This is a genomic window from Mucilaginibacter galii (assembly GCF_014635825.1).
In the GTDB taxonomy this organism is placed as follows: Bacteria; Bacteroidota; Bacteroidia; order Sphingobacteriales; family Sphingobacteriaceae; genus Mucilaginibacter; species Mucilaginibacter galii.
On sequence record NZ_BMDO01000013.1, the window covers coordinates 1 to 115,343 of the forward strand.

The following is a 115,343-nucleotide window of genomic DNA, read 5'->3' on the forward strand; positions in this document are numbered from 1 at the left end:
TTCGGGGTGGTCAATTTGGCCCGGAATGCCTGGTCAGTTTGCCCCGGAATGGGGTGGTCAATTTGACGCGGAATCAATGGTCACATTCCGCCGGAATCAGGTGGTCAATATCAGCGGTATATCCACGTGGAATACCTTATTGCTAAGATAATTAACCTTTGCAAATCCCCAAAACCTTTAACTACCTAATTATGAATTATTTGCAATTTTTTTAATAACTCAACGCACTAAAAGAGTACTTAATAGTCCTTAAACAATTTAAAGTTGTTTTAAAAAATAAAATCTCATTCATTTCTAAAATTTTTTATCTCAACCACAGTTAAATAATATGTACATGTCTGTTGCAGCACACAAGTGCTACATTTCGGTACCCGAGATTGGCAAACAAGAGCAGCAAAATCGAGGATGGCCCAATTGAGGCTTATTGAATCAGGGTGATCTACAATGTCGTGTGCTAAAGCTTGTAGGTATTTATCATAACGCAAGTCCTTCAATTTTCGATGGCCAAAATAACGTTCAAGTACCCTAGCCATATTTACATCAAGTAGCGGCTTGTTTTTGCCTTGTATTAATAATTCCACAGCGTTACCAATGTATTGGCCAATGAATGGGATTGCATCAAGTTCAGCTCTGCTACTTAATAGAACTGAATCATTTAAGTTCATTTTTTGCGCCAACTTTTGAAGCCTTTCGGCTCTTTGTTTATGTAATCCTATTGGTTTTAAAGTATTTTCTATTTCTTCTAGCTTTGCAGAGGCGATTACTTTCCAATTTGGGTAGACATTGAAAAAATGCGTGAAAATTTTGTCGACTGTAGCTGCCTTAGTTCGTTGCAACAAAATTTCAGCGATAAGAAGTTGATACGAGGAAAGACCAGACTCCCTCCAAGGGAACCATCTGCCATGTTCCTTAAACCAAGTCAGTAAGATAGTTTGAAAAACCTTAATATCTATAGCCTGCGGTTCCATATTGGGCATAACACTCGTCCTTTTTTACAAGTTTGCTTTTTTAAAATATTGAGCGCAACACCTTTAGAAATTATAAAAAGCAAATACGAATTCAAATAGAAGTTGTATAGTAATCAAATCATTAAGCATTTAAAAGAAAAAAGTTTTAATTTGCCTTTTTAAAATTAAAAATGTCAGAAACTTCGCTTAAGCTATTATCAATATTACCTGATTATCGAATCAAAGCTGCTAACGTAATGATTGAAATCAATATCGGTGAATATCTAAAAATAGCTGACTTTATAACTGATAATAATGATTATCAACGCAAGATCGTTATTAAGTCAAAAATTAAAGAGATATTAAGAGAGGATTTTCTACAAGGTTGTTCGATCCCGCCAATTGTTCTAGCTGTAAAAAATCAACACGAATTATTGGATTTAAATTTTGAAAAATTTAACAATGAAGACTTGATAAGAAAAGCTTTTCAAGAAAACGATTTATTAATCATCGACGGCTTACAGCGAACTTACGTCATGCGCTCTCTCAGAGACGAGTTACAAGCAAAAAAAGAGGACGACAAATTGGTCTATTTTTTAAACCAACGTATTCGAGCAGAAGTATATGTTGGACTTAACCGTTTAGGCATTCTTTACCGGATGATTACTTTGAATACAGGCCAAAATACAATGTCGACCCGCCACTTGATGGAAATGCTATATTTCGACTACAAGACAACCGGGATTGAAGGCATAACTTTTGTAACTGATAAAGACGATGCCCCCGTTAGAAACAATACGAATGAGTTCAATTTCAAAGATGTGTTGGACGGTTTCAATTCGTATCTGGAAGGCAAAGAAAATATCGCTGAACGAACTGAAATCTTAGATAATATAAAAACCCTAAAAAACCTTGATGACTTAAATAAAGATATAAATTCATTTCAAAACTTTGTGAAGTTATTTAAACAGTTCTTGGACCAAATTATACAAAAAACCGAAGATTGGCACTTTGAGGCGGATGACTTTAAAATGACCGAATTTAATATCAAGGCCCAGCCTTATGGTAAATCTACCCTGGAGGTATTTAAGCGGTCCCAAGCGCTAACAGGGTTTGGCGCTGCTTTGAAATTTTTAGAAGGACGTGGGTTTAGTATAAGTCATTTGACTGATTTAGTTTCACAGATAAATGTAGAACATGATGACTTTCAATATGTAATGAAAAGTTTAATTACCCATCTTGACGTAATCCGTGATAAGTCAAAAAAGATTGGTAATGACCAAAGGTTCTTTTTTAAGGAAATTTTCGAGTCGCTCTTCGACAAAAATCAAGATAGCTTTTTATTGTTTGACAAAGCAGTTCAAAAAGCGTTTGATGAAACTAGGGATTATAAGTTATCGAAACAATAGCGTGCTATGAGCTTATTGATTCCCGTTGAAACAGGATCGGAGCAGTATGACGAGTTTAGATTTACCGAGTTTGAATGCGGTGACCAAAACTATTTTATATTATCCAACACAAACGATCCGGCGGAAAAAATCCGCATTCTATTTCCGTTCGGTTTGACAAGTATCGCCGCGCCCTATACGGTAAGTGTTAACCTTTTTCAGAATCAGCAAATTACCCAAAGTGATGTTATTGAATTAAAGTTAACGTCAATTGGAAATGGTAAGGATTCTGAAATTAATGGGATCGTACAAAAAGAGAAGGTCAAAGCGTTTAGGATAGGTTATATCTTCATGCTTAACGCTTTACTTGAACCAACAAACTCACCATTCAATGAGCATTCATTTTCCTTCGCCTATTACGCTTTCGAGAAATTAATGTCGGGTGAAGCAAGTTGCGCAGCAAAAGCACCAAAAGAAAAAAAGGATGAATATAGTTTATCAGAGTTCTATGATGTTGAGCTGTCCTGTGTGGTAATTTGTGATCAAAACACTGATAAAGTCTCAGACTTTAATTTCGATCATTATCTCTTCGACCTGCTACTCTATGGATTTACATTTGTCTCCAACCAGTATCAAAAAATACGGGTTAATGCCTCTGACTTTATTTCTTCAAAATTTCAAACAATTCGCGATACAAGTGCTGTAGGAAGGCTTTTTTTGACATTAAGAAAAGCTCCATTTACTCATACTGAAATATCATATCCTATCATATTAATCAAATCGTTAATTGCAGAAGAAAGTCATTTTCTTACACGATTTCATACTTTATATCAGATTTTTGAGATGTTAATTGATGATATTTTAAAAACAGAAATTCGCTTGCAAATTTGTGGTAATACAGAAGATTTACAAGGGCATAAGTTGAAGGCAAAAGTGTCAAAACTGGCGACCGACGGATTTCGCGTTAATCTACTCATCAACAAATACAGTAAGACTAGTGACGGGCTTACAACTCCCTTAACTGAAAAATTGTATAAAATGGCAACACATATCAATCCACTATATCGAGAGACGAGTCAAACGTCTGAAGAAACAGAGGAATTTGAAAGTGATGAAGAAAATGATACACAGTCTACTCAATTAGCAGGCCTTATCGTCAAACTAAGGAATGATTTAGTGCATAATTATAGGGCTTTATATTCCAATGAACAGGAGCGTAGCACTAAAGAAAGTCTCGTTACGGAGATCGTGGATGATTTGGAGTTAGTGTGTTGTGAAATACTAGTAACATTTGGTCGAAAATCTGAGAGAAAAGGTGTTTAATAGAAAAGTAGCTAATACAGGCACCCCAAAATTAACTACACACAACAATTAATTGTTAAGATCTTAGCTATTTGGATAGCTAAAAATTTCAATTGTTTTAAAAACTAACCTGCTTAAACCCCAACATTTGTTTCATAGGAATTGCATAATTTAGATATTAAAGTGATTTCGAAGTAAAAATCTCTATGGATTTGCGAATGCCTTGGCGGCATAACGGGGTGGTTTTTCCAACGTAGATGCGCCCGGTATCATTAGTTATGACTCGTGGACAAAGAACCTAGCATTAGCGGTGCATGAGTTCTTCCATACCTTGTCCCTGGGTGATAAGGAGAGATCTGAATTCAAAGGAAATTTGATGTATCATCTTGACGCAAATGGTAAAACGCTTAATGTTCAACAAAAGACGGATCTTATCCTCTATATAATATTCGAGTTAAATAAACTGACCAGTTCAACCTATCAAAATGCGGGCATAAATACAGTGGTCAAATTACGAACACAACTTAATGATCCAGCCAATGCGGTACGCTATAATCGTGATCGGTTTCGCTAGCTTCTTGTGCTGGTTACTGGCATGCCAGCAGCCAGCTAAGCGCCCAAAACCTAATGAAAAAAGAACCGACAAAATACTAAAAAAAGATACTTGTGGTTTATATGTATCTGACGGGCACGATGTGTTCAGTAAGTTAGGCTGCATCAGCTGTCATCTGCATGGGGACGGCCATGTAAATGACAGCACCAAACTGTCTGATTTTGGCAAGAAGCAGACAGTAAATCTTAAAGAACTTGCGAAGCTGGACAGCGGTCATATCCGGCACTACCTGTTTCCAAGCGCCCATCAGGGATTGCTAAAACACGATACCCGGTTAACTAATTTGACCGATTGTCAATTTCGTCAAATGGTGTACTTCTTCCGGCATATCGAGGAAATGCAATATGGGAAGTGACCTGTATTGTATCATTAAGATAGGTTACAACAAACACACTCTGTAATGTGTTCGCTCCCCAGGCTGGGCTCAAAACATAGTTAAATATGAGAGAAAGTTTGTAAGTCTCGCATTAAGCTGTTCGACTTTAGTCCTGTTGGGGCTACCCAAGTAAGTAAAAAGCCTCTTAGACGAATCTGAGAGCTTTTTTGTTGGCCTAAACGCATGAAGAGGACCTTCAAAGATTTAAGGTCCACCCAAATGAGTGGTACAAATCAAGATACACTTGTAAATAGGCGAAAGGTACACTTAAAGTCATTGTAATTGACTATATACCAAGTTGGTGTCGAGCTCTAATTTTCTAACCCATTAATCAGTTAGCTATGATAAACAGCTTTCACATTATATTCTGCCTCTACAAGTCAAAAGTAAATGACAAAGGACTGTCTCGCATCTTCAGCCGAATTCCTTTCGCTGAGCTTAGATATGTTAAACTGTTACGTACCCAGCATCGGGGTAACGTCATGGCGAGGGATTTGAAGAATTATTTCGGACAGACCGTGCGAATGATTTGTAATTTCGTGACGAATAAACTTGTACATACGGTCAAAAATCAAACAATGTGCTTTGCCGCATGGCTCGATAATAATGGTATCTGCTTTGATATTGTACATTTCCCACAGTCAATTCAGTTTACACCTTTCAAGGGCCGTGGTTGTTATCTCACCAAAGTCAAGGTTATCGAAGAATTCGGTTTTTGCAGCCATGAGGTGGAGCGGTGTGAGATAACCGGTGAAGGGTCGCAAGGATAAGCAAAGCATGAATAAAGTAAAGGCTGCACTGCTTGACTACCGTGGGCATGAGATGATGGTGGCATAGGTGCTTTAATCGAAAACTGATATTGGGAAATATTGAAGCGCCAAGCGAAATCATCCGGCAGGCGCTTCAATAATGAATGATTTTTTAATGTGTACCCGTTCCTAAAAGGTTACTAAAGACCTTGGCAAACAATGCCGCGTCTATATTGACTGCAATGTAAGGTCCACCTAACTGCCATTTTTTGCGCGTCACTAATGGGCCACTAAATTTTTCATTACCGTAGTCAAAACGATCATGTCCAACGGCATAGTTGACCTGACCGAAATGACCTCCAGCATTAAAGAACAATCCGTTCGTTACTTCAACATTTACTCCAAGGAAAAAATTGCTGAACGATTTGTCGTTCAAATTTGTTCCAACCGTTATACCTAATCGCTCTAAAGGCCTTCTCGGGGCAATATTTAAATTGCGTGGTATAAAGTGAAATGTTAAAAACAGGCTAAGGTAGCCCCGGACATTCTTATTATCAGAAATTAGTGTCGTATCACCGTTAGGATTTCTGAAGGTTGCTATATTCTCAGGGTTTTTTAACCAAGTCGATACAACAGCTGTTCCAACGCTTACCCGGCTTGTTTTTAATAATTTGATCGTTTTATCATTTATGATTGTCGGACTTCCGCTATTAAACTTTGTAATTGTAAAAGGGAATGTTCTGGTGTAAGGTCCAAAAATGGGCGATGTGAATTCATGATATTTTATTGGTTGACCATCTTTGTCGGATTGTGCCGATGCCACATTGGTATTTATCTCATCTGCAATAGCTACAGGACTAAATTCCCCATCGCTTTCCACCACGTATTTGGCCTCAGTAAGCGAAATGATATGGAATTGAAATTTATCAATATTTTCTTTTGCAGTAACAGGATAATATGAATAAATAGGGCTGCCATTTTCATCAAGATAAATATGAATTGCACCTTGTTCATCAATGATAAGGTTTTGTGAAGCGATATAGGTATAGCCGTTTTTATCAATCTGTTTTTCAACGTATTTATACAATTTATTATCCACTCCTTTTTTGGTCGTCGTGGTCGTCGTCGTTGTAGTAGAGACAGCAGGAATGTTAGGGTCAATTTTAAACTTATCACTTGGCAAGTCAGCGCTTCTGATCGCTATACCCATACCTTTAACAATAATTCCTGATGTTATTGCGGGGGATAATTTACCGTCTGTGCCTATACTCCAGTCTTTAGTGCCATCAACGCCAGCGGCTTGAGGAGGAATGGATGATGAAGGTATTTTAAAAACAGCTGGTTTGGCTTTATCAGTAAAGAAGGAAATAGTAAATAAGTTGTGTGTCGTTTTATTTATGATGTGAATTTTACCGTTGCCATCTGTAAAATCGGCATCCTTTAGATCATTAATAGTCACTCCGCCTTTTTTTAGTACTACATCAGCGTCCGTTGTACTTGTGAGCGTAATAGTGATATCAGTTTGTGCAGAACTATTCATCCATGCAATTACTAACATCCATAAAAGGATTGGTTTAATTTTCATATCGTTCAAGGTTTAAAGTTTTATATCCATGCTTTTTGCAACTTTGTCCAATTTGATTGCATAGGAAAAGGCATTGTCACCGCCGACAATAATACCAATTGCAAAATTTTTATTGTCCACAACCAATGCACCTGAATCACCGCCCTGGGTCAAAGTTTTGTAGTTGTTTGTCGTCTTATCTATTCTGGTAAGGACAATAAGGTCACTCAATTCCCACAAGGAATTTCCAGGATATTTTAAGGCTGCTGGCCAAGAGTCGTTGTAAACAAATCCATTGACAATGCTCCCCGTTTTCGCACCTAAAATATTCACCTCAGTTTCACGTAATACATCGTCATAGTAAACAGACCTAATCGAGGCTGGATTCCGAATTTGCTGATTGGAAAAGTTTACACCATTGTTAATTTTTGCAATTGCAACATCCATATCTGCCGTTCTGAAACCAAAGTAAAGTTGAGCTATGGATGCACCATTTGAATCAAGGATGTCTGTGCTGTCAGATAAACGCGTCCAATTTAAATCTCCATTTAAAACGTGATAACACGATAGCACAAAGTGGTCGCCGTAAATGTCTTTAACTATGGCACCAATTGTGCCTCTCCCAAGTACGCCAGAGCGGTTGTAAACTCCTTTTCCTGCATCCGCTGAATTTGTTTCTGCCTGTTTGCCAGTCACAACCACTTTAACTGGAATTTTAACAGTTCCGCCTGCCGATAATTGAACCGAAAGCTCTTTGGGGATATGAGTCGCACCAACTGCATCAATTACATGTACTTCGACACAACCAATTTGTGATGTGCCATTTTTCAAGTAGCCAGTACCTACAGATAACACCCCTGGTATTGCTTTAATGTTGTCACGATATTTGTCAACTCCTAATTGCGAAAGTTTATATTCTGGTGCATTTATGAATTCTTGTAACTGAGCAATATCATTCACCTGTTCATATGTTCGAGCATCGACTAATTTACCTTTCAATTGTTTGGTATACAGTAGAAGGTCAAGTAAATCGTGCCAAAATTTAGAGCCCAGGCTGATAAAGCAACCTGTTAAAATACAGCCAAAGGGCAATAATGCCCATGCAAATCCTTTAGGTAATTCTTTATCCCATCCGATTACCTCGTATGGCCTATCAAGATGTCCAAGGATAACAATAAGATCAGCGCGAATAATAAGAGAAATAATGGTTCCGCAAATAATATTTAAAACCAGTATCCTTTTACTACGATCTTCTTCTTTGGATTCCTCATTCTCTTTCTCGCGAAGATTGCCAAAAGATAAAGTTAAAATGGTTTTGCCGGAAAATTGAAGCTTAATGAAATTGGCCACCCGCTCATTGATCATACTTAGTATGAACAATATTATAGAAATCGTTATTGCTGAATCCATGATAGGTATATTAGGTTGTAAACTACATACTCTATCAGCAACTGCACGTATCTTTCTCTATGATAGAGATTTGTGATGAATTTTCAATAAAGTTAATTGAAACTATTATCACTTCAAAGAATATTATTAATAAATTTTAATAATATTCAAATATTCGTTTTATTCAATATGCTTACACCTCACCGAATTAAAAATGAGGAATGTTTTTGCCAATAGTATGTCTATTATTTATGTAAGCTACATACCGAAAAAATGGGGCAGATTTCTCTATTTATCCAGTCGATAAAATATTGTTTAACATTCGGAATTAAAATCAATGAGCCACTGAATCTTTGCTGACCTGGTTTTAGGTTGTTTTAATATTAATTGTTTGATTTTTTACTGAATCTGTTTTAATACCATCAACCGGGGTTTTTACTACAGTAGCTGTATTAAGGATGCCCGTGATAAATATGATAAGGCTCAATACGTAACATATTAGCTGAGCACAGGACCATCCCCTGATTGATCCCCTGTTAACAACATAGTCATCTTTATATAAGGTTCCTGTTATCGCCTCGATAACAACATAACTGGATAAAAATGAAGCGATAAAACAAATTTCCATCCAAATTAACTTCGTTTAATTGATGTGGAACAAATCTTTAAAAATGACAGCAGGCGCAATGATAAAGGCAGACGCAATCGCAAAAACAATTTTGTTTGCTCAATATATGTTTTTATCGCTTCTTTCCTATTTTCAAAAGGGTTAGGTACCCCGGTACCAGCGGGGTTGGTGTGTCTGGGGTTTCTGTCATGACTCTGTGTCTCTGCAGAATGGAGAAATGTTGCACCAGCGCAGCTGAATAGCCTTAAGGACCGAGATAGAGCTTCTTAATTAAGCATATTAATTCCGCTATTGTAGTCTAGTTCCGCCGGTTGTTCGGCCATAGTAGTGATGAGCAAGGAGGATCGAACTAATCACAGTTCAGCAAAATAAGGTTAAATCCTGTATAAAACGGTCAAATTTAGTCCTATTGTAGCTTCCAAGAAAACTTTTAAATTGAGCGATTAAGGTAGCCCGAACAAGACTCGAACTCAGCGCTCATTATTAAGTTAATGAAGCTAACCTTCGTAAATCATCTACAAAGTGGTTCGAGAAGCACCCAGTTGGGTGCCCCAACTTTGAGCATAAGCATTTAAATATTTATTACAAATTACCTTTCAATTACGGCGATTGCATAAGCTGCTGAGTTATGCTTACCATCACCAAGGTAAATAGCATTGCCATTTTCCCAATATTTAGCAACATCGTATTGACCATTGTTTTCTTCGCCTGCTATATAAACTATTTTATTTGAGACAGTAATTGCTTCGGCAAAACCACTTCGTTTCCGTGTCTCAGAGCTAAGTATGATCTCTTTTCCGTTTTTCCAATATGCAGGAACAAGATTATAGTCGCTTGATTTTTTAGCCCCTGTTACATATACATCGTTGCCTACCGCAACAATAGCACGAGAACTAGCACCTAATCCCTCGATGTCACTGAGATCAGTCTCTTTTCCATTTTTCCAGTACTTGACCATAAAACCAAATTTTCCTCTTTGCTGACCTGCAACATAAACATCATTACCCACTACAGCAATGCCACTTGCAGATGCCTCCTTGTCGGCCGGCGCAAGCAACACTGCTCTACCGTTTTTCCAATATTTCGCCTTAGTGGAGCTTAAATTTTGTGTGTCCTGCTCAAAACCCGCTACATAGACATTGTTACCCGAAACAGCAATTGCTGTAGTTGGTTCATGAAGGCTTCCGTCACTTAACCGCATTGGCACTCCGTTTTTCCAACACATTGCAACATATGACAAATTTTTGCCGGCTTCATAGCCTGATACATAAATATCCTTACCAACTACAGCTATCCCTGTAGCTGAAGCTTTATTATTTCCATCAGTAAGACTTACCGCTATGCCATTCTTCCAATAAGTAGCTACACTCTGTCTATTTTGGTTTACTTCACCCGATAGATATACATCATTTCCGACAACAACTATACCTTTAGCTTTTCCTTGATGCACCCCGTCAGTAAGATATACTGGCTTTCCGTTTTTCCAGTATGTAGCAACATAATTGTATTTACCATCATTTGAGTAGCCTGCAACATAAACATCAGTTACCTTTGAAAAGCCAATTGTTTTAGGCAAGGTAGTAGTATCATTGGCGGCTAACGAAGTGCCGTTTGATGTGATCGTTAAAGCTGATATAACAAGCAAATAGGATTTGTACTTTTTTGTAAAGTTCATTGTGAAAATGTTTTTTCAACGCTGTCTGAGGTTTAAGACTATCGAAAATAAACAAAAAGTATTAGATCTTATTGATCAGAGTATTTTGCCTTTTTGGGGTGCCCAAATAGGGGTTAAACCAAGTCATTTATCAATTTAGATGAAATTAATCCTTTTAGAGTTCCTATGAAATGGACGAGAAGCACCCAGTTGGTTATGATATGCAAGTGCACCCAACTGTGTGTTTCTCGAACCATTTTATGAATGATTTAAAGTGCTTGGCTTCCTTAACAGCTTGAAATTAATCTTGGTTCGAGCCCAGTATGTGTCCGAAACGCAAGCTCCCCAGATTGGCCGTAATTCGAACCATTTGATAGAACAATCGAGGCTTTTAGTTTTAATTAATATAATATTTAGTTAAATCCTGTTACCGGTTTAATGTAGTACTAGCATTGATAGGATCAATCAAACGTTCCTCCGACTAATAATTTGAAATTGATCAAAATGTATTTCTTGAACATAATCTCGAAAAGCGTCACCTATAGTTTTGAGATCTAAAGGCATATTGTTTCCGGGTAGTAATAAAGCTATATGAGGTTGAAAATGTCTTGCTCCAAACGCACTTTTTAATTTGGTACTTGGTTTTCTTTTCCCTAAAATTCGACGATTTTCATGTAGAAAGAATCTACTTCGGTACTTCTCAATTGGTATTCTCAGCTGGGAGGTTCTATGAATGCGAATACCGATTTTCCTATCAGCAGGAATTAGGTCTGGCCTTGGATTTTCACCGCCTGGTGCGAGAACCATGAAACGAGTTTCCATAGTATCAACAGATAAAATGCATGAAACTTTTGTCTCTTTCACATTTGGCATAGGTCTTCTCGAATGATAAACTGTTAGGTGTAAGTTTTTGACTAAAGATTCAGGTTGTACTCCAATTTCATTAATAAAAAATTCCCTAATATGATCTACAGATTTTTTCGCAACCCTAAAATTCGCCCATACTTCGTATTGACTTCTTTGAATAAAATTCATACAATGTTAAAATATTTGAAACAGTAAAATCAATCACTGTTCCTAAAAATAGGATTAAAACGACCGGCCTTTTGCATTTTCCGTTCTGCATCCAAGATTTTTTTGTCAATGACATTAAAGTTTAGATTCATCCAATTGATAAGTTGTTGAAAATTATCAGCCAAAGAGTCACCATACTTTTCAGTTAAACCTGTATGTAAACTTATAGGATACTTCTTTTCACGGGCATATTTTATTGCAGATTCGGCAGTTGATAACACAAATGGTACAGAATAGTGTGTATCTCCGATTTCAAGTCGTAAATCATAATCTTTTCTAACCTGTTTGTTATGTGATCAATATCTTCTATAAATAAGTGCTATTCTCTCTTCATGCTGCTTTAAAATATCTTCTTCTATGAAAGCCTGTGTAATTATCTTCAACTCCTTGAATGTAGTTAGAGTAATATTGGATTTAATTGCAGCTTCTATTGCCCCTTTTTGAAATCCTAATTCAGAGATAATAAAACCTCTATCAACACCTACGTCACTTGCAATCATTCGTAAGCCTAATACCTGAAGTTTTTTTACTTTGCTGTTCCATTTTTTTGCTTCAATGATCCAAATCAATTCTTGTCCCATGAACTTAGTTTTGACTAACACATCGATAGCATGATTTGTCCGAGCTCCATCAACTGTCACATTGGATGTTGCATCAAACCCCAAAGATTTGAAGTATTCACAGATTTGCTCTTGAAAATTATACCATTCAGGCTGAGTTTTTCCCATTTGATTTTTCAAAATGTAAGCTACTATAAAAGCGGTATGTAGCGCTGATAGTATAATAAACAACATAAAATATTTACGATATAGATTCTACCGACGCGTGCTGTTAGAAGTAGTTTAACATTAGTTGGAATGAAATAGCATATTATATTCACAAGTCTCGAATTATCGAAACTTACAATCTGTAATAAAATCAGAAAGATCCTTTACCGTCTTCATTTCGCTGAATGGCGGTTTGGTAAGAAAACTAATAACCATATGTTTGGCAATCTGCATTGCTATTGACAAGTCTTCTTGAGTGATTGTCTTTGCCCCCCCATGTGCGATGGCGGATCTTTTCCGGTAAACATTTTTGAAATAGTTTACAATACTTTTTCTTTCATCTTTTTCTTCTCCTATTATAAAAGCAAGCCAATCCCCTATTTGACTAATTATAGAAGGTGTTATGAATGATTCAGGAGTGTATTGCAACATTCCCTCAATGGCAAAAACATATTGAACCAAAGATTTAGAAGGGTTTTGGTCAGCTACTGCATTTCCTATCCATGTGATAGCTTGCAATGATCTTTTCTCTATTTCAGATTTTTCATTTTTTTGAACTAAAGCCCAGACAGAGGCATTACCATTCTCTTTTTTCCTGTAATATTCATCAGACATGTCAACCCAACTAGAGTATCCAGTAGAACTAACCCCTAAAGACTCAGGAGTTAAACACCAACGTTTAACACCAGATGTTCGTTGATGATAAATAACACTAATTGTTTTGTCTTTTTGACCTGTCATGTAATTAAAGCAGCATTCAAAAATTTCAGCCTCTCTATCTGCTAATTCATATCCTTTATCAGTGTCTCGTGATAAAACAGGAACTCCTAAAAAATTACAACCCTCTAATTCATCAAAAAAAAGCTCTTTATTTGCTAAATATTAATATTTCGATGTTAGCAATGCTTCTGAAAGATTCTTATTATAAACTTTGAATGACCCAAAACAAATTTGTGCTTCATTACAAGTACCACCTGCAATTTGATAAATAATTTCTTGGGATACTAATGGTAAGGCAAGTAGTTCGTTCTCTAATTTATCTAAATCTGTTAAATTACACTTGCGATTCTCTTTTCCAATTTGTCTAAGAAGAATTACCAATTTTACCTCAAGGGTTTTAATAGATACAGTGTTGCTAATCTCTTTATTGGCGTGGTATAATTTTTCAACAAATTCAGAAAACGCATTGTATGCTAATAATCCTTGAAAAGTAACATTACTATCACCTATTCCAAATGAACGTCTTGGTGTATCTTTATCTGATTTCTCAAATAATTTGCCTGAAATTTTTACAGATAAGGAGAGAACTTCATCTACTGCTTTCGCACTTTCCTGCTTTCCAAAGAATGAGTTCTTTTTCATGATTCCATATAAAGGCTTTTAAGTTTTTATCGTTAAATAAGTAGTTCCGTTGTAAATATACTCTCATATGGCTGCTAATTAATAGTATATTATTATTTCAATGTTTGGAAACCTGATATTAGTGTAGGTATTGTTAATGGCATACATTTGGCTTTTTAAATTATAAATTTTGGCAGTAATTCCTTCAAAAAATTGAAATCGAGAATTTTTTAAACCAAGCTATTAGATTGGTTTACAATTAATAACAGAGGTTTTGTGTGGCATAAAAGCAGCTTGATGGAGTACGAGATCATCATCGCTAAAGTTTTACTTCAGCGAACACCAATAGTTGAATCTTCTTTATCTGTCTCCAAAAGTCGTACAAGGCTACGTTGATCATTAATTACTTGGGCGGATGATGGTACAATTGGAATATATATTCCCTTATTTTTGAATTCTGGAGTAAGCTTTTTATCTGTCCAATTTAAAATAAATGTACTGAAAAACGTGTTGCCAACTAATAAGTATTTTTTTTGTTGAAGTAATTCGTTGTCTATTAAGTACTCGTTGGACGACACCGTCTTCATTATCCTTCCCTCTAACCGCGACGTAAAATATTGTTAATACATCCTTAACTTTTTTTAAGTTGAGAGTTCATGATAGCACATTTTTGAGCCAAAATATAAATTATTATTTTTAATTCTTAATCGTAATCATTGCCAAGATATCAAAGCCAGCGAATGATTTTTTAGGAAGGCGGTGAACTGCCCCACGATATTTATCAAAAGTTAACTCTTTAATAGTTAGTTCAATTGAAAATATGATAAAAGGCAAATAACTACAAATTGAAATTACGCTAAATTAATTTACATAATCTACGTCTTTTTTGTTAATTTGTGTAGAAATATTATGAGCATATTATCAGTAAATTCGTTTTTTTCAGGGATAGGAGGATTTGACTTGGCGTTTGAAAGGCAGGGTTTCCAAGTGAAATACCAATGTGAAATTAATGAATTTTGCAAGAAGATACTTAACAGACACTGGCCAAAGGTAGTGTGCGACTCTGACATCACCAAAGTTCATTTATCGGATTTACCTGCAGCTAAAGTGTGGTGTGCTGGCTTCCCATGTCAGGACGTTTCAGTCGCTCGTGGATCGAACGGAAGACAAGGATTAAAGGGGAAGAACTCTGGCCTTTTTTATGATTTCTTCAATTTAATTGAACAAAAACAACCCGAGGTAATACTTTTAGAAAATGTTTTAGGCTTGTTAAACTCACACGAAGGTAATGACTTCAAAATTATTCTTCAATCTTTAAACAATGCTGGGTACGGTGTATCATGGAGGGTTTTTAATAGTAAATATTTCGGTGTGCCTCAATCAAGGCCCAGAGTTTATATTTGTGCTTGGAAAAATGACCCAAATAAAGCTGCATATGTTTTGCATGAATTTGCTGAATCGCAAAAGAACGAAAAGGCCAGATTACAATTTATAAACCCACAAATTAGCGTCGAATATGGCTTCGTGGTACCCGAGCTTGCTTATTGCCTTGCCGCAACATCAGGAAGGCATACAGGAACCGATTGGAGTCGAACTTACGTTTGTTATGGCGATAGGGTGAGAAGACTTATACCCACAGAGTCAGAAAGATTACAAGGCTTTCCTGTAAACTGGACATCGCCAACTGATCCTGACGAAGAATCACTGTATGACTTTGACAGTTTGAGATATCATGCAATTGGTAACGCAGTATCTGTACCTGTAATTGAATGGATTGCTAAAAGAATAAAAAGCATGCTCGGCGTTAAATCTGAAAATTTAAGTATCTCGGAAATCATGTTTAAATACGGCGATTTCAGAAAGAATAAACCGAGACAACAAAATGTCCAATCGGAAGATCATTGCAGAATAAAATGGAATACTGGTGGAATTGCGATTAATGGTGACGCTTTTGATTGTAGGGTATTTGAGGCTTGTAATAAAACAATAAAAAGCAACCTAATCGACTTTATCTCTACGTCGTACCCAGCAAAAAAATATTTTCTAAGCTCGGGAGCAGCTAGAGGTATAATAAGAAGAGCAGACGGTCAAAACAGAAAATTATTTACGCCTTTGCGACAGTCATTGGAAAGATTGTCAGAAGCTGATTTAGTACAAGCAATATGAATTTTTGCATTATCAGATTAGGCAAAGATAGCGTCAGTGATATCCAAAAAATTGATGATGCGAAAGATGAGTTTTCCGCGTTCAAAGTCAGTGTAATATGCAAACAGGTGCCTTTCGAAGTAAATAACGGTACCTATTGTTTGATATGGCTTGGATCGGATAATAACAAAGGCATCCCTACAAATTGGGAGCAAGGTATTAGAGCTTTCGGAAAAGTGTTAAAAAAAACAGGTGGCCCTGTTTATAACGATACTTGGGAGGTTGATGTTGAAATTGGGTTTGTACTGACAAAATCGATAAAGAAACTTGAAATTTTATCAGTCAATTCGAAGAGTTATGCTCTAAGTGCAAACATACCAGTAGTTGGACTTAACACAAGTAGCAACCAAACAATTCAATTAATAAAGCCTAATGAACTAAGACAAGATATTTCAGCTTTATTTTATTGTATAAACGCTGTTGATAATAACTTCTATCGATACCTTGATAAATACTACCCAGAATTGGGTAATTACACCATTTTCAATCCACCTCTAGATGAGGATAATGTGGACTTTCTTTATGAAGAAATTGAAAGCGAACTTATTGATACAGAAACTGAAACTTCCATCATAAGTAAATCTTTCGATCCATCCCTCGTTAATATTGACAATCGCCTTGTAAACATTGATCTTATTGTAAAACGTTTACGGCAACAACCGCCAGAAATAGACTTATATCCTGAATTTCAGCGAAGCGATGACTTGTGGGATAGAACTAAGCAAAGCAGATTGATTGAATCAATTTTAATAAGGTTTCCCTTACCTGCTTTTTATTTTGATGGATCTGACAAAAATAATTGGCTTGTTGTTGATGGCTTACAACGATTAAGCTCAATAAGAAACTTCATGTTAACAAAAACACTTAAGTTAACAAATCTTGAATTTTTGGCACAACTTGAAGGATTTGGATTCGATGACTTAGACCGCAGTTTGCAGCGGCAAATCGAGGAAACGCAAATAATCGCGTATGTAATTAACCCAGGCACACCAGACGATGTTAAATTTAATATTTTCAAGCGAATTAATACAGGAGGACTGGTTCTTACGGCGCAAGAAATACGGCATGCCCTATACCAAGGGAAACCTTCTAAGTTTATCGCAGAACTTTCTGATCTTGAGCAATTTAAAATAGCCACCAATTATTCGATAAGATCACAGCGGATGTTAGACCGTGACTTCATCAACCGTTTTTTGGCGTTTTATCTTCTTGGAGAACAAAATTATATGCCGGATTTAGATACATTTATGAGTCGTGCCATGGCTCAGATATACATTTTACCAGATACGGTATTAAACAAGTGTAAGGATTCATTTATCAACTCAATGCAATTGAACAGCATTATATTTGAATCAAACGCTTTCAGGAGGATAGATAGAAACAGTACTCGAAAGAAACCGCTAAATAAAGCTTTATTCGATGTCTTTTCTGTTCTGTTCGCTCGCCTTGACACTCCATCGTATGAAAAGTTAAAAGATTGTCGTAAACAATTTGTACATGGGTTTATCAATCTCCTTGAAGTTGATTCTCTATTTCAGTCCTCAATTTCAAGTTCGACAAGTGATCGTAATAGAGTAACTTATAGATTCGAAAAAATATCGGAATTAATCGAATCAATTTTAGGCAATTGATATGATAAGCACTATAAATATTAAGAATTTTAAGTCCATTAAAGATTACACGTTCCGTTTGCAAAACCTCAATGTTTTGATGGGTATTAATGGCATGGGTAAATCAACATTTATTCAATCATTACTATTACTTAAACAATCTGGAAGGCTACAGTTTGGTGAAATACAGCTAAACGGCGATTATGTAAATATTGGAAACACCAAGGATGCTTTGTATCAATACAGTAAGAAAGAAAGCTTATCTATAAACTTAGAATTTAGTGATGGGGTAACTCAAGAAATAAATACTAATTATGTCGTTGAGGCTGATTTGTTTACGATACCCAATCCGATTTTTACTGAAGAATTTTTCGGACAAACTCTTTTCACAAACAATTTTCAATACTTAAATGCAAACCGCTTACCTCCGACTTCTGTTCACAGCAAGTCTTATTCAAATGTTGTAACCAATAATAATGTCGGTAACGCTGGAGAATTTGCCACGCATTTCATTGAAGTTCATGGAAACGATGATATTACTTTCTCTAACTTGCTGCACAAGGATTCGAAGTCTATTGATCCAGTAACAAATAAAGAGTTAATTAATAAAACGCTGATTAATCAAATTAACCTTTGGATGGGTGAGATTTCGCCTGGCATAAATATTAGAACTACATCAATTCCTAATTCAGATTACGTGTTATTAGAATATGTTTACAAACAACCAAACTTTGGAAACACAAATAGGTTCAAACCAAACAATGTCGGTTTCGGCATTTCTTACGTTTTGCCAGTAGTCACTGCTATTTTATCGGCCAAGGCCAATGAGCTAATTATTATTGAAAATCCGGAATCTCATATACATCCTCGAGGACAAGCAGAATTGGGCAAATTAATTTCGCTCGCTGCATTAAATGATGTTCAGATAATCTTAGAAACACACAGTGATCATATATTGAACGGAATTCGAGTAGCGACTAAAGACAACAATGAGTTGACTGGTAAAATTTCATTGTTTTATTTCGAGAGAGTCGTTGCTGAAAGTGAACAATTTTCTCAAATTACTCCAATTAAAATTGATAGTGCTGGTGAGCTTAGCGAATACCCAGATAATCTAATAGACGAATGGGGGAATCAATTACTTAAGCTTTTTTAGACATGGAGCTTATTTTAAATGAACTATCTTTTTACCCTCTATGCGAAAGTAGTGAATTCTTAGAGGAACGTTTCAATTCATTCTTCAAAGCCTTTGACAAAGCTAAAGAATTATACAAGTTTAAGCACGTAAGTTTTCCTAATGGCTATCAACTAATGAAAGCCACCAGAGAACAAACTTTTTACGAATGGGTTGTCGGATTAAAAAATAATAAGACGAAACAAGCTATCCTCACTTTTCTACGAAAACCCTACGTAGACGACCTCAATCAGACCGAAACTGATTCTTACTTTAGTAGTAATTACAAAATTATTGATTCAAATGTTCCGACCCAAGAAAGCCCAATCGGCTTGGTGATTGCTTCAATTAAAAATTTGCCATCTGTAAGCCTTAATACCCATGCTTTTTGGAACAATACTAAAATACTGGTTTACAAGGTGATTGATGATTCTGTTTCTGACGAATACATGACGGCGTATAATATTTGTCTAGAAAGTGATTGGAACTCCATCAACCTTAACGAGTGGTCTAATCGATGTTATGCCCACCTAATTGATGATCATGAGAAGATTAAACTTTATTTGAGATTTACTAAATATACTGTATCGTTCGAACAAACGTTTTTGGAACAATTTTTTGAATTGAAAAATACTGACTTCGAGCAATTCAAATATCTATTACTATTGATGAAAGACACTCATGAGCATCCCTTTAGCGGTGGCATGGGGCAAACAGAGAATTTAACTTATCGAGGAAAAGAAGCTTCGAAACGGGTTACCCAAGAAGATCGTTTGAGTTACACTTTAGAGAAAAATCACCTAACTTTTATTGCCTGCAAAGGTCATTACAAATTTCACTGAGCATTTTTGTACTACCGATTAATCATAAGTTTTCTGATTGAAGGAAGCAAGCCATGTTTTGGGCTGCCCAAAACGTCTTGTCAGGTATAAACCCAATCCCGCTATACTTCACTTTGTTTAGTGTAACTAAGATATCTTTTAAGGATTGGGCAAGGCCAAAAATAAAAGCTGTAATATAATCCGCCGCCCCGTGAGGGTTTAATTAGTGGCTGACTTAAGTCTTGGCAGCATCAGCAGCCAAGACCTTCTTTAAAAATTCAACAAACCAAAATTGCTATTTGGTCGGTATGTTAAATACTTCTAAGAACTGCAGGATAACATGGAGCACCCTGCCTGTTCGGTAGCCCACCCTGGCCTGGTCTCGAAAAACTCTTCGAACCTTTTTGAGTAAGGATCTTTGATGGCTTCCTGTAATTTGCGAAACAGCGTGTCCTCCCCTTTTTCCAGTTGCTCAATGGCTTGGTGAAGCAAGTAATTTCTTAGAACAAACCGGGGATTACTGCTTTGCATTTGGGCTTTGGCATCCTCGGCTGTACAAGCGTTAGCTTTTCTGCGGGTTTGGTATTTATGGATTAAATGATGTAGCTGCGCCCTGCCCTCGGGGCTAAGGTCATCATAAAAGCTGCTTTGGAAGTAACTAACCACTTCCTGCTCAGTCTGGGCATCCAGTGGCAGGTCAATTAACAGCTGATAAAATATCGTCATATCGGGCTGTATGGCGGCCAGCATACTTTCAAACTCCTGAAAAATCTGGATATCTTCGTCCCTCACGTGGTCCAAACCCAGCTTGCCCCCCATCATGGCATAATACTTTGTCCAGTAATGCTCCTCATAAGTTTTCAGCACTTCCGATAAGCGATCAACGTCTTTGGATATGGGAACCAGTGCATTGGCCAGGCAACTTAGGTTCCAATAGGCCATATTGGCCTGCTTGCCAAAAGCATATCTCCTACCCGGCAGGTCGGTGGTATTTGGGGTGAAATCCGGGTCGTAGTTATCCAGGAATGAGTAGGGACCATAGTCGATGGTCAGGCCTAATACCGACATGTTATCCGTATTCATCACGCCATGTACAAAGCCTACCCTTACCCATTCTACGATCATACTTGCCGTACGTTCCACCACCTCGCCAAACCACCTGAGCACCTGATCTTCACCTTGGATATGCGGATAGTAGCGGGTGATAGTCCAGTCAACCAGGTTTTGCAAGCTATCTAATTCATTGCGTGCGGCCAGCATTTCAAAATTGCCGAACCTTAAAAAGCTGGGCGCAGTGCGGCATACGATAGCGCCCGGCTCGTAGGCTGGCCTGCCATCGTAGAACATGTCACGCACCACCTGATCGCCGGTAGTTACCAAGCTAAGTGCCCTGGTGGTAGGTACGCCCAGGTAATGCATAGCCTCGCTCATGAGGTATTCTCTCACGGATGAACGGAGTACCGCCCGGCCATCTGCCCGGCGCGAATAGGCGGTGGGCCCTGCCCCTTTTAACTGCACTTCCCAACTGCCATTGGTACTGCTGCCATCCACCGGCCATTCACCCAGGCAAATGGCCCTGCCATCGCCCAGCTGACCCGCCCAGTTACCGAACTGGTGGCCCGCATAACATAAAGCATACGGTTTCATATTAGCTGTTCCCAGGTTGCCACCCAGCAAATTAATATCGTCTTCATTCGGTCGTTCAATACCCAGTTCCTCAGCCAATTCGTCAGACCAGGCTAGTAGTGCAGGTTTAGCCACCGGGGTTGGCACAGCTTCGCTATACAATACGCCCGGCGTTTGCCGCGGCTTCAGGCTTCCGCTATGGTCCCCGGGAAAGGTGCCGCAAAAATCATACGTGAACCGATCTGAACTTAAATGCTGTTTCATAAAACTTAAAAATTGAAGTGCTGCTAACATGATGCCACGAAGCTAGGCGCGAACATTTTGATGGCTGACCATTTCGATGTGCTCGATGCCATCTTCATCGTAAGGATCACCCGCTACAACAAATCCTAACGATTCATAGAATTTGGTAGCATACGTTTGCGCGCCAATCCGAATAGGTTTGGGGCCGAACAGATCCTCGCAACTTTGAATGGCCAGCTTCATCACTTTCCTGCCCAGGCCTTTGCCGCGATATGTGGGCGAGGAAACGACCCTACCAATCGACACTTCCCCATAGGACAGGCCTGCCGGAACCAGCCTGCAATAGGCAGCCAGCTTACCTTCGCTAAAGAGCAGCAAGTGGTAGCATTGCTGGTCTTTATTATCCTAATCCAGGAATACGCAATTTTGTTCTACCACGAATACTTCACTGCGCAAGCGCAGCAGTTCGTAAAGTTCGTTAGTGTTCAGTTCCCCGAAAGACTTAACCTTGTGAATGTAGTTCATAAAATATGGTAAAGATAAGGTTTAAGGTCTTCTAAATATGAATTTCGACTACGAAGGGATCTGCTTTTGACGTAATCCTACGCAGGGTATGGCATAACGTTTCTGATCATAGCGCTCAACCTTGCAATCCAGCCACTTAGACATTCTTATATTATTATTGAACATTTTTCGATAGCTTCGTTCCCCTTTTGCTTCACCTGCCATGAATAGTTACCTGTACGGAATAGATTTTGGAACCACCAATTCCGCTTTAGCCATATATAACGAGGAAACCCAAAATATTTGCCATACGGTGATCATTCCTTCGCTCATTTACTTTTTTGCTGACCGAAATGCAGGCTATGTAGTGGGCGACGAAGCCATTGCCGCTTACCTGGCTGACGGAATGAAAGGCCGCTTTATCAAATCGGTGAAACAGATCCTGTCCAGAAGCAGCTTTATTGAAACCCGTATCCAGGGCAAGCGGTACAATGCATCCGACCTCGTGGCGATCATCCTGACCGAGCTGAAGCAACGGGCCGATCAGTTGATACAAGAGAACTGCCGGAAAGCAGTGATCGGCAGGCCGGTCTTCTTCGATGATGACGACACCCAGAGAGACACGTTGGCACAGAACCGGCTGAACAAAGCCGTGGAGCAGGCCGGCTTCACCGAGGTGCGCTATCAGTTCGAACCCATAGGCGCAGCTTTTGCTTACGAAAGAACGCTGACGCAAAGGGAAAACGTGCTGGTAGCCGACCTGGGGGGCGGTACCACTGATTTTACTTACCTGGTTCTCGACCCGGCCATGGCGGGCAGTAATGACAGGAAAAAAGACATGATGGCAACAGGCGGCGTCTATGTAGGCGGTGACAGTTTGGATGCCGCCTTTATGTGGGAAAAAGGGACGCCTTATTTTGGCAAGCATACCCAGTACCAGGCAGCTCCCGGCAAGTACCTGACCGTACCCAAGTCGTTATTTGCCAACATCTGCTCCTGGGAGCAGATGAATTTTTTCAACAGCCTTCGCATCCAAAAAGACATCGAGAACTATTACCACTATTCGGGCAAAGACCGCAAATTCAGAAACCTGATCACCCTGCTCGAAAACAACCTGGGCTATTCGGTCTTCCGGGCTATAGAGCAAACCAAAATGACCTTATCCGCTGCCGACACCACACTGTTCAGTTATCACCAGATGGAAATCGATATGGAAGAACAGGTGAGCATAGATGAATATGAGCAGGTCATTGCCAAAGAAGTTGACCGGATCGCGGTAGCATGGGATACCTTTATGAATAGGCATAACATTGAACCCGGTGATGTGGATACACTTTTCCTCACGGGCGGCACCTCGCAGGTCCGCCGTATTCAAGAACTTTTCAGCGACAAAATGCCTCAAGTGAACTTGAAATCGGGCGATAATTTTCAAAGCGTAGCCAAAGGTTTGGCTTATAGCGGGTATTTGTTCGGTTAATGAAATATAATTATAACCCAACTAGCGAAAGCTTGCTTCGATTAATGGGCTTTAACGTGCGGTACATAATTTAAATCACGTAAAATTGGAGTTCTTCCTAAACAAAACATAACGACCGCAGGAATTGCGGCGGACATCACGATGTAATAATAGCTGCCAACCAGTTAACCTTATAGGTTACCCAACGGGCCATCGAAAACCATGGAAAAAACCATGAAATTTTCGGCCTTAAATGGAACAGACTTCGAAAATGTCTTCTAATTCCCTATTTAAATTCGGCTATTTGAATCGTCCGCATTGTCTTCCTGTTTTTCCCGGCTTTAAATCAAATCGGAATTTTCAATAACTATAGGTCGAACTTACCATTTCCAGGTAACGTTTCTTCAAGGCCTCATGCGCCATCCCTTTCGTATTGGCCAGTTCAACAAATGACTTGACCACCCCTTCGCGGGTACGCCAGTCAAAGGAATAAACCAGCGTTTCCTTATTAATGGTCACTTTAAGCGGGATAGGTAAACGCAGGTCATGTGCCTGCTGCAGCATCACCATCCGGCGGCGTGGTACTCCCCTTCGCACAACTCACCATACTGCAAGCGGTGCCCCAGTTTTAACAACTGGCAACGCCGCAAATCTAACACCGGTTTGTGCTTCTTCCTTTTGGCCTTACCCTTCTTAACCTTTAAATCTACCATTAACATCGCCTCGGTATACTCAGAATATCTTCCCTTTATTTCTTCCAACGCAAATAACTTATTAAAACGAAACACCCGTCTCACATAATTTTTGCGGGATCGCTCCTGAGAAAGGAACACTTTTCGGTCGATAACCGCTTCGGTTATCATCGCCTTTTCTTCCGGTGGCAACACGGTATTCTTATACAGTTCCCGCAACAGGATCAAAACGGCAGGACGCTTCTCCCCTGCCTGTTCCTGATCCATCATCCTCGAAATTTCAGCGGCAGTCAGGGAATCACCCCTTGCCATCAGGTTGCCCAAGAAGGCACTCAGACCATCCCCGACTACCGCTGGTTTCACCTCTCCAACCACTTCCAACTTACTACCCAACGGATATTTTGCCCTCAACCCCGCCAACTCCTCCAAAAATGCTGCACCCCTGCCGGGACATTCCTTGTCCAGTTCGGCAGCTTCCTGCTCCTCGGCATGCAGGAGCTTCTCCAAATCCTCGTACTGATGGTAACATAACCGCGTGTTAAAATGATGGTATTCGATCTCTTCTTTATTCATCGGCCGGGAAATAAAGGGCAGGGCATGGAACAAACCCATCGGCCTCCGGTTGCGGTCGCACCAAATCTCGGCGTGCATGAACACATAGATGCGTGGCGGGTATTTGGTTTGGGGCTTGAAATAATAATCCACCCTGCCGCTGGTTTTTCGCGGCAGGGCGTTCATGCGGTCGTACTCCACCTGTTCACGCGGGGTCATCACATATCCCTCCTTAATTTTGACCATAACGGTAATACTTAAGATTGCCTTTCGGCCAGTTTCAACAATTTTTGGTAAAGGTCTTGCCAGTAGGCCTGTTGCTTTTGCTGCAAGGCAATGTTCCGTTTACCGCTGAGGTGGTAATGCCGGTAATCATCGGCCTGCATCAGGGCAAGGTTCAAGTCAGTAACCTCCACGGCCTCGCCGTTCAGGTCATGTACAATTAATGGATTTTCCATATCAGCCGACCTTGATCCCTTCCGTCCGGTAGTCTTGCATATTCTTGAAAAAGCCCCGGTAAAAGAGGTTATGGTCTTTCAGTAATTTCCAAAGCAGGGAGGCTGCTTCGTTGGCCAGTGTCGGGTTGATGAACAAGTCCTGCTTTTCCAAAGCCTCGGCAGCCGAACAACTCGGCGTGTCGTCGCCCGTATCCGCTGCCCTGAGCAGTTCCCCGAATTCTTCGGTCACCAACGGCAGGGTGTCCACCGTGCAGTACTGCTCCAGTTTGGGCTGCTTCACAACGGTCACCGTTCCCAAAACGGCTTGTCCGGTCAGTTGCGTATTCCCGCAATCCAGCCAATACAACGGCCTGTCCCGGTCATGGCGGTTTTCCTTCGCCAGCCGTTTCAAGGCTTCGGCCACATCGAACCGTGCGGGTACACTATCTACACACGTCACGAAGATATTAGCCTTTCCCCCGCTGGGCAGTTTCTCCAAACCCGAAGCACTGTATTTCCATGTCACCGCTTTCCAGTTGGCACCCCAAAAGCGGTTGACGCGGTTAATGAGTGCCACGGATTTGTGCAAACCTACCTCCGCATCTGCGAACAACTGCCGGCCTTTATTGAATTCGGTCACCACGTCATCATCGTACAAATGAACGTGCAAGCCGGGATGACCAAGTGCCATGAGCGAAGCATGAATTTTGGCCAAGGCCATGACCATATGGCTGCCTGTCCCCCCGGCACCGATGAGGTTAATGGTGATGGGGTTCGTCGGGTTGATGAGCAGTTGGTCTGCAATATGGATAGCTTTCATGGGGTTATTGAATTAAGTGTTTTAGGGTGTATTGGTTAGCAATTAACATTTTAGCAGGGAACGGCTTGCCGGTACCCGACAGGCTTTTCCATAGCTGCACGATGTTACCTTTCACGGGCAGGTGGTTCTGCATCAAATGGCTGAAGTAGCTGTTGTAAAAAGCTTCCTGCCAAAGCCGGATAAAGTCCTCTAAGCTGCAGTCTTTGGGAATGCTGTTTTGCGTATTGCCCATGCACACGCGGCCATCAGCATACACATTAAAGAAGGGCGCATGGTATAAGGGGGTGTCGAGCGTAATTTCTGCATCGTCTTTGATGGCATACACGGCTATTCCCTTTTTGCTGGCTTTCCAAACCAACGCAGGCATGGTGCAAAGCCCGGAAGGGATGCCCAAATCTTGTTTAAAGAACAGCGGAACGGATTGCGCGGGCGTGTGCCAGATGGCGTAGGGGTTGTGGTCGGTCTTCAGGTGCAGTACGTTTTTAGGCATCAAGCCGGAAAGCGTCAGCAGGCCGTTCTTTTTGCGCTCGGCGGTTTGCAGGGCTTTCAAAAGGCTATTAGCTTCAGCTAAAGACAAGGGATGCGCGTTCATGGGCTTGCCTTCCCTGTCCAAATCGTAGGCCTCAATATAATAGGAGGCGTTTTGGGGCTGGTCGGCTTTATATACCAACAAGGCTTTTTGCGGGTGGTACAGGGTGCCAAAGGCGGTGGTCAGGTTAGTCATATAAGCAGTTTAACAGGGTACACAAATCAGTAATTAAGGAAAACAGTCCCCGCTCGAAGTCCAGCGAATCCATAACGGTTATGGTATCTTCGCTATAGTGCCGGATCAGGCAGGGCTGTTGCAGGTAAGGTCGTTCGTTCCACTCGCAGTTAATATTTTCGGCAAGGTTGTTCCACAGGTTGCCGTGGGTCTCGGCCACGAAATGCACGTACTCGTCCAAACGGACGGTGTTCTCCTGCCAGTCGTCTTCCTCCTCTTCCCCATGGTAATTATCAAAAGGTAAATTGCCCATCGCATGACTGGTCAGGTGACTGTCGGGGTAGGCTTGCCACAGGTCAAATGCCTTTTGGGCAATCTTAAAGGATCCTTGTTCAAATGCTGTTTTGGGTTTAGCCTTTTCCATACGCTCGGCAAAGTGCTGCAAGTGGTAAGGGCTGTAGATTTTGCGGTGCATGAGGTCGCCAAAATGCGCGGATGACCGGAGTGCCTGTTGGTTTTGACTCCAACTCTCCGCTTCCTCTTCGTCCACTTCTTCGGCCAGCCATTCGCTTATCATTTCGTAATGGTAAGCTAAGAAACTGTCATCATCCCGGTAATACGGTATCCGGGCATGATGCAGCAGGTAGCTGCAAACCGATAACAACAAATCACAGCTTTCCCCGTGCTTACGCGAACGGATAAGGCGGTAGAGGGGCAGCACCGGGATATAGTACATATTCATATCCGTATAAAGCGTTTCCCTCACGGCCATTTGCACCCTGCCCTTATCATCCTGAACGATAAACAAATCCAGTTCGTCGCATTGGGCGGTCAATTGCCTTTCCGCATCCCGGTGCGCTAACAGGATATTGTAAGGGTAGTGCTTGTTACTTACGTCCACCGGTTCAATCCCTTTTTCTGCGGAAAGAAGGGCAAGGGAGGTTAACACCCCCTTGCTGATTCCTTCATCTTTGGGCAATCCCTGAGCCTCCTCGTATAAGGGCATAAAGCGGTGCCTTAAAAAACCATCGGCAGCAGTTCCACGGGAACCGAGCGCGGTTTGCCCCGCGAGGCCTCCCGTGCGTCGGGCAGACGGTTGAGGTCTTTGCTTAATTGGGCAAGTTGCTGATGAAGTTTCCATTGCTGTTTGGTGGGTCTGATAATTTGTCCTTGGTTAATGGTCATTTTCATATTTTATCCTTTGGTGCCGATGGTGGAAGTAAAGGCATAGGTCAGCTGGTCGTTACGGATGACCATCTCCCCTACTTTGGCGGTGGCCAGTACGGGATAGGTGCCGGAGTAGAAATTCAGCACCGTTTCCACGCTCCAGTTCGGGTTCGGGTCGGCCAAAGGAATCTCCTGTCCCTTTTCGGTGTGCAGGAATATCCGGGGCAATATTTTAGTGAGTTGCATGGGAATGTCTTTTTAAGTTTTACAATAATTCTAAGCTGCGTTGTGCTTTCAGGTCTTTGAGGCGCAGCAGGTCGGCTTCTTTGTTATTCAGTTCGGTTTCCTTTTCGGGATAGTCAGCTGCGGAGGGCAGGATAGCTAAGGCCTCCTCGTACTTCATCGCGCTGGTCAGTTCGGCAATGGTCTTCAGGGTGCTATCGTATGCTTTCTTCTTTTCCGCTTTGGCTTCGGGCAGTTCTATGTCGGCGGTCTTCTTGCCCTCCCCTTTTGCTGCGGTGGCTTCGGCTTTGGCCTTTTGCTTCTTGTCCTGCTCCTGTTTGGATTTGGCCTGTGCGGTTTCCAGTTGCTTTTGGTATTGCTCCATGTTGGCGTACAGGCTGGCGGTTTGCTGCACGGGCGTAGTGATGGCTTCAAAGAACCCGGCTCCGAGTTCTTCCGCAGTCCCCTGTAAGATCATGGGCGGGATAAGCCGTGCTGCACCGTCACCACCGTGGGCAGCGGTGAACAGGGCGGAAACGGTAAAAGAAATATTGTCCTCGGTTTGAATGGTCAGTTTCCAGTTACCAGGGGTGCCTAAAGAGGCTATATGATTAAAAAAGTCTGTTTTCATGGTGTTAGTCGGTGAGGTCGTTAATTTGTTGTTTTCGTTCGATGAGGATGTCGAGTATCTCCTCGCTGCTTTCATAGGACTGCCCTTCGAATTGGTAAAGGCCGGAATCGGGGTCAAGGTTATAGAGGTCAAAGTCGCTGTTATTCAAATCGGTAATCGTCAGCACCCCATCCTGATAGGTGGCAACCCCGTAAACGCTGTTACTGGTTTGGGCATAATAATGCTTGAACTCCGCACCGAAAAATTCAGCCACTTCGATGAGATAGTCAGTATTAGGAACCCATCGGGTGGCGTAAAAGAGCACGTCCTCTTCCCAGCCGATGTCAAAGAAATACCCCTCCTGCTCATGGATGAAAGACGGAAGCTGTCCTTCGCCTGTAGATTCGGCAAGGGCTGCCAGTTGTAAAAAAAGGGATTGTATTTTAGATAGCTGCGCAGGTTCTGCCTGGAACACTACGCTGTTGGAACACCAGTTGGCCATAGCGGTAAAGATTAATAGAGATAAGAAAAGGCAGGTTTCAAGGCTTAGCCTGCGTGCCTGTGCTGCTTAATTAAATTGCAGGAAATTGTCGCTTATGTGCTTGGAGAAGTCCATGCACAAATCAAAGGCCGTCTGCGCACGTTGTTTGGCAGTGCCTTCAATGATGGATTTAAACTGCGCTTCGCCGTTCTTGTAGCTGCGCACGTTTTGAAAATAACCCGTGATGGCGTTATAAGCACCAAAGACGGTTCCCGCGGTGGTGTCCATTTGCTGTGTCGGACTGCTCATGGCATACTCGTAAACCTTATCGACGGTATTGGTGTAGTAACTTGACAATTCTTCGGTCTTACCTGCGGTCAGGTTGTTCAGCGTTTCCTTGTTCGGAGCCATCGCCACCTGAATGAGTTTTTTGACTTCGCTGTCGGTGATGCGCACTTTCGCCCAATAGTTAAACACTTCTTCGAGTTCATGCCCTAAGTTAGAACTGATACCCATGAGCGTGTGCGCCTGTTTCAGGCGGTCGTTCGCGGAGGCGGTATGGCGTATCTTAATGGCACCCGATAGGTTGCGCATGGCTGCGTTGAGCGTGTTGTTACAAACGACACGGATAGGCGTAAATGCTGCGGTAATGCTGCCCAAACCATCGTGGGAGGTATTCAGGAAAAGGTATTTTTCAATACAATCTTCCCTGCCGACACGGATATAACCGGGCAGCTTAGCGGTAATAAAGATGCGTTCACCCTTGCCTAATGCCCCTGCGGTCTCATAGAGTATACCTTCTTCCCCGCCAACAATGGCATCAAAAAAAGTAAAGGCATCAGTGTTCTGCACCACTTCGTAATCCTTGCCCACTACGCCTAAAACCTGCTCTGTGTCTTTGCGGATGGTGGCAAAGTAATTCGGGACTTCAATTTCAGGAATGAGTAGGTCGGTTTCCGAGTCGCCTGTGTGGTTCTCGGTGTCATAGGTGAACAAGGGACGTTTCTCTACGGTATAATCCAGCCCTGCAAAGCGGATGGCTTCCGCGCTGGTCGGGTATTGTTCGACAATGGTGCCCAGCCCGTGCCATGCCCGTTCTTTGACGCTGAAAAAACTGTATGCTCCGGTGGTTTCGTTTTGATTGAGATGGTGTGCCATGTGGTGTTTCGCTTTACGGTCGTTAAAATTTGACTGAATGATTGGAGGTGAATGGGTTAGAAAGGCAGGTCGTCATCATCGGGCGGCGTACCACCTGAAGAAACAGGCACCTTTTCCGCTTTGGTGGATGCGGACGCGTTGGTTGCCGAACCGTACAGCTTGATATTATCTACGCTGCAAGTAAGGTTTGCCTGTGCCTTGCCCGTTTTGTCCGTCCATGCTTCGGCTTCAATGAGGCCGTTGATTTCCACGATGGCACCTTTGGTCAGGTAGATGGCCAGCCCGGGGTTTATCCAGTAAGCACATCTGATAAAGGAGGTTTTCTCCTGCTTCTCTCCTGCCTTGTTCTTGTAGCGTTTGTTAACGGCCACGGTAAAGGCGGTTACTTTTTTGTCGTTTTTGACGTCTCTAACTTCGGCGTCTGCGGTAATTCTTCCGGTGAACAGCATAATATATAAGGGTTTTAATGAATAAATAATTTGTCCGCTTCCCTTTCCCATTTGTTTTGCCTGATTATTTTTTAAAAGACAAAAGGGAAAAAAGAAAGCAATGAGAATTGCCGGGAAGAGAAGCAAGGAAAAAACGGAATAAGTGCCACAGGCTGAAGACGGGAGGAACGAGCGGCTTCATTATGCCGGATTTTTACTTGCCAGCCCAACGCCTATTACCGGCAAGACATTAGCTGCCCTTTTTACCCGTTGGCTTAAAAAATAATTATCCAAACAAAACTCACCCACCGGAGATCCTCAAAAGGCAGGAATGCAGACGAGCGAAAGCCAGCCCGGCTGAGCGAAGCGGCGCGTGGCAGGCGAAAGTGAAGGGGAAATGAATGCGTTTTGAAAACGTTGTGCAGGGCAATCTTGAAGCGCAGCCAAAGTTTGCCTGGCTTGATCAAAAGCATCAGGGATAGAAGCGATATCCTTCGGTAGATGATTTAGCGTATAGCCCGGCCCTAAGGGCGATGCCCTGAAAAGCCTTGAAATAGTGCTGGAGCTGAGCACTCAACAGCATTGCCATAATTGAAGTATCAATTATGGTCTAAGTCACCAGATAACAAAATCCAAGGTTGTGTGTCAAGATATTCTCTGAGTAAAAAACTGGAACTCCTTAATTACCGAACAAGTTATTGACAGCTTACTTAACAAGCAGCAGGTTCATCTACTGGAAAAGAAAGACAACCTGGTTAACCGTGATGACCTGATTAAACAAAATTTTTCTGCTTCTGATACCGTTCAAAAACGGTTTATGATGCAAGCAGAGATCAAAGGCGGGCCCGGGTTAAGCACGACTTGGCTGGATAATAAAACTTTTAGCGGGCGCAGATTAACTTGCATCAACTTGCCTTTAACTACTCTTTACATGCTGGCTAATGGTCACTATCCCTATAGCCGTACCATCAATGAAACGAAAACCGGTAAAAAGGCACCTGTTTATTGTTTGGACCTGATCGTTCAAAACCCAGCAGACCTGTTGCCGGCAATGCAAAAAGAGCTGGCCAAACGTTTTGACCTGCAGGCAAAAATTAAACCCGTAATTAAAAACATACAGGCCCTGCGAATCACCAATCCGGCAAAATTCAAGTCAATTAAAAGAAATACATCCGGCGAGCGTACTTACTATTCCAGGCATGGGGAGATTGACCAGCAAATGATTACCATGCAGGAGTTTGGACAATATCTGGAGGATTATGGTATAGAAAAGCTTGTAGTCAATGAAACCGGCAACTTGGAGATATTAGATATTAATTCTCTTTCCAACCGAAAAACCCGCAAAGCTTGCTGGATGTTTTAGCGGAGATGGGGTTAGGTCATAACAAATGAGAGGCGGAAGATTGATATGTTGGTCTTGTTCAAGCAACCGGCCATTTAGTCACCATTCGGCGCAAATAAAAAACTTCTTTGCGCCGCAACGTTTTAATCATTTCTTACTTGTGTCCTTATGGAGTACTCAAAGGACAGCCAGTTGGATTTGAATTTAGCAAGTCAGGCACCGATACAATCTCAATGTCTGTAAACATTCTTAAATAGGCTTCAATAAATGGTTTATGAGCTGCACCCACCACTAATAGCGCCCGCCCTCCTGCTATTGAAGCGGTTGCTTCCCGTATAGCTACCGCCATCTGTAAATTCTGTGCCTCCCATGCCGCAACGCGCTGCCGACCAAGACGCCCCATCTTGGTACTCCGAAGCATCGAAAACCATTGCGCGTCAGCATCCAGCTCGGCAAAACGAGGCGAGTTCTTCCATTTGAACACCGGCATTACCTGCGAGGCAGAACTAAGTTTCATGGTATCTTCCGCAACGGCGTGAAAGGCTGCTGTATTGTGGTTGAATAAGTCTTTGAGACCCGGCTCTGCGTTCACAGCCGCTTGCATATCCGTATTATTAGGCAGCACCACATCGCTTGCATGGTCACCCGCCCCATATACGCGCTCCAAACCTGCATCGGCGGCCAGGCGGGCCGCAATAGATGCCAGTTCACTGCGAAGTTCGGCAAAGCGGTTTAAGCGCTTAACCAGTGAAGCCGAAATACCATCCTGAGCTATTCGATCAACGGCTCCCAGGCGCATCCACTGAACAGTAGCGGAGAAGGGTTCGCCAGCAGCTACAAATAAAACCGCCAGGTACCTCCGCTGAGCCGGATTCAACTCTCCTTTTTGAGCTAAACTATCTGCCTTAACTAACGCTTGAGCAGCGTTCAAATGTAATTCTGTCTGGGCAGTTTTCGCCATTTCTAAGGTGGGGCCGGCATACTTACCTGCATCACCGTGGTAAGCAGCATAGGCATCGAGCCCCATCACTTGTTCCCCAGGTAGTGCTTCAGTCAAAATGACCTGGGGATTATAAGCGCGCAGGCGACATAACAAAGGTTCTAACCAGGCCAGCTGGAACTTGCTGGATGCTGCATCCAGATGCGTGATCCCCAGTACCATTACTTTAGTTGGAGGCAAGCCTAATTGTTGTTTAGCACCTGCCGGGTTAAATAAGTTGTTTTTTTGGGCCTGAGTGAATGCCGAATTAGTAAGCATCAAAAGCGCGACTAAGCATAACCGAAGAATGGCGGTATGGATTGGTATAGGGGATTTCATATAAGTAAGTTCTCTTTAATTAGGAAAGCTGAATGCTCCGGCTATCCAGCCTTGAAAGTTATAAATTAATTTATGCTTTAAACAAAACTGACTTCTTTCAAATTTGCATTAGGGTTAGCTTGTCGCCCGATTTTTGTTAGCTCTATTTAAGGCAAAACAGCCACTTTGCTTTCCCATTGGCTTTGCATTAAAAAAGCTTTGTAGTCCTGAATATGTAGCATATTATAAATTGCCTGCTTTTTATCTGTTGCTTGTTCGTAGTAGCTTTTACAGATCTGGTAGCCTATCCAGTATCCTTGATCGGGCGGATTGTCTGGACCGGATTGTTTAGAATTGGCTATCCAGTTATTGTACCGGTTCTGATATATATCGGTAGTAAATTTGTTCCATATCCGCTTTTCTTTACCGGTTGCCCAAACAGCCAGTTTAGCGCTGGCATTACGGCCGCTGATCAGCTCGCCCATAAAATCAGCCATGCCCTCGCGAATAACGTAGCTTAGTGTGGTTGTATCCTGTTTCATGCCGTCTTGCTGATAGTGGATCAGCTCATGCGCTACCACATCGGGCAACCCAGCAACCGGATTAAGGCGCGTTTGCATCCGGGCACTCAACTCGCCTACAGGAGTATGGCTATCTGCTGCCGACTGGTTAACACCAAGCAATAATCCGGCGTTAGACACTGTTCCCCCGCTGGTAAAGGCACCAATCACAAAATAAACATCTGGAAAGCGGGCATCGCCATACAACAGCTTGAACTTTCGGTAGGATGCCTCAAAAGCTGGCTTAAATTTATCGATCTTAAAAGTGTTGTTGCGAATAGCACTATAAAATTTTGGTGCCGATTGGATGTGACTTACAAACTCGTCGATGCTGCCTACCTTCAGGTCCATGTAGTCGTTCATCCCGCGGCTAGCCCTATCAAAATAAAGCTTATGCATGATTTGCTTAAAATGCGCAGTATCTTTAACGGCTTTGTCATAAGCCTGCCAGAAGTGATGAATATCTGTGGTAATAAAACCAGCCTTGGCCGGATCGTAATTGATTGCTTTTTTGCTTTCCTTAACGCGGTTTATGGCGGCTGTCCAGCCCGGCAGACCATGTAAAACATCAAAATCAGCATCTACGAGCAGATGTGACTTGTTGCTGTAACCGGCGGTAATTGCATTATTTAAGATTAATAGAGCCGAATCCTTTTTATTTTGCAGACTAAGGCAGCAGGCCATATTATAATACGCGCTTACCTTTTTAGCGGGAAAATCACTTTGCCGAGCTACCGCATAATAATAGGTAGTTGCCGTAGCGAACTGTTTAGCCTTATACAAGCTATCGGCTATTGCCCCCATGCGTGGTACGCTAACCTTTTGCTGACCATGGGCCGCGACGCCACAGACGCCTAAAGCGGTAGTTAATAAGAAAGAAAATATGCTGTTTTTATTCATTGAATGATTGAAGATTCATGTCTCGATAAACAAGACGCATCACATTCCGAAACGTTGCGGTAGATTGGTTTTTTATTACACAATGTCAATCAGGTATGCCATCACAAAGGCTAAGCTCTTGATTGGTGTTTCCCTGACCGCCGAATACTTATTTATTGATGCGGTTAATAGGATCTTTTATTACTTAAGAGTACCACGTAAAGACCGCAGTTAACTTCTTTAAAACAAATAGCGCTATCTCAATTCACCTGACTTTCTAAGGTCTTGAAAAGGAATTACTGTTTTGACATTGCCTTCAGTAACGGGCCAGGATTGAACGATTGTGTCGACCTTTAAACCCAGTTGCCGGATGGCCTCATAAAGTCCGGCCTGTCTTACTCCGGCTTTTTTGGGTTCACCTACCTTAGGTATCCACACCAGATCATCCTCGAAAATTAGTCTTTCCTGCGGAAAGTAATAGATAAGATAATCTTTGGTGTGCCCGGACTGCTGCCCAATGTGATGAACAGTCATTTCAAACTGACCATCAGAAATTATAAGACTGTCCCTGACGAGTTCAATTTGCAAGGGTTTAGGTTCAATTTGCAGGCTGTCTGGATGGAGTTGATGCTTAGCGGCTGCAAGATATTCGACGTAGGCTTGGTCTTCCGGAGTACACAGAATCTTAGCGCCTGCATGTACGAAAGGTCTGAAACCGCCTAAATAGTGCGGATGATAGTGTCCGGATACGAAGTATCGAACCGGCTTTCCGGGCGCGATCTTTCTGGCTTCTTTTAAAATCAACTCGCCATTTCGGCTGTTTAGCGGCGCTTCAGCCACCAGCAAGAAATCATTAAATTCTACGATCATCGCGCGGTCATCCGTATGCTTGAGTTCAACAAAGGTTATGTGACTATTATACCGCACTACATTGACCGCAGGAATGACCGGAACTGATGGCTTCATCACATAAGCCTTTAATTTTGATAATTTTGCAGTATCCGGAATTTCCTTTATTATAACGAAATTCTTAATAATTATCTCGTCATGTAATTTACCATTGACCTTTTCAATCAGTACTTTTTTAGGATAGTAAACGGATACTGCACGTGTATAATCCAGATAGGTTATGGTCGTAAGTACATCGCCAAACATCTCATCATCATTTAGTGTAGTAACTTTAGCTAACAGATAGTCAGCTTTACGAATATATAAGGTAACAACCGTATGGTTAATGCGGATCTGGTAAACAGCGAATTGACCTTGGTTAGTCTTCGTTACCTGATGTTGAGTGCAATAGCCCAGTAGTAAGGCAGGGGAATAACGTGCACTGAGAAATATTTCATCCAGGTACATCTCTCTTGTTACGGGCAATAACGTTTTGTTATTATCATCAAACTGCAGCATTGTTTGATGATCAAAAGAGGTCCTAGAATAGCTTACTTTAACGCCGGTGGCCAGGGTGTCATGCCTTACAGAATTATTGCTATTACACCAGATGCTTCCTTTCCCTGTATATTGCGTTTGCTGCCAGGGTTCGAAGCTATGTTCCAGCTTGTGGAGCTTCTCTTCATAACGAAAAGATAAAACCTGACTGCTTTTATAGCCAAGCTGCTTATCTACACACTTCTGTAGTTCGTCATTATGGGGAGTACTGACCGCTGGAGTGGTAAATGCGCAGAAAGCAAGGTAAAATAAATAATTGATATGCTGGATCATTCGGATTTTTTAAATGCTTAAAGATGATGATTCTGTTCAGCATGTTGCAGATAAATTGAATGTATTAACGAAGTATTTTAGCAGTTTGCTAAAACAGCTAACCGGTCAAACCACCCAACAGCACATCCAAAACAAACTCATTGACAAGGCAAAAGAAAAGCTGTCAACCATCAGTTCGTCGGTGAATGAGATTACCTACCAGTTGGGATTGAACATTCGCAATCGTTTTTTAAGTTATTTAAAGCAAAACCCAACTTACGCCTCTGGCATTTCGACGTTTAATTAATTGAAGCAATTGATCACTCCTTAATCAGCTTGGCTTAAATTGTTGCCCAGTGATTGTACATCGCAAGAGGCAATTAAATCATTTGAATTTTATCGATTCCTGATACCTTATGTTCGATGGATTTCCGGAGGCTGAAGACAGGAGGTACGAGCGGCTTCATTATGCCGGATTTTTACTTGCCGGCCCAACACTCATTACCGGCAAGACTTTAGCTGCCCTTTTTACCCGTTGGCTTAAAAAATATTCATCAAAACGTATTACACCCTACAGAGATCAGCAAAAGGCTGAAATGCAGACAAACGAAAGCCTGCCCGGCTGAGCGAAGCGGCGCGTGGCAGGAGAAAGTGAAGGCGAAATGCAGGCTTTTTGGAAACGTTGGGCAGGGCAATCTTGCAGCGCAGCCAAAGTTTGCCTGGCTTAATGAAAGCATCAGGGATAGCAGCGGTATCCTTCGCCAGAAGATAAAGCGTATAGCCCGGCCGGAAGGGGGTGCCCTATAATAATTTAATAAATAAGATTCGAATTATGTAGTTGATGGATAATAAATTCACCATGTGACATATTCTATCAATTGGCGCAAATAAAGAAAATTCATCTCTTTAAATCTCAGTTGTAAGCTACAAAATTTCTATGAGTTGAATGCTGCTCGTTTCACTTGGCCCTTCTATGCAGAACGGAGCATATTAATTAATATAGTTAAGGTGGGAGGAGTATAAATCTTCCATGTTTTCTCGCATTAGGCTTCTATTTTATAAAAAATAAGCAAGTAAACAACTTATAATTATGTTAGTGGTACACTGAAATAAAAGATGCTGCCTTTATTAGGCTCGCTTTCCAGCCATAATTTACCGCTACCTTCCTCTACGATTTCTTTAGCGATATATAAACCCAAACCTAAACTTAGTCCGGCATTTGGATTTTTACCTGCTACCTGATGGAAGCGCTCAAAAATCAATGATTGCTCATTTGCGGCGATACCTACGCCGAAGTCCTTAACGCTACAGATCATAAAACCGTTTTCTTCTTTTGCGGCAATCTCCACCTTCTTTCCCTCTGGAGAATATTTTACCGCATTTGTAACTAAATTGGTAATGACTTGGGTCAGTCTGGTGGGGTCGGCTGTTATGGTCAAAACACTGTTTTCTGTAAGAATTAGCTGGTGCATATTTGTAATCAACTGAAGGTCGCTTATGATCTGTTCTAAAAATTCTTTAAAGGGTAAGGGTTCTGGATGCAATGAGAGTTTTCCGCTTTCAATGCGTGTAATTTCCAGCAGATCTCTGATCAGTTTTTCCAAACGGAGAACCTGTAATTCCATTTTTTCAAGGAAGGTGCCATTGGCGGTATCACCGGCTTTTTTCAAGGATCGCTTTAATAGTTGTCCGTAAGCCTTGATGGAAGTGACAGGCGTTTTTAATTCATGGCTTACCGTACTGATAAATTCATCTTTTTTTGACGCTGTATGGCAATCTTTTCCGTTATATCAGTCGTTGTGCCCACAACTCTTACCGGCTCGTTCTTGTTATTATAATTCACCTTACCGATGATATTGATCCACCGGACCTCTCCATCCAATCTTCGGATACGGAACTGTACATTAATGATTCCTTTTTCCAAACCGCTTATATGTTCCTCTCGCGCGTAGTCCAAATCTTCGGGCACAATATGGCTCAGCATTTTTTCCAAACTCCATTCTTGCTGTTTATCCGGATAGCCGAAAATTTGAGCATGCCTTAACGAACAGATAGACTTACCCGTTTTTAGATCGGTATCATAAACGCCTGACTGGACATTTTCCACAGCCAGGTTAAGCCGCTCCTCACTTGCTTCTACTTTTTTACGCAGCAGCACCTGCTCGGTCACTTCAAATCCAAACATAAGTATGCCATCTATTTGATGGTTGTCATCGTAACGGGCCTGACCGATAAAGTTCCAATAACTGTCATCTAACGGCGCGCCTGGAACCCGCATAAGCTGAGTATACACTTCTTTTCCGTAATAGGTCTCGCCAGTAGTAAAGGTGTGCCTGAATCCATCAACGAGCGGATGATTATGCAATTCCGGTATGGCCTCCAGCAAGGGCTTACCCGTGAGCCCTCGGTCGGGGAAAAAGGACTGATAGGTGGGATTAACCAGATTAAAAACAAAATCAGGACCACTAAAGATAACGACCCCGGCAGGGGCCTGCATGAAAAGCTTTTCCAGCTCTTTTCTTTTGGCTTCAGCTACTTCTAAGGATATTCTTTCTTTCAGGGCCTGCTCGTAGGCCTCCGTGATATCAATGACCTGGTGGAGAAGATGCATGACCTCGCCAGCGTCGTTCAGTGCAGGAGTATTGGTTGCCTGCCAGTACCGGGTTTCGAACCTTCCCGATAAACGTAGATCAAACCGTTGCTTTGGTAAAACCGTTTTCTTTTTTGTCGTTAGGCACTCTGTTAGATTGAACCTCACCTTTTCTACAGACTGAATATCGATCACATCCGGGTTTTGAGGAAAGGCCTCTAATAATCCTTTCCCAATCAATTCTCTAGGTGTAAAATTAGAGAGCTTGCAATAGGCATCATTAACATAAGCTATCGTGAAGATAGGTGCATCCGTGTCTAATATGACAGTAGGAGGTAAAAGTTGCAAAAATTGCTTTATATCAGAAGCTAGATTTACCATTGGGACAGCTCGTTCAATATAAATAAAATACTTGCGCCAATGTTTTATGTGTCATAATATATATAAGGAATTTGAATAATATACAGTCTGAGGAACAGAGCAGCTTTACGGAATTAGATCGGCTCTTTCATCATTTACCAATCATTGTCTAAAGGAAACCCTCCGATTTGACTATTGGTGACGACGGCCCGACAGGAAATTTCTTCAGCAAGGAAATGAATGTTAAAACAGGCGAGATCTCCGGGTAAAAGGTTGTTCAAAATATGAAAATATGAAAAAGAAAGATAAATTAATTGAAAGGCATTCCTCCTAATTATCTGATCATAAACAACGTGGATGAAAAGGATACTACTGATACATTTACAATCAGGAGTTTGATCTTTATAACTTCATTAGGTAATCTATGGCTCTAAAAGAAACAACATCGAGTTGAAATTTGCAAAACAGGGTTTGACAAGCAATAACCTAAATTTTAAGGGTCTATACACGAATTTAACCCACGATCACCTTACCTGGTAAAGAGGTAGACTAACAGCCAAAGCACCAGGACACCGATAGCGAACAGCACTTGTTCCATAGGACGGCGCGTTTTGACTGGCATTTTTTTTACCGAATTTTCATATTGTTTTTCCATTTTATGCAATGAATTACGTCCATGGACAACCCAATTATTTTGGTTGTCAATAGGCAGATAAATCTACAAAGTGTGGGTTTAAAAACCAACACTTATAAACCTTTAAAAAACAATTTTCGCTATCGAACACGGTACATGTATAGCGAAGCGCAACAAGAAAACTTAATCAAATTTGGAAAGCACCTGGAAACGCTTCGCAAACGCGCAGGGCTTTCCTTTCGTAAACTGGCGCAGCGCTGTGATATCGACTATAGCAATCTCAAAAAATACGAAAAGGGAGAGATCAATATTTCCATACTTACCTTGATTGATCTGGCCAATGCACTGGGGGTTACTAATAAAGAGTTAATGGACTTTTGAAGGCTGTTTTACCTGAGGTTTACTATATTTAAGAAACCTGTGATCATTCATTTAAATTCAGTCTTGGAGGTATCCTGCTTTTCGAATTAATACCGCTTAGATAAGTTAGGTATTTGTGTGTATTTGCTTTTACTTTAGATCTTTTATAATATATCCAACGACTGCACAACTCTTATTTGAGAAAGCTGGAAATAAGACTTAATTGGAAAAGAAATCATCAAACCAAGCCAACTAAGCAATATGAAAGATATTTAAAATCTTCTATTATTCTTTCAAGTGGATCAATTATCCTCCGATCTGGGAGCAATAGCCATCGTTAATTATGGTAATACGCGCAATAGGCTAATTAAGATCAATTATGCACAAAATTTCAAATTCATAGATTGAAACCGATTGAAAGAAATAACTCACATGCAATAATGCAGCAAACTCAGTACCTTGTAAATATTGTAAAATAAAATTTGCTGGTGAAATGGTAATCTTTATGCTTGAAATTCTTAAGACGTTGTTTCAACACTTTATAAAACTTTTTTTAGTTTTCCCCTGCTCCTGTGATTATTCCTGGTGCATCAAAGAATTACATTTTCCGTAAAGGATAATGAGCAAGAAAAAAGAGACCCAATAAAAAGAAGATTCAAGATTGATAAAACGATAGGATGAAATTTACTATTTATTGCCAGTTTGTGATGTACCATTTTTTGAGTGAACTCTTCAACCTATGCGTTATAACCCAATAATTCCTTTGGCTAATATGCAATGTATTAAAAATCACTTGCGATTGTAAATCTTGCACATACTTAAGCTCATAAACTTGTTGCCATGATACTGGCAAGGATTTAAGATGTTTGTTCAACTCTTGTATAAATTCTTTTGCAACTAAATGATCTTTTAATTTGTGATTATTTATTGACGCACGTTGATTTATAATTGAAAGCGTGTTAAGGTCATCTTTATCACTATAAGAAACTTTGTTCAGCGACTGGCAACGGTAGACCCGGTAAATTTTATATTTAAGTATAGCGGTTAACCATGTTGTTTCTGAACTTCGGTTTTCAAATTTTTGATAGTTTTGAAGGGCAACCAAAAACGTTTCTTGAATTAAATCTTTAATTATTTCCTTATCCTTAAGCTTTCTTTGAGCGTAAAGATATAAGTAGTCGTAATCTTGGGTTGTCCAAATTTTGCATTCCTCGTGACTCATAATATTTAGTTATTACATCACATAAAATGGCTTATAAATGGCGATAGTACCTAAGTGAGAATTACGCAGGGCAACATTTCTTTTATTTACAACTTAGGCTATGAGTAAATTTATACGATAGGTATTTTTTAAAGTTCTATCATATTTTTAACGTTTTTCACTAAATTAAAATCAATATATAAAATGAAAAGTCAGTAAACAAATGGCAGTAAATTAATGAAAGCGTCACAAATACGTCACGAACATTTTATAGGCTAAGATTTATCGTTGAAGAATTGTATAATTTTTTTGTAAATTTGCCCCTGGTAATTCAGAATCGACGATTTTGATAAGCATTGTACTTAATGACTTCTTAGCTCAGCCGGTAGAGCAACTGACTCTTAATCAGTGGGTCCGGAGTTCGATCCTCCGAGGGGTCACCTTATTAGGCAAATCAAGGTTATTACCTGATTTGCCTTTCTTTTTACCAAAAAAGTCCTTGAGACTATCAAAACACGGATTGCTCATTCATCCGAATAGTTCGATGTTGTAAACCGTCAAAAATCAAATTTTCGGGGTACATCGAACTAATCATGATTCTTTTCTGATAGCGTTCCCTAATTATTGAAAGGTTCTTTGCAGCTTGTGATAACAAGGGAGTTAGCCCTCTTCTTGTTTTGGAATATTTATCAGCTTCCCTTCTAAAATAGTTATCTGATGCTCCGATTCATTTTTAACTATTCGGTAATAAGCAGTATCTAAAGCACAGATTATAAGAAGTTCCCGAGCTTTGGTGATTTTGTCAGAATATTCAGTAAGTTGTCTCTTATACAATGAGATTTCAGACTTCTCCTGAAACGTCGACTTTTCATAAAGCTCTTTTATGATCTCTGTATAAATTTCTATGTGGGCTGGATTAACCATAAACCCGCTAATCTGCTCATAAAATTTTTCATCAACAAATTGTGCGCTAAATCTTATTCCGCATTTTGAAAAACAATGATAGTAGTGGTAATATTTAGTGCATCCCTTTGACGCGCAACCAGTTAGCATATGATCAAGAAGCCTCTTATCGGCAATTCATCAGGTGAATGCATTTTGGTATTGTTGGTCTTTTTCCTTCCATCTAAAACGTCGATGACCTCATTGAAATGGAACTATACCGGATATTTTTATCCAAGCGGACGATAAACAAGTTTTGACAGGGTACGACAGCCAGTTAAAGGTTGTATGGCACGATATGTAATAAAAGCATTTACCCAATCGGCATGAGCAGTATGAATACCATCTCCAACATTCTCTACTATAAGGTACAACTTTTTAACACCACTCAAGTTAACGTTGAATGCTATCGGGTCATTTCCTTTATGTACAATCTTCGTTGTAAATAATTCCTTTTTATCACCCATTATCACAAAACGCACCCCACCCTTGGGGACTTCATCGTCCATTCCTACGATACCTTGAAACCTATTAGCAGCGCCTTTTAAGTTGAAAACAATTAAACCTTCTGGGGAGGCAACTCCTTTGTTAAATTCTTTACCATTAATTTTCAATGCGCGATTTAACGTTCCGGGAGGCACAAACAAATCACTAACCTTGGTAAAGTTTACATGATGAAGCCATAAGGAATCTATTTTCCGGCAAAACTTGCCTGAAAAGAAAAAATGATTAAAAAGACAGTGAGACAGGTAGTAAAATTTAGTCTCATTGATTTGTGTCTGGCAATTATATAAGTGCTTGCATTGTTAAGCAGCAAAGTCAAAACTATAGGAAACGTAAAATGCACATGTTGGATATCGTATCAGTTTTTATTAAAATTCTATCAATTGCTGAAATACCCTATACATCCTTATGTTAAAACCAATCGTTTTCAATCACCCATGATTGGTAAAGCACATAATCTTAAATGATCAGGGCTTTTAGAGAAGATAAATTAATTAAAGAACCAGCCGGTTTACCGAAATTTTCTTCGTTGTTTTTTAGTCTTTAGAAGGCTAATTTCTTTAAATATTCTATGAAATAGTTCGAAAATTAGACAGTATGGGTCACAATAAACGTTGTTTTCTCGCAAGAAAACGGCGTTTTTCGTTAATGAAGAAAGCTATGGGTACAATTTAATTAGGTCAAAAGGCACTGAACTATTTAGAATAAGTTCCTTTTAGTTCCCGAGTATAATGAACACACCCCCACCTGAATAAGATTACTCATTCAGCCTGCCTTAAAAGCTAAGACGTAATAGTTTATTGTGAGTTCGGCTTAAGCAAGTATAACTTAAATAGGTTTTTTCGCCTTTTTCTGTTTAGGCCGCGATGGGCGCAGTTTGCCTTAAACAAAGGCTTGCCGTACAAAATACGGCAAGCCCTATGCCATGCGAGCAGTAAGTACTTTTTAGCTAATTGGTTACTTAATAGTAATTGGCAACGATGCAGCAGGTAAACCATCGGCTGTTGCTGTTATGGTTACTGTACCCGGTTTATTTTTAGCGCCAATAATTGCTAAGGCCAAACCATGGAACGCTTTACGATGATTGGCTTTGAACGATTCGTGGCTGGTTTGGCTTCCATTATCAACACCAGCCAGGAAGCTATCAGCTCCTGATAGTTTGAATTTAATATCATTATCAGCATTAGGCACCATGATGCCATTCTTATCTACAATTTTAACGGTGATGTAAGAAAGATCATGATCGTTTGAGCGTATGCTGCTTCGGTCGGCACTTAATTCTATCCTGGCTGGTGCGCCTGCAGTTTTAACTTCGGTAGTTTTCACAACTTTGCCATTTTTTCGTGATACGGCCTTTAACGTACCCGGCTCATAGTTTACTTTCCAGGCAATGTGCAAACTGTCGCCCTGTTTTGATTTTGTACCTAATGATTTGCCGTTCAAAAACAGTTCAACTTCATCGGCATTACTGTAGTAGGCCCAAACGTCAACTACTTTACCAGCTTGCCAGTTCCAGTGCGGTAATAGGTGGAGCACTGTTTTGTTGGTCCATTCGCCCTGATACAAATAATAAACATCTTTGGGGAAGCCAGCCAGATCCACTATCCCGAAATATGAACTGCGGGATGGCCATTGGTAAGGCCATGGTTCGCCTATATAATCAAACCCGGTCCAAACGAACTGACCTGATAGAAAAGCATATTTTTTATATATTTTCAACGTTTCTTCGTGGGTAAAACCCCAGGGTGCCGAAATATTATCATATGCGTTAACGGTATTATCGGCATTCATGGGCCTTCTCACCCTTTTTCCATCAACTACCATGCCTCCCGGCCACCGTTGAATAGTGTCGGGCGAAGTATTGTAAACACCGCGGCTTTCGAGCGCTGAAGCAGTTTCGGTACCGATGAATTTTTTACCGGGGTAATCCTTCTGAAAATTAGCCAGTTTATCGTTATGGTAATTATAGCCTAACAGGTCAACCGCGCCCGATTCAACAATTTTATTGCCGGGGCCGGGTTCGTTATTTCCTGTAGTGATTGGCCTTGTGGTATCCAATTCGTGAATGATACCGGCAAGCTCGCGGGATATGCGTGTTGCGCTGGTATCTTTTTGTTCAGGTATTTCATTACCAATACTCCATATCATCACCGAAGGGTGGTTCCTGTCGCGCAGTATCTGATCGGTCAAATCGCGTTTGTGCCATTCCTTAAAGAAAAGATGAGAGTCAAACTGAGGTCTTTTATGAACCTGCCATACGTCAAATGCTTCGTCCATAATAATCAGGCCCATGCGGTCTGCAAGGTCTAAAAACTCGGGGGCGGGTGGGTTGTGGGAGGTGCGTATGGCATTTACGCCCATTTCCTTTAATATTTTAAACTGCCTTTCCAGCGCGTGCACATTAAATGCTGTGCCCAAAGCCCCTAGGTCGTGGTGTTGGCAAACACCGTTTATTTTCATATAAACACCGTTAAGGCTGAAGCCTTTATCTGCATCAAAATTAAAATAACGGATACCCAGCGGTGTTTCATACTGATCAACCACCACCTTATTCACCAATATTTTAGTTTGTATTTTATATAGGAACGGTTTGTTAACCGACCATAATACCGGGTTATTAACGCCGAAGTTTTGGCTTACCGTAGTAACCGTATCTTTCAAACTTACGCCCGTAAGGGTTTTGCTTGCTACAACTTTACCATTAGCATAAATACTGCTCACAATAGTGGCAGGTTTAGTATTGCCTGCCGCATTTTTTATGCTAATGCTCAGGTTAACATTGGCATGGCTGGCGCTTACTTCTGGTGTGGTTACAAAAGTACCCCAATGGTTAACGGCAATTTTGTTAGTGCTTATTAGCCAAACATTGCGGTATATGCCCGAACCGGAATACCAGCGTGAATTTGGCTGTAAAGAATTATCAGCCTTTACAGCTATCACATTCTTTTTGCCACCATAGTTTAAATAAGGCGTAAGCTCATATCTGAAACTGATATAACCGTTGGGTCTGTAACCTAAATGGTGCCCGTTTATCCACACATCGCTTTTTTGGTAAACTCCGTCAAAAGCAATGTAGATTAATTTGCCTTTATCAGTTTGCGGAACGGTGAAGATTTTACGGTACCAGCCTATACCGCCTGGTAAAGCGCCGCCTTCCACAGTGGCCGGGTTTTCTTGTTTAAATTCGCCCTCTATGCTCCAGTCATGAGGTAAATTTAATTTTCGCCAGCTGGCATCATTAAAGTTAACGTTTTGACCGTTGAGTACATCGCCCAAATTAAACGTCCAGTTTTGGTCAAAATCCATAACCGACCGCCCGCTTTGTGCATGCACAACAGTTGACATCCCGATCAGGATGAACAAGTAAAATATTTTTTTCATTTTGGTTTATAAGTGGTTATTAAATGTATATATAACATTTAATAATGGCAATATTTGCGTAAAATATATGTGGTTGCCAGGCAGTACTTCCAAAACAAAGAATCCCGAAATTATCGTTTCATTAAAACCCTTGTAGGGTTGTGCCGTAATTGCCGAAAAGAGATGGTGAGCGTATTATAGAGTATTTTCGTGGTGGCAGCAATTAGAGTTACCGGTCCGTAAGGAACAGTTTGTTTCTTACGGACCGGTACTTAACATGAGGTACAACAAAGCCCTAAGCAAATTTTTTGCTTTTAATCCTTAGTAGGCTATTTATTAGTTAGCTTGAGTTTACTCGTTCGTAGCGCTGATTCCGGAAATTTTCAACTGCTTTATAGTGATGGGTTGACCGGCTTCAATAGATAACTGGTTAAGTGGCGCGTTCGGAAAAAACACATTGGTTTGTACAGTAAGGCCATTGTCTGCAAATAATTCCAAGGAGGCGGCGTCTACAAATATTTTTAACGAAAGCTGCTTGGATGAACTTATCCGCGGGGCGAGGGCTTTCCTTGCGAAGCTTTTTTCAAAATAGACTTTTCCCGCTTTGCGCCTGTCTACATAAATGGTGTTGGTCTTTTTGTCATAACCGGCAATCAGTTCATCGCCCTCTTTGTTACCGAACTTGATCGCAAAACTGGTGTTGTTTGAAGTCGTTAACTCCAACATATAACGGGAGTTCAATCGCTGGATTTTTGATGAGAGGTTATAGCTCCGTTTACCTTTGAGATTGTTTAGAACCATGCTTGGCTGAACGATCTTGCTTAACTCTTTAACTGGCACCGAGGCAAGGGACAAGGTTTTACCTATTTTACTTAATCTAAGTTCGCGGGGTAAGGTATTGGCACCACGCCAGCTTTGCGTGGGTACCTGGTTAGCATATTGCCAGTTGTTCATCCAACCCATAAACACTCTGCGGTTGCCTGTACCGGCAAAGGTTACTCCGGCATAATTATCAGCACCATAGTCAATCCATCGCGTTGCTGTATTTTCGGGCGTAAAAGTTTTACCGTCAAAATTCCCGATAAAATACTGCGTTGCCGAACCGCCATTAGGTCCTCCCGGATTAATGCTAACTAACAGTACCCATTTTTTCACACCGTTATAAACCAGGCTAAAAAGGTCGGGGCATTCCCAAACACCGCCATGCGCACCAAGATTATTACCAAACTCACTTAACCGCTTCCAGCTTTTCAAATCTTTGGAGCCATAAAAAGTTACCGATTGCTTGGTGGCCAGGGTCATAACCCATTGTTTAGATTCTTCATTCCAGTTTACTTTCGGATCGCGGAAATCCCATATGCCGGGATTAGGTAACACAGGGTTACTTTCATATTTCTTCCAGGTTTTACCTTCGTCTTTACTGTAGGCAATACCTTGATATTGGTGTAGGCCTGTTTTGGCGTCTTCTATCTTTTGATTATGGTAGGTGTAAATAGCTACCAGGGTATTTTTACCGAAGCCGGCTGTGTTGTTTACGTCTACCACGGCACTGCCCGAGAATATCATCCCTAACGAGTCGGGGTATAAGGCAATGGGCTGCTCTTTCCAGTGAAGAAGATCGGTGCTGATGGCATGCCCCCAGTGCATGGGACCCCAGGTTGTACCGCCGGGGTTATATTGAAAGAATAAATGGTATTTTCCATTGAGATACACCATACCATTCGGATCGTTCATCCAGTGGGCCTTTGGCGAAAAATGGTACTGCGGACGGTAAGTTTCTTTGGCCGCATCATTTTGTGCCATTACGGATTCTGCAGAAACTACCATACCAGCAATCAGCGTTATAGCGGCGAAATAAATCGTTTTTATTTTTTTGAATTGAAGCATATGCTTTAATTATTGAGTTTATTATTCGGGTTAAGTATTGTTTTGAGCGGCCAGGCCTTCAGCATAGGTACGTTGATCACCCCTCCTTCAGAAAACAGTTCAATGCCTGTCTGGGTCTGAGAAGGAAAATTCGTTGTGCTGAGTACTATGCTGCCATCATTGCAGAACACCTCTACTGAAGATTGATCTACGAAAATTCGCAGCTTGAGCATTCCTTTTTCCAACGTAAGCGGCGCGTTATACTTTTTGGCAAACAGCCTTGTAAATGAAGTATCACTCCTATAATCTGTAGCGTTCGACCGGTCTATCGTTAGCTGTGATACCACTGGATCATAACGAAAGACCATTTTGCGTCCTTCCCCCACAAACAAGTTGAGGCCAAAGGGATGCTGATCGGTCGGTTTAAAAGCCACTTCCAATTCATAGCTGTTCTTTTTGGGCTGGAAAGCTATAGCTTTAGTACCATTGATCTTTAAGTTATTCTTGCTGAATTGCGCTCCGCGGAGTTTGCTTAAAGCTGGCACAGGCTGTTGAACAATCTGATACCCGGTAGAGCCATGCTTAAGCGACATGATTCTCGGCAGGGACTGAAAGCCTTTTCCCCATCTTGTTGGAACTTTGTTTGCATAGTCCCAATTACCCATCCACCCTATGGCAAATACCGTATCGCCAAAAGAACGTTTCCGATCATAATTTCGCCAGGTACGGGTTGCATAGTAATCGGGGCCGTAATCGAGCCAATTGGCATGTTCGAGCTGGTTATTCATAAGCGCATCAGAAAACACAATGTGGTCAACGGCAATGTTCCCCATCTTAGCGGCTGGATGCCGGTCAAGAATTTCGAGCGAAACGTTTTTTCCCTTCAAATCACGTACGTCCCAGCCGTTCCATTTTAAAACGTTGGTGTTGTCTCCCGTTGTACTCCTTACAACCTTGCCGTTCCATAACAATTTTATACAAGTACTGTCTGGATGGTTTCCACCAGCCAGCAGGAAATTGATAGCATTACTGCTCACCTTAAACGGGACCGATATCAATTTACCTGTTTCACCTTGCTTTCCGGAAGAAGCTGAAAGTGCCTTGCCTAAAAAATCAATAGATTGTGTAGTATCTACGAAAGCTTTTCCCTCTTGTTTCCATCGGGTCAGGCCGTTTTCAAAGTCCTCGAAAACTTTTCCTTGTATTCCTATACCTTCTTTCAAATAATTATGGGTTTCCTGGTCAGGCGTAAAGGTTTTTCCATCAAAGTCACCTACAAAATATTGTACCCGGTTTGGCCCCCGGCCAATAAGCATTACCCACTTTTTGCTTTTGGTTCCTGTAATAGGCAGTTCAAACAGGTCGGGGCATTCCCAAAAAGAATTTTTGGCACCCAAGCCCTGAAAGCTACTGCAATATTTCCAGGTTTTCAGGTCTTTGGATTCATAAATCTGGATCTCCTGCACATTCGGTACGCTCACAACCATTTTCCAAAGCTGATCCTGTGGATGCCAAAAAACCTGTGGATCACGGAAAAATATCTTTTTAATATCCAGTACAGGGTTGTTTTGATAATAATTGAAGGTTTGCCCTTCGTTTGTACTTACCGAAAGCACTTGTGCTTCGGGCAGTGTATCGCCGGGATAATTGCGGGTAAATACAGCAATCATGCTTTGTTTCCCGAACCCACTTGTATTAGCGGTATCCACCACAACTGAGCCGCTGAAGTAAGAGAAAGAGCGGTCACTGCGTTTCATAGGGTAAGGCTGTTCTTTCCAGTAAACTAAGTCCTTGGATGTAGCATGTCCCCACCAAAACAAATGAAATGTGTCATTGGTAAATACCAGCCCGTCTGGATCTCCGATCCATCCGCTTTGAGGCCGGAAATGGTATTGCGGATAATATTTTTGATCGGTTACCGGTCCTGTTAAGGTTTGCCCATAGGTATGCCTGGCTGTTAGACTTAACAGTAACAAGCATACCTTTATAGCAAATCGGTTTTTCATTTTAGTGTTTGATCACTTTCAAATTGTTCACACTAACTTCCATACCCTCGGCACCCAGGCTCCACATATTGCCATTCATACTGTAGATCCGGTTAGTTAAAGCGACTTCATCATTAACATACAAAACAGCAACCGAGCCATCTGCAACTACGCTGAAATCGTAATTTTTGCCAGCCTGAAAATTAAAAGGTACGCGGGTAACTTCCACACCGTTGTTGTAAGCGGCAATACGTTTGGCCGCAGGTTCAAACTTAATAACATAGCTGCTGGTGTTATCTGCTTTGGTGTTGAATCCAAGCGAGGCTGTACCGGTCAGGTTACTAAAGGTCAGTCCTCCTTGTATCCTGGACGTGCCATCCATATTGCCGAACTTATACAATGCCATTGCTGGACTACCGCTCAGGATGTACTGCGTGCCGGCTTGCTTAACTGTTCCTGCCTGGCCTTTAATTTCGGCAGCAGTCTCCTTTGTGAAATAACCCTTCACCGCAGCAGGACTTTTTACGCCCAGTTTATCATTGCTCAGTTTTACCAACTCATGCGAAATGAGGTTGCCACCCCAGGTGCGGGTGCCGTTGTCGTTCTCCGGATTACGGCGGTGCGCCCAGCCAAATGTATAATTCGTTGTTCCGTTTGAAGCCACACGCCCTGCATAGAACTGGTGCCCGTCAAACATATCATTACCGTCGGCCGTTTTCATCCAGGGGCCTGCAGTTGAATTGGCTACACGATAATGTGTACCAGGTGTATTACTCCAGTCTTCACCAAAAAAGAGGTAGTATTTATCGCTGATCTTAACAATATCGGCGCACTCCAGCATCAGATAATTTCCTTCAACCGTTAGCGGCCCTCTGATTTGCCAGTTATCCGTAGCAGGATCAGCCGACTTGTAAACCAGGATAATGCCTTTACCCGCTTGCTGGGTGCTTACCAGCATCCAGTATTCCTTAAACTCATCGTTATAAAACACATAAGGGTCGCGGAAATCGCTGGCACTATATCCGTCCGAAGCCCGGAGAGCGAAACTTGTCTTCTTGGTCCAGCTCTTCATATCTTTACTGGTAGCGTACATTACTGCTTCGCGGCTGTTGCCACCTGCCCAGGCCGGATTGTTATTTTGCAGCCAGCTGCTTGTATTGTTATAGCCGGTATAGTAAAAGTAATAGGTGTCTCCAACCTTAACCATTGATCCGGTACCGACCAACTGATCTTGAGTGGCGGCTGTTCCATAAGAAATGACCTGTCCATCGTAACTAAAATTTAACAAGTCCTTACTGCTGAACTTATGAATATCATGCTGTCCGGTGCTGCTTTGTTTGGCCTTGTCAGTTGCATCATGCAAAAAGAACAGTTCAAACTGGTTATTAACATAGTAGGGCATCACATCACCAACCCAGCCTGTACGATTAGTACTGCCGGCACTGGCAGCCACGGTGGGTTTTGGATAGATGTTAAATTTTTCATCAGTGTACGGCAGAGCCGCAGTAGTAGCACTTTCTTTTTTACAGGCAAATAAGGTGAGTACCAAACTGCTTGCCAGTATTAATTTTTTATAAACCATAATTATCAGGTTTTGTGGTGAATACTGTCCGGTTAAATTGCTCAGCCGGATAGTATGTTATTTTACTTTTAAATAATCAATTGCGTTCTTGGTAATCTTTTTAATGTTAGTGAGATAGCGGTTGGTAGTGCTGCCGCCATTCAATGGTTCCGAATACCAGTCATAGGCACCAAAAGCTACAATAATTACTTTACCGCTGTTACTCACCGAAGGCCACTCCGCAATACCGGCCCTGCCATTAAGTTCGTTATCCCATCCTTCCGAAGCTAAATTGGTACCACCGGTTTGATCGTGCCACACAGCTGCTGTTCCGTAGCCGCCCCAATCGTTAATGTACCACCAGGAAGTATGATTTAAAGGAAAACTTCCTTTTGCTAACAAATAGGCTTTGCCGGGCTCAAAAGTTTCCAGACCCTGGAACACCGGATGGCTTTCCTTGCCCTTAAAGGATATAGCCCAATCACTTCCAGCCTCCACAGATCCAATTCCGCTTGGCGGAAAGTCCCCGAATACATTGTTGGGACCACGTCCTGCTGGTACTATGCCAAGGATTTCAACATATTTTGTGGCAAAGGTTGTCAGTAATAAGCTTCCGCCACCTGTACGATAAGCTTTAATAGCATTGACCACAGTAGACGATGCTGCTGCTGCGGGCAGGTCTTGAGCGGAGTCAAAATGCCACCAAATCACTTTATAGTTCGATAGCTTTTTACCGGTCTCTATGCTTTGAAACGAAACATAATCAGCAGTGGGATAAGTGGCGAAGAACCAGTCTGCTGCTGCTTTTTCATCAGGATTAGTAATGGCTGAACGTGACGCAGAGGTGCCGAGGAAAGCATATTCGCTTACCGAGTTACTGATCACATTCACCGAATAAGTCACTGTTGAACTTCCAACGGTTACCGTATAGTTTACGGGTTGCGTAAAGTTTTGCACAACGCCAGATGCCGGTGAAACGGTTGCACCTGATTGTAAAGTAATTTCCGGTGACAGTGCCGACACATTGGTACCATCCGGCAATATCAATGTAATATTCTTGTCCTCATGGTTAATGGTTGCATTTACACCATTAATTTTAAAAGCGGATACCGGGGGAATAATCTTAACAACAGCATTATAATCTTTAAATACATTGCCATTGGTAATGCGGTATTTAACCGTTCCGGTAAAGTTTAAAGCCTGATTTGATGCCGGGGTAGATGTGGCATCCGCAGGCATTTGCATAACAGGGGTTAAAGCATTTAAACTGGTGCCAAAAGGCATATTTAATACAATATCCCCTGTATTTTGATTGATTTCGCCTTTAATGTTGTTAATGGCAAAGGAGGTTAATTGAACTTCCGAATTGGCATTGAAACCGGAATCCTTATCCTTTTTGCATCCGGCCATCACCGTTACAGCCAGAATAATCAAGCTGAACGACTTAATTTTCTTACTTATATAATTTCTCATGTTATAATTGGTTAAGGGTTAGTATCCCGGGTTTTGAACGTAGCGGTTCTCGCTCCAAAAAATTTGGTTTTGAGGAATAGGTAAATACTCATCGCGGCCTTTGGTAAACCTTGCATTCTGATAAATACTTCTGGATGGCTTTTCTACGTTAAAAAAGTCATTCATCACCTTATCGGCAATACCCCATCTTACCAGGTCAAAAAAGCGTTCTCCCTCAAGTGCCATTTCCAGGCGGCGCTCAAACCGTAAAGCTTTGCGGGCGTTATCCAGGTTCCAGTCGATGTTCACCCCCGGTGTGTAAGGCTGCACATAATACTTTGAAGTGGGCTGGCCATTAGCTTTAACCAAACGCGAAGTGCTGTTTGATGCCCGGGTACGGATTTCGTTAATGATTGGCAAAGCTTCCATGGGGCGTCCCAATTCTATTAGTGCCTCGGCTTTAAACAACATCACATCGGCCAACCTGACCATGATCCGTGCCTTGGTGTTTCCAAAGAACGGAGCCACGTTAATAAAGCAATCACAATCCGGTGAAACGTTTTCTTTCATGGAATTATAAGTGCCGTATATGGGAATATTACGGCTCCAGGCCTCGGTTACAACCCGCATAGGATCGTATTTCCATGGCGAACCAGGGCGTGATATGGTATGATCGAGACGTGGATCAACGGTATTATTTGCATAGTCAACATTTTGCTGGCTGTAGGTATCTAAAAGCGGCACCCCGTTAGCGCCTGTTTTATAAGCATTGGCCAAATTTTGAGATGGCTTTTGAAAGTCGCAGCAACCTATACCTTGCGGAACAGTAAGCATGTCTCCATAATTTACACGGCCACGGCCTGCACCGTCATTGCTCGAAAACTGTACGGACATAATGGCTTCCGAACCGTTTTCAAAGCTGCCGGATACAAAATTATTTCCAAAATCCGGCTGAAGTTTATAGCCGGATGCCAACACCGCATTAGCGGCATCTACTACCTGTTGCAATTTTTGGGCATCAATACTGGTTACATTATGCTTTTCATCCTGTTTGTAAGCCTGGAATAAACGGGTTTTAGCCAAGAAAGCATAAGCAGCATATTTATTGGCACGGCCAATCTGACTTTGTGTTGCCGGAAGGGTATTTGCTGCAAATTCAAAATCAGCAGCAATCTTATCCAGTATCTGATCGCGCGTATATTTATTATTGGGCTCCAGCTTGTAATCATCAGAAGGCAGGTTTTCATCGATGTAAGGAATGTTCTTAAACAAATTTTCCACCATAAGGTACCAGTAGCCTCTTAAAAAGCGTAATTCTGCTTTTCTTGTGTTTAACAAGGGCATTTGTGCCTCCGTAAATTTATTTAATACGCGTAATCCTTCGTTTGCCCTGCGTATACCTACGTAAATATTGAACCAGATACCATCGTAATTCCATTGGTCGGGGCGTGATGTCGTAAATATTTCCATGGCATGGAAAACATCACCATCACTAATGCCGCCACCGCCTTTGTAAGCATCATCTGCACGTACGTTCCCGTACTGGTACATACTAAAGGCCCGGTTAATTTCATCATTGCCCAGCTGCGAGTAAGCAGCAATTACAAAGCCTTCGGCTTGTTCAGGTGTGGCCACCTGGTCTTCGTTCAGGGTGCCTTTTGGGTTTACTTCCAAAGCTTTACTACATGAAGTAAATAGCAGTGTCAGTAAAGCCATTCTGTATAAATATCTTTTCATTACTTTTTGGTTCTAATGGTTAAAATTTCAGATTAAGTCCGGCGGTTACCACCAGTGGATTAGGGTAACCGAAAGCAGGTGTTTCAGGATCTAAACCGGTAAACGACTTGGATTTATACAGGATAGCCAGGTTATCGCCACCGGCATAAACCCTTAATGATTTCACTTTGATTTTAGATAGCAGTGAAGTTCCGAAGGTGTACCCAACCTGCAGGTTACGCAATTTGAGGTAAGCACCATTCTCTATAAAGTAAGTAGATGGTCTTGCTTCAAAGTTATCGTCGGTAAGTGACACTGCCGGAATAGTGGAGCCTGTATTGGTCGGCGACCATGCATTCAACAAACGGGCTCCTTTATTAGAAGAAGATTCTGTTGCACTCCAAAAATCTGTAAATAATTTGGCTTCATTACGTACATCTACCGAACCTAAGCCTTGTAACAGGAAGGACAGATCGAATTTTTTATAATTGATAGAAGCATTAAACCCATAGGTAAACTTTGGCAATGGATTGCCGATCCAGGTGCGGTCATAGTCGTTGATCACCCCGTCATTGTTCAGATCGCGGTAGCGAATGCGCCCCAAGCCCTTACTTGGTTGTGCAGCCGATTCATTGACTTCCTGCTGATTCTGGAACAAGCCATCGGCCACATATCCAAAGAATGAACCAAACGTACGTCCAAGAATATTCTGCCCTCTGCCATCGCCGCCGTAGGCGTTTACTACTTCACTTGGCAGCTTGGTTACTTTATTTCGAACCACATCAAAGTTTCCGTTGAGATCTATACTCCAATCCTTCCCAATCTTGCTGCGATGGCCGAGGCTCAATTCAAATCCATTATTCTGCATGGATGCACCATTTACCCAGGTGTTACCACCTTCACCCAAAACCCCTATATAAGGTGGCAACAGCAAAATATCGGAAGTCTTTTTAACATAATATTCTACCGTACCATAAAGCTTTTGATTAAACAGGGAAAAATCCAGCCCAACATTTGACATTGTAGTTGCTTCCCATTTTAGGTTAGGATTAGCATTTTGCGACAGGTAATAACCGGATGGCAACACACCGCTTTTTGCCCCATTAATATCATAAGCAGTAAGATTGTAGTTAGATAAATAGATGTTATAAATGGCATTATTGTTAATTTCCTGATTGCCCGTTTTACCCCAGTCTGCACGGAGTTTCAACTCATCAAAAATCTTCGTTTGTTTTTTAAAGAAGGGCTCTTCGCTGATCCTCCACCCGGCCGAAAAAGCAGGAAATGTTCCAAACTTATTATTTTGCCCAAATCTTGATGAACCATCGAAACGAATGGTAGCCGAAAACAGGTATCTGTCCAGGTAAGAATAATTGGCCTTGCTAAAGTAGGAGAATAAAGTATTTTTGGCGCCATAACCACTGTTATCCTTAATGCCTGTACCAGCATCCAGGTACATATAGTCTGGGTCTTCCAACACAAAACCCTCCCTTGATGCCATGAAGGAAGTGGTTTTATCACTGTAAAACTCAGTTCCTGCCACTGCATTAAGGCGGTGGTTGTTTTTCACCAGGTCATAGTTTACGGTATTGGTCCAGGTCAGCTTTACATTGTGTGTTTGGGTATTAATGACCTTATTAACATCGTTCACCAGGTAACCACTTTGATATTTTTTCTGCCAGTTACGGGCGGTATAATCGCCGTAATCGATGCCGACATTAGATCGTACGGCAAGGCCTTTAGCCAGCTTGGCCTCTGCAAAGAAATTGCCGAATAAGCGCAGGTAATCGTAATTATTCTGTTGGTTATCGCTCAATATCCTTGCCGGGTTCTGGCGGTCATTCATTCCGTCAACCGGTCCTCCCCAGCCCATACCATCTACCGTATGTACAGGAATAATAGGCAATGCCTGTATTGCAGAGTTAATGATATCGGCAGCTACTTCGCGGGTTTTGGTTAAACTCAAGTTTTGCCCGAAAGTAAGCGCTCCGCCAAACATTTTGTAGTCTGAGTTTAACCTGGCCGAAATGCGGTTGAAATTAGTGGTCTTCAAAATACCCTGATTATCGAAATAACCTAGGGATAACAAGTAGTTGCCATTAGGGGTCCCGTTAGATACCTGGGCATCGTAATTTTGGGTCACACCAACGCGTGAGATCTCTTTAAACCAATCCGTGTTCGCTGATTTAAGCGTGTGGGCATTATCCAGGTATTCGGCCACCATAACGTTGTTGAGCACCGGCTGATTGCTTACAGGATCTACATTCCAGTTAAACTGGTAACGCAGCCCGTTAGAGTTAGGATCAAAACCACTGTTCACATAAGCTTGCCATAGTGTACGGCCGTAGCCCTGTGCATCCAGCATATCTATCCGCCTGTTATAGGTAGAAAGGGCGGTATAAGCATTAACATTAGCCTGCATAACGCCGTTCTTGCCATGCTTGGTAGTTACGATGATTACGCCATTGGCAGCACGGGATCCATAGATACTGGCTGCTGCTGCGCTTTTTAAGACTTGAATAGACTCAATATCGGCAGAATTAAGCTCATGCATACCGGCCTTGGTAGGCACACCATCAATAATGTACAAAGGGTCGTTATTGTTTAACGTTCCAATACCCCTGATCCGTACCGTGGTTGGGGAACTGGGAGCTCCGTTTCCGGTAATTAACACGCCGGCAATTTGCCCCTGCAGCGCCTTAATTGGGTTAGCCACCACCTGCTTTTTCATCTCACCCACATTAGCTATAGCTACCGAACCAGTGAGGTCCTTTTTTCGCTCTGTTTGGTATCCTGTCACCACTACTTCGTTTAGTGATTTTGCAGAAGCTTCCAGGATCACATCCAATTGTGTACGGCCACCCAAGTTGAGCTCCTGGCTGTTGAAACCAATGTAACTGAAAACAAGTACCGCATTTATTTCGGGTGTAGTAAGGGAATATTTCCCGTTTACATCACTTGAGGTACCCGAGGTTGTGCCCTTGACCGTGATATTTACACCCACCAAGGGTTCCCCTTTAGCATCGGTAACCTTTCCGGTTACCTTAAAGGTGTTTTGAGCACTGGCTTTCAGGAAAAAGCAAGGCAATAATAGGATTAGTAGAAAATTTTTCAATTTAATCTCATGTTAAATGGTTAATAATTTGGTTATTAGGGAAGGTGGTTAGCCTTGGTTATTGGTTATTGGTTATTAGTCTTTACGAGCAGTCGTAATGTTGCGTAAAGTATATTAAGTTAATTGGTTAGTTTTTTAGCTACAAAACGATGATCAGGATGCCGATGCAAAATCCATGTACTTCTTCTTCCAAATGAATCTTTCCAGATCAAATTTAGAGTAGTTGGGGCATGCGCCAGATTGAGAGGTAATGAAAGCCCCCATGGCTACCGCATAATCCAAAATCACTTCCAAGGGCTCACCGGCCAATTTCATCGCCAAAAAAGCGGCTAAAAAAGCATCACCCGACCCAATAGTATCAGCCACCTCAATAGCATAGGTAGGGTAATCATACCTAATTTGCCTTGAATAATAAGTTGCGCCTTTGCCTCCCTTGGTTATTAACACCTCTTGAATTTCAAATCGGCTGAATAAAAGCTCCACTGCCTGTACTTCATCAGTAATTTGTACAGTTGATAACCATCGGACGATCAGCAACAGTTCTGACAGGTTTAATTTTACCATGTCGGCCTTTTTTAAAAGATCAATGATAATTTCATCCGAGTAATGCGGAGCGCGAAGGTTCACATCAAAAACCCGGTAACGGGCAGACTCGATAAGGCTATACAGCGTTTTCCTGGTCACTTGTTCACGGGCGCTCAGGCTACCGAAAACAATAGCATCAGCTTGTGCTACAGCCTTGCCCATCTCTACAGTATAATTTATCTGATCCCAGGCTACAGGTTTTACAATGTCATAGGTCACTTCATGGTTTTCCGAAATTCGTGCTAATACCTCACTCGTAGCATATACTGAACTACGCTGCACCAAAGTTGACGATATACCGCCCGATTGCAGAAAGGCGATCAGATCATCACCCGCCTGGTCATACCCAACGCTGCTTAGCAAATCAACCGCTATGCCTAACTTGTTTAAATGATAGGCTACATTCATAGGCGCGCCGCCCGGGTTACGTACATCGGGCAAAACATCCCAAAGGATTTCCCCGAAACAAACGACTTTAGGTGTATGGCTTCTTTTCATCTGCTCCATTTTAGTGCATAATTAAGTTATCGCCAATTGATTCTAATGAGCGGCCTTTGGTTTCCGGCATCATGCGCCAAACAAAAATTAGTTGCAATACCATCATAGTTGCGAAGAAAAAGAAGGTTGTTGCCCCCCCTAATTTTTCGGCCAGGTAAGGAAAGCTGAACGCTATTAATGCAGCCATGATCCAGTGTGTGGAGCTTCCCAGCGTTTGTCCTTTTGCACGTACCTCATTAGGAAAGATCTCCGATATGAACACCCAGATGACCGCACCCTGTGAAAAGGCGAAGAAAGCGATGAAGACCATTACATACACGGGTATAGCAAAACCACTGAATTGCCCGGAGTAAAAGGTTATACCCACTAAAAACAGCGACGCTATTAACCCTACCGAGCCAATGAGCATCAGCAAACGCCTACCTACTTTATCAATTACGTTTATAGCAACCAGGGTAAATATAAAATTGATCAAACCAATGCCTACGGTAGATAGCAAAGACGAATGCGCTCCTAACCCAGCCATTTCAAATATGCGGGGTGCATAATAAATAATGGCGTTAATTCCTGATACCTGGTTGAAGAAGGCAAACAAGACCGCTAAAATGACCGGTGCTTTATACTGCCCCGAAAAAAGACTGGTACTTTTGCTATCTGGCGTAGTGAGGTTTGACTGTTGAATAGCGGCCAGTTCCTGATCGCAGTTGAGCGGATTGATCACCCGCAATATTTCCAAAGCGCGTACAAGATTCCCTTTCTTTAAAATTAGCCAGCGCGGACTCTCCGGAATAAAGCGAATCAGGATAATAAATAACAAAGAAGGGAAAGCCTGTACACCGAGCATCCAGCGCCATGAAGTTTCACCACCCTGACCAATAAGGTAATTAGAAAGATAGGATATTAGTATACCCAATACCACATTGAACTGAAAAAGCCCTACTAAGCGACCACGACGGTCTGCCGGCGACACTTCGGAAATGTAAATAGGTGCCGTTACTGAAGAGGTGCCTACCCCAAGCCCGCCCAAAAACCTGAAAGCTAAAAATATATACCAATTATCTGCCAGTGCCGTACCAATAGAAGATAGCAGGTAAGCCAGGGCAACAAAGTACAAAGTATTCTTACGCCCAAATTTATCGGAAGGTTTAGAACCCAACAATGAGCCAATAACTGTTCCTATTAAGGCAATAGATATGGTTAACCCGTGCTCAAATACCGATAATCCCCAAAATTGCTGTATAGACTTTTCGGCCCCTGAAATAACAGCAGTATCAAAGCCAAACAAAAAGCCACCCAGGGCCACGACCATAGACCAGGCCAACACAGAATGTTTCCTCATAAATAAAAGTATAATTGGTTTACCTTCCGAATATCGTGAGCAATACTGTGGGGGCTCTTAAATTTTGTATCAAATTTCTCTACTAAAATTGAATTTTTATAAGTAATTGACAATGAGTATAATAAAATTTTTTTATCAAATTTACAGCTGCTAAATCTTCGATCAGGTTACATCAATCTATAGTTATGTATCATTTAGCATGAGGATGCCACAGTTTCAATGCAACAGTTAATTTGATTTTGGAACCGCTTTAGTTAAATTTGAACTACTGCCTTCATGCATCGATTATAAACCAACCGCAGTAAGGATTTTTTACTATGCTTTTACATACCATAAATTGGGTGAGTTACTACCGCAAGTTGGTATTTCTTATCCTGTTGTTCATAGTTTCAGGGTGCAGCAACAGCAAAAAAAAAGCGGATTTTACCATTGGGTTTTCCCAATGTGTAGGGTCAGACCTATGGCGTAAAACCATGTTGCAGGAAATGCAAATGGAACTGTCTTTACACCCTGCGGCTGGTTTCATTTACAAGGATGCAGGTGGTAATAGCAATAAACAAATTAGCCAGGTAAAGGAAATGCTTAACCAAGGCATCGATCTTTTAATTATTTCGCCTAACGAGGCCCAACCGTTAACACCCATCGTTGAAGAAGTTTACAGTAAGGGAATACCCGTAGTAGTACTTGACCGCAAGACCACCTCTAATCAATATACAGCTTATGTAGGGGCCGATAATTATCAGTTGGGAAGAATGGCTGGTGAATATATTTCTACCCTGTCAAAAGTTCCGGTCAATGTTATTGAGATTATGGGGCTTCCCGGATCGTCTCCTGCCATTGAGCGCGAAAGAGGGTTTAAAGATGGCATAGCAGGACACCATCATGTAAAAATTGAGGCCAAAGTGTTTGGAGATTGGCTAAAAAATAACGCTATTGAACAGTTGTCGCAAATAAAGCCACAACTATCCAGCGTTAACTATGTGTTTGCGCACAATGATGTTATGGCGTCAGGTGCGCGCTTTTATCTGAATAAGCTAAACCGTTCTAAAAACATCAAGGTTATAGGAGTTGATGCATTGCCGGGACAAGGCGGGGGTTTACAGATGGTGGCAGACGGCGTACTTAATGCAAGCCTGCTTTATCCTACCGGCGGAAAAGAAGCGATTGCTACAGCATTCCAGATACTGAGCAAATCTACTTTTATCAAGGAAAATATTTTGCAATCTCTGGTTATTGATTCCTCTAACGTGCAACTCATGAAAATGCAATGGAGCCGCATAAACAGCCAGCAACACGATATTGATAAGCAGCAAAGTTTGCTGCAAGAACAGCGGGTTATTTATAACGATCAAAAAATCATATTGAATATCATGGTGATTACCCTGGTGCTTGCTATTATTTTTGGAGGGCTTGCTTTTTTTTCGCTGGTAGAAAACCGCAAGGCAAACAAAAGTTTAGAAGCAAAAAATGAGGAAATATTAGCCCAACGTAATCAACTTGTTGAAATGTCGGCTAAGGCAGAAGTAGCTAATGAGGCTAAGTTTAATTTCTTCACTAACATTTCGCATGAGTTTCGCACTCCTCTTACCCTGATACTATCGCCCATTGATGAAATGCTTAAGGACGAGAAGCTGGTCAAAACAAGTGGTAAGGCTCTTAAAATTATACATCAAAACGCTTTCAGGTTATTAAGTTTGGTAAATGAGCTTTTGGATTACCGTAAACTGGAATATGATAAGCAGCAAATACGGGTTTCAGAAAACGATATTGTTACTTATGTAAGGGAGATAGCTGAATATTTCAGACACCAGGCACAGCGGCTCAACATAAATTTCATAATAACGTCAGAAAGCAAACAGATCAAATTATGGTTTGATCCCCGAATGCTGGATAAGGTATTTTTTAATTTGATCGCAAATGCACTGAAGTTCACCAATGAAAAAGGAACGGTGAGGATTTCTATAAAACAAGGCAACAACCAGGAGGTTTTAGTAGAAATTGAAGACAACGGGATTGGTATGACCAAAGATGAAACCGAGCGGGTTTTTGACCAGTTTTACCAAGCAGACCACACGCCAACATTGGGATCTGGCATTGGGCTCGCGCTATCGAAGGAAATAGTAGCACTGCATCATGGCCGAATTGATTTGATAAGTGAAAGGTGGAAGCGTACAGCCTTTACGGTAGTGCTGCCTGCAGGGAATAAGCACTTTAACACGGCCGAAATCAGTCGCCCGGAAGTATCAATTCCGGATTTAAATGAACGCTCAAAACCCTATACTGTTGATTTAGAAAAAATTTCTTCAAAAACAACTTCAGGTGGATTTAGTAAACCTAAAGAACATTCTGTGCTGGTGGTAGAAGACAACCCTGATTTGTTAAATTACCTGGAAGAAAAGTTGAGTGAACACTACGAAATTTACACCGCAGTAAATGGCATGTCAGCGCTTAATGAAGCTATTGAGCGGGTTCCTGATCTGATCATTTCAGACGTTGTACTGCCTGAACTTTCAGGTAAAGGGCTTTGTGAGAAGATCAAGTCAGATTTCAGAACTTCACATATACCACTAATTCTACTTACCGCTCAAAACAGTGTGGAGCAACAAATTTCGGGAATTAACGCCATGGCTGATGCTTATATGACTAAGCCTTTCAATCTCGATTATTTAATAGCCCGCATACAAGGCCTCATCAAAAATCGTGTAAAACTTAAAGAGCACTTCACGGCCGCAACCGACCTGACAGAGAAGTTACCTTTGCCAAAAACGCTGGATAAAAAGTTTGTAAATGATTTTATAGGAATTGTAGAACAAAATTTATCTAATGAAAGGTTTGGGGTAGATGAGATTTGCACTTTGTTAGGAATCTCCCGTGTGCAGGTCTATCGTAAAGTAAAAGCCCTATTAGGTTGTAGTGTTTCAGACTATATTGTAAATAGAAGACTCAAGAGAGCGAAGCAGTTATTAAGCAATGGAGAACTCACCATAGCTGAAATTACTTATGAAATTGGCTTCTCAAACCCCAACTATTTCTCAACAGTATTTAAATCCAAGTACGGATGTACACCTTCTGAATTCAGGAAGCAACAATGTTAGTGATCAGTTCCTACCACCCGTGTTTTGTCCCCTTTCTTCGATCCAATTGTTTTTAATCAATTGAAGAACAGCACACCATCCCTATTCTTGAATGAGGTTCGATAGTTTTCATATTTCAAACTATCAACAACACCTTCTATCGAGTTTATCTGGATGGCTAATACAGATAATTACAAGAACCGATGGTATATCTCAAAAAGCTTTTGTATACCTTACGCTGAGCATTTAATTAAATTCCCAAGAAATAATTACGTTTGAACTGACTATTATTAAACAATAGGCAATTATTGACGTTGCTATACCGTAAAACAGGCAGATTGAGATTAAATTAATTTATGCCAAGAAATAAATTAAAATTTAGAAGTATTCAGGCTCCAAATATTTATTAAAAAATCATCTATTAAAAAACCAAGAAATGAGACTATTATTATTTTGTGCTGTATTTTTTATAGCCACGCCTTTTTGTACAAAGGCGCAAACAACTGCCGATATTGTTCAAACACTTGAACAAAATTATAACTGGGCAAGGGCTAAGGTTATACAAGAAAGTGTTACTGTTAATGGCCCACCGGAAATGTTTACCAGGATTAAGTCTGATAAGCGCTCTTTCGACATTTCAACTTTTTCTTACTTAAGTTCGTACTTAGGTAAGTATTATGATAAAGTTTACGGCACTGATATATTAAATTCAGCAGAAAAAACATCCGTAAATACAACAGCTGAACAAAAAGCTGCATGTGCTAAAGAAATTGCTAAAATTTCGGGCAAATTGCATATCACGCTAAACGCACGTGGAATTAAATTAACAGATAATAGCTACGAACTCGGCATGACCACACTAACCACTATAGGTGAGTTTTTAAATCCTGAACGAGGCGTAGGGGTTTCTGCGGGATGGAGACCGATCGCTAATAAGGTTGCTATAACCATTAACAGCCTAAATAGAACCGGGCAGCCTGTAGTGAAGTGGAGCAAGGATTTCAGTAATTGCACAATAGATTTACCCATAGGAGGCGACACCAATTATTCAAGTATCATCATAGATGGTTTGAAAAAGGGCGGAAAAATGTAATAACCCTGCTCTGGTGCTCAGCTGATAAACCTTCTGTACTGTTTAACAAATTCTTACGGGTCTCGCTACTGTTCGTTAAGTTGCAGGAACTGCGTTCTGCATACCACTCAAAAAGTGGGTAGTAATGGCGCAAAAGCATCACCTTCCGTACAAAGATCTGCACAAATGCAGTTGGTCTGGTACTTTCTTCAAGCAAAATTTTGACCATATAACGATAAAATTAAAAGCCTCAAATTTAATGATTTGAGACTTTTAATTTTTCATTGAAGTTTACCTAAACGGCATCCGACAACGAACTAAAGGTAAAGTCCCTGATCTTCATAGGTGGTATCAAAGCATTCTGACCACTTTCGCCACTTACGGTGCGTTCACTTTTGCCTAAGACTTCCAGGTTGTTGAGCATAATGACCGGGCTTTCGTTAAAGCGAAAATTCTTTACCGGGAACTTGATCTGACCGTTCTCGATGTAAAAAGTGCCATCGCGGGTTAGTCCTGTGTACAATAACGTTTGCGGGTCCACCGGGCGTATGTACCATAATCTGGTAACCAAAATACCTTTCTCGGTGCCTTTAATGAGTTCTTCTAATGATTGGGTACCGCCTTCCATAATAATGGCATCTGCGCCGGGCAAAGGTTTAACGCCTTTCTTTTCGGCCCAGTAGCGCGAGTAACTCATATTTTTTACTACACCCTTCTCTATCCAGCTTACGCGGTTTTGTGGTTGGCCGTCACCGTTCCATACGCTGGTAGGCAGTTCGGGGTTAAATGGATCGGAGTATATGTTTACGCGCGGGTCTACCAGTTGCTCGCCCAGGCGCGTTTTACCACCGGGTTTGCTCAAGAAGCTGCGGCCTTCATCGGCACTACGGGCATCAAGGCTGCCGTACAATTGCTCCAACAAAACTATACCAGCAGCAGGTTCTAAAATTACCGTGTATTTACCCGGCTCCAAAGCCTTAGCGGTAGCCGATCCTGTTGCTTTTTTAGCGGCAATTTTAGAGAAAGCCAGCGTATCCATTTTACTTACATCATTATAAGCCTTGGTGGCATAGCCCGATCCTTTGCCATCTGCCGTACGCAGCGTTACCGAAAAGTTTACATCTGTTGATGTATTGTAGGCAAACAGGCCTTTGGAATTCATCATGGCCGAATAGCCGGTACTGTTCTCTAAAAATCCGGCCGCGGTGAGGTTAGCATCTTTAGCTACCTGTAAGCTGGCCTGTACCATATCGGCACGTTTCTTTGGGTCTAAAGCCGCCGTTTCGGGCACAAAGGTTTTGCTGGGTGGGCCATAAGTTTGCGGACCTAAAAAGGGCATAAACTCGGGGTTCTCAGGTGCCAGTTGGGCCAGTTCTTCCGAACGGCGTACTACCTTTTCTAACGAGGCGTCGTCGAACTCGTTAATGGTAGCGGTGCCTACTTTTTTGCCAAAGGCCGAGGAAACTACCAAGCTGTTACGGCTGATGCCGCCGCTGGTAGATACCGAGTTGCGGGCGTAGCGTATGTTGGAGGAGTCGCCCCCGTTTAAATTAATTTCGCATTGTTCGGCTTTGGAGTAGCTGAGCGCTTTTTTTAGTAGAGCGCGTGCTTGTTCTTCGGTTAATATAGCCATGATATATTTTAGATTTTGCGTGCTGTGTTAATAATGTTTACTCCGTTAAAACGTGCTGTGGATGAGCCGTGCGATACGGCGCTTACTTGCTGCGGCTGCCCCTTGCCATCAAAGAACGAACCGCCCAAGCGGTAATCGCTCTTGTCGGCCACGGCCGAGCAGCTGTTCCAGAATTCCTGGGTGTTAGATTGATAGGCCACATCGTTCAGCATACCTACAATTTGCCCGTTCTTAATCTCGTAGTAGAGTTGTCCGCTAAACTGGAAATTGTAACGTTGCTGATCGATAGAAAAGGAACTGTCGCCAATAATATAAATACCCTTTTCGGTATTTTTGATCATATCGGCTACTTTAAGTGCCTCTTTGCCCGGTTGCAGGCTGATATTAGGCATGCGCTGAAATTGCACACTGCTCCAGTTATCGGCATAGCAGCAACCTTGGGATTCTTTGAGTCCGATGATGTGCCCCTGGTCGCGGATAGACTGGTAGTTCACCAAAACCCCGTCTTTAATAATATCCCATTGCTTGGTGGCCACGCCCTCATCATCGTATCCTACGGCACCTAAGGAGCCGGGCTGCAGTTTATCGGCCACAATGTTCACTTTATCACTGCCGAACTTGAACTTTTTAGATTCCCATTTATCCAGCGTTAAAAAGCTGGTACCGGCAAAGTTGGCTTCATAACCCAGCACACGGTCGAGTTCGGAAGGGTGCCCTACCGACTCATGAATGGTGAGCCACAGGTGCGATGGATCAAGGATCAAATCATACTTACCCGCTTCTACCGACTTCGCTTTCAGCTTTTCTCCGGCCTGCGTAGCGGCAGCACGGGCATCTTCCAGCATATCGTAGCGATCGCGATACAAGGTGGTGGGCATGCCTTTAATTTTGTCGCTTTCGCGCGGCATAACATACTCATAACCCATACCCCGCGGCGAGCTTAACGATTGGCGCGTTTCGAACTTACCTGTCTTGGCATCTATTTTGGTTACGCCAAAAACCGGCCAAATGCGGTGCACATCCTGATCAATGTAAGAGCCGTCGGTAGAGGCAAAATACTTTTGCTCATTTACCAAAAACATGATAGAGTTTACGTAATTGGCCCCTGCTTTTAGGGCGGCATCATTTACCGATAATAGCAGATCTACCTTTTCTTTCACCGGCACTTCAAATGCGTTACGCTCAATGGGGGCTTTCCAGCTCACCTCGCCATAGCCTTTTTGCGGCAGCAGTTGTACCGGCTCGGTTTGCAGGCGGGCATTTTCTTTAGCTATGGCTACCGCCTGGGCAGCGGCCTTGGCAATACTGTCATTGTCCAGCTTATCGGTAGCGGCAAAGCCCCAGCAGCCGTTGGCTATCACACGGATACCCATGCCGTAGCTTTCGGTGTTTACCACATTTTGCACCTTGTCTTCGCGGGTAACTACATACTGGTTCAGGTAACGGCCAATACGGCAATCGGTGTAGGTGGCGCCTTTGGAACGTGCTGCGTTGAGCACTACATCGGCCATGCGCTTTTTCAAAGCCACATCAACACCACCCTGCAATGCCGCCTCGGGCGCAATAGGCGAACCAAATACCGGGATCTGGCTCAGCATAGCCCCACCGAAACCCATGCCGGTGAGGTAGAGGAAGTTTTTTCTGTTCAATGTTGGTTGGTTAGTTGAGTTGTTTCATTTTCAATAATTCCCTCCTTGGGAGGGGTACGGCTGGCTTAGTGTATTAGCAGGGAGGGCTTTTGCCGCTTTGTTAACCCCTCCCTGCCCTCCCGAGGGAGGGAACTTTTTACATTAATCTCTTACATTCCCTCCCTTGGGGAGGGGTGCGGCTGGTTGTGTGTTGGCAGGGAGGGGTTTTGCCGCTTGTTAAACCCCTCCCTGCCCTCCCGAGGGAGGGAACTTTTCCATAGCCTAACCCAATCTCCGGCTCGTATTAATCACATTTACTTTATCGAACTTAGCAGTTGAGCAACCGTGCGATACGGCGCTTACCTGGCTGGGCTGGCCTTTGCCATCAAAGAAGGAGCCGCCCATGCGGAAATCGCTTTCATCGCAAATAGCCGCGCAGGAGTTCCAAAACTCCTGGGTGTTGGCTTGGTAGGCAGCGCCCTTTACCATGCCTACTACCTTGCCTTCTTTAATTTCGTAGCATAGCTGGCTGCTGAACTGGAAGTTATACCGCTGCTGGTCTATAGAGTAAGAATTACGGCCAAACATGTACAAGCCTTTTTCGGTGTTCTTGATCATATCAGCAGGTTTAAGCGGCGCCTTTCCGGGTTGCAAGCTTACGTTGGGCATGCGCTGAAACTGTACATCGCTCCAGGTTTGGGCATAACAGCAGCCTTGCGATTCTTTTAAGCCTAAAATATGGGCCTGATCGCGCGTGGCCTGGTAATTAACCAGTACGCCATCTTTTATAATATCCCACTCACCAGCTTTAACACCTTCATCGTCGTAACCCACTGCCCCAAGCGAACCCGGGCGTGTTTTTTCTCCTTTAAAATTCACAATGGGACTACCGAACTGGAACTTTTTTGATTCCCATTTATCCAGCGTTAAAAAGCTGGTGCCTGCGTAATTGGCCTCGTAACCCAGCACGCGGTCTAACTCGGTAGGATGACCAACCGACTCGTGAATGGTAAGGAACAAGTTAGTAGGATCAAGAATCAGGTCGTACTTACCCGGTTCTACAGGTTTGGCTTTCAGCTTTTCTTCTAACTGGGCAGTGCCTATGCGCACATCCTCTAGCATATCGTACCGTTTTTTGTAAATAGGAAATATGCCTTGGATCTTTTCCTTTTCATCAGGAATCAAATATTCATAACCCATACCTACTGGTGCGCTTAAGGAGTTACGGGTTTCGTAACCGCCATTTTTAGGATCAGTTTTGGTAAGGGTAAACGAAGGCCACATGCGGTGAATGTCCTGATCGATGTAAGAACCTTCGGTAGATGCAAAATATTTCTGCTCGTTGATCATGAACAGGTTATTGCTGATGAAAGTAGCACCGGCTTTTAAAGCTACATTGTTAGCGGCCAGCAGCAGATCTACCTTATCTTTAATAGGCACTTCAAAAGCATTCTTTTCGATAGGGGTTTTCCAGCTTACTTCGCCGTAGCCTTTTTGCGGGGCCAGTTGAACGGGTTCCGATTGCAGTCGGGCGTTTTCCTTGGCTATTTGCACGGCCAGTTGGGCAGCACGGGCAATGCTGTCGTTATCCAGCCTATCGGTAGCGGCAAAGCCCCAGCAGCCGTTGGCCAAAACGCGTACGCCCATGCCATAACTTTCGGCACTGGCAATGTTTTGCACGCGGGTTTCGCGGGTGCTGATAGATTGGTTGAGGTAACGACCCAGGCGCACATCGGCGTAAGTAGCACCTTTGCTTTTGGCAGCGTTGAGGGCAACATCGGCCATTCGCTTTTTGATAGCTACATCAACCGGCTGTAAAACCGTACCCGGTACCACCGGCGATGCCATGGTAGGCATACCCTGTAAAAAGGTTGCGCCCACACCTATACCGGTTAAGTATAAAAAATCTTTCCTTTTCAAAGCAGTAGTAATTGATTGCGTAATATAGCAATATGCAATCAATATTTACTGGTTAAACACGGCAGAATCAGGCAAAATTTGTCGCTTTTCAGGTGGCAGCAGCATAAACTTTTTATAGCAAGCGTTCAGGTAATCGGCCATGTTAAAATTGTTGGCTTTGTAGACCTTGATAGACGGCGTATAAACTTTAATAAAGTTGTCCAGTTCAACACCTTTGAGCGGCACAAAGTTGGCCACATTTTTAGGACTAAAGGCTTTGGCTATTTCAACATAGGTTTGTTCGTCCTGCAGCATTTTCTTCAGCTTGTCTCTTTTATGCTCATCCTTTTTCCAATACCAAAAGCGGAAGTTTACGCCACCTTTAAAATTTCCGTTTTTATCGGTTTGATAATTGGTGGTTTGTCCGTGAAAATTAGGATCATAAATGGCCATGCTCGGGCCATCCATACTGGTTACCTTAACGTCTTTCAGCATGTGTTCCTGCGGCAGCATAAATACCTCAAAGCTGTTAAGTTTGGTTACTATTAAAGTATCGTTTTGGTAAGCAAATCCTTTGAACAGGAGGATATCGTTCAAACTGGCTTTGATAACAAAGTTGCCTTTGTTATCGCTAACGGTAGTTTGTTTGGTGTTTAGGTTTTGAATATTAATGGCAGTTAAGCCAACGCGGGTTTTATCTTCGAGCACGCGGCCCTTTAGCAGTTGCTGACTGTAAGCCGAACCTGCCGACAAGCAAAGCAGGAAGTAAACCATTATGAATTTAGGCATAGCCCAAATTACACAGTTTATAAATATCAGGTTGTTAAATAACGTTAAAAGCCCTCCCGGTTGCGGGAGGGCTTTCGAACTATTAAATCTATATAAATTCCGTCATTGCGAATACGAAGCAATCTCTGCCGGATAGGTAGCGGACTATTTTCTACGCAGGTATTGCCTCGCTATCGCTCGCAATGACGCGCAAGGAATAATCCACTACGGTGTTAGTATCTCTTTACTTCAAAGTCAGACACACCACCTTTGAGGCGTATGTAAATTTTCTTAGCGGCACCATCAAAGCCGGGCGTAGTATAGTGGCTGCCGTTTACTTTGGTAAAGCCTTCAAAATCGTTAGATGACAGGCCCGAATGTACGGTAATATCGCATGCTGCATTTTTAGGAATGCTAATTTCTACCTCAGATGCACCGGTTGATACCGACACCTCGGTTACCGGCACATTATTGGCCAGTTTAATTTTGCTTGAAGTTGCACCACCGCTAATATCGAGTTTGCTCACTTTAAAAGGCGTAAGGTCGAAATTAATTTCGGCTGCCCCTCCTTTTAAATCAATATCCCATACAGGCAAAGTGTTGAGGCTTATACGAGCCTCGTTTTTACGGTCGCTATCCCAATGAAATTTATTGTTGTGATCTTTCATCTTAAACACCAGCGACGCCGTAGAATCACTCTTGTTCATGGTTAAAAAGTAATTGCCAAATGTTTCGCGCGTGCTTGCTTTGAAAAGACTATCGGTTGTACTATTTAAAATGAACGAAGTTGCCCCGCCCGATATAAACAGGCTTGCACGTTTTACATCAGGTGTATAAGCTTGCTGGTAAGCGCTGCTAATACCCTTCGATCCTTTGCTATCACCATCTGTATAAGCGGTATCAACATCGTCATCATCGTTACGGTCATCGTTAAAATTAAAATTGAACCGTGAACCGCTTTCATCACGACGGTTAATGTTGGCAAACAATATAAAGCCTAAGCCTGCTACCAAAACCAGTACCTTTAATGCCGTTGCCCAGGCTGTGCGGGTGTTGGCCAGCAGCAGGTTTATACCTCCTATCACCAAAAACACGGGCCAAAGGCGAAACAAGTTGCCCCAATGAAAGTCGATAACACCAAAATTATTGAGTAAAAACACGGTCCCGATAATTACCAATACCAGGCCTGAAAATAATCTGTCGTTTTTCATAACTTATTCAATTGGAGGTTGAGGGTTTGAAGCTTTATTTTTATTGGAAGAAAACAGGAGCACAAGGCCTATGGCTACCAGCGGCACCGGCCACAAGTGTTCAAAGTCCCAGTCGGGTATCACATTGTATTCATCCAGCAATAAAATGAGGCCTAAAAAAACGAGCACCATACCGGCTATTACACTAAAGTTGCTTTTACGGCGTGGCGCAGGCTGATAAATAAACGGATCGGCAGGCTGGCCTTGCGGCGGCATGGTATAATCAACACCCGGCGTACCAAAGCCCCAAGGCTTTTTAGGCATTACAACCATTAGCACAATGTATATTAATACACCGCCGCCCTTTAACACCAGGGCCAGTAAGAACAATGCTCTTACAATGGTAACATCTATATCAAAGTAATCGGCCAGGCCTTTACACACACCGCCAATGGTAGCATTGCGATCATCGCGGTATAGTTTCTTCTCGTTCATCGTTTTAAGTTTTAGAGGTTCATGTTATTTTTATAACTGACCCAAAACCGGCTTAATAATTATCTCATCAACATTGGCGCCTTTGCTCATGTTATACGCGTTTAAAATAGCGGCTGCAATATCATCGGGCATTACAAAACGGTCGGGGTGCACCTCGGTGCCTGCCCATGAACCTGTTAATGTTGAACCCGGCAGTACGGCTGTTACTTTTATGCTGTAAGCCTGCATTTCAAGTTTCATTATATGAGTAAGACTATACAGCGCAGCTTTTGTTACACTATAAATACCTGCATTTACAACAGGTTCTTTAGCGGCTATAGAACAAATGTTAAAAAAGTGACCTGCGCGCTCATCCATCATGCTTTTACCAAAAAAGCGGTAAAGTTCATAAGCAGGCATCAGGTTTGTGTTGAAGTTGGTGGTAAAAGCATCATCGGCATCATCCAAAATACTCGACGGCTGAAACATGCCCACATTGTTAACTACTACCTTAATAAAACCCAGTTGCTGCTGCGCCTGCCGGGCGTAGTTAAGCAGTTCATCTTTGCGGCTGCAATCAACAGCCAGGGCAAATACCTGTATATTGGGATTAATAGCCAACAGCTCTTGCTTTAATGCTGCTAAATCTTTTACATTGCGCGAACAAATTGCCATACTTATTCCTTGTTTAGCAAATGCAACGGCAACGGAGCGGCCTATGCCTTGTGTAGCTCCGGTTATCAGGGCGTTTTCCATAATTAAATGTAACTCTTATACGGTTAGGCTGTAAAGCTATAACCATAAAAATGTATTTTTATCAAATATTTTAACTGTTAACATGTTTCATACTTTAGGCAGATACATCCTACTTATACAATTAAGCTTTCGCAAGCCCGAAAAATTTAAAGTTTACTGGGCCGAGGTCATGCGCGAAATGGTTTCCATTGGCGTAGGCTCTATGGGTATCATTAGTATTATTTCGGTGTTTATAGGCGCGGTGGCTACCATACAGGTGGCTTTTCAGCTGGCCAGTCCGCTGGTGCCTAAAAGTACAGCCGGGAGTATAGCGCGAGATTCTACCATTCTGGAATTTAGCCCCACCATATCGGCCCTGGTATTAGCCGGGCGTGTTGGCTCGAGCATTGCCTCACAAATTGGCACCATGCGTGTAACCGAGCAAATAGATGCGCTGGAAATTATGGGCGTTAATGCCCCGGGCTATTTAATAGCACCTAAAATTATAGCAGGTATTGTTATGGTACCTCTGCTGGTTATTTACTCTATGGTGCTGGGTATTTTGGGCGGTTATTTGGCTTGTGCTATCACGGGCAGCATTCCAACTTCAGATTATATCATGGGTTTGCGCGATGGTTTTAACCCCTTGATTATACAAGTGGCATTAGTTAAGGCACTTTGCTTTGGTTTTATTATTACCTCTATTTGTGCTTACCAGGGTTTTTATACCAGCGGTGGTGCATTGGAAGTAGGCCAATCGGCCACTACAGGTGTGGTTTACAGCTGTATATTTATTTTATTTGCCGATTTGGTAGTTACCTCCGTGATGTTATGATTGAGATTAAAGACATTTATAAAACTTTTGGCGAGAACGAAGTACTCAAAGGTATCAGTGCTGTTTTTGAATCGGGTAAGAACAACCTGATCATTGGCGGCTCGGGCTCGGGTAAAACCACCCTACTTAAATGTATCGTAGGCTTACACGAACCCACCAAAGGTAACGTACATTTTGACGGGCAGGAGTTTACCAGTATGAGTTTTGAAGAGCGGGTACCCATTCGCAAGGAAATTGGGATGCTGTTCCAAAACTCAGCCTTGTTTGATAGCATGACGGTAGAAGAGAACATCATGTTCCCGCTTAACCTATTCAGCGAAATGAGTAAAAGCGAAAAGCAAGACCGCGCTAACTTTTGCCTTGGCCGTGTAAACCTGAAAGATAAAAACAAGCTTTTTCCGGCCGAGCTCTCGGGCGGTATGAAAAAGCGGGTAGGTATTGCCCGCGCTATTGCCATGGAGCCTAAGTATTTGTTTGTGGATGAGCCTAACTCCGGTTTGGATCCCAAAACCTCCATTGTGATTGATGAACTGATTAACGAGTTAACCCAGGAATATAAGATCACCACCGTGATTGTAACCCACGATATGAACTCCGTAATGGGGATTGGCGATCACATCATCTTTTTACACCAGGGCAAAAAAGCCTGGGAAGGCAGCAATAAAGACATTGCCCATACCGATAACCAGGAACTAAACGACTTCGTGTTTGCCAGTAAGTTTACACAGGCGGCTAAGGATAAGTTGTAGGTCTGTTGCCTGTTGCCTGTTGCCTGTTGCCTGTTGCCTGTTGCCTGTTGCCTGTTGCCTGTTGCCTGTTGCCTGTTGCCTGTTGCCTGTTGCCTGTTAAGTAATTCTGCTTATGGGTGATTGTTTTCTTTTTTTTACCTTTGCATAGTCTGGATACAGTTATCTGACAACAGACAACTCAAAACAGACAACAGAAATGATCCAACTCCTCACCCCATCGCACTGGAAAGATTACGAACTGATAGATTGCGGCGATTTTGAAAAGCTGGAACGCTTTGGGCAGGTTATCCTCATCAGGCCCGAGCCGCAGGCGGTATGGAGTAAAACGCTACCTCAGTCGGAGTGGCAAAAGCTGCACCACATTCGCTTTAAAGGCCGTTCGGCCACCGCGGGCGAATGGGTAAAGAAAAACCCTAATACACCCGACCGCTGGCATATCGAGTATAAAAATGAGAACGCTGCCATTAAGCTGCGCATGGCCCTTACCTCATTTAAACACTTAGGTGTCTTCCCTGAGCAAGCCGTAAACTGGGATTATATTGCCGAAAACATCAAACGTTTTAAAACGCCCAAACCTAAAGTACTTAACTTGTTTGCTTATACCGGCGGCGCATCGCTCATAGCACGGAGCGCCGGTGCCGATACCACGCACGTAGATTCTATTAAGCAAGTGGTAAGCTGGGCTAACGAGAACCAGGAGATCTCTAACCTGAAAGATATACGCTGGGTAGTAGAAGATGCCCTCAAATTTGTAAAGCGCGAAATTAAACGCGGTAAAAAGTACAACGGCATCATCCTCGATCCACCAGCTTACGGACATGGCCCTAACGGCGAAAAATGGAAACTGGAAGACCACATTAACGAAATGATGAACGATGTGGTAGAACTTTTAGATCCCGCTGAGCACTTTCTAATCCTGAATACTTACTCGCTGGGCTTCTCCTCGGTCATTGTGGAGAATTTGATTAAAAGCGCCTATCCTAAGGTGGAGAACCTTGAAATTGGAGAACTATACCTACAGGCAACCGCCGGACCTAAGTTACCTTTAGGCGTTTTTGGCAAGTTCCACAAAATTTAAGTTTAAATTTAACTACAACTAATTAGCGTATTAATTATATTTACAACGTTTTACAACGCAAAAAATTTTATTAACGCTAAAATATTTTACGCTACACGCTACATTGCCGCTAAGGCACCTATCTACATTATGAAATTTAAAGCCCTACTGTTTTCTTCTTCGCTGCTCCTGTCATCACTTGTTTTGCTTTCTAATTGCACAGAAAATAGTAAAGCCGGCAAAGCTGGCACCAAAACCGCTTCTGGTGCAGCAGCTACAGAAGATACCATCAAAATTGCCAACACTTCTACCCCTGTTGACAAAGCTAAATATGACAGCTTAAATAAATATTTAGCCAATGGCGATACTACTGGCCGCTGGCCGGTTAAAAACCAGCCTTATCCGTTAAATGGCGCTATATTACCATTTAACCGTATTGTTGCGTTTTATGGTAACCTTTACAGTAAAAAGATGGGCATTTTAGGTGAATTGCCACCTAAAGAAATGCTGGCCAAGTTAAAAGGCGAAGTAAAAAGCTGGCAAAAAGCCGATGCTAAAATACCTGTAATACCTGCGCTGCATTATATTGCCGTAGTAGCACAAGGCGATGGCGGTAAAGACGGCAAATACCGCTACCGTATGCCGTTCAAGCAAATCGACAGTGTGCTTTCTATGGCTAAAGAAATTAACGCACTGGTATTTTTAGATGTGCAGGTTTCGTTAAGCAACATACAATCTGAATTGCCTTTGCTGGAGAAATACCTGCTGATGCCAAATGTGCATTTTGGTATGGACCCTGAGTTTTCGATGAAAGATGGCAGCAAACCAGGCCGTAAAATTGGAACTTATGATGCCGAGGATATCAATTTTGCCAGTAAATACCTGGCCGATTTGGTGAAGAAGAACAACCTGCCTCCTAAAATTTTAATTGTGCACCGCTTTACCCGTAAAATGGTGACCAACTATAAAAACATTAAACTGCGCCCCGAGGTGCAGGTGGTAATAGACATGGATGGCTGGGGCGAACCAGATTTGAAATTGGGTACTTACCGCAATCATATTTTCCCTGAACCTGTACAGTTCACCGGCTTTAAATTGTTCTACAAAAACGATTTAAAAAAGGCACCGCACCATATGTTAACACCGCAAGAAGTGTTAAAATACAAACCGCAACCTATTTATATACAATACCAGTAGTTTAAACCAACAGTGCTGGATGTGACAAAGCCCGATGGAAACATCGGGCTTTTGTTTTTTTACCGCTTTTGCAATCATACTGCATTCGTTAGCCTGGGATATAGAACACTTGAAGCGGCTAAGTCTTTAACAAGGTTGTCATGATAGTCACCCTTAAACATTGCACCGTGTCAGTCTGAGCTTGTCGAAGACTTAGTAAAGCGGCAAATACTTCGACAAGCTCAGCATGACAAACTGTGTTAGACCATAGCATTTCAAAAAGCAGCGCCTACAAAAAAAGCCGCCACATAAATGCGGCGGCTTTCGTTTTATTTTAAACCCGGTTATTTCTTCTCCGGTGCTTTTTCAATCAGGTCCATAAACTGATCCAATTTAGGAGTAATGATAATTTGCGTGCGGCGGTTCTTCATTTTACCTGCTTCGCTATCGTTGCTGGCAATTGGGTTATATTCGCCGCGGCCACCTGCGGTTAAACGCTTAGGATCTACACGGTAAGTGTTTTGTAATGCCTGCACAACCGATGATGCACGCAGGGCACTTAAATCCCAGTTATTACGGATGGCACCTTTCGAAATAGGCACATTATCGGTGTTACCTTCAATCAGCACATCGTAGTCTTTGTAGTCGGTTATGATCTTAGCAATCTTGCTCAATGTCTCGGCCGATTTATCTGACACCTCAAAGCTGCCCGATTTGTACAGCATGTTATCAGATAAGGAAATGTACACCACGCCTTTCAGCACCTGTACATCTACATCCTTACTTTCGGCAGCACTTAACGAGCGGGTAAGGTTGTTGGTTAACACCATATTCAACGAATCGCTCTTGTTTTTGCTGTTTACCAGTTGCTGTATGTATTTGTTAGAGGAGTTAATTTCATCTACCAGTTTAGAAATGTTCACATTACCCTGGCCCGATGAAGTTAAGCACTTATCTAAAGCGGCCTGTAATGCCGATAGGTTTGAACGGCCTGCGGCAATTTGTTCTTCCAAACTTTTTACCCTAACGTTTGCCGAAGCCAGATCTTGCTGACTGTTTAAGAACCTGATGTTCAAATCTTTTTGCTTGTTTTGCAAACTGTCATAATTGGTTTGCAGCGACTGGTACTTTTTGGTACTTACACAGCCCTGCGATAGTAAAGCTACAGCCGCTAAAGCTATGGGAATAAGTGAAATTTTCATGATCGACTAAAATTTTAATTGTATAAATGAAGGTCGTTTATTGCTTGAATAGGCCCAAAGTAAGTAATTTTAAGGGTAATGCATCAAGCCGATGTTATTTATGACTTATAGCAACAAGTTTTAAAGTAAATAGTTTGGCGAATACAGTTTCTGCATACATCCCACTATCCAGCAAGATAAATTGACATCGGATTTATAACGTCAGGCGAAAGGCTTATATGACGCCAATTCATTCCAAATACTTTAAACATTTACGCAAAGCCTGCTGTTAAAAATATAAGCAAAGCACAAGACGATGATGATTACCCTACAACAAGCCACCGAATGGCAGGAAATACTGGCTTATAGCCTGCAGGCAAGCAGTACTCCTGATGATGACTCGGATGCCGACCTGGCCGATGACGATGATGAAGCTTACGACGATGAAGCTGAAGACGAGAACGACCTGCATGAAATACGTGTTAACGATGATTTAGGCGAGCCTGACCCGGAAGAAGACGATCACCTGCCCGACGAAGACCTGCAATAATTTCGGTTTATTTTTGTAATTCCTGCGGCGGAGTAGCCACCACTTTTATAGCCGGATTAATGGTGAGCAGTTGGGCTATAAAATCTTTCTGTGCTTTGGGCGACAGGTAAATCTCGTCAAACTGGTTGTATTTAATGATGCAACCTTTACTGCCCAGCGCTGGTTTTAAACCAGTATACATACTTTTATGTGAAATGATAGTGTGTATCTGCTTAATATCTATCACCCCATTAACCGGCCCCGAACGGTAGTAAAGCTGAGTGCCGGTAATATTATAATAAGTACTCAGCCACATCCAAAGCAGTAAACCGGCAACTATTTCTAAAATACCGCTTAGCCACCAGGTATTAATATCGGTACAGACCATGTTCACAACGCAAAACACGATCATTCCAATGGCTCCCCAAACTACTACGCCGGTAAGAATATTTCTGTCTGATTGATACTTCATACCTATTCTTTAAGTTGCAATTGGCAACAGTCTCTTATCAAAATGCAAAGCTGGCATTAGCATCCGGGTTATCCAGCTTGGTGCTTTTGCGTTGTCCGTTCACGGTAACATGCAGCATGTTTATCTGTTCGGGGTGTTCAGTAAATAACAGATCGTCGTGCACTTCAATTTTTTGCGCTTTGGTTACGCCTTTTACTTCCAGGTACGCCCAGGCACCATCCTCCTGAATTTCAAAACCAACGTAAGCCGGGTTAAGCAGTTTGCCATCCACCTTAATTAACAAGTGCCGGTGCACATAATCATTAATGAATTGGTTTAGCTGTTCCTTGTTTTTAGGGTGAACAATGTCCAGCTGCGTGCGGTATTGCTTTTCGAGCACGTGTTCCAGGTCATCATAAAACATGCGGCAGCTAATTTCTACCGATTGCGTTTTGGCGTTATGGTTAATTTCGGTAACGCTCACATAAAACGGGTGAAATGTACTTAAGCAGGCCGCAACCAGGTATTGTAACATACGCTATACAAGTTTTCAGATATACGCAAAATAAACTATTATTATCGGTTTATTTACTAAAAGCCGATGCACGACTTTCCTTTATATTTTGAACTGGGCTGGCAGCACATTTGCGACTGGCAGGGGTACGACCATATCTTGTTCGTAACCGCCCTTTGCGGTGTTTACCTGCTTACCGACTGGCGCAAAGTACTCATCCTGGTTACTGCTTTCACCATAGGGCACACCATTACGCTGGCACTGAGCGCACTCAATCTCATCCACATTAACACCTCACTCATCGAATTTTTGATCCCTGTCACCATCGTGATTACCAGTTTGATCAACATTTTGAAAAAAAAACGCTCGCCGGGCACTATACGTACCACCTACATACTGGCGCTATTCTTTGGGCTGATACATGGGCTGGGGTTCTCCAACTATTTAAAAAGCCTGCTGGGCAAAAGCACCAACATTACGGCGCAGCTTTTTGCCTTTAATTTAGGGCTGGAGTTTGGGCAGGTGCTTATTGTACTTAGCATCTTAACGGTATCATTTATTTTACTCAATATCATTAAAATACAGCGCCGGGAATGGACTTTATTCCTGTCATCTGCTATATTTGGCATAGCGTTAATTATGTGTATCGAGCGTTTTGCTCTAATTCATTTCCGATGAAAAAACTGTACTTTTTAATGGCAGGTTCGCTCTTGCTTTCTACTGCCCTGCAAGCCCAGCAAATACAAAACAACCCGGGCTCTAACCACGGCAATAAATTTGAACAACTGGGCAGCACCTACCTGGCCGACCCTAACAGCTACCGTTCGGCATCGGGCGCGCCCGGCCCCAAATACTGGCAGCAAAAAGCCGATTACGATATTGTGGCCAAGTTGGATGATGATAAGCAGCGCCTCGACGGTACCGAAACCATTACCTACTACAATAACTCGCCCGACCCGCTAACTTACCTGTGGTTACAGCTGGACGAGAACGAGCATAAAAAAGACGCCGAAAGCAGCAAGTTTGATGGCAGTAAAATGCAGGATAAGATGAGCCTGCGCCAGTTGCAGTCTATTATGGGCCACAACCTCGATTTGGGTAACCACATTGTGAGCGCCAAAGATGCCGCAGGCAACCCTTTAAAATATACCATTAACGAAACCATGATGCGTATTGAGCTGCCGCAAACGCTTGCACCGGGCGCAAAATTTGTTTTCAAGATAGCCTGGTGGTACAACATATCAGATCGTTTAACCATTGGCGGCCGCGGTGGTTATGAATACTTCCCCGAGGATAAAAATTACCTGTACACTATGGCGCAGTGGTATCCCCGCATGGCTGTGTACAGCGATTTTCAGGGCTGGCAAAACAAGCAGTTTACCGGCCGTGGTGAGTTTGCTTTAGCCTTCGGCGATTTTAAGGTAGCCCTAAATGTACCAGCCGACCACGTAGTGGATGGCACCGGCCAATGCTCCAACTATGCGCAGGTACTTACTGCCGCCCAGTACAAACGCTGGCAGCAGGCGCAAAACTCGTTTAAAGAACCTGTAGAGGTAGTTAATTTAGCCGAGGCTAAAAACGCGCTAAAAGGTCACACCACCGCCCGCAAGGTGTGGAACTGGCACGCCGAAAACGTAAGGGATTTTGCCTGGGTATCATCGCGCCGGGTGGTGTGGGATGCCATGGCTGCGCAAATTGATGGCGGCCGCAAGGTAATGGCCATGTCGGTTTACGGGCCCGAGGCTTACCCGCTTTACCGTCGTTACAGCACCAAGGTAGTAGCGCATACGGTTAAAACGTATTCTAAATACACTATCCCTTACCCTTACCCCTGCGCTACCTCGGTTGAGGCCAGCAACGGTATGGAGTACCCCATGATTTGCTTTAACTATGGCCGCGCTGAAAAAGATGGCACTTATAGTGAAGCTACCAAGAACGGCATGATCGGTGTAATTATCCACGAGGTGGGTCACAACTTTTTCCCAATGATCGTGAACTCGGATGAGCGCCAGTGGACCTGGATGGACGAAGGGCTGAACACTTTTTGCCAGTATTTAACCGAGCAGGAATGGGACCCTAATTTCCCGAGCAACCGTGGTCCGGCTTATAAAATTGTAGATTACATGAAGCTGCCTAAAGATGAGCTGGAGCCTATCATGACCAACTCCGAGAACATTCAACGCTTTGGGCCTAATGCTTATGCCAAACCGGCTACGGCTTTAAATATACTGCGCGAAACCGTAATGGGCCGCGAACTGTTCGACTATGCCTTTAAAACTTACGCTAAACGCTGGGCCTTTAAGCACCCCACCCCAACCGACTTTTTCCGCACCATGGAAGATGCCTCGGCGGTGGATTTAGACTGGTACTGGCGCGGTTGGTTCTACGGCACCGACCCGGTTGATATCTCGATAGACAGCGTAAAGTTTTATCGCCTCAACACCAAAAACCCGCAGGTAGAAAGCAGCTTTGACCGTGCCCAGTTTGATCGTAACTTGACCAACATTAGCACCACCCGCAACAAAGCTGCAGGCACCCGTTTTGCCGTAGAAGCCGATACCTCCCTGCAGGATTTTTACAGCAAGTACGACCGCTTTGCCGCCACGCCCGTAACCGAGCAAAGCTACAAAGCCATGTACGATGCCCTTAGCCCCGAAGAGAAAAAGCTGTACACTAACCAAAGCTACTTTTACGAGGTGAATTTCAGCAACAAAGGCGGCTTGCCTATGCCCCTGTTCATCGAATGGAACTACGCCGATGGCAGCAAGGAATTAGAAAAGATATCGGCCTATATATGGCGCCACAATGAGTTTAACGTAACCAAGGTATTTGCCAAAACCAAAGAGGTGAAAAGCATAAAACTTGACCCCTACCGCGAAACTGCCGACATTAACGAAGGCAACAACAGCTGGCCGCAACAATACACCCCCACCCGTTTCGAGCTGTTTAAACAGCAGAACACCATACGGGGAGCCAGCACAGGCGGTAACCCTATGCAGGATGCGAAGAAGACGAATCCATAATGAGAAAAGCCGGGAGACCGGCTTTTTTTGGTAAATTAACTTTCATTCTACATTAGATATACTTTTTTATGCGCCAGCAATTGGCTGTTTGGTTATAGCATTATAAAATCCCATGTAGCGGCCTTGATCGAAAGCCTGTTGTTTAAGTGTACGTGATCCCGTGTATTGTTTATTGAAAAACAACTGCTCTCTAAATGATTTAGGGGCACAAGCATTTGTTAATTGACACTTTACATCTCCCCATGTAGTTCCGGTACAATTAGCTACAGCAAAAACCGCACTTATACCATATCCATCTGTACTACTACCTGTAATTTCTAAGCTAATCAATTGTGAACCACTACATTGAAGTGGCACTATTGGATAATCATCACCAAACTCTACCACATCTTTGTATCCTTGAAGCATTCCTTTACTATATGCTGTAGTATCTGTGCCTAATGCTGGAAACAGATCTATTTCAGCATTGCTTAGCCCTGTATACGCGGTTGGCGGAGTGGTTTGACAAACACTACAATTTGTGCCTATTTGAGGTGTTGGCGTGGATTTAACAGCGAGAGATTTTAGCACTTTTTCCTGTTCCGAAGACTGTGTTAATTCCGATGATTTTTGGCAACTCCAAAGCAAACATAAAGATGCTGCAAAAACTGATACTAATAAGTTAAAATGTTTTTTCATAATATAAACTATAATTTGTTTAAGTCATAAATTTAACTTCTATTTATTAAATAATATCATATAGATTAAATTAAATCCTAAACTATCGTAATTTTCCCCCTGTGCTGGCGCACGCGTGTCGCGTGTGCCTATACAATCATACAAGTAATTAGCTGTACATCACTTACCAAAGCACACGCGTGCGCCAGCGATAAAAAAACTAATACATGCTTGCGCACGCGTGTCGGGTGTGCCATATTCAATCGGATATTATATATTAGTGCAACAATTAATAATGAGCCGTAAGTACAAGTTCCACAATAAAGAGGGTCTATATTTGCAAGCTTTGCCACGGTATATTGGATAGATGTATTTACTCGTCCGCTGTATAACGAAATTATTGTAGATAGCATGAATTATTGCAAAAGCAATTTAGGTATGGAAGTTTACTGCTGGTGCATCATGACCAATCACGTTCATTTAATTTACAAAGCTAAAGACAACAATCCTGAAATTATTTTAGGCCGGTTTAAAGAACATACAGCCAAACAACTCATTAAAAGTATAGAATCGAATGTTCAGGAATCGCGCAAAGAGTGGATGTTATGGATGTTTAAACGGGCGGCGGCCAAGAGTAGTAACGTTAAAACAAACCAGTTTTGGCAGCATCATAATAAACCTATAGAATTTCCGTCTTCGCAGGGTCTCTCGTAGAGGACCCTGCGTAACCAAGTGACTCATTCTGCATAAACAGCATCGCAGGGTCCTCTACGAGAGACCCCCTGTGCTGGCGCACGCGTGTCGCGTGTGCCATATTCAATCGGATATTATATATTAGTGCAACAATTAATAATGAGCCGTAAGTACAAGTTCCACAATAAAGAAGGTCTATATTTTGCAAGCTTTGCCACGATATATTGGATAGATGTATTTACTCGTCCGCTGTATAACGAAATTATTGTAGATAGCATGAATTATTGCAAAAGCAATTTAGGTATGGAAGTTTACTGCTGGTGCATCATGACCAATCACGTTCATTTAATTTACAAAGCCAAAGACAACAATCCTGAAATTATTTTAGGCCGGTTTAAAGAACATACAGCCAAACAACTCATTAAAAGCATAGAATCGAATGTTCAGGAATCGCGCAAAGAGTGGATGTTATGGATGTTTAAACGGGCGGCGGCCAAGAGTAGTAACGTTAAAACAAACCAGTTTTGGCAGCATCATAATAAACCTATAGAATTGTGGAGTGCTGAAGTAATTGAACAAAAAGCAGATTATATCCACAATAACCCCGTGGAAGCTGGATTTGTAAATGAGCCGGAACATTGGAAATACTCAAGTGCTATTGATTATGCCGGCGGTAAAGGATTAGTTTCGATTGAATACTTGTAAGCTCTTAAGGCACACGCGACACGCGTGCGCCAGCACAAAGCGCTACTTCAAACCTCCATCAATCCCCATCCGCATAATATAATGCCTCTAAAAACATCTTCTTCGTTTCTACCCCGTCCACCTTCAGTTTAATTTCTTTAAGTACGCCTGCCACCCTGATCATTTCTTCGGGTAACTTTTGTGGGCCGCGGGCATGGGCAATCAATAGCGGTTCGGCGTGTTCATGGTCGCGCATTTCGTAAATGTCGTACCGGTCAATAATAGGTATCATTACACCGGGTGGAACAAAAATAAACCCTTTAAAATCGCGCTTCGATTCTACCATTTTAGGGATACCGGTAATAATGGCGTTGGAAGATATTACACCCTGGGTTAGCGCTACAGATGCAGGCAACTCTTGTGGCTTATATCTCTCATAAGCCTGTTTCATAATTTCGGTAAAAGCCGATTTAACAATATCCTGAAAAGGCGCCTTGAGCCTGCCAATAGAGATGGCGAAGTATAGAACGATCTTTTGCTTATCTGTAAATAAACCGGCCACCCTGGCCACTTCCTGTGTAGAGATCTGACCGTTGTTAGCTTCGCTAAACAAATTGTAAAACCGCCCGCCGTTATCTAAAGTAGTTACCGCGTCGTGGCTGTTTTGGAAGGGTATAACGTGTTTCATGCAGCTATGCTAAAATTTAAGGTATTCAAATCGTACTAAACATAGGAGTTTTAGCAATTAACTGCAAGCAGAAATTTTGAAGAAGCTACATGAGCGGGCTTAAATAAAAAAAGCCCGTCACGAGTGACGGGCAGCATCAGCAAAAAAATCTATTTCCTCGGCATTTAACTTATCATAAAGCGGTTTTAGCGCGTTATGATATACATTTTGACTGTAAATAAAGCGCTGGGTTTAATTAAATTTAAGATAGCGATGTACGGCAATTGGGTAAGAAATATGATGTAACATAAATGGCACCATAATTAATGTTGCAACATTTAAGTAAGTTGGCAAACAATAAGGCAATTGTCATTATTACACTCTTGAAGCAAAACTTATAAAGTACGTAACCATCTTTGCACAAACTTCAATAAAAATAAAAATGACATCAGTAAAAGCCTATGCTGCACAAGCTGCAGACCAACCTCTTGCTCCATATACATTTGACCGCCGCGAACCGGGTGTTGATGATGTGGAGATCAAAATCCTGTTTTGTGGTGTTTGCCACTCCGATATTCATACCGCCCGTAACGAATGGGGCGGCACCGTTTACCCATCTGTTCCCGGCCATGAAATTGTAGGCAAGGTAACCCGTGTGGGCTCCAACGTAACCAAATTTAAAGAAGGCGATACCGTAGGTGTGGGTTGCTTTGTAGACTCGTGTATGCACTGCAGCAACTGCGAGCAGGATTTGGAGCAATACTGCGAAAATGGCCATACGCAAACCTATAACTCTTTAAGCCAGGATAAGCAATACACCACACTGGGCGGTTACTCAAGCCATATTGTGGTAACGCAACACTTCGTATTATCGGTTAGTGATAAGTTGCCTTTAGAAAAAGTAGCGCCTTTACTGTGTGCAGGTATTACCACCTACTCGCCTTTGCGCCACTGGGGTGTTAAAGCGGGCGATAAGGTAGCCGTAGTAGGTTTAGGCGGCTTAGGCCACATGGCCGTTAAACTGGCAGCATCTATGGGTGCCGAAGTTACCATGTTAAGCCGTTCGCCTAAAAAAGAAAAGGATGCCAACGAATTAGGCGCACACCATTTTGCGCTGACTACCAATCCTGATACGATGAAAGAACTGGCCAATAGTTTCAATTTCATTATTGATACCGTATCGGCCCCACACGATTATAACGAGTACCTGGCCCTGTTAAATACAGATGGTGTAATGGTATTGCTGGGTGCTCCACCAGAGCCTACCCCGGTTGGCGCATTTCCATTTATAATGGGTCGCCGCAGCTTGGTAGGATCATTAGTGGGTGGTATTAAAGAAACCCAGGAAATGCTGGATTACTGCGCCGAACACAACATTACTTCGGATGTAGAAGTGATCAACATTGACCAGATCAACGAGGCTTACGAACGCACCTTAGCAGGCGATGTTCATTACCGCTTTGTAATTGATATGGCTACTTTGTAAAAATAGATACCGCTATTTATATTAAAGCCTCCGAGTGTTATGCCCGGAGGCTTTACTTTTAAACAGATCGCTCAGTAATAACTACTGTAGTCAATTACCCATACCTGGTTACTTAAGCCGGAGACATGTGAGCCATTAGCCGATATTGAAGCCGTGGTTAAAACAACCGGCGTTTTTATGTTTATACAGAGTTTAGTAGCTTTGGTGGCAGCAAAATCATTTTCGAGCATCATGAAACAACATACCGGTTTATTACTCTGTATTGCTTTGCTTACGGCTTGCAGTACCACCAAAAAAGTTTCTCAAACAGGCAGCACCTCTACGGTTAATAATGGCAAGGTATGGGCGTCGTTGTGGCAGCAGCGTTCGGCAGAGTACAGGGCTTTATGTTTTCAGGCTTACAACTTGGCCAAATTGCGGTTAGATGAAGCCTTGAAACAAACCGGCGGCAAACCCCTGGCCGTGGTAAGCGATATTGACGAAACCATTTTAGACAACAGCCCATATGATGTACAGCGAGCCATTAACAACCGGGAATATGACCTGGCTACCTGGAAACAGTGGACCGCTAAAGCCGAGTGCGATACCGTTGCCGGCGCACCCAATTTTTTCAAATATGCAGCAAGCAAGGGTGTAACCGTATTCTACATTACCAACCGCGATGAAGACGAGCGCCCCGGCACTTTGAAAAACCTGCAACGCTACAATATGCCCAATGCCGATAATGCTCATTTGATGCTAAAATCGGGCAGTTCGAGCAAAGAAAGCCGCCGCTTGCAGGTGCTTAATCAATATAACATCGCTCTCCTATGCGGCGATAACCTGGCCGATTTTGACAAGCTGTACGACAATCACCCTACCGAAAGCAGCCGTAACAGTGTAACCACACGCCTTACCTCACAATTTGGCAGTAAATACATTGTGTTACCCAATCCATCCTATGGCGACTGGGAAGGGTCTTTATTCAAGTTTAATTACAAACTAACTCCGGCTCAAAAAGATTCTGTTATTAAAGCCAACCTCAGGTTTTCTAAATAATAACATATTGTTAAGTTTTGATTAAGCGAGGCATTTTCAACGCGCTTTGAAGTAGTTTTGAGCTAAGATGAAAAAATTGTTCTTCATAGCTTTAAGTTGCTCTTTAACATATATCAATGCCAGTGCCCAGGTTCCGGGCAAAATGCCCACCGGGCAAGTATTGTTGCCTAATGGTTGGAAACTAAGCCCGGCGGGGCGCTCCTTACCCTTGGGCGATCTTCCTTTAAACATTCAACTCTCCGCGTCGGGCCGTTTGCTGGCGGCTACCAATAACGGCCAAAGCACGCAGTCAGTACAGCTGATAGACCCTAAAACTGAGCAGCAGTTAGACCAGTGCGTACTGGCCAAATCATGGTACGGCCTGGCGTTCAGCCATGATGAAAAGTATTTGTATGCCTCTGGCGGTAACGATAACTGGATCTACCGTTTCAACATCAGTAACAATAAACTGGGCAAGCCCGATACATTGCGTTTAGGCAAGCCCTGGCCTAACAAGGTTGGCCCAGCCGGTATAGCGGTTAACAAAGCCAACACGCAGCTTTATACGGTAACCAAGGAAGACAGTTGCCTGTACATCCTGAACCCACAAACAGGAAAAATTAGCAATAAAATAAAATTACCTGCCGAAAGCTATAGCTGCATCCTATCGCCTAACGATAACTTGCTTTACATTTCATTATGGGGAGCCGATAAGGTTGTGGTATTTGATACGGCCACGCAACGCATTATTAAAAGCATTACCACCGGCAGCCATCCCAACGAATTATTGCTGAATAAGAAGAATACACTACTCTATGCTGCCAATGCTAATGATAACAGTGTGTCGGTCATCAAGACCCAAACCAATAAGGTGATCGAAACCATTTCGGCCTCCTTATACCCTACACGCTTAACCGGTTCTACCACCAACGGACTGGCCCTATCTGCCAATAACAAAACACTTTACATTGCCAATGCCGACAATAACTGTGTTGCCGTTTTTAATGTAAGCAAACCGGGCAGCAGCCAAAGCCGCGGCTTTATCCCGGTTGGCTGGTATCCAACCAACCTAAAAATTCTGGGTAGTAAATTATTGGTGGCTAATGGTAAAGGCTTTGCCTCTATGGCTAACCCTAACGGTCCGCAGCCTTTGAGCAAGTTAGACAACAGCGGCCACCATGTGGGTTCCATCAACAGCCGTGAGCAATATATTGGCGGCTTATTTAAAGGCACGCTGTCGTTCATTGCACAGCCCAGCCCCGATCAATTGAAAGCTTATACCAAACAGGTTTACGCTAATACGCCGTTCAACAATAAGGAAAATAAACCTGTGGTAACGGCAGGCAACCCTATTCCGCATAAAACGGGCGATAAATCGCCCATGAAATATGTGTTCTACATTATTAAGGAAAACCGTACTTATGACCAGGTTTTGGGTGATTTGCCGCAAGGTAACGGCGATACCTCGCTTTGCATCTTCGGCAAAAAGGTGACGCCAAACCTGCATGCCATTGCAAATGACTTTGTACTGCTCGACAATTTTTATGTTGATGCCGAGGTAAGCGCCGATGGTCATAACTGGAGCACCGCAGCCTACGCAACCGATTTTGTGGAGAAGAACTGGCCTACCAGCTACGGTAACCGTGGCGGTACTTACGATTTTGAAGGCTCGCGCAAGGTGGCTCACCCACGCGATGGTTTTATATGGGATTATTGCAAACGTGCAGGCCTAACCTACCGCACTTACGGCGAATTTGGCGCCATGGGCAAGGCCAATATTAAAACGTTGGAAGGGCATGTGGCTCCTCATTCCCCGGGTTTTGATATGGATATTAAGGATGTTTACCGCGAGCAAACCTGGGCCAAAGATTTCGACTCGCTGCTGGCTATTAACGCCGTGCCGCGCTTTAATACCATCCGTATTTCTAACGACCATACCAGCGGACAAAAAAAAGGTAAGCTTTCGCCTATTGCGGCCGTGGCCGATAATGACCAGGGTGTAGGCTTATTTATCGAACACCTGTCGCACAGCCCCATCTGGAAAGAGTCGGTAGTGTTCGTTCTGGAAGACGATGCCCAAAACGGCCCCGACCATGTGGATGCGCACCGGTCGCCAGTGTTTGTTGCGGGTCCTTATGTAAAGCGCAATGCAGTGATCAATAACATGTATTCCACCTCGGGCGTACTACGTACCATGGAGCTTATTTTGGGCCTACCGCCCATGAGCCAGTACGATGCTGCTGCTATCCCGTTATATGATTGCTTTACCGATAAGCCAAATTTTACACCTTACAATGCCAAACCTGCGCAAGTCAACCTCGAGCAACGCAATGTGGCAGTTAATGAAAGCAGCCGCCGGTCGGAGCTGTTCAACTTTGCCAAAGAAGATGCCATACCCGATCTGGAGCTGAACGAAGTAGTTTGGAAATCTGTAAAAGGAGAAAATTCGATTATGCCAGCACCAAAACGCAGTGCCTTTGTTATACTAGAAGCTAAAAAGAAACGCGACGATGATGATGATTAAATCATTATTTTAGCCGAAACACGCATCTGCTATGACCATTATTGAAAACGACTACCTTAAAGTGGCAATAAGCCCTAAAGGCGCACAGCTTAGTTCCCTATTTAACAAAGCCACACAAACAGAGCACATGTGGCAAGCCGATGAAAACATTTGGCCCTGGCATGCCCCCAACCTATTCCCTATTGTAGGCGGTTTAGTAAATAACGAACTACACGTAGACGCCCAAACTTACCACCTACCCCGCCATGGTTTTGCCCGCCAGTCGGAATTTGAGGTAGCCGAAGCAAAAGAAAAACATGCCGTATTCCAACTTGCAGCTACTGAAGAAACGCAGGCTGTATACCCTTACCAGTTTGCTTTACAGGTATTATATGATTTGATAGACAATGCCCTGCGGGTTACTTACAAAGTTATTAACCTTGATAACAAGGCTATCTACTTTTCGGTAGGCGGTCACCCGGCTTTTAATATTCCCTTTGGCAAGAATGATAGTTACGAAGACTACTACCTTGAATTTGAGGTTAACGAAAACCTGGAAACCCACCTGCTTAACAAAGACGGCTATTTTAGCGGCGAAACGCACCCGGTTGCGCTTAATGGTAAAAGTTTATTTTTAACCCGCCATTTGTTCGATGCCGATGCATTGGTATTTAAAAATATTCAATCGAAAATGGTGACTATCAAGTCTACAAAGCATGAAAATACTTTAAGCATTGAATATCCACACTTCAAGCATTTAGGTATTTGGGCCAAGCCCGGCGCCGACTTTGTATGCATTGAGCCATGGTTAGGCTATGCCGATGCTGCCGGTGCATCAACTGATATCAGTAACAAACCGGCCATTCAAAAATTGGACAAAGGGCATGTGTTTGAGGCATCGTACTTCATTAGTATTTAAAAAAAACGGGGAAATGATTTTTTTTGAAACATTATATGTCAAAATAATGTAATGTGTATATCGTAAATTAATCTACAATCCCATGAAAAAGAAAATTTATCTACTAATGACAACCCTGATGTTGAGCTTTGTTGCTTTTACATCTAATGCAGCAACTACTAACGATGGCGGTGTAAACTACAAAGAGTACTACGCTACTAAAACTGCTGAAGAAAGAAATGCTCGTGTAGAAGAGATCAAAACCCGTGTGGAAGAGATCAGATCTATGGACAAATCAGACTTAACCAAAGCAGAACGCAAAGAGTTAAGAGCTGAGTTGAAAGACCTGAAAAAAGAAGCTAATGCAGCTGCAACAGGCGGTGGTGTTTACCTTTCGGTAGGTGCTATCATCATCATCATTTTAGTATTGATCCTGATTTTATAATCAAACCACATACTATAAAAAAAGGGGCCTCAAATGAGGTCCCTTTTTTTGTGGAATTAATTGTGCTTAACTAATTGGAATTATTATTAATTCCATAATAGGGAGGAGTGCGGCTGGTTGTTGGATGGAAGGAGCTTCGTGTTGCATCTTTGGAAAATTTCAACTTACTACTTTATTAGACCCCTCCCTAACCCTCCCGGGGGGAGGGAATTATACATGCATAGTTAATTAAACAACAAAAGGAGCCTCGTGGGCTCCTTTTGTTGTTTAAAACAGGCCTAACTGACCTTTACTTAGATCAATATCGTCGTCGTCGTTCTTTTTTAGTGGTTTTGTTATATCTACGTCTTCCGGATTAGTTATTTCCATCTCGATGATCCTGGCGGCCTTTTCGGGGCTCACATCGGGAATCTCTTTTTCTTCGGTTACGTCCGCTATCACCTGGGTATCGGCTACCGAATCGGGAGCCGGGTCTGGTACGTCTTCGGCATCGTCGTGCTCGGCTATGAGTTGAACCGTTTGCACCGGGTGGGCCGAGAGGCGGTTACCCATGGCCTTCATGCCTTTTACATCTATAAGGTCGGTCAGGTTGAGTTCAACCAGTTCCTGCACCTGCGTTTTACCTTTCAGTTGCTCTACCTTAACAATAGGCTGCGCGGCACTCGAGATCAGCACGAGCTTTGAACCCGGCTCTTCGCTAATAAAGCTGCTTTGCTTACCCACAGGCGTATTTTCGAACACGAAACGTTTCACCAGGTAATTTTTCGATTTACCATCGTAATGCACTACGGCAAATACTTTCTCGGCATCGTACTTTTCAATCAGCTGCATCTTATCATCAAAGTGATTGTTCAAATCAAAGCTGGTGAGTTCGTAAGTACCGTTCGCTAACACGGTCAGGATCTTATCCTCACCATCAAACTCACCTAAGTAACGGCCGCGGCTATCGGCGTTGAGGCGCTTTAAATTATCATCAAACCATATTTTGCGGCCTGCCAGGGTAGACACTCCTTTGGTTTTGAGCAGTATTTTTTTAACCGGGTATTTGGTTACCTGGTTACCCATAGAGCTTCGGCCCTTAATGGCTATTTCGGCAAAGTCCTGGTCAAACTGAAGTTTTTTCAATTTAGAGTGTGGCTTCAACTGGATATTCACCACCTCGGCCTCACCGTTAGGGTTGGCAGAAAAGTAAAGCACTTTAGAGCCTTTGGTGCCCTTGGTCAAATCGTATTCCTTATCACGGGTTACACCTACCACAGAAAAGCGCTTGATGTAGATGGTGCCGCTTTCGCCATCCTTGTACAACAGGTTGTACACAGTACGCTCATCGCCCTTTTTAAATACCGCCACGTGGATAATATCCTTACCCACAAAAACCTTATCCTGCACCTTGGTAATGAGGCAGCGGCCATCGTTACGGAACACGATGATCTCGTCAATATCCGAGCAGTCGCATACATACTCATCTTTCTTTAAACCGGCACCAATAAAGCCATCCTCGCGGTTCACATATAATTTTACGTTGGCCAGTGCCACTTGCGCTGCTTCTACCCTATCAAAGGTGCGCAATTCTGTTTTACGCTCGCGACCTTTGCCGTACTTCTCCTTCAATTTAACAAACCAGGCAATGGCATAATCGTTCAGGTGCCTAAGATGATGATTAACCTCTTTGATCTCATTCTCCAAGGTCTTCATCTGCTCATCCGCTTTCTTCACGTCGAAGCGGGTAATGCTGCTCATGGGTTTGTCAATAAGCTTCTTATAATCTTCGGGCAGTATGGCGCGGTAAAACTGGGGTAAAAAGGGTGCAAACAAACGGTTCAGCACTTCAACCACCACGTCAAAATTACCCGAGGTTTCGTAGTCGGGGTGCTTGTACATCCCTTCCTGGATAAATATTTTGAGCAGGGAACTGAAAAAGATCTTCTCCTTCAACTCGGCCAGGCGTATCTCCAGCTCGCGTTTAAGCAGGTGCTTGGTATGCGCAACGCTTTGCTCCAAAATATCGTTCACACTTAAAAAGTGCGGCTTATCATCTAAAATGATACACGTATTGGGCGATATAGATACTTCGCAATCGGTAAAGGCATACAGCGCATCAATGGTAACATCGGGCGATATACCGGGCGCTAAATGCACTACAATTTCTACATCCCGGGCGGTATTATCTTCAATTTTTTTGATCTTGATCTTGCCCTTATCATTAGCGGCAATAATACTGTCTATCAATCCGCCGGTAGTGGTGGTAAAAGGCACCTCGGTAATGGTAAGCGTTTTCTTATCGCGCTCTATAATTTTGGCACGCACACGGATCTTTCCGCCGCGCTGCCCTTCGTTATAGTTGGTGGCATCGGCCATACCCCCGGTAGGGAAATCGGGCATAAGGTTAGGCCGAACACCCTTTAACACTTCAATACTCGCATCCAGCAACTCGTTAAAGTTGTGGGGCATAATTTTGGTAGCCAAACCCACGGCAATACCATCGGCACCCTGCGCCAACAACAGCGGGAATTTTACAGGCAGCGTAATAGGCTCGCGGTTACGGCCGTCATAACTGGCCTGCCACTCGGTGGTATCGGGGTTAAATACAACCTCGAGCGCAAACTTGGTTAAGCGGGCTTCAATATAACGCGGCGCTGCGGCCGAGTCGCCGGTAATAGGGTCGCCCCAGTTACCCTGGCAATCAATCAATAAATTCTTTTGCCCTATCTGTACCATGGCATCGCCAATAGAAGCATCACCATGGGGGTGATACTTCATGGTGTTACCTATAACGTTGGCCGCCTTATTGAAGCGTCCATCGTCCATCTCCTTTAATGAATGCAGGATACGGCGTTGTACCGGCTTTAAACCATCGTAAATATGCGGAACAGCACGGTCTAAAATTACATAGGAGGCATAGTCTAAAAACCAGTTTTCGTACAAGCCATCCAGCGGAATAATATTGTGTAACTGTTCGTTAGGATCTGAATTCTCTGACATATAAATTCTTTTAAAAAGACACAGCTCTTTTTAATGGGAAATACAATTATTTGGAATGCTAAAAATATTAGTCAAATATACTAAAAACAAGGTAAATTACCTAAATTAAGGTTGGCGCTCTATTACCTGCGGGATGAATATATTATTTATTTTCATATTTTTTTCATTGATTTACAGTTCGTTGTAAACCTGCACCCATTTACCGGGGTTTTAATTATACTAACCAGTTGCCATGAAAAAAATTTACTTTTTTATATGGGTGGCTTTGTTGTTGCATGCCTGTCAAAATAGGCCTGCACACTTAAGCCCGCCCACCCTCAAAGGTGATGCTCATTATGCTTATGCCATTAAGCAATCTGACGGGTGGATAACGAACCCCGATCATCAAAACGTGATGGTGGCCATGAACGCGCTTAAAGCTTACGAAACCGGCGATACAGCACTGCTGCGTAAGTGCGTGGCCGATAGCCTGACCGTTTACTACGACGGCGGATTTTATAAAGGTGGCAGGCACGAGTTTATGTTTGCCATTAAAGAAGCCTTAAAAGCCCTAAAAAATTTACGCATTGAAGTGAAAGACTGCAAATCGGTCATCAGTAAAGACCATGAGCACGAACGTGTGACCACCTGGTATACCCAATATTGGATAAACCAACAAGGCCAGCCCGACTCGGCCGACATGGTAGACGATGCCCGCTTTAAAGACGGCAAAATTGTAGTTTGTTACGATTATATGAGGAGGTATAAAACCCCGCCCCGGCCCGCCCCGAAGGGAAGGGAGTAAATTATATAGCTTTAAAAGTCCTCCCCTTTGGGGAGGATTTAGGAGGGGTTTCTGCCCGCTCTTATCATTTCAGAATAAGTCATGCGGTTACTCATGGCGTGGCATATCATGGCAATACGTTTGGCGCGGGTTTCTATGGTTTTGGCGCTGTTGAGCCAGTTTACAAAATACCGACGGTGTGATTCTAATAAGCTGTTAAAAAAATGGAGCGCCTCGGGCTCATCGGCCAGGCATTCGTGCAAATCATCGGGCACTACCAGTTTAAAATCAACATCCTCTTCCAGGCTCACCTGTAACATAGCACCCTCGCGCTTGTGTATGCCTTTACGCATATCGGCATTGAGGGTAAGTATAAAACTGCCGTTGCCAATGTGCATTACCGCAACACCTGCAATGGTATAATGATCTAAAGCCCCCCTTACTCTGAAAGATTTTTTGTTACCGGGTTTAATTTGTTGCGCCACATCGGCCGGAATATCAACATAGGTCCAACCCGTTTTCTCCCCCATTTCGCCAAATTTTGAAATAATAGCAGTAAAGGTTACCATAATGTTAGGGAATGTGCGCATTTTATAACTAATAACTAAGTTAATAAAGCGATATGTTAAAGACTTGTTAAATCTTCAATAATAGTGAAATTACTTGTAACGTTTAGCCAGGTGGGTATGTCTTATGGATATAAAACAAAATAAATAACTCACATTAAAAAATTAAAGATATGAAAACCTTAAAATCACTTTTCTTAGGATTAGCCTTATTAGTAGTTACAAACGTTGTTAAAGCCGACGAACCAACCGCAGCAGTAATAACCCGCAACCAAGCCATTACCACTTACGTTAATGCCATGACCATGGGTAACAATGCAGGTTTGAACGAGGTGGTAGACCAATCGGCCAAGTTCAGCATCTTACGCGGTAAAAATGTAATTAGCTTTGATAAAGCCGAACTTATGAAATTTGCCAACCAAAATCAAAATGTTAAACAAGCATGTACTACTACTACTACCGAAATTGAAAGCAATGCCGATATGAGCGTAGTAAAGGTAGACATGAAATTTGAAAACTTTACCCGCACCAATTACGTAACAATGGCCAACACCGAAAGCGGCTGGAAAATAACCAACGTATACTCGGTATTTAAATAAGAATTAGTTTTAGTTAGTAAATAGTTTAGTTAATTAATAAAACAAAAGCCGCTGCGAGAGCGGCTTTTGTCGTTTACGTCATTTTTATACCGGTACGCTTACCAGCCTGTCTTCAAAAAACAGGAAAGGTAAAAAGCTCTCAACCCCATTAGTAACCCAGGTTGAACCATCCTGGCAATACAGCAACGTACGTATGGGCTGCTTTTGCTTCCTCTCGTACTCGGCCAGTACCTGTAGGCACGAGCCGCATGGCGTAATAGGTTTGTTGATAACGAACTTAGCCGTGTAAGCTGTTACGGCTAAAGCCTCAATAGGATCGTGAGCATAGTTGGCACCCCAGTTAAACAAGGCCACCCGCTCGGCACATAAGCCCGATGGGTAAGCGGCATTTTCCTGGTTGCTGCCGTAAATTATTTTTCCGCTTTGCAAGCGCAGGGCAGCACCCACGCTAAAGTTTGAATAAGGAGAATGCGAACCGCCTAATGCTTTTACCGCCTCGCGACACAGGGCCTGGTCGGCAGCATTCAGTTCTTCAAAACTGCTGTATTCTTCAAATGCTATCTTAATTTCGTGATTAACCATGTATGTATCACCCTCCTGATAAACCGATTAGGTTCCGGCCCCACTATTGCGGTGCCTCCCAATCAAAAAGGGCTTATAAGATAGGGGATAAAAGTGACGAATCCAAATTTTAGACGATTATTTCTACAGCAAATGCAACCGTCAAACAATAAACCTACCTTTGCGCTTATACCCTACGCCGGTTCATGAAAAAATACATACTCGTTTTCTTACTGCTTTTACACCTGTTGCCCGCCGGGGCACAGCCTAAATTTATAAATAAGGTAATCCCTAAATTTGTGCGCAAAATGCTGTTTGAAAAAGACAGCACCCGCAGCGCCAGCTTTTTTTTGTTGCCGGTACTTAGCTCGGCACCCGAAACGGGCTTGGAGCTGGGTGCTTCTACCCTGTATTCTTTTTATACCGATACCAGCCGGGTTACCCGTGTATCAAACGTATTTGCCTACGGCACCTTTACCACCGAAGGCCAGCAGCGCGTTAGCCTGAGCACCAGTTACTGGCTGCCACAAAACCGCTATCACTATACTGCCGCCATTGGGTACATCAATTTTCCGTTTAACTTTTATGGTATTGGCGATGCCACCCGTAAGGTAAACGAGCAGCGCATTAGTGAAAAACGCTTCAGGGCTAATATTAACGGCGAAAAGCGTTTAGGCAATTACGTATACCTTGGTTTTGTGCTGGGTGGTTATGATTACCGTTACCGAATTGACAATACCGGCAAGCCTTTTGAGGCCGATCTTACCCCGCAAGACCGCAACGGTGGCGCAGGCTTTTACGCCGGCCCAAGTGTTACTTTTGATAACCGTAACAACAATACCTACACCACCAAGGGCATGCACCTTACCGGCTACTTAAACGTAATGCACGGCATATTTAGCGATAACAGCTATAAAGGCAGTTTCTTAAACCTGGAATATGCGCAGTTCTTTAGTTTGCACAAGCGCGTGGTGTTAGGGTTGAACATACAGGAGCAAAGCCTGTTGGGCAGCCAGAGCCCTTTTTACCTGTTGCCCGAGTTAGGTAACGATGAAATGATGCGTGGCTATTATAACGGCCGCTACCGCGATAAGAACATGCTGGCCGGCCAAACCGAACTGCGCTACCGCATAAGCGACCGCATTGGCGTTGTAGGCTTTGTGGGCACCGGCGGCGTGTTTAAAGATTCGTTCAACTTTAACCAGCTTAAACCTAACTACGGCGGCGGACTGCGTTATTTCTTCGATACTGAAAAAGGACTCACCATGCGGGTTGACTACGGCTTTGGCCAAAAGCCGGCCGGCGAAAAACGCCAGCAGGGTTTATACCTCAGTTTAGGGGAATCGTTTTAGCTGCGGGGATCGGGGTGCGAGGTTTTGAGGAGCGGGGTGCCGGGAGTTTTGAGGAGCGGAAATTTTTTAAGAGCGGGGTGCGGGGATTGAAGTGTCGGGGGGGATAGTTTGAGAATTTTTACGACTCGTTATTTCTTGAAAAATTGAAGCTGATTTGCCTCGTCTGGTTGTAATTTATCCATCGAAGGGGTCAAGCTAAGTATTTGAGGAAAAATGAAGTTTTTTGAAGATTATGTGTATTTAACTGCATAATTATCTAACTGATATTTAAAACTTGATCCAAAAGTCTTCTTTCACCTGTCCCGGTCGGCAATAGATCAATCCCATCCAAAACAAGCTAACCGATGCCGTAACCTTAGCATACGATTTCATGACGTTCCATGCTGTTTTGGTAAGCCTATTTTCATGGATATTATTGACAATAAGCAGTGTATCAAGCTGCATTTTGGGTAGCATGCGATTGAAATAATCTATAGTACTTTGCGGATTGAGGCTGGCATCTATAAAAACTGCCTCTGGCAGGGCTATCTCTTTCCAGTTATCTTCAATGTTTAGCTTTAGTATGCGCGGTGCAGCATGTTGTAGTATAATGGCATCAAGTACACGGTGTTTGCCCAAAATCCACACCGTACTTTTTTGAGGTTTTTTTACTAGTCGGTACAGGAGTTTGTCGGTAGAGGTTAATTTTTTGTCTGCTTTGGCTGTTTTTTCAATTTCGGCGTATACTTTTTTATTCGAAAAATCGTAAATTACTTCATCAACCATGCGGTACACAAATGGCGAGTGCAGTCCGTGTCGGCTTGTGGCTTTGCGTTGGTGTAAAAAATGGCTTAAAGCAAACTTTATGTTAAACATGGTTGTAAAATTAAATAAAGCTTTACTATTTTGATGAAAGAGGCGGATATGATTAACGAGGCTGAAATAAATTCACTGATCAAATTACTGGATGACCCCGACCAGGAGATATACACGCATGTACACGATAAACTCCTGACTTATGGGCCAACAGCTATAACTTACCTGGAAAGTGCCTTTGAACAGGCATTTGACTCTATACAGCAGGAACGTATTGCCAACCTGGTGCATGAAATTCAGTTTGATATGTTGAAAAAAGACCTGGAGCTATGGCACCAGAGCGGGGCGTTCGACCTGCTGCGCGGAGCGCTGATCATTAACAAATACCAATACCCCGACCTGGATGAGCAGAAGGTGATTAACCAGATAGAAGCCATTAAACGAGACATTTGGATGCAGATGATGTTTGAGGGCAGCCCATCGGACCAAGTGAAGCTTTTTAACCACGTATTGTACAACATCTACGGTTTCAGCGGCAACACCACCAATCACCAGGATCCGCAAAACAGCTACCTGAGCCAGGTTTTAGAGACTAAAAAAGGTAATCAAATATCACTGGCTATTATTTACTCCGTGGTTGCCCAAAAGCTGGATATTCCCATTTATGGTGTAAACCTGCCTCAGCATTTCATCTTGGCTTATATGGATGAAAGCACTAAATCAGAATTTGAAAGCGGGATATTGTTCTATATCAACGCCTTTAATAAAGGCTTCATTTTTGGTCGCCGCGATGTAGATATGTTCCTGAAACAATTGAACCTGAATATAGACAAGCAGTTTTACGAACCCTGCTCCAACACCGATATTGTGCGCCGCATACTGCGTAACCTCATTAGTGCCTATGAAAATTTAGGATCGCCAGATAAAGTGCGGGAGTTGAATGAATTGTTAGCCATGTTGAATTAAAGATTTCAGGTAAGCGGGCATAAATCATGTGCCCGCTTTTTTTATGTAGTCGGTATACTTAACCTCTCACCATTGACGCAGTATTATGCTTACATTGCCATCTTATAAACCTACGATGAGCCGTATCTGTATACTATTGGGGATGTGTTTGTTACTGTCTTTCACAGTAAATGATACTGTTGCTACACGCTTTGCCGCTCCCGAGGGTTATAAGCGGGTGCGTGCTGCATCCAGCAGTTTCGGCGCATGGCTGCAAACCCGACCGTTGAAACCCCGTGGCACCAAGACACTCACATACAAAGGCAGTGTAGCCCGTACCGATGATTACACCGCAGCCGTAATTGATATGAGCATTGGTCAACGCGACCTGCAGCAATGCGCCGATGCTGTGATCAGGCTAAGGGCCGAATACTTATTTGGCAAGAAAGATTACAAGGCAATACACTTTAACTTTACCAGCGGCTTCAACTGCGATTTTATTCACTACGCCGATGGTTATCGCTATCAGCAAAACGAAACCTGGAAAAAGACAGCCGCGAAAGATTATAGTTATGCCAGCTTTCTACGTTACCTCGACCTTGTGTTCTCTTACGCAGGCACCCTATCCCTCGAAAAAGAATTGAAAAAGGTAGATAATCCTGCCGCTATTCAAATTGGCGACGTATTCATCAAAGGCGGCTCGCCGGGGCACTGCTTTATTGTAATGAACATAAGCATAAACAGGGCCGGCCAACGCAAATTTATGCTGGCACAAAGCTTTATACCCGCGCAAAACATCCAGTTGTTACAGTATGGCTCGCCTTGGTTTAGTTTAGATAAGCCGGTGAATTTGCCGTATGGAGAGATTGTAAATGCGGGTAATTTGAGGAGGTTTAAATGATGAGCTCAGATATAAGTGCAATTTTCGTATTAACGCTCTTTATGGCTTTCTCAGGAGTTATATCGTTTGTTTTAAATCCATAAATATCCTTATCACAGTTATCACAGTATTGATTAACAGCACTTACATCATTCGTCTTTCCGCACTCACAGTTCCAAATTTCCTTTTCTTTCGAAGAAAGCATTTGCTTTTTAGTGCTTCTTGTTCCGCGTTCTTTGAAATTTTGTTGGATAAAATCTTTTAAATCTTCGAGATGCTGAACATCTACTTTATTATAAAAAGGCTTGTTAAAGGTTATAATCTGCAATCCTATTCTCTGCTTTTTAAACTCATCACTTCCTAACAGACGAGCCGTATAATTTAGGTCTACCAATTGCAGGTCGTTAATTATATTACTAATAACAGAAAGATACACCTCGTTACTTTCATTTAATGCACTTTCATAGAGCATGGTAAATTTCTTTTCTTCTGGAAAAGCATCTATATATGCAACAAGTCTATCATAATACTCTTTCACTGTGATTTGCAGCATTTGGCCTTGCAGCACAGCTTGATACTTTTTTAGTAGATACGGAAAGATTTCATCAACCTGGTTTGTGGTTACAAAATGCCAGTTATCATCGGTAATACTTAAATTACCTTCATCAGCCTTTTTTAAGATGTCCTTCTTTTTGTATAGCAAATTCAAACGCTCATAGCTAACATTTTCAAACCTCTCTGACTGAGTAATTGGTGCCGACTGATTATCATTTTCAAGAACAACTGCTGTACCAATGGCAGTAAGCATAAACATGGATTTGTTCTTACCAGATATTTCATCCATGTCAATACTCAAACCTACAACACCATTAGCGCCTATTTCATAAGCTGCCAATTTAATTTTATGAATAGCTTCATCATACAGGGAAGTTAATTGTTTCTGATATGAGCCCGATCTACCCCCAAAGAAATCACTGAAAGCAGCAAATACATCACTAAATACATTGGTACCAGCCACTATATGTGCAGTTACAGGTTTCAAATGTCGGTTTATCTTTCGCCCTTCAATAGTAGAGGTAGTTACGACAAGAATATCTTTAGGATTAGGCATTATGATAATTTTTGACCCACAATATATAAAAACGCCCGCATTATTCACACAATGCAGGCGTTAGATATTTTTACTTGTTAGGTCTTATTTTGCCGCTAACCAACCATTGGCATCCATCCAGTTCTTGCAGCGCTCAAACCAGTCGTCTTTGGTGGTTTTATTGTTTAAACCAAAACCATGACCGCCTGCCTGGTAAAGGTGCAGTTCGCCTTTAACCTTGTTTTTCACCATGGCTTCATAGAATACCACGCTGTTCATCACCGGCACTGTGCGATCATCTTCGGCATGTACTAAAAACGTAGGTGGGGTATTGGCGGTTACCTGCTTTTCATTAGAGTATAAGTCAACCATTTCGGGCGTTGGTGTTTTGCCCACTAAATTATCTTTAGAGCCCTTATGCGCCAATTCGCCAAAGCTGATGACCGGGTACATTAACACGGCAAAATCGGGACGTAGATTTACATTGTCTTTGTTTTCAATTACCGGTTTATCAAAATGCGTAATAGCCGTTGAAGCCAAATGACCACCAGCCGAAAAGCCAATGATGCCTACCCTATCGGCATTTATTCCCCACTCCTTAGCGCGCTGGCGTACTAATTGAACGGCACGCTGTGCATCTTGCAAGGGGCCTATGGTTTTATCTACCATAATAGAATCGCTCGGTAACCGGTACTTCAAAATAAAGGCGGTCACCCCAATTTCGCTAAACTTACGGGCAATGGCATAACCTTCATTCTCCATAGAAAGAAAGGAGTAACCACCACCCGGACAAATTACAATTGCGGTTCCATTAGCTTTACCTTTTTCGGGGAAAAACGGAATAAGCGTAGGCAAACTTACCTTACTTGCCCGCGTGTTCACCGTTTTTTCAACGTAGGTCCCAGCCGGAACATTTTTTGAATTAGGAACACCTTTTGGATAAAGGTTAATGGGTGCCTGCTCCTGGGCAAAGGCTACACTGGTAAGCATCAATATAACTGCGGTTAATAGATTTCTTTTCACAAGGCAATGGTTTATGAATTAGTTTTTTTTAGGCATCATTATGAGCACGTCAAAGCGCTTGCTGCTTTGCTAAGTCTTCGACAAACTCCAGACTAACAATTTGATATTGAATAACGTTAACTCTTGGGTCCGCCAAACTCCATTAAATAAGCTTTCAGGAAATCATCCAGATCACCATCTAAAACGGCTTGTGCGTTTGACGTTTCGTAGTCGGTACGCAGGTCTTTCACCAATTTGTACGGGTGAAGTACATAGTTGCGTATCTGCGAGCCCCACTCAATTTTCTTTTTGCTGCCCTCAATAGCATTACTGGTTTCCTGGCGCTTACGCATCTCAATTTCGTACAACTGCGATTTCAGCAAGCGAATGGCATTTTCTTTATTCTGCAATTGTGAACGCGACTCCTGGTTTTTAATCACAATGCCCGATGGTTTGTGGTATAAACGTACGGCGGTTTCTACCTTGTTTACGTTTTGTCCACCGGCACCACCCGAGCGGAAGGTTTCAAATTCAATTTCGGCCGGGTTTACATCAATTTCAATGGTATCATCAACCAACGGGTATACATAAACTGATGCAAAAGAGGTATGGCGCTTGGCATTGGCATCAAACGGCGATACGCGCACCAAACGGTGAACCCCGTTTTCGCCTTTTAAATATCCGTAAGAAAAATCACCCTCAAATTGCAGCGTAACAGTTTTTATACCGGCTACGTCACCCTCTTGCGAATCTTGTTCGGTTACTTTATAACCATTTTTTTCGCCCCACATAATGTACATACGCATCAGCATGGCTGCCCAGTCGCAACTTTCGGTACCACCTGCACCTGCCGTAATTTGTAATACGGCATTCAGTTGATCTTCTTCGGCCGAAAGCATGTTTTTAAACTCAAGCTCCTCTACCGCTTTTGTAGCTAAATCAAATTGCTCCTTTACCTCTGCCTCCGTTGCATCACCGCTTTGAATAAACTCGTACATTACACCGGTATCTTCTACCGTGGCCAGTACTTTTTGATAGGCATCGGTCCAGATCTTCTTGGTTTTGATAGATGCCAATACCTTTTCGGCCTCTTTAGGCGCATTCCAAAAATCGGGGCCTATGGTTATTTCCTGTTCACGGGCTAATTCTTCCAGCTTCTTGTCGATGTCAAAGATGCCTCCTCAGGGAAGCTGCTCTATCCCTCAAGTCTTGAACTTGTTCTTTTGTCATAATGGCAAATATAGTAATAAGTGAATGTATGAACGCAAAAAAGGCCCCGATGTTCATCGAAGCCTTTCTTATAAAATCTGCAAAAAACTTGTTTAGGCAACCATCAATTTGTTAACCAGTCCGTTTAAATCGGCTTGGTTGCCATTGAGTTGTGATAGCATAGTGCCTAAGGCAAATTCTTTGCTTTGTTCGCTGTTAGATAACTTTACAAGCTGTCTCATTACGGTTGGAATAAGTGAATTGGCGGCTGCCTGTGCAGAAACCATATCAATGCTGTAAAACTTGTTAAGCCTGTTTGCAAACTTATTAATGATACTGGTCACCAACGATTCGTTTTGGGTGCCCGAAAACTTGAAAAATTTGATCAGGTCGCTGATGTGGCCATTTTCCATCTGGTTTTTTAACACCTCGATAATAGAGCTTGAAGCTTCGTTAATTACAGCCTCGCGTGAACCGGCAGGTATTACCGGGTTGTTAATAACAGCCATACCGGCGTTATTTTTTACAAGCAAAAATAGTTTCTCAAACATGGTTAAATGATTTTAAGCAGATTTAATAAAATGATTACGTTGCGGCTAATAATTGTGAGTAAAGCAAATATGTTAAATGATAATTTTGAAAAAATCAAAAAAATCACTTAAATAAATTAAAATATCTTAATTAAAAGGAGCACTTAAAACACTAAGATTAAAGTGTTTGTATAACAATAAGTACTTTCTATAATTAAATTTTTAATGGCTGATTAAGCAAACATTTAAGCTTACTTTTGGCTCAAACAATCTATCAATTATGTTGCCAAACATTGATTTTACCACTACCCAGGCTTACGAGTATTTGACCGACCACTTTACCGAATTAGAAGCCAAACAGCTTAAAGACCTATTTACTTCAGACTCAGAGCGATTTGCAAAGTTTTCGCTTTATTTTGAAGATATGCTGTTCGATTACTCTAAGAACCGCATAGACGACAAGTGTATAGCTTTATTGATACAACTGGCTAAAGAATGTAGGCTAAATGATGCAATTGCAGCCATGTTTAGCGGCGAGGTAATTAACGCTACCGAGCAACGCCCCGTTTTACATATTGCCCTGCGCAACCAGAGCAACACTCCCATATTGGTTGATGGCAAAGATGTAATGCCCGATGTAAACGGTGTATTACAGCACATGAAAGAGTTTAGTGAGGCCGTAATTAGCGGCGAATGGAAAGGTTACACCGGCCAGCAAATTACCGATGTGGTAAATATTGGTATTGGCGGCTCGGACTTAGGCCCAGTTATGGTGACCGAAGCTTTAAAGGCTTACAAAACACGCCTTAACCTGCACTTTGTATCAAACGTAGACGGCACCCATATTGCCGAAACGTTGAAGGATTTGAACCCGGAAACCACCCTGTTCCTGATAGCCTCTAAAACCTTTACCACGCAAGAAACTATGGCCAACGCTAATAGTGCCCGCGAATGGTTTTTAAAAGGAGGTGCCGCCGAGGCCGATATTGCCAAGCATTTTGCAGCCCTCAGCACTAATGCTACAGCCGTTGAAAAATTTGGTATTGATACCGCCAACATGTTTGGCTTTTGGGATTGGGTTGGCGGTCGTTACTCTTTATGGAGCGCCATTGGCCTTTCTATTGCTTTGGGCGTTGGCTTTGATAACTTTGAAGCCTTGTTAGGTGGTGCCCATGCTATGGATAATCACTTTAAAACTACCGAGTTTGAGCAAAACATACCGGTAATAGCCGCTTTGATGGGCGTTTGGTATAACAATTTCTTTGGCGCCGAAAGCCAGGCTATTTTACCGTACGACCAGTATATGCACCGCTTTGCCGCTTATTTTCAGCAGGGTGACATGGAAAGTAATGGCAAGTATGTAGACCGAAACGGTAACCCGGTAGAATATTCGACCGGCCCCATCATTTGGGGTGAGCCGGGCACTAACGGACAACATGCTTTTTACCAGTTGATTCACCAGGGAACTAAATTGATACCGTGCGATTTTATTGCTCCTGCAATATCACACAACCCTGTAGGCGAACACCACACCTTGTTGCTTTCCAACTTTTTTGCCCAAACCGAAGCGCTGATGAACGGTAAAACCTACGACGAAGTAGTAACCGAGTTAAAGGCAACAGGCAAAACCGAAGAAGAGATTGAAACACTGGCACCGTTCAAGGTATTTGAAGGTAACCGGCCAACCAATTCTATCTTACTTAAAGAAATTACACCACGCAGCTTAGGCTCCCTCATTGCTATGTACGAGCATAAGATATTTGTACAAGGTATTATCTGGAACATTTACAGCTTTGACCAATGGGGTGTAGAGTTAGGCAAGCAATTAGCCGGAAAGATATTACCTGAGCTAAGAACTGAGGATAAGATCGAATCGCACGATAGCTCGACCAACGGGTTGATCAATCAGTTTAAAGAGTGGCGGTAAGCATAACACTCTAATAAATAAGAGAAGTATTTTAAAAATGCCGGTCCTGATAATTAGGACCGGCATTTTTTTTACATGCCGTTAAACTTTTTATAGGTTAGGCTATCATACCTGAATAATACTTCAACCTATGAAAAACTTCATCAAAACAGTTACTATCGCAATTACCGTAATGTTTTTTACCTCATGCGCATCGATTTTAGACTCGGCCAAGAGTGTAAACACCTCTGCTTTGCGTATAGGAATGACTAAGGCAGAAGTACAGGCAGCACTTCAAAAAAAGCCTTACGGTACAGTGGCTGCACGCAACTATCCCGAAACTAAAACTACTATTGAAGTATTACAGTATTCGGAAAACAATGGTCAGGGCAATCTTCAAAATTACTGGTTGTATTTTGTGAATGATAAATTAGACCGCTGGGAACCCGCAAGCAAATACGGGCCTGCTATATAAAGGACCGTTTCTCTAAAGCTTTAAAAAGACTAATCAATTTTCGTTAATACCGGGGGCACATCTTTCATAATCTTGATCTGATAGAGATGAGGCCAGTTTTTGCCGGTGACGAACATTCGCTTTCCGTCAGCATCCCAGGCAATGCCGTTAAGCACATCGGCATGTGGGTCTTTCTGGTCTTCCGGATACAAAGTGGTGAAATCTATTTTACGCAATACGGCTCCGGTTTTAGGGTCAATAGCCACAATGTAGCGTGTTTGCCAAATGTTTGCATATAAAAGACCGTCTATATATTCCAGCTCATTTAAGTTGTTTACCGGGCCTTTATCGTCGTACACATCAATCTCGCGTACCGTACGGTAATTATCTTTATCCATAACCAAAATTTGGTTGGTGCCGGTGGTGGTATTGTAGAGGTACTTACCATCGTTACACAAACCCCAGCCTTCGGCACCCTGTGTGTAAGCAAAAGTAGAAAGCAGGTTTAAAGTATTTTTATCGTAAACAAACCCTTTGCGCTCATGATAAGTTAACTGAATGATCTTATTATCAATAACCGTAATTCCTTCGGCAAAAACGGCGCAATCTATATCTATCTTTTTTAAGATCTTCCCATTTACATCGGTTTTGCGCAAACTGGAATGCTGACCTTCATTACAGTAACCGCCATCACTTTCATAAAGCACGCCATCGTGGTACTCCAGCCCTTCGGTAAAGGAACTTGTATCATGCGGAAAAGTCTTAACCACCTCAAAAGTATATTCCTCGGGCGCTTTAGATGCAAGTAGATTTATATTAGTACTTACTTCCTGTTCCTTACCTGCACTGTATACCTTAGCCGTAATTGTTTTGGCGCCTAAGCTTAACGTATCGGTTGATAGTTCAACTGCTGAAGAATCTTTACGCGAGGCTATCCTTGCCGAGTCGAGCAGGTATACCACCGAATCAGCCTTATAATTGGCCGGGTAGCTTACCTTTAAGCTCACCTTTTCACCCTGTTTGTAGTTTGAACCGGCATCTGGCGAAATGCTCAAGTTAGCCGTTTGGTTTTTTTCACCACAGCCTATAGCTGCAAGCAAGGCAATAGTAAGGTAAGGTATAAGTTTGTGCTTCATTAAATTTTCGATTTATTGCGGCGAGGGCCAAAAGGCATCTTCAATATGTTTTAAGGTATACGTATTTTGAGGGGTAAATAGTATTGCTATAATATCAAAACGTGCATCGCCCTGATGGTTCATTAAATAAATATATTCATCGGCCGCCTGGGCCAGCAGTTTTTGCTTCCGGTTATCTACAAAATCTTCGGGCTGTCCAAAGCCGGTACCGGTACGGGTTTTAACTTCGGTAAATATAATGGTTTGATCTTTATAGTCAATTAAATCTACCTCGGCTTTGCCAAAGGTCCAATTCTCATCCAGTATTTCATAACCGGCAGCTTCAAGATGGGCTTTGGCAATGGCTTCGCCACGGCGGCCAAGTTCGTTATGGGTAGCCATTACTTAATTATTACCGACCCCAAATAATCTACAATATGCTTCTCTATCTTCTTCATCTGCATGTACTGACTCATGATGATGTCCTGATCGGCCGGCTCCTGCGCGTTTTGCAGGTCGGTACGCAATTGATCGAGTATTTTGCCTACCTTTTGCTTTTTGAGGTGAAAGATAGCACCTAATATGGTAGCCTTCATATTCATCTGCTCTTCCTGTATAAAAATGCGGTGCATGTTATACCAGTTTTCGCTCAGGGTATATTTGGAGGCCAGTAGATCCACCGACAGGTCAACAATATGTTTATGCGGATGGTGGATGAAGAACTTTTCTTCCGGCAATACGCCGTTCTCTAACTGTTCTTTATACAAAGCTACAAACTCTTTGCAATCGGCCTGTTCAAACTCTACGTCGCTCAATTCGGCTACAATAAAGGGACCGATATAAGTATTGGCAATGTTATCCCAATTGATGATCTGGTTGCCATAGATCAACAGGAGACGCACAATTTCGCGCTCTTGTGGCAAGTTAACTGCTACCGGTTTTTCAATGGGTACAGGCTCGTCAAAAAAGTGCGGCTCGTCGGGCATTTCTTCCGGCTGCTGGTAAGATGATCTTTGCTGACTGTCTTTTTTACTTTTAGTCAGCTTCATCTTGTTCAGCTCGGTAAGTAAAATGCGCTCATCTATCTGTAACTGATGACTGCACTCGCGAATGAATACCGATGCCTTGATAGAATCGGGTATCTTGGCAATGCTCTCCACAATTTCGCGGATGACGTTAGCCCGCTGAATAGGATCTTTACCGGCTTCTTTAAGTAGTATTTCTGTTTTATAGAGAATAAAATCTTTCTTATTTTGCTCTATGTGCGTTTTAAAGGCAGTGCTGCCTACCTTGCGCACATAAGAATCGGGGTCGTCTCCATCAGGAAATGATACCACTTTTACGTTTAGTCCTTCTTCGAGAATCAAATCCAGTCCGCGTAGCGATGCCTTGATACCCGCCGCATCGCCATCATACAAAATGGTAATGTTCTTGGTAAAACGACCGATCAAACGTATTTGCTCTACGGTTAACGACGTACCTGAGGAGGCCACCACGTTCTCTATCCCAGCCTGGTGTACCGAAAGCACATCGGCGTAACCTTCCACCAAATAGCAGTTATCCTGATCGCGGATGGCTTTCTTGGCGAAGAAAAGACCGTAGAGAACGTTAGACTTATGATAGATCTCGGACTCGGGCGAATTAACGTATTTAGGTACGTTCTTATCCGTCTTAAGCGTACGGCCGCCAAAGGCAATTACCCGGCCTGTAAAGCCATGAATAGGGAACATGACCCGGCCACGGTACCTGTCGTACAGTGTACCGTTATCGCGCTTTACCGAGAGTCCGCTTTCTACTAAAAACTCAGATTGGTAGCCCTTGTTTATGGCATCGCTGGTAAAAGCTTCCCAATTATCGGGCGAGTAGCCCAGTTCAAATTTTTTAATGGTTTCGCTGGTGAAGCCACGTTCTTTAAAATAACTTAAGCCAATGCTCTTACCCTCGGGGGTATCCCACATGGCTTCCTGAAAGTACTTGGCGGCAAAACCACTCACGATCATGAGGCTTTCACGGCGGTTGTCGGCTTCTATATTTTCAGGCTTATCTAAAAGTTCTTCTACCTCGATGCCGTATTTTTTGGCCAGCCATTTTAAGGCTTCGGGATAGGTAAACTTTTCCAGTTCCATGAGGAACGTAACCGCCGAACCACCTTTACCCGTAGAGAAATCTTTAAAGATCCCCTTAGCTGGTGATACCGTAAACGAGGGCGTTTTTTCGTTAGCAAAAGGCGACAAACCCACGTAGTTGGCACCCCGCTTTTTTAACTGCACAAACTCCCCTATCACCTCGACTATGTCGATGGCTTCCATTATACGGTCAATGGTTTGTTTGGTGATCATGTACTAAAAACTTCGCCTTAAAAACAAGGTAACAAAAATATAGAATTATACGCTCATATGCCCAGCCACAGGAGCAATTTTAATTTTACGGGCAGTGTATCAACCCCATTAAATTAATCGTATTCAATATAACCTTTTACTTAATCCATGATGAATAGATTTATTATAACTGCGCTATCGGTATTTTGCCTTTTGGCCAGCGCCTGCAAAAAAGACAAACAGGCTAAAGAACCCGATAACTTGTATTTAACAGCCACCAAGGATAACACCAATTGGATAACTAACTGGCACACCTACGCCGATGTGGATGCCGCTAAAAATTACGTGCTTGTTGGTATTAATAAAGAAGAGAATATCAACATTAGGCTTACGGTAAACAGCTCAAACCAATATGTATTGGTAGAAGATAAAACCGTATTTTATATTACGGTAGGCCAGGATGTGATAGTGGCCAGTTACACTCCTGACAATAGCGCCGGTAATACGGTCAATGTTACCAACCACGATATTAAAAACGCATTAATAGAAGGCAATTTCAATATCAAGTTCAAAAAGATTTCCGGTGCAGACACTTATCCGGCTACGATAACTTTTACTGATGGTAAATTCAGAATGTCAAAGGCGTATGATTGATACTAAGTTTTTGCGCGGCGATTCTTTTTAATACGATAACCAACCCATGTATGTACTCCGATTAAGATTAATCCGGTGATGGCTATCGTAAATCGCACCAAAGGTGGTAGTACATTCTTTAAGCAAACAGAACCAATAGTTAATACCGAGGCAACAATGAGCATAGCATTCATGTAACCTTTTAAGGTGCCATACCATGCATAGTCTGCCCATGCTTTTAATTGATCGCTGTCAGGTGTATAAGTAAGCAATTGCCTGAAATGCTTTAAGGCAAAGTGATAATCTTTGAGTTGATAATGGGCATAGGCTTTTTGAAAGCATAGCGTTAAATACCAGTGCTCCTGAGAGGGATCTATACTCAAGAATATCATGTTTTTTTCTATTACCGGCAAAAATAACAGCGCTTCGTCAATAGCTTTATTATATATACCTGTATCAACCAACGTTTTAATATACGTTGCTACAAGAGCCGCAAACTTTTTAAAGCTTTCAACCTCATCTAACTCACTTATTTGATGTAGCAAATCTTTCTTCTTTTCAATAAATGCAATTATATCATTCGGATTCCCGCTATACGCTTCTTCATATTCTTCAAAAAGTTTAAGCAGATCGTAATTGTTCATGTATAAATTAATTATTGTTGATGAGCATACTTTAATATAATTAAAGTATGCTATAAATATCATTTATGTATTTTTGCGCTTTAAAGATAAATTAAAAGATGAGTCAGCGAATTAAAATTAAAGCACTATTACAAACCGAACCTGCCGGGCAGGAGGTAAATGTTAAAGGATGGGTACGTACCTTTCGTAATAACCAGTTCATAGCTTTAAACGATGGCTCAACCAATAGCAACATTCAAATTGTTGTAGATTTTCAAAATACCGACGAGGCTTTGCTTAAACGTATAACCACAGGTGCGGCACTTAGCGTAACAGGAACGCTGGTAGCCAGCTTAGGTAAAGGACAAGCTGTTGATATAAAAGCTACCACTATAGAAGTTTTAGGCGACAGTGACCCGGAGAAATACCCGCTGCAACCTAAGAAGCACAGCCTGGAGTTTTTACGCGAGATTGCACACCTGCGTTTCCGTACCAATACCTTTGGTGCTATTTTTAGGGTACGCAACAGCTTATCGTTCGCGGTGCATACCTTTTTTCAGGAACGCGGCTTTGTGTATTTGCATACGCCAGTAATCACGGCATCGGATGCTGAAGGTGCAGGCGAAGCATTCAAAGTAACCAACCTTGACCTCAATAACCCGCCACGTACCGAAAGCGGTGAGATAGATTTCAAACAAGACTTTTTTGGTCGTGCCACCAACCTCACCGTATCTGGCCAGTTAGAGGGCGAGTTGGGTGCGATGGCCCTGAGCGATATTTACACATTCGGCCCTACCTTCCGTGCCGAGAATTCCAACACTACCCGCCACCTGGCCGAGTTTTGGATGATTGAACCAGAAATGGCGTTTTACGACCTGGCCGATAACATGGACCTTGCCGAGGCCTTATTGAAATACGTAATAAGCTATGCCTTAGAGCATAACCGGGAAGACATTGAGTTTTTAACCCAGCGTTTAACCGAAGAAGATAAAAGTAAACCGCAGCAAGAACGCCAGGAAATGACCTTGTTAGAAAAGCTGCAGTTTTGCCTGGATAACGATTTTGAACGCCTCACCTATACCCAGGCTATCGACATCCTGAAAGATTCGACTCCGAATAAAAAGAAGAAATTCCAGTACCTTATTGAAGGGTGGGGAGCCGATCTGCAATCGGAGCATGAGCGGTACCTGGTGGAGAAACACTTCAAAAAACCTGTGATCCTGACCGATTATCCTAAGGAGATCAAATCGTTCTACATGCGCCAGAACGACGATGGCAAAACCGTCGCTGCCATGGACATCCTTTTCCCCGGCATAGGCGAGATAGTAGGCGGTTCGCAGCGTGAAGAGCGTTTAGAGCGCCTGGAGCAGCGTATGGACGAGATGGGCATCCCTAAAGATGAACTGTGGTGGTATCTGGACACCCGCCGCTTTGGTGGTTGCCCACATGCAGGTTTCGGTTTAGGCTTCGAACGTTTGGTACTGTTTGTAACCGGCATGGGCAATATTCGCGATGTTATTCCTTTCCCACGGTTCCCTAAGAACGCGGAGTTTTAACAGTAAATATACTATTGTCATGCTGAATTTATTGAAGGCGCATGATGACAGGAGCAATAATTTCACTTAAAGCTTTTATCTATTATGTGCAAGTACCCTAATATAAAAGACGCAAGTTTAGTAGGCAGTTATCCAGCACTTGTTAAATCAGGTGGTGGTTATGTTTGGGATGATGTTTTGGAATATAGAGTATGGTGTCATCCTCACAATGGAGCTGCTGACACAGAAGATGGTGAAGATTATTATTATGTTTTTGAAACTTACGAAGATGCACTTGCTTTTTCAGAAACAAATAATGGAACTGAATCTCCACTGGCGCTAATTGTACAAGAAGAGTATATAGATGAAGACGCACCGGGTCAATATGTGCATATTAAACAACAAAGACTTACAGAGTGGCCTGTTGAATTTTTAAGTCGCCCAAAACGCAATCCTGATACAATTCCCAACTTCTTATCACCTGATGCACCAAGCAATAGATTAGATATTTTGCGTGGATTAGCATAATTAGCGAAAGTTATTTTATGCAGGGTGTTAATATGTGCGAATTTAAGATAAACTCCACTTCTAAAGAAGCGTCGGCCTGCCAGCGCACCCGGCCGGGAGTTGGCCTTGCGTAGTGGGAGGGATTGCGATGGCTTGGCCTTTTGCTACTTTGTGGCTAAGACAAAGTAGTAGCCCCTGCGGCAATGAGCAGACGAATTAAGTAATTAGCACAAACCGGGTGTTCAAAACACACTACCCAGAATAGCAGCACAAACCGCAAAGATTGCTTCCTACCTCGCAATGACGTTAACGAATATTAATACAGCAACCTGAACTTTATCGTATGCTCAATACCCTTCAACTCACTTAGCACCTGCTCATCATAACCGGTATTTACATCGGTTATTACATAGCCTATCTGCGTATTAGTTACCAAAAACTCCCCTACTATGTTGATATTATGGCGTGCAAACACCTCATTAATTTTAGCCAGTATACCCGGTATGTTTTTGTGAATGTGAATTAAGCGGTGAGCGTTATTGATACGTGGTGGCTGCAGATCAGGGAAATTACAGCTGGTATGCGTTTTGCCCTCGTTCATAAAGGCAATTACGCGTTTGGGGATAAAATCGCCACTCCGTGGATTGTGCTTAGGATCGTCAAAGATAATAATGCCATTTTCGCAGGCGGCTTCGTTTAGCTTGCGACCACTTACACGGCCAAAACAACCAATTACTTTTAAGCGCCCGGCGTTTTGCAATTGCTCGGGCGTAGGCTGATGCTCTTCATCGCAAAGCAATACACCTGCTTCCTGCAAATAATCTTCTTTGATCTCTTCGTGATGACGGATGTTGTAACCCTCCTTCTTCATTTGGGCAATGGCCTCTTCATCTACCTTACCCACCACCAAACATTTGATGCGGTTTTTAGGGTAAGAGATAGCGCGGGGCAGGCGGTTAATGTATAAAAATTCGTCGAAGCTTGGGGTAACATGGTCGGCTTTTTCTACTACAGATTTCCGCTCAATGTTCTCGGTAAAGGCAAAAAACTTCTTGATCATACCCGATTCCTTTAATTGAAAATCAGAATAACCATCGCCAATGCCAAAAATCTCTCCTTGCAGGTTCAGTTCTTTCAGCAGTTTAACCTTGCCACCCTCTTGCGAAAGTGGGTTAGTACGATCATAACCTATAATGTTATCGTCTTTATCAAACTCAAACGTATTGGCGTAGATATTTTCCTTCTTGATATGATACTCGGTAACCACCGGCGTAATAAAGCCCTTAAATCCGCCCGATACGATCAGAACCTCGTCCTGGTGGTTTTTAAAGAACTTGCTGTTACGCGAAAATGAGGGCGACACTTTTTTACGCAGAATTTTAACCAGCTGGTTTA

At 42.5% G+C, this 115,343-nt stretch carries 101 protein-coding genes, 1 tRNA gene and 1 pseudogene (1 of these 103 running past the window's edge); 39 read left to right on the forward strand and 64 right to left on the reverse strand.

All coding sequences use genetic code 11. The features are described 5' to 3' along the window. Positions 1 to 284 precede the first annotated feature (284 nt). Entirely contained in the window at positions 285 to 968 is a 684-nt protein-coding gene (locus IEV61_RS18355) for an endonuclease III domain-containing protein (RefSeq protein ID WP_188418522.1), read from the reverse strand. Positions 969 to 1,138: 170 nt separating this feature from the next. On the opposite strand from IEV61_RS18355, the gene IEV61_RS18360 reads away from it, so the two are divergent. From IEV61_RS18360 to IEV61_RS18370, 3 genes are all read left to right on the forward strand, one after another. Further along, positions 1,139 to 2,356: a hypothetical protein gene (locus tag IEV61_RS18360; protein WP_188418523.1), complete on the forward strand. Its 1,218-nt coding sequence runs from the start codon at positions 1,139 to 1,141 to the stop codon at positions 2,354 to 2,356. Positions 2,357 to 2,362: 6 nt separating this feature from the next. After that, positions 2,363 to 3,658: a hypothetical protein gene (locus IEV61_RS18365; RefSeq protein ID WP_188418524.1), complete on the forward strand. Its 1,296-nt coding sequence runs from the start codon at positions 2,363 to 2,365 to the stop codon at positions 3,656 to 3,658. Between the two features lie 536 nt (positions 3,659 to 4,194). After that, positions 4,195 to 4,605 carry a hypothetical protein gene (locus IEV61_RS18370; protein ID WP_229747202.1) on the forward strand — a complete coding sequence of 137 codons (411 nt, stop codon included), beginning with the start codon at positions 4,195 to 4,197 and terminating at the stop codon, positions 4,603 to 4,605. A gap of 942 nt (positions 4,606 to 5,547) precedes the next feature. On the opposite strand, the gene IEV61_RS18375 is transcribed toward IEV61_RS18370, so the two are convergent. From IEV61_RS18375 to IEV61_RS18405, 7 genes are all read right to left on the reverse strand, one after another. Then, complete coding sequence (locus IEV61_RS18375) at positions 5,548 to 6,960, reverse strand: hypothetical protein (RefSeq protein ID WP_188418526.1); 1,413 nt, start codon at positions 6,958 to 6,960, stop codon at positions 5,548 to 5,550. 12 nt (positions 6,961 to 6,972) lie between these two features. Further along, positions 6,973 to 8,349 carry a S1 family serine peptidase gene (locus IEV61_RS18380; protein ID WP_188418527.1) on the reverse strand — a complete coding sequence of 459 codons (1,377 nt, stop codon included), beginning with the start codon at positions 8,347 to 8,349 and terminating at the stop codon, positions 6,973 to 6,975. Positions 8,350 to 9,545: 1,196 nt separating this feature from the next. Next, positions 9,546 to 10,631, reverse strand: a complete 1,086-nt coding sequence (locus IEV61_RS18385; RefSeq protein ID WP_188418528.1) for a hypothetical protein — start codon at positions 10,629 to 10,631, stop codon at positions 9,546 to 9,548. A gap of 444 nt (positions 10,632 to 11,075) precedes the next feature. After that, entirely contained in the window at positions 11,076 to 11,645 is a 570-nt protein-coding gene (locus IEV61_RS18390) for a hypothetical protein (protein WP_188418529.1), read from the reverse strand. 335 nt (positions 11,646 to 11,980) lie between these two features. Beyond that, positions 11,981 to 12,412, reverse strand: coding sequence for a restriction endonuclease (locus tag IEV61_RS18395; RefSeq protein WP_188418530.1), 432 nt, complete (start codon positions 12,410 to 12,412; stop codon positions 11,981 to 11,983). A 162-nt stretch (positions 12,413 to 12,574) separates the two neighbouring features. Beyond that, on the reverse strand, positions 12,575 to 13,192 hold the full coding sequence (locus IEV61_RS18400) for a HEPN domain-containing protein (protein ID WP_188418531.1): 618 nt from the start codon (positions 13,190 to 13,192) through the stop codon (positions 12,575 to 12,577). Positions 13,193 to 13,333: 141 nt separating this feature from the next. Next, positions 13,334 to 13,813 (reverse strand): hypothetical protein, encoded by a 480-nt coding sequence (locus tag IEV61_RS18405; protein WP_188418532.1) that lies wholly within the window; start codon positions 13,811 to 13,813, stop codon positions 13,334 to 13,336. Positions 13,814 to 14,701: 888 nt separating this feature from the next. On the opposite strand from IEV61_RS18405, the gene IEV61_RS18410 reads away from it, so the two are divergent. Genes IEV61_RS18410 through IEV61_RS18425 form a run of 4 tightly spaced genes read left to right on the forward strand, consistent with a single transcriptional unit; the run spans position 14,702 to position 19,623 of the window. Next, the gene (locus tag IEV61_RS18410) at positions 14,702 to 15,958 is read left to right on the forward strand and encodes a DNA cytosine methyltransferase (RefSeq protein ID WP_188418533.1); all 1,257 of its coding nucleotides are present in this window, start codon (positions 14,702 to 14,704) and stop codon (positions 15,956 to 15,958) included. Continuing rightward, entirely contained in the window at positions 15,955 to 17,628 is a 1,674-nt protein-coding gene (locus tag IEV61_RS18415; RefSeq protein WP_188418534.1) for a DUF262 domain-containing protein, read from the forward strand. Before IEV61_RS18410 ends, IEV61_RS18415 begins: the two co-directional genes overlap by 4 nt. A 1-nt stretch (position 17,629) precedes the next feature. After that, positions 17,630 to 18,763 (forward strand): DUF3696 domain-containing protein, encoded by a 1,134-nt coding sequence (locus tag IEV61_RS18420; protein WP_188418535.1) that lies wholly within the window; start codon positions 17,630 to 17,632, stop codon positions 18,761 to 18,763. A 2-nt stretch (positions 18,764 to 18,765) separates the two neighbouring features. Further along, positions 18,766 to 19,623: a type II toxin-antitoxin system YoeB family toxin gene (locus IEV61_RS18425; RefSeq protein ID WP_188418536.1), complete on the forward strand. Its 858-nt coding sequence runs from the start codon at positions 18,766 to 18,768 to the stop codon at positions 19,621 to 19,623. 300 nt (positions 19,624 to 19,923) lie between these two features. On the opposite strand, the gene IEV61_RS18430 is transcribed toward IEV61_RS18425, so the two are convergent. Beyond that, positions 19,924 to 21,492, reverse strand: a complete 1,569-nt coding sequence (locus IEV61_RS18430) for a protein adenylyltransferase SelO (RefSeq protein WP_188418537.1) — start codon at positions 21,490 to 21,492, stop codon at positions 19,924 to 19,926. Between the two features lie 42 nt (positions 21,493 to 21,534). Beyond that, positions 21,535 to 21,855 (reverse strand): annotated as a pseudogene (locus IEV61_RS18435) (GNAT family N-acetyltransferase); the annotation flags it as partial. Positions 21,856 to 22,198: 343 nt separating this feature from the next. Here IEV61_RS18435 and IEV61_RS18440 point away from each other — a divergent pair. Further along, positions 22,199 to 23,452, forward strand: a complete 1,254-nt coding sequence (locus IEV61_RS18440) for an Hsp70 family protein (RefSeq protein ID WP_188418538.1) — start codon at positions 22,199 to 22,201, stop codon at positions 23,450 to 23,452. A gap of 339 nt (positions 23,453 to 23,791) precedes the next feature. On the opposite strand, the gene IEV61_RS18445 is transcribed toward IEV61_RS18440, so the two are convergent. The 12 genes from IEV61_RS18445 to IEV61_RS18500 form a co-directional block, all read right to left on the reverse strand. Next, the gene (locus tag IEV61_RS18445) at positions 23,792 to 23,995 is read right to left on the reverse strand and encodes a hypothetical protein (protein WP_188418539.1); all 204 of its coding nucleotides are present in this window, start codon (positions 23,993 to 23,995) and stop codon (positions 23,792 to 23,794) included. Continuing rightward, the gene (locus IEV61_RS18450; RefSeq protein WP_188418540.1) at positions 23,995 to 24,921 is read right to left on the reverse strand and encodes a hypothetical protein; all 927 of its coding nucleotides are present in this window, start codon (positions 24,919 to 24,921) and stop codon (positions 23,995 to 23,997) included. Before IEV61_RS18450 ends, IEV61_RS18445 begins: the two co-directional genes overlap by 1 nt. 11 nt (positions 24,922 to 24,932) lie before the next feature. Further along, complete coding sequence (locus tag IEV61_RS18455) at positions 24,933 to 25,133, reverse strand: hypothetical protein (protein ID WP_188418541.1); 201 nt, start codon at positions 25,131 to 25,133, stop codon at positions 24,933 to 24,935. Between the two features lies 1 nt (position 25,134). After that, positions 25,135 to 25,932 (reverse strand): PRTRC system ThiF family protein, encoded by a 798-nt coding sequence (locus tag IEV61_RS18460; protein WP_188418542.1) that lies wholly within the window; start codon positions 25,930 to 25,932, stop codon positions 25,135 to 25,137. 4 nt (positions 25,933 to 25,936) lie between these two features. Beyond that, positions 25,937 to 26,656 (reverse strand): PRTRC system protein B, encoded by a 720-nt coding sequence (locus tag IEV61_RS18465; protein ID WP_188418543.1) that lies wholly within the window; start codon positions 26,654 to 26,656, stop codon positions 25,937 to 25,939. Next, positions 26,649 to 27,641, reverse strand: coding sequence for a hypothetical protein (locus IEV61_RS18470; RefSeq protein WP_188418544.1), 993 nt, complete (start codon positions 27,639 to 27,641; stop codon positions 26,649 to 26,651). The genes IEV61_RS18465 and IEV61_RS18470 overlap by 8 nt, the downstream gene beginning before the upstream one ends. Before the next feature lie 11 nt (positions 27,642 to 27,652). Then, entirely contained in the window at positions 27,653 to 27,826 is a 174-nt protein-coding gene (locus IEV61_RS18475; protein WP_188418545.1) for a hypothetical protein, read from the reverse strand. A gap of 3 nt (positions 27,827 to 27,829) precedes the next feature. Further along, complete coding sequence (locus IEV61_RS18480; protein WP_188418546.1) at positions 27,830 to 28,048, reverse strand: PRTRC system protein C; 219 nt, start codon at positions 28,046 to 28,048, stop codon at positions 27,830 to 27,832. A 19-nt stretch (positions 28,049 to 28,067) separates the two neighbouring features. Next, positions 28,068 to 28,655 carry a PRTRC system protein E gene (locus IEV61_RS18485; protein ID WP_188418547.1) on the reverse strand — a complete coding sequence of 196 codons (588 nt, stop codon included), beginning with the start codon at positions 28,653 to 28,655 and terminating at the stop codon, positions 28,068 to 28,070. Positions 28,656 to 28,659: 4 nt separating this feature from the next. Then, complete coding sequence (locus tag IEV61_RS18490; protein WP_188418548.1) at positions 28,660 to 29,136, reverse strand: DUF1281 family ferredoxin-like fold protein; 477 nt, start codon at positions 29,134 to 29,136, stop codon at positions 28,660 to 28,662. Positions 29,137 to 29,202: 66 nt separating this feature from the next. Next, positions 29,203 to 30,273, reverse strand: a complete 1,071-nt coding sequence (locus IEV61_RS18495; protein ID WP_188418549.1) for a DUF932 domain-containing protein — start codon at positions 30,271 to 30,273, stop codon at positions 29,203 to 29,205. A gap of 56 nt (positions 30,274 to 30,329) precedes the next feature. Beyond that, the gene (locus IEV61_RS18500; protein ID WP_188418550.1) at positions 30,330 to 30,773 is read right to left on the reverse strand and encodes a single-stranded DNA-binding protein; all 444 of its coding nucleotides are present in this window, start codon (positions 30,771 to 30,773) and stop codon (positions 30,330 to 30,332) included. A 745-nt stretch (positions 30,774 to 31,518) separates the two neighbouring features. Between IEV61_RS18500 and IEV61_RS18505 the strand changes: the two genes are divergently transcribed. Then, entirely contained in the window at positions 31,519 to 32,064 is a 546-nt protein-coding gene (locus IEV61_RS18505; RefSeq protein ID WP_188418551.1) for a hypothetical protein, read from the forward strand. A 145-nt stretch (positions 32,065 to 32,209) separates the two neighbouring features. Here the strand turns inward: IEV61_RS18505 and IEV61_RS18510 are convergent, their stop codons facing one another. From IEV61_RS18510 to IEV61_RS18520, 3 genes are all read right to left on the reverse strand, one after another. Then, complete coding sequence (locus IEV61_RS18510) at positions 32,210 to 33,361, reverse strand: DUF5694 domain-containing protein (RefSeq protein ID WP_188418552.1); 1,152 nt, start codon at positions 33,359 to 33,361, stop codon at positions 32,210 to 32,212. A gap of 146 nt (positions 33,362 to 33,507) precedes the next feature. After that, positions 33,508 to 34,800 carry a gliding motility protein GldB-related protein gene (locus tag IEV61_RS18515; RefSeq protein ID WP_188418553.1) on the reverse strand — a complete coding sequence of 431 codons (1,293 nt, stop codon included), beginning with the start codon at positions 34,798 to 34,800 and terminating at the stop codon, positions 33,508 to 33,510. 234 nt (positions 34,801 to 35,034) lie between these two features. Beyond that, on the reverse strand, positions 35,035 to 36,498 hold the full coding sequence (locus tag IEV61_RS18520; protein WP_188418554.1) for an MBL fold metallo-hydrolase: 1,464 nt from the start codon (positions 36,496 to 36,498) through the stop codon (positions 35,035 to 35,037). 13 nt (positions 36,499 to 36,511) lie between these two features. Here IEV61_RS18520 and IEV61_RS18525 point away from each other — a divergent pair, with 13 nt between their 5' ends. After that, positions 36,512 to 36,784 carry a helix-turn-helix domain-containing protein gene (locus IEV61_RS18525; RefSeq protein WP_229747204.1) on the forward strand — a complete coding sequence of 91 codons (273 nt, stop codon included), beginning with the start codon at positions 36,512 to 36,514 and terminating at the stop codon, positions 36,782 to 36,784. Between the two features lie 109 nt (positions 36,785 to 36,893). Beyond that, positions 36,894 to 37,103 carry a hypothetical protein gene (locus IEV61_RS18530; RefSeq protein ID WP_188418555.1) on the forward strand — a complete coding sequence of 70 codons (210 nt, stop codon included), beginning with the start codon at positions 36,894 to 36,896 and terminating at the stop codon, positions 37,101 to 37,103. A 462-nt stretch (positions 37,104 to 37,565) separates the two neighbouring features. Here IEV61_RS18530 and IEV61_RS18535 read toward each other — a convergent pair whose 3' ends face one another. Both IEV61_RS18535 and IEV61_RS18540 read right to left on the reverse strand, forming a co-directional pair. After that, positions 37,566 to 38,222 (reverse strand): sensor histidine kinase, encoded by a 657-nt coding sequence (locus IEV61_RS18535; RefSeq protein ID WP_308472344.1) that lies wholly within the window; start codon positions 38,220 to 38,222, stop codon positions 37,566 to 37,568. Next, positions 38,210 to 39,448 carry a PAS domain-containing protein gene (locus IEV61_RS18540; protein WP_188418557.1) on the reverse strand — a complete coding sequence of 413 codons (1,239 nt, stop codon included), beginning with the start codon at positions 39,446 to 39,448 and terminating at the stop codon, positions 38,210 to 38,212. The genes IEV61_RS18535 and IEV61_RS18540 overlap by 13 nt, the downstream gene beginning before the upstream one ends. Positions 39,449 to 40,103: 655 nt before the next feature. Between IEV61_RS18540 and IEV61_RS18545 the strand changes: the two genes are divergently transcribed. Next, the gene (locus IEV61_RS18545) at positions 40,104 to 40,442 is read left to right on the forward strand and encodes a helix-turn-helix domain-containing protein (protein WP_229747205.1); all 339 of its coding nucleotides are present in this window, start codon (positions 40,104 to 40,106) and stop codon (positions 40,440 to 40,442) included. A gap of 670 nt (positions 40,443 to 41,112) precedes the next feature. On the opposite strand, the gene IEV61_RS18550 is transcribed toward IEV61_RS18545, so the two are convergent. Then, positions 41,113 to 41,643: a sigma-70 family RNA polymerase sigma factor gene (locus tag IEV61_RS18550; RefSeq protein WP_188418558.1), complete on the reverse strand. Its 531-nt coding sequence runs from the start codon at positions 41,641 to 41,643 to the stop codon at positions 41,113 to 41,115. Positions 41,644 to 41,989: 346 nt separating this feature from the next. Here IEV61_RS18550 and IEV61_RS18555 point away from each other — a divergent pair. Continuing rightward, a tRNA-Lys gene (locus IEV61_RS18555) sits at positions 41,990 to 42,062 on the forward strand. Between the two features lie 732 nt (positions 42,063 to 42,794). Here the strand turns inward: IEV61_RS18555 and IEV61_RS18560 are convergent. The 10 genes from IEV61_RS18560 to IEV61_RS18605 all read right to left on the reverse strand — a co-directional run bounded on the left by IEV61_RS18560 (position 42,795) and on the right by IEV61_RS18605 (position 60,545). Further along, on the reverse strand, positions 42,795 to 43,178 hold the full coding sequence (locus IEV61_RS18560) for an NPCBM/NEW2 domain-containing protein (protein WP_188418559.1): 384 nt from the start codon (positions 43,176 to 43,178) through the stop codon (positions 42,795 to 42,797). 847 nt (positions 43,179 to 44,025) lie between these two features. After that, entirely contained in the window at positions 44,026 to 46,449 is a 2,424-nt protein-coding gene (gene galB / locus IEV61_RS18565; protein WP_188418560.1) for a beta-galactosidase GalB, read from the reverse strand. A gap of 330 nt (positions 46,450 to 46,779) precedes the next feature. Then, positions 46,780 to 48,315, reverse strand: coding sequence for a glycoside hydrolase family 32 protein (locus tag IEV61_RS18570; RefSeq protein WP_229747206.1), 1,536 nt, complete (start codon positions 48,313 to 48,315; stop codon positions 46,780 to 46,782). Between the two features lie 5 nt (positions 48,316 to 48,320). Continuing rightward, positions 48,321 to 50,300, reverse strand: coding sequence for a glycoside hydrolase family 32 protein (locus IEV61_RS18575; protein WP_188418561.1), 1,980 nt, complete (start codon positions 50,298 to 50,300; stop codon positions 48,321 to 48,323). 1 nt (position 50,301) lies between these two features. After that, a complete protein-coding gene (locus tag IEV61_RS18580; RefSeq protein WP_188418562.1) occupies positions 50,302 to 51,861 on the reverse strand; it encodes a glycoside hydrolase family 32 protein in 1,560 nt (519 codons plus the stop codon). Positions 51,862 to 51,918: 57 nt separating this feature from the next. Next, complete coding sequence (locus IEV61_RS18585; RefSeq protein ID WP_188418563.1) at positions 51,919 to 53,313, reverse strand: DUF4960 domain-containing protein; 1,395 nt, start codon at positions 53,311 to 53,313, stop codon at positions 51,919 to 51,921. An 18-nt stretch (positions 53,314 to 53,331) separates the two neighbouring features. Then, a complete protein-coding gene (locus IEV61_RS18590; protein ID WP_188418564.1) occupies positions 53,332 to 55,029 on the reverse strand; it encodes a RagB/SusD family nutrient uptake outer membrane protein in 1,698 nt (565 codons plus the stop codon). Between the two features lie 19 nt (positions 55,030 to 55,048). Continuing rightward, on the reverse strand, positions 55,049 to 58,123 hold the full coding sequence (locus IEV61_RS18595) for a SusC/RagA family TonB-linked outer membrane protein (protein WP_229747207.1): 3,075 nt from the start codon (positions 58,121 to 58,123) through the stop codon (positions 55,049 to 55,051). 153 nt (positions 58,124 to 58,276) lie between these two features. After that, on the reverse strand, positions 58,277 to 59,206 hold the full coding sequence (locus IEV61_RS18600; RefSeq protein WP_188418565.1) for a carbohydrate kinase family protein: 930 nt from the start codon (positions 59,204 to 59,206) through the stop codon (positions 58,277 to 58,279). Positions 59,207 to 59,216: 10 nt separating this feature from the next. Beyond that, complete coding sequence (locus IEV61_RS18605; RefSeq protein ID WP_188418566.1) at positions 59,217 to 60,545, reverse strand: sugar porter family MFS transporter; 1,329 nt, start codon at positions 60,543 to 60,545, stop codon at positions 59,217 to 59,219. A 317-nt stretch (positions 60,546 to 60,862) separates the two neighbouring features. Here IEV61_RS18605 and IEV61_RS18610 point away from each other — a divergent pair, with 317 nt between their 5' ends. After that, a complete protein-coding gene (locus IEV61_RS18610) occupies positions 60,863 to 63,640 on the forward strand; it encodes a substrate-binding domain-containing protein (protein ID WP_188418567.1) in 2,778 nt (925 codons plus the stop codon). A gap of 415 nt (positions 63,641 to 64,055) precedes the next feature. Then, positions 64,056 to 64,712, forward strand: a complete 657-nt coding sequence (locus IEV61_RS18615; protein ID WP_188418568.1) for a hypothetical protein — start codon at positions 64,056 to 64,058, stop codon at positions 64,710 to 64,712. 274 nt (positions 64,713 to 64,986) lie between these two features. Here IEV61_RS18615 and IEV61_RS18620 read toward each other — a convergent pair whose 3' ends face one another. The 7 genes from IEV61_RS18620 to IEV61_RS18650 all read right to left on the reverse strand — a co-directional run bounded on the left by IEV61_RS18620 (position 64,987) and on the right by IEV61_RS18650 (position 73,039). Then, entirely contained in the window at positions 64,987 to 66,324 is a 1,338-nt protein-coding gene (locus tag IEV61_RS18620) for a TldD/PmbA family protein (RefSeq protein ID WP_229747208.1), read from the reverse strand. 8 nt (positions 66,325 to 66,332) lie between these two features. Continuing rightward, a complete protein-coding gene (locus IEV61_RS18625) occupies positions 66,333 to 67,973 on the reverse strand; it encodes a TldD/PmbA family protein (protein ID WP_188418569.1) in 1,641 nt (546 codons plus the stop codon). A gap of 261 nt (positions 67,974 to 68,234) precedes the next feature. Further along, the gene (locus IEV61_RS18630; RefSeq protein ID WP_229747209.1) at positions 68,235 to 69,872 is read right to left on the reverse strand and encodes a TldD/PmbA family protein; all 1,638 of its coding nucleotides are present in this window, start codon (positions 69,870 to 69,872) and stop codon (positions 68,235 to 68,237) included. A gap of 45 nt (positions 69,873 to 69,917) precedes the next feature. Then, positions 69,918 to 70,640, reverse strand: coding sequence for a hypothetical protein (locus IEV61_RS18635; protein WP_188418570.1), 723 nt, complete (start codon positions 70,638 to 70,640; stop codon positions 69,918 to 69,920). Positions 70,641 to 70,852: 212 nt separating this feature from the next. Next, complete coding sequence (locus tag IEV61_RS18640; RefSeq protein ID WP_188418571.1) at positions 70,853 to 71,830, reverse strand: toast rack family protein; 978 nt, start codon at positions 71,828 to 71,830, stop codon at positions 70,853 to 70,855. Between the two features lie 3 nt (positions 71,831 to 71,833). Continuing rightward, positions 71,834 to 72,304 carry a PspC domain-containing protein gene (locus IEV61_RS18645; protein ID WP_188418572.1) on the reverse strand — a complete coding sequence of 157 codons (471 nt, stop codon included), beginning with the start codon at positions 72,302 to 72,304 and terminating at the stop codon, positions 71,834 to 71,836. A gap of 30 nt (positions 72,305 to 72,334) precedes the next feature. After that, positions 72,335 to 73,039 (reverse strand): SDR family oxidoreductase, encoded by a 705-nt coding sequence (locus IEV61_RS18650; RefSeq protein ID WP_188418573.1) that lies wholly within the window; start codon positions 73,037 to 73,039, stop codon positions 72,335 to 72,337. A gap of 82 nt (positions 73,040 to 73,121) precedes the next feature. On the opposite strand from IEV61_RS18650, the gene IEV61_RS18655 reads away from it, so the two are divergent. The 4 genes from IEV61_RS18655 to IEV61_RS18670 all read left to right on the forward strand — a co-directional run bounded on the left by IEV61_RS18655 (position 73,122) and on the right by IEV61_RS18670 (position 76,856). Then, positions 73,122 to 73,853, forward strand: coding sequence for an MlaE family ABC transporter permease (locus IEV61_RS18655; protein ID WP_188418574.1), 732 nt, complete (start codon positions 73,122 to 73,124; stop codon positions 73,851 to 73,853). Next, the gene (locus tag IEV61_RS18660) at positions 73,850 to 74,602 is read left to right on the forward strand and encodes an ABC transporter ATP-binding protein (protein WP_188418575.1); all 753 of its coding nucleotides are present in this window, start codon (positions 73,850 to 73,852) and stop codon (positions 74,600 to 74,602) included. The genes IEV61_RS18655 and IEV61_RS18660 overlap by 4 nt, the downstream gene beginning before the upstream one ends. A 196-nt stretch (positions 74,603 to 74,798) precedes the next feature. Further along, the gene (locus tag IEV61_RS18665; RefSeq protein WP_188418576.1) at positions 74,799 to 75,680 is read left to right on the forward strand and encodes a class I SAM-dependent methyltransferase; all 882 of its coding nucleotides are present in this window, start codon (positions 74,799 to 74,801) and stop codon (positions 75,678 to 75,680) included. Between the two features lie 129 nt (positions 75,681 to 75,809). Continuing rightward, positions 75,810 to 76,856 (forward strand): hypothetical protein, encoded by a 1,047-nt coding sequence (locus tag IEV61_RS18670; RefSeq protein WP_188418577.1) that lies wholly within the window; start codon positions 75,810 to 75,812, stop codon positions 76,854 to 76,856. Between the two features lie 323 nt (positions 76,857 to 77,179). Here the strand turns inward: IEV61_RS18670 and IEV61_RS18675 are convergent, their stop codons facing one another. Further along, positions 77,180 to 78,037 (reverse strand): OmpA/MotB family protein, encoded by an 858-nt coding sequence (locus tag IEV61_RS18675; protein WP_188418578.1) that lies wholly within the window; start codon positions 78,035 to 78,037, stop codon positions 77,180 to 77,182. A gap of 295 nt (positions 78,038 to 78,332) precedes the next feature. Between IEV61_RS18675 and IEV61_RS18680 the strand changes: the two genes are divergently transcribed. Then, the gene (locus IEV61_RS18680; protein WP_188418579.1) at positions 78,333 to 78,566 is read left to right on the forward strand and encodes a hypothetical protein; all 234 of its coding nucleotides are present in this window, start codon (positions 78,333 to 78,335) and stop codon (positions 78,564 to 78,566) included. Between the two features lie 7 nt (positions 78,567 to 78,573). Here IEV61_RS18680 and IEV61_RS18685 read toward each other — a convergent pair whose 3' ends face one another. Together IEV61_RS18685 and IEV61_RS18690 are read right to left on the reverse strand one after the other, a co-directional pair. After that, the gene (locus IEV61_RS18685; RefSeq protein ID WP_188418580.1) at positions 78,574 to 79,017 is read right to left on the reverse strand and encodes a PH domain-containing protein; all 444 of its coding nucleotides are present in this window, start codon (positions 79,015 to 79,017) and stop codon (positions 78,574 to 78,576) included. A 37-nt stretch (positions 79,018 to 79,054) separates the two neighbouring features. Next, positions 79,055 to 79,531 (reverse strand): DUF6702 family protein, encoded by a 477-nt coding sequence (locus IEV61_RS18690; RefSeq protein ID WP_229747210.1) that lies wholly within the window; start codon positions 79,529 to 79,531, stop codon positions 79,055 to 79,057. 66 nt (positions 79,532 to 79,597) lie between these two features. Here IEV61_RS18690 and IEV61_RS18695 point away from each other — a divergent pair, with 66 nt between their 5' ends. Together IEV61_RS18695 and IEV61_RS18700 are read left to right on the forward strand one after the other, a co-directional pair. Further along, a complete protein-coding gene (locus IEV61_RS18695) occupies positions 79,598 to 80,188 on the forward strand; it encodes a HupE/UreJ family protein (protein ID WP_188418581.1) in 591 nt (196 codons plus the stop codon). After that, positions 80,185 to 82,533 (forward strand): M1 family metallopeptidase, encoded by a 2,349-nt coding sequence (locus IEV61_RS18700; protein WP_188418582.1) that lies wholly within the window; start codon positions 80,185 to 80,187, stop codon positions 82,531 to 82,533. The genes IEV61_RS18695 and IEV61_RS18700 overlap by 4 nt, the downstream gene beginning before the upstream one ends. A 66-nt stretch (positions 82,534 to 82,599) precedes the next feature. Here IEV61_RS18700 and IEV61_RS18705 read toward each other — a convergent pair whose 3' ends face one another. After that, positions 82,600 to 83,211 carry a hypothetical protein gene (locus IEV61_RS18705; RefSeq protein WP_188418583.1) on the reverse strand — a complete coding sequence of 204 codons (612 nt, stop codon included), beginning with the start codon at positions 83,209 to 83,211 and terminating at the stop codon, positions 82,600 to 82,602. A gap of 390 nt (positions 83,212 to 83,601) precedes the next feature. Here IEV61_RS18705 and IEV61_RS18710 point away from each other — a divergent pair, with 390 nt between their 5' ends. Beyond that, complete coding sequence (locus IEV61_RS18710; RefSeq protein WP_229747211.1) at positions 83,602 to 83,904, forward strand: transposase; 303 nt, start codon at positions 83,602 to 83,604, stop codon at positions 83,902 to 83,904. A 138-nt stretch (positions 83,905 to 84,042) separates the two neighbouring features. Further along, positions 84,043 to 84,588: an REP-associated tyrosine transposase gene (locus IEV61_RS18715; protein ID WP_188418584.1), complete on the forward strand. Its 546-nt coding sequence runs from the start codon at positions 84,043 to 84,045 to the stop codon at positions 84,586 to 84,588. Between the two features lie 58 nt (positions 84,589 to 84,646). Here IEV61_RS18715 and IEV61_RS20625 read toward each other — a convergent pair whose 3' ends face one another. Next, positions 84,647 to 85,255, reverse strand: coding sequence for a hypothetical protein (locus tag IEV61_RS20625; RefSeq protein WP_229747212.1), 609 nt, complete (start codon positions 85,253 to 85,255; stop codon positions 84,647 to 84,649). 421 nt (positions 85,256 to 85,676) lie between these two features. On the opposite strand from IEV61_RS20625, the gene IEV61_RS18725 reads away from it, so the two are divergent. Then, the gene (locus IEV61_RS18725; protein ID WP_188418585.1) at positions 85,677 to 86,720 is read left to right on the forward strand and encodes an NAD(P)-dependent alcohol dehydrogenase; all 1,044 of its coding nucleotides are present in this window, start codon (positions 85,677 to 85,679) and stop codon (positions 86,718 to 86,720) included. Between the two features lie 71 nt (positions 86,721 to 86,791). Here the strand turns inward: IEV61_RS18725 and IEV61_RS18730 are convergent, their stop codons facing one another. Next, positions 86,792 to 86,953 carry a hypothetical protein gene (locus IEV61_RS18730; protein WP_188418586.1) on the reverse strand — a complete coding sequence of 54 codons (162 nt, stop codon included), beginning with the start codon at positions 86,951 to 86,953 and terminating at the stop codon, positions 86,792 to 86,794. On the opposite strand from IEV61_RS18730, the gene IEV61_RS18735 reads away from it, so the two are divergent. From IEV61_RS18735 to IEV61_RS18750, 4 genes are all read left to right on the forward strand, one after another. After that, positions 86,952 to 87,758: a 5'-nucleotidase, lipoprotein e(P4) family gene (locus tag IEV61_RS18735; RefSeq protein WP_188418587.1), complete on the forward strand. Its 807-nt coding sequence runs from the start codon at positions 86,952 to 86,954 to the stop codon at positions 87,756 to 87,758. The genes IEV61_RS18730 and IEV61_RS18735 overlap by 2 nt on opposite strands. A gap of 67 nt (positions 87,759 to 87,825) precedes the next feature. Then, entirely contained in the window at positions 87,826 to 90,261 is a 2,436-nt protein-coding gene (locus IEV61_RS18740; RefSeq protein ID WP_188418588.1) for a bifunctional YncE family protein/alkaline phosphatase family protein, read from the forward strand. Between the two features lie 31 nt (positions 90,262 to 90,292). Further along, positions 90,293 to 91,159: an aldose 1-epimerase family protein gene (locus IEV61_RS18745; protein WP_188418589.1), complete on the forward strand. Its 867-nt coding sequence runs from the start codon at positions 90,293 to 90,295 to the stop codon at positions 91,157 to 91,159. Between the two features lie 82 nt (positions 91,160 to 91,241). After that, on the forward strand, positions 91,242 to 91,583 hold the full coding sequence (locus tag IEV61_RS18750) for a hypothetical protein (protein ID WP_188418590.1): 342 nt from the start codon (positions 91,242 to 91,244) through the stop codon (positions 91,581 to 91,583). A 267-nt stretch (positions 91,584 to 91,850) separates the two neighbouring features. On the opposite strand, the gene IEV61_RS18755 is transcribed toward IEV61_RS18750, so the two are convergent. Next, on the reverse strand, positions 91,851 to 94,565 hold the full coding sequence (locus IEV61_RS18755) for a DNA gyrase/topoisomerase IV subunit A (protein WP_188418591.1): 2,715 nt from the start codon (positions 94,563 to 94,565) through the stop codon (positions 91,851 to 91,853). Between the two features lie 232 nt (positions 94,566 to 94,797). On the opposite strand from IEV61_RS18755, the gene IEV61_RS18760 reads away from it, so the two are divergent. Continuing rightward, positions 94,798 to 95,349 carry a nuclear transport factor 2 family protein gene (locus tag IEV61_RS18760; protein WP_188418592.1) on the forward strand — a complete coding sequence of 184 codons (552 nt, stop codon included), beginning with the start codon at positions 94,798 to 94,800 and terminating at the stop codon, positions 95,347 to 95,349. Between the two features lie 38 nt (positions 95,350 to 95,387). On the opposite strand, the gene IEV61_RS18765 is transcribed toward IEV61_RS18760, so the two are convergent. After that, positions 95,388 to 95,918 carry a YdeI/OmpD-associated family protein gene (locus IEV61_RS18765; protein WP_229747213.1) on the reverse strand — a complete coding sequence of 177 codons (531 nt, stop codon included), beginning with the start codon at positions 95,916 to 95,918 and terminating at the stop codon, positions 95,388 to 95,390. Between the two features lie 149 nt (positions 95,919 to 96,067). Between IEV61_RS18765 and IEV61_RS18770 the strand changes: the two genes are divergently transcribed. Beyond that, positions 96,068 to 96,493 carry a nuclear transport factor 2 family protein gene (locus IEV61_RS18770; protein WP_188418593.1) on the forward strand — a complete coding sequence of 142 codons (426 nt, stop codon included), beginning with the start codon at positions 96,068 to 96,070 and terminating at the stop codon, positions 96,491 to 96,493. Between the two features lie 84 nt (positions 96,494 to 96,577). On the opposite strand, the gene IEV61_RS18775 is transcribed toward IEV61_RS18770, so the two are convergent. Next, the gene (locus IEV61_RS18775; protein ID WP_188418594.1) at positions 96,578 to 97,075 is read right to left on the reverse strand and encodes a cytidine deaminase; all 498 of its coding nucleotides are present in this window, start codon (positions 97,073 to 97,075) and stop codon (positions 96,578 to 96,580) included. 185 nt (positions 97,076 to 97,260) lie between these two features. Here IEV61_RS18775 and IEV61_RS18780 point away from each other — a divergent pair, with 185 nt between their 5' ends. Beyond that, a complete protein-coding gene (locus tag IEV61_RS18780; protein WP_188418595.1) occupies positions 97,261 to 98,406 on the forward strand; it encodes a BamA/TamA family outer membrane protein in 1,146 nt (381 codons plus the stop codon). 267 nt (positions 98,407 to 98,673) lie between these two features. Here the strand turns inward: IEV61_RS18780 and IEV61_RS18785 are convergent, their stop codons facing one another. After that, a complete protein-coding gene (locus IEV61_RS18785; protein WP_188418596.1) occupies positions 98,674 to 99,261 on the reverse strand; it encodes a hypothetical protein in 588 nt (195 codons plus the stop codon). Positions 99,262 to 99,309: 48 nt separating this feature from the next. On the opposite strand from IEV61_RS18785, the gene IEV61_RS18790 reads away from it, so the two are divergent. Both IEV61_RS18790 and IEV61_RS18795 read left to right on the forward strand, forming a co-directional pair. Continuing rightward, complete coding sequence (locus IEV61_RS18790; protein ID WP_188418622.1) at positions 99,310 to 100,167, forward strand: transglutaminase family protein; 858 nt, start codon at positions 99,310 to 99,312, stop codon at positions 100,165 to 100,167. 115 nt (positions 100,168 to 100,282) lie between these two features. Next, the gene (locus tag IEV61_RS18795) at positions 100,283 to 101,047 is read left to right on the forward strand and encodes a DUF4846 domain-containing protein (RefSeq protein ID WP_188418597.1); all 765 of its coding nucleotides are present in this window, start codon (positions 100,283 to 100,285) and stop codon (positions 101,045 to 101,047) included. Here the strand turns inward: IEV61_RS18795 and IEV61_RS18800 are convergent. The 4 genes from IEV61_RS18800 to IEV61_RS18815 all read right to left on the reverse strand — a co-directional run bounded on the left by IEV61_RS18800 (position 101,040) and on the right by IEV61_RS18815 (position 104,878). Next, the gene (locus IEV61_RS18800; RefSeq protein ID WP_188418598.1) at positions 101,040 to 102,137 is read right to left on the reverse strand and encodes a YbjQ family protein; all 1,098 of its coding nucleotides are present in this window, start codon (positions 102,135 to 102,137) and stop codon (positions 101,040 to 101,042) included. The genes IEV61_RS18795 and IEV61_RS18800 overlap by 8 nt on opposite strands. Positions 102,138 to 102,221: 84 nt before the next feature. After that, positions 102,222 to 103,139 (reverse strand): alpha/beta hydrolase, encoded by a 918-nt coding sequence (locus tag IEV61_RS18805; protein ID WP_229747214.1) that lies wholly within the window; start codon positions 103,137 to 103,139, stop codon positions 102,222 to 102,224. Between the two features lie 116 nt (positions 103,140 to 103,255). Further along, positions 103,256 to 104,348, reverse strand: a protein-coding gene (gene prfB / locus IEV61_RS18810) for a peptide chain release factor 2 (protein WP_188418599.1) whose coding sequence is annotated in 2 segments (ribosomal slippage) — positions 103,256 to 104,287 and positions 104,289 to 104,348 — 1,092 coding nt in all. Because the reading frame shifts where the segments join, the coding sequence is not laid out codon by codon here. A gap of 92 nt (positions 104,349 to 104,440) precedes the next feature. Continuing rightward, positions 104,441 to 104,878 (reverse strand): hypothetical protein, encoded by a 438-nt coding sequence (locus tag IEV61_RS18815; RefSeq protein WP_188418600.1) that lies wholly within the window; start codon positions 104,876 to 104,878, stop codon positions 104,441 to 104,443. 259 nt (positions 104,879 to 105,137) lie between these two features. On the opposite strand from IEV61_RS18815, the gene pgi reads away from it, so the two are divergent. Then, the gene (gene pgi, locus IEV61_RS18820; protein WP_188418601.1) at positions 105,138 to 106,784 is read left to right on the forward strand and encodes a glucose-6-phosphate isomerase; all 1,647 of its coding nucleotides are present in this window, start codon (positions 105,138 to 105,140) and stop codon (positions 106,782 to 106,784) included. A gap of 130 nt (positions 106,785 to 106,914) precedes the next feature. Then, positions 106,915 to 107,238: a hypothetical protein gene (locus tag IEV61_RS18825; protein WP_188418602.1), complete on the forward strand. Its 324-nt coding sequence runs from the start codon at positions 106,915 to 106,917 to the stop codon at positions 107,236 to 107,238. 29 nt (positions 107,239 to 107,267) lie between these two features. On the opposite strand, the gene IEV61_RS18830 is transcribed toward IEV61_RS18825, so the two are convergent. From IEV61_RS18830 to dnaG, 3 genes are read right to left on the reverse strand one after another with little or no spacing between them, the layout of a single operon-like run. After that, positions 107,268 to 108,353 (reverse strand): glutaminyl-peptide cyclotransferase, encoded by a 1,086-nt coding sequence (locus IEV61_RS18830; RefSeq protein ID WP_188418603.1) that lies wholly within the window; start codon positions 108,351 to 108,353, stop codon positions 107,268 to 107,270. 12 nt (positions 108,354 to 108,365) lie between these two features. Further along, positions 108,366 to 108,734, reverse strand: coding sequence for a YraN family protein (locus IEV61_RS18835; protein ID WP_188418604.1), 369 nt, complete (start codon positions 108,732 to 108,734; stop codon positions 108,366 to 108,368). Next, positions 108,734 to 110,671 (reverse strand): DNA primase, encoded by a 1,938-nt coding sequence (gene dnaG, locus IEV61_RS18840; RefSeq protein WP_188418605.1) that lies wholly within the window; start codon positions 110,669 to 110,671, stop codon positions 108,734 to 108,736. Before dnaG ends, IEV61_RS18835 begins: the two co-directional genes overlap by 1 nt. 147 nt (positions 110,672 to 110,818) lie before the next feature. Here dnaG and IEV61_RS18845 point away from each other — a divergent pair, with 147 nt between their 5' ends. Then, positions 110,819 to 111,304: a DUF6252 domain-containing protein gene (locus tag IEV61_RS18845; protein ID WP_188418606.1), complete on the forward strand. Its 486-nt coding sequence runs from the start codon at positions 110,819 to 110,821 to the stop codon at positions 111,302 to 111,304. A gap of 2 nt (positions 111,305 to 111,306) precedes the next feature. Here IEV61_RS18845 and IEV61_RS18850 read toward each other — a convergent pair whose 3' ends face one another. Continuing rightward, positions 111,307 to 111,927 (reverse strand): hypothetical protein, encoded by a 621-nt coding sequence (locus IEV61_RS18850; RefSeq protein WP_188418607.1) that lies wholly within the window; start codon positions 111,925 to 111,927, stop codon positions 111,307 to 111,309. Between the two features lie 98 nt (positions 111,928 to 112,025). On the opposite strand from IEV61_RS18850, the gene asnS reads away from it, so the two are divergent. Together asnS and IEV61_RS18860 are read left to right on the forward strand one after the other, a co-directional pair. Further along, entirely contained in the window at positions 112,026 to 113,462 is a 1,437-nt protein-coding gene (asnS, locus tag IEV61_RS18855) for an asparagine--tRNA ligase (protein ID WP_188418608.1), read from the forward strand. An 84-nt stretch (positions 113,463 to 113,546) separates the two neighbouring features. Continuing rightward, the gene (locus IEV61_RS18860) at positions 113,547 to 113,969 is read left to right on the forward strand and encodes a GCN5 family acetyltransferase (protein WP_188418609.1); all 423 of its coding nucleotides are present in this window, start codon (positions 113,547 to 113,549) and stop codon (positions 113,967 to 113,969) included. A 295-nt stretch (positions 113,970 to 114,264) separates the two neighbouring features. Here the strand turns inward: IEV61_RS18860 and IEV61_RS18865 are convergent, their stop codons facing one another. Further along, positions 114,265 to 115,343: the 3' portion of an HAD-IB family phosphatase gene (locus tag IEV61_RS18865; protein ID WP_188418610.1), read on the reverse strand. 214 nt of this gene lie beyond the right edge of the window; only the last 1,079 of its 1,293 coding nucleotides appear in the window; the start codon falls outside the window, past its right edge; its stop codon occupies positions 114,265 to 114,267.

Coding starts and splice junctions, on each gene's coding strand:
- IEV61_RS18355 (WP_188418522.1), bottom strand. CDS start 968: ATGGAACCGCAGGCTATAGATATTAAGGTTTTTCAAACTATCTTACTG.
- IEV61_RS18360 (WP_188418523.1), top strand. CDS start 1,139: ATGTCAGAAACTTCGCTTAAGCTATTATCAATATTACCTGATTATCGA.
- IEV61_RS18365 (WP_188418524.1), top strand. CDS start 2,363: ATGAGCTTATTGATTCCCGTTGAAACAGGATCGGAGCAGTATGACGAG.
- IEV61_RS18375 (WP_188418526.1), bottom strand. CDS start 6,960: ATGAAAATTAAACCAATCCTTTTATGGATGTTAGTAATTGCATGGATG.
- IEV61_RS18380 (WP_188418527.1), bottom strand. CDS start 8,349: ATGGATTCAGCAATAACGATTTCTATAATATTGTTCATACTAAGTATG.
- IEV61_RS18385 (WP_188418528.1), bottom strand. CDS start 10,631: ATGAACTTTACAAAAAAGTACAAATCCTATTTGCTTGTTATATCAGCT.
- IEV61_RS18390 (WP_188418529.1), bottom strand. CDS start 11,645: ATGAATTTTATTCAAAGAAGTCAATACGAAGTATGGGCGAATTTTAGG.
- IEV61_RS18395 (WP_188418530.1), bottom strand. CDS start 12,412: ATGGGAAAAACTCAGCCTGAATGGTATAATTTTCAAGAGCAAATCTGT.
- IEV61_RS18400 (WP_188418531.1), bottom strand. CDS start 13,192: ATGACAGGTCAAAAAGACAAAACAATTAGTGTTATTTATCATCAACGA.
- IEV61_RS18405 (WP_188418532.1), bottom strand. CDS start 13,813: ATGAAAAAGAACTCATTCTTTGGAAAGCAGGAAAGTGCGAAAGCAGTA.
- IEV61_RS18410 (WP_188418533.1), top strand. CDS start 14,702: ATGAGCATATTATCAGTAAATTCGTTTTTTTCAGGGATAGGAGGATTT.
- IEV61_RS18415 (WP_188418534.1), top strand. CDS start 15,955: ATGAATTTTTGCATTATCAGATTAGGCAAAGATAGCGTCAGTGATATC.
- IEV61_RS18420 (WP_188418535.1), top strand. CDS start 17,630: ATGATAAGCACTATAAATATTAAGAATTTTAAGTCCATTAAAGATTAC.
- IEV61_RS18425 (WP_188418536.1), top strand. CDS start 18,766: ATGGAGCTTATTTTAAATGAACTATCTTTTTACCCTCTATGCGAAAGT.
- IEV61_RS18430 (WP_188418537.1), bottom strand. CDS start 21,492: ATGAAACAGCATTTAAGTTCAGATCGGTTCACGTATGATTTTTGCGGC.
- IEV61_RS18440 (WP_188418538.1), top strand. CDS start 22,199: ATGAATAGTTACCTGTACGGAATAGATTTTGGAACCACCAATTCCGCT.
- IEV61_RS18445 (WP_188418539.1), bottom strand. CDS start 23,995: ATGCTGCAGCAGGCACATGACCTGCGTTTACCTATCCCGCTTAAAGTG.
- IEV61_RS18450 (WP_188418540.1), bottom strand. CDS start 24,921: ATGGTCAAAATTAAGGAGGGATATGTGATGACCCCGCGTGAACAGGTG.
- IEV61_RS18455 (WP_188418541.1), bottom strand. CDS start 25,133: ATGGAAAATCCATTAATTGTACATGACCTGAACGGCGAGGCCGTGGAG.
- IEV61_RS18460 (WP_188418542.1), bottom strand. CDS start 25,932: ATGAAAGCTATCCATATTGCAGACCAACTGCTCATCAACCCGACGAAC.
- IEV61_RS18465 (WP_188418543.1), bottom strand. CDS start 26,656: ATGACTAACCTGACCACCGCCTTTGGCACCCTGTACCACCCGCAAAAA.
- IEV61_RS18470 (WP_188418544.1), bottom strand. CDS start 27,641: ATGCCCTTATACGAGGAGGCTCAGGGATTGCCCAAAGATGAAGGAATC.
- IEV61_RS18475 (WP_188418545.1), bottom strand. CDS start 27,826: ATGAAAATGACCATTAACCAAGGACAAATTATCAGACCCACCAAACAG.
- IEV61_RS18480 (WP_188418546.1), bottom strand. CDS start 28,048: ATGCAACTCACTAAAATATTGCCCCGGATATTCCTGCACACCGAAAAG.
- IEV61_RS18485 (WP_188418547.1), bottom strand. CDS start 28,655: ATGAAAACAGACTTTTTTAATCATATAGCCTCTTTAGGCACCCCTGGT.
- IEV61_RS18490 (WP_188418548.1), bottom strand. CDS start 29,136: ATGGCCAACTGGTGTTCCAACAGCGTAGTGTTCCAGGCAGAACCTGCG.
- IEV61_RS18495 (WP_188418549.1), bottom strand. CDS start 30,273: ATGGCACACCATCTCAATCAAAACGAAACCACCGGAGCATACAGTTTT.
- IEV61_RS18500 (WP_188418550.1), bottom strand. CDS start 30,773: ATGGGAAAGGGAAGCGGACAAATTATTTATTCATTAAAACCCTTATAT.
- IEV61_RS18505 (WP_188418551.1), top strand. CDS start 31,519: ATGATGCAAGCAGAGATCAAAGGCGGGCCCGGGTTAAGCACGACTTGG.
- IEV61_RS18510 (WP_188418552.1), bottom strand. CDS start 33,361: ATGAAATCCCCTATACCAATCCATACCGCCATTCTTCGGTTATGCTTA.
- IEV61_RS18515 (WP_188418553.1), bottom strand. CDS start 34,800: ATGAATAAAAACAGCATATTTTCTTTCTTATTAACTACCGCTTTAGGC.
- IEV61_RS18520 (WP_188418554.1), bottom strand. CDS start 36,498: ATGATCCAGCATATCAATTATTTATTTTACCTTGCTTTCTGCGCATTT.
- IEV61_RS18525 (WP_229747204.1), top strand. CDS start 36,512: ATGCTTAAAGATGATGATTCTGTTCAGCATGTTGCAGATAAATTGAAT.
- IEV61_RS18530 (WP_188418555.1), top strand. CDS start 36,894: ATGTTCGATGGATTTCCGGAGGCTGAAGACAGGAGGTACGAGCGGCTT.
- IEV61_RS18540 (WP_188418557.1), bottom strand. CDS start 39,448: ATGGTAAATCTAGCTTCTGATATAAAGCAATTTTTGCAACTTTTACCT.
- IEV61_RS18545 (WP_229747205.1), top strand. CDS start 40,104: ATGGACAACCCAATTATTTTGGTTGTCAATAGGCAGATAAATCTACAA.
- IEV61_RS18550 (WP_188418558.1), bottom strand. CDS start 41,643: ATGAGTCACGAGGAATGCAAAATTTGGACAACCCAAGATTACGACTAC.
- galB (WP_188418560.1), bottom strand. CDS start 46,449: ATGAAAAAAATATTTTACTTGTTCATCCTGATCGGGATGTCAACTGTT.
- IEV61_RS18570 (WP_229747206.1), bottom strand. CDS start 48,315: ATGCTTCAATTCAAAAAAATAAAAACGATTTATTTCGCCGCTATAACG.
- IEV61_RS18575 (WP_188418561.1), bottom strand. CDS start 50,300: ATGAAAAACCGATTTGCTATAAAGGTATGCTTGTTACTGTTAAGTCTA.
- IEV61_RS18580 (WP_188418562.1), bottom strand. CDS start 51,861: ATGGTTTATAAAAAATTAATACTGGCAAGCAGTTTGGTACTCACCTTA.
- IEV61_RS18585 (WP_188418563.1), bottom strand. CDS start 53,313: ATGAGAAATTATATAAGTAAGAAAATTAAGTCGTTCAGCTTGATTATT.
- IEV61_RS18590 (WP_188418564.1), bottom strand. CDS start 55,029: ATGAAAAGATATTTATACAGAATGGCTTTACTGACACTGCTATTTACT.
- IEV61_RS18600 (WP_188418565.1), bottom strand. CDS start 59,206: ATGAAAAGAAGCCATACACCTAAAGTCGTTTGTTTCGGGGAAATCCTT.
- IEV61_RS18605 (WP_188418566.1), bottom strand. CDS start 60,545: ATGAGGAAACATTCTGTGTTGGCCTGGTCTATGGTCGTGGCCCTGGGT.
- IEV61_RS18610 (WP_188418567.1), top strand. CDS start 60,863: ATGCTTTTACATACCATAAATTGGGTGAGTTACTACCGCAAGTTGGTA.
- IEV61_RS18615 (WP_188418568.1), top strand. CDS start 64,056: ATGAGACTATTATTATTTTGTGCTGTATTTTTTATAGCCACGCCTTTT.
- IEV61_RS18620 (WP_229747208.1), bottom strand. CDS start 66,324: ATGGCTATATTAACCGAAGAACAAGCACGCGCTCTACTAAAAAAAGCG.
- IEV61_RS18635 (WP_188418570.1), bottom strand. CDS start 70,640: ATGCCTAAATTCATAATGGTTTACTTCCTGCTTTGCTTGTCGGCAGGT.
- IEV61_RS18640 (WP_188418571.1), bottom strand. CDS start 71,830: ATGAAAAACGACAGATTATTTTCAGGCCTGGTATTGGTAATTATCGGG.
- IEV61_RS18645 (WP_188418572.1), bottom strand. CDS start 72,304: ATGAACGAGAAGAAACTATACCGCGATGATCGCAATGCTACCATTGGC.
- IEV61_RS18650 (WP_188418573.1), bottom strand. CDS start 73,039: ATGGAAAACGCCCTGATAACCGGAGCTACACAAGGCATAGGCCGCTCC.
- IEV61_RS18655 (WP_188418574.1), top strand. CDS start 73,122: ATGTTTCATACTTTAGGCAGATACATCCTACTTATACAATTAAGCTTT.
- IEV61_RS18660 (WP_188418575.1), top strand. CDS start 73,850: ATGATTGAGATTAAAGACATTTATAAAACTTTTGGCGAGAACGAAGTA.
- IEV61_RS18665 (WP_188418576.1), top strand. CDS start 74,799: ATGATCCAACTCCTCACCCCATCGCACTGGAAAGATTACGAACTGATA.
- IEV61_RS18670 (WP_188418577.1), top strand. CDS start 75,810: ATGAAATTTAAAGCCCTACTGTTTTCTTCTTCGCTGCTCCTGTCATCA.
- IEV61_RS18675 (WP_188418578.1), bottom strand. CDS start 78,037: ATGAAAATTTCACTTATTCCCATAGCTTTAGCGGCTGTAGCTTTACTA.
- IEV61_RS18680 (WP_188418579.1), top strand. CDS start 78,333: ATGATGATTACCCTACAACAAGCCACCGAATGGCAGGAAATACTGGCT.
- IEV61_RS18685 (WP_188418580.1), bottom strand. CDS start 79,017: ATGAAGTATCAATCAGACAGAAATATTCTTACCGGCGTAGTAGTTTGG.
- IEV61_RS18690 (WP_229747210.1), bottom strand. CDS start 79,531: ATGTTACAATACCTGGTTGCGGCCTGCTTAAGTACATTTCACCCGTTT.
- IEV61_RS18695 (WP_188418581.1), top strand. CDS start 79,598: ATGCACGACTTTCCTTTATATTTTGAACTGGGCTGGCAGCACATTTGC.
- IEV61_RS18700 (WP_188418582.1), top strand. CDS start 80,185: ATGAAAAAACTGTACTTTTTAATGGCAGGTTCGCTCTTGCTTTCTACT.
- IEV61_RS18705 (WP_188418583.1), bottom strand. CDS start 83,211: ATGAAAAAACATTTTAACTTATTAGTATCAGTTTTTGCAGCATCTTTA.
- IEV61_RS18710 (WP_229747211.1), top strand. CDS start 83,602: ATGAATTATTGCAAAAGCAATTTAGGTATGGAAGTTTACTGCTGGTGC.
- IEV61_RS18715 (WP_188418584.1), top strand. CDS start 84,043: ATGAGCCGTAAGTACAAGTTCCACAATAAAGAAGGTCTATATTTTGCA.
- IEV61_RS20625 (WP_229747212.1), bottom strand. CDS start 85,255: ATGAAACACGTTATACCCTTCCAAAACAGCCACGACGCGGTAACTACT.
- IEV61_RS18725 (WP_188418585.1), top strand. CDS start 85,677: ATGACATCAGTAAAAGCCTATGCTGCACAAGCTGCAGACCAACCTCTT.
- IEV61_RS18735 (WP_188418587.1), top strand. CDS start 86,952: ATGAAACAACATACCGGTTTATTACTCTGTATTGCTTTGCTTACGGCT.
- IEV61_RS18730 (WP_188418586.1), bottom strand. CDS start 86,953: ATGATGCTCGAAAATGATTTTGCTGCCACCAAAGCTACTAAACTCTGT.
- IEV61_RS18740 (WP_188418588.1), top strand. CDS start 87,826: ATGAAAAAATTGTTCTTCATAGCTTTAAGTTGCTCTTTAACATATATC.
- IEV61_RS18745 (WP_188418589.1), top strand. CDS start 90,293: ATGACCATTATTGAAAACGACTACCTTAAAGTGGCAATAAGCCCTAAA.
- IEV61_RS18750 (WP_188418590.1), top strand. CDS start 91,242: ATGAAAAAGAAAATTTATCTACTAATGACAACCCTGATGTTGAGCTTT.
- IEV61_RS18755 (WP_188418591.1), bottom strand. CDS start 94,565: ATGTCAGAGAATTCAGATCCTAACGAACAGTTACACAATATTATTCCG.
- IEV61_RS18760 (WP_188418592.1), top strand. CDS start 94,798: ATGAAAAAAATTTACTTTTTTATATGGGTGGCTTTGTTGTTGCATGCC.
- IEV61_RS18765 (WP_229747213.1), bottom strand. CDS start 95,918: ATGCGCACATTCCCTAACATTATGGTAACCTTTACTGCTATTATTTCA.
- IEV61_RS18770 (WP_188418593.1), top strand. CDS start 96,068: ATGAAAACCTTAAAATCACTTTTCTTAGGATTAGCCTTATTAGTAGTT.
- IEV61_RS18775 (WP_188418594.1), bottom strand. CDS start 97,075: ATGGTTAATCACGAAATTAAGATAGCATTTGAAGAATACAGCAGTTTT.
- IEV61_RS18780 (WP_188418595.1), top strand. CDS start 97,261: ATGAAAAAATACATACTCGTTTTCTTACTGCTTTTACACCTGTTGCCC.
- IEV61_RS18785 (WP_188418596.1), bottom strand. CDS start 99,261: ATGTTTAACATAAAGTTTGCTTTAAGCCATTTTTTACACCAACGCAAA.
- IEV61_RS18790 (WP_188418622.1), top strand. CDS start 99,310: ATGATTAACGAGGCTGAAATAAATTCACTGATCAAATTACTGGATGAC.
- IEV61_RS18795 (WP_188418597.1), top strand. CDS start 100,283: ATGAGCCGTATCTGTATACTATTGGGGATGTGTTTGTTACTGTCTTTC.
- IEV61_RS18800 (WP_188418598.1), bottom strand. CDS start 102,137: ATGCCTAATCCTAAAGATATTCTTGTCGTAACTACCTCTACTATTGAA.
- IEV61_RS18815 (WP_188418600.1), bottom strand. CDS start 104,878: ATGTTTGAGAAACTATTTTTGCTTGTAAAAAATAACGCCGGTATGGCT.
- pgi (WP_188418601.1), top strand. CDS start 105,138: ATGTTGCCAAACATTGATTTTACCACTACCCAGGCTTACGAGTATTTG.
- IEV61_RS18825 (WP_188418602.1), top strand. CDS start 106,915: ATGAAAAACTTCATCAAAACAGTTACTATCGCAATTACCGTAATGTTT.
- IEV61_RS18830 (WP_188418603.1), bottom strand. CDS start 108,353: ATGAAGCACAAACTTATACCTTACCTTACTATTGCCTTGCTTGCAGCT.
- IEV61_RS18835 (WP_188418604.1), bottom strand. CDS start 108,734: ATGGCTACCCATAACGAACTTGGCCGCCGTGGCGAAGCCATTGCCAAA.
- dnaG (WP_188418605.1), bottom strand. CDS start 110,671: ATGATCACCAAACAAACCATTGACCGTATAATGGAAGCCATCGACATA.
- IEV61_RS18845 (WP_188418606.1), top strand. CDS start 110,819: ATGATGAATAGATTTATTATAACTGCGCTATCGGTATTTTGCCTTTTG.
- IEV61_RS18850 (WP_188418607.1), bottom strand. CDS start 111,927: ATGAACAATTACGATCTGCTTAAACTTTTTGAAGAATATGAAGAAGCG.
- asnS (WP_188418608.1), top strand. CDS start 112,026: ATGAGTCAGCGAATTAAAATTAAAGCACTATTACAAACCGAACCTGCC.
- IEV61_RS18860 (WP_188418609.1), top strand. CDS start 113,547: ATGTGCAAGTACCCTAATATAAAAGACGCAAGTTTAGTAGGCAGTTAT.